At 71.6% G+C, this 113,491-nt stretch carries 103 protein-coding genes and 1 riboswitch (1 of these 104 cut by a window edge); of the genes, 54 read left to right on the top strand and 49 right to left on the bottom strand.

What is annotated here, in order from left to right; translation table 11 throughout:
- Positions 1–1,782 carry the 3' portion of a cobaltochelatase subunit CobN gene (gene cobN, locus Ade02nite_RS01575; RefSeq protein WP_203759651.1) on the top strand. It extends 1,770 nt beyond the left edge of the window, so only the last 1,782 of its 3,552 coding nucleotides appear in the window; its start codon lies off the left edge, out of view; the stop codon is at positions 1,780–1,782.
- Here the strand turns inward: cobN and cobF are convergent.
- On the bottom strand, positions 1,779–2,525 hold the full coding sequence (cobF, locus tag Ade02nite_RS01570) for a precorrin-6A synthase (deacetylating) (protein ID WP_203759650.1): 747 nt from the start codon (positions 2,523–2,525) through the stop codon (positions 1,779–1,781). The two genes, cobN and cobF, sit on opposite strands and share 4 nt — an antisense overlap.
- A 119-nt stretch (positions 2,526–2,644) precedes the next feature.
- Between cobF and Ade02nite_RS01565 the strand changes: the two genes are divergently transcribed.
- Both Ade02nite_RS01565 and Ade02nite_RS01560 read left to right on the top strand, forming a co-directional pair.
- Positions 2,645–3,025: a hypothetical protein gene (locus tag Ade02nite_RS01565; protein WP_203759649.1), complete on the top strand. Its 381-nt coding sequence runs from the start codon at positions 2,645–2,647 to the stop codon at positions 3,023–3,025.
- Positions 3,022–4,434 (top strand): caspase family protein, encoded by a 1,413-nt coding sequence (locus tag Ade02nite_RS01560; protein WP_203759648.1) that lies wholly within the window; start codon positions 3,022–3,024, stop codon positions 4,432–4,434. The genes Ade02nite_RS01565 and Ade02nite_RS01560 overlap by 4 nt, the downstream gene beginning before the upstream one ends.
- Here the strand turns inward: Ade02nite_RS01560 and Ade02nite_RS01555 are convergent.
- Both Ade02nite_RS01555 and Ade02nite_RS01550 read right to left on the bottom strand, forming a co-directional pair.
- On the bottom strand, positions 4,421–5,677 hold the full coding sequence (locus Ade02nite_RS01555; protein WP_239168435.1) for a hypothetical protein: 1,257 nt from the start codon (positions 5,675–5,677) through the stop codon (positions 4,421–4,423). The genes Ade02nite_RS01560 and Ade02nite_RS01555 overlap by 14 nt on opposite strands.
- The gene (locus Ade02nite_RS01550) at positions 5,664–8,393 is read right to left on the bottom strand and encodes a putative bifunctional diguanylate cyclase/phosphodiesterase (protein WP_203759647.1); all 2,730 of its coding nucleotides are present in this window, start codon (positions 8,391–8,393) and stop codon (positions 5,664–5,666) included. The genes Ade02nite_RS01555 and Ade02nite_RS01550 overlap by 14 nt, the downstream gene beginning before the upstream one ends.
- Positions 8,394–9,077: 684 nt before the next feature.
- Between Ade02nite_RS01550 and Ade02nite_RS01545 the strand changes: the two genes are divergently transcribed.
- From Ade02nite_RS01545 to Ade02nite_RS01505, 8 genes are all read left to right on the top strand, one after another.
- Complete coding sequence (locus Ade02nite_RS01545; RefSeq protein ID WP_203759646.1) at positions 9,078–9,317, top strand: hypothetical protein; 240 nt, start codon at positions 9,078–9,080, stop codon at positions 9,315–9,317.
- Positions 9,318–9,332: 15 nt separating this feature from the next.
- Positions 9,333–11,144: a helix-turn-helix domain-containing protein gene (locus Ade02nite_RS01540; protein WP_203759645.1), complete on the top strand. Its 1,812-nt coding sequence runs from the start codon at positions 9,333–9,335 to the stop codon at positions 11,142–11,144.
- 200 nt (positions 11,145–11,344) lie between these two features.
- Entirely contained in the window at positions 11,345–13,063 is a 1,719-nt protein-coding gene (locus Ade02nite_RS01535) for a galactose-binding domain-containing protein (protein WP_203759644.1), read from the top strand.
- Positions 13,060–14,307: a DUF1996 domain-containing protein gene (locus Ade02nite_RS50575; protein ID WP_307871189.1), complete on the top strand. Its 1,248-nt coding sequence runs from the start codon at positions 13,060–13,062 to the stop codon at positions 14,305–14,307. The genes Ade02nite_RS01535 and Ade02nite_RS50575 overlap by 4 nt, the downstream gene beginning before the upstream one ends.
- A 56-nt stretch (positions 14,308–14,363) precedes the next feature.
- Positions 14,364–15,362 (top strand): LacI family DNA-binding transcriptional regulator, encoded by a 999-nt coding sequence (locus Ade02nite_RS01520; protein WP_203759643.1) that lies wholly within the window; start codon positions 14,364–14,366, stop codon positions 15,360–15,362.
- 35 nt (positions 15,363–15,397) lie between these two features.
- On the top strand, positions 15,398–16,147 hold the full coding sequence (locus tag Ade02nite_RS01515) for a tetratricopeptide repeat protein (protein WP_203759642.1): 750 nt from the start codon (positions 15,398–15,400) through the stop codon (positions 16,145–16,147).
- 29 nt (positions 16,148–16,176) lie between these two features.
- A complete protein-coding gene (locus Ade02nite_RS01510; RefSeq protein WP_203759641.1) occupies positions 16,177–16,575 on the top strand; it encodes a hypothetical protein in 399 nt (132 codons plus the stop codon).
- Between the two features lie 81 nt (positions 16,576–16,656).
- Positions 16,657–17,331 (top strand): DUF6766 family protein, encoded by a 675-nt coding sequence (locus Ade02nite_RS01505; RefSeq protein ID WP_203759640.1) that lies wholly within the window; start codon positions 16,657–16,659, stop codon positions 17,329–17,331.
- On the opposite strand, the gene Ade02nite_RS01500 is transcribed toward Ade02nite_RS01505, so the two are convergent.
- On the bottom strand, positions 17,332–18,234 hold the full coding sequence (locus tag Ade02nite_RS01500) for a GNAT family N-acetyltransferase (RefSeq protein WP_203759639.1): 903 nt from the start codon (positions 18,232–18,234) through the stop codon (positions 17,332–17,334). It lies immediately after the preceding gene.
- A 144-nt stretch (positions 18,235–18,378) separates the two neighbouring features.
- On the opposite strand from Ade02nite_RS01500, the gene Ade02nite_RS01495 reads away from it, so the two are divergent.
- From Ade02nite_RS01495 to Ade02nite_RS01460, 8 genes are all read left to right on the top strand, one after another.
- Positions 18,379–19,779: an Hsp70 family protein gene (locus Ade02nite_RS01495; RefSeq protein WP_203759638.1), complete on the top strand. Its 1,401-nt coding sequence runs from the start codon at positions 18,379–18,381 to the stop codon at positions 19,777–19,779.
- A 9-nt stretch (positions 19,780–19,788) separates the two neighbouring features.
- Entirely contained in the window at positions 19,789–20,694 is a 906-nt protein-coding gene (locus tag Ade02nite_RS01490) for a TIGR03619 family F420-dependent LLM class oxidoreductase (RefSeq protein ID WP_203759637.1), read from the top strand.
- A gap of 642 nt (positions 20,695–21,336) precedes the next feature.
- Positions 21,337–22,362 carry an ABC transporter permease gene (locus tag Ade02nite_RS01485; protein ID WP_203759636.1) on the top strand — a complete coding sequence of 342 codons (1,026 nt, stop codon included), beginning with the start codon at positions 21,337–21,339 and terminating at the stop codon, positions 22,360–22,362.
- A gap of 31 nt (positions 22,363–22,393) precedes the next feature.
- On the top strand, positions 22,394–24,136 hold the full coding sequence (locus Ade02nite_RS01480) for an ABC transporter substrate-binding protein (RefSeq protein ID WP_203759635.1): 1,743 nt from the start codon (positions 22,394–22,396) through the stop codon (positions 24,134–24,136).
- Positions 24,137–24,305: 169 nt separating this feature from the next.
- Positions 24,306–25,283, top strand: coding sequence for an ABC transporter permease (locus tag Ade02nite_RS01475; RefSeq protein ID WP_239168434.1), 978 nt, complete (start codon positions 24,306–24,308; stop codon positions 25,281–25,283).
- A 46-nt stretch (positions 25,284–25,329) separates the two neighbouring features.
- Positions 25,330–26,418: an ABC transporter ATP-binding protein gene (locus Ade02nite_RS01470; protein ID WP_203759633.1), complete on the top strand. Its 1,089-nt coding sequence runs from the start codon at positions 25,330–25,332 to the stop codon at positions 26,416–26,418.
- Between the two features lie 12 nt (positions 26,419–26,430).
- Positions 26,431–27,489, top strand: a complete 1,059-nt coding sequence (locus tag Ade02nite_RS01465; protein WP_203759632.1) for an ABC transporter ATP-binding protein — start codon at positions 26,431–26,433, stop codon at positions 27,487–27,489.
- A 76-nt stretch (positions 27,490–27,565) separates the two neighbouring features.
- Positions 27,566–28,138, top strand: coding sequence for a carbohydrate-binding protein (locus Ade02nite_RS01460; protein WP_239168433.1), 573 nt, complete (start codon positions 27,566–27,568; stop codon positions 28,136–28,138).
- 11 nt (positions 28,139–28,149) lie between these two features.
- Here Ade02nite_RS01460 and Ade02nite_RS01455 read toward each other — a convergent pair whose 3' ends face one another.
- A complete protein-coding gene (locus tag Ade02nite_RS01455) occupies positions 28,150–28,551 on the bottom strand; it encodes an Hsp20/alpha crystallin family protein (protein ID WP_203759631.1) in 402 nt (133 codons plus the stop codon).
- Positions 28,552–28,755: 204 nt separating this feature from the next.
- Here Ade02nite_RS01455 and dinB point away from each other — a divergent pair, with 204 nt between their 5' ends.
- Entirely contained in the window at positions 28,756–29,943 is a 1,188-nt protein-coding gene (dinB, locus tag Ade02nite_RS01450; RefSeq protein WP_203759630.1) for a DNA polymerase IV, read from the top strand.
- A 137-nt stretch (positions 29,944–30,080) separates the two neighbouring features.
- Here dinB and Ade02nite_RS01445 read toward each other — a convergent pair whose 3' ends face one another.
- Genes Ade02nite_RS01445 through Ade02nite_RS01425 form a run of 5 tightly spaced genes read right to left on the bottom strand, consistent with a single transcriptional unit; the run spans position 30,081 to position 33,888 of the window.
- Positions 30,081–31,151 (bottom strand): DNA glycosylase AlkZ-like family protein, encoded by a 1,071-nt coding sequence (locus Ade02nite_RS01445; protein ID WP_203759629.1) that lies wholly within the window; start codon positions 31,149–31,151, stop codon positions 30,081–30,083.
- A complete protein-coding gene (locus tag Ade02nite_RS01440) occupies positions 31,148–31,570 on the bottom strand; it encodes a PPOX class F420-dependent oxidoreductase (RefSeq protein ID WP_203759628.1) in 423 nt (140 codons plus the stop codon). The genes Ade02nite_RS01445 and Ade02nite_RS01440 overlap by 4 nt, the downstream gene beginning before the upstream one ends.
- 35 nt (positions 31,571–31,605) lie before the next feature.
- A complete protein-coding gene (locus Ade02nite_RS01435) occupies positions 31,606–32,124 on the bottom strand; it encodes an AAA family ATPase (RefSeq protein WP_203759627.1) in 519 nt (172 codons plus the stop codon).
- Complete coding sequence (locus Ade02nite_RS01430) at positions 32,121–32,771, bottom strand: response regulator transcription factor (RefSeq protein ID WP_203759626.1); 651 nt, start codon at positions 32,769–32,771, stop codon at positions 32,121–32,123. The genes Ade02nite_RS01435 and Ade02nite_RS01430 overlap by 4 nt, the downstream gene beginning before the upstream one ends.
- 10 nt (positions 32,772–32,781) lie before the next feature.
- Entirely contained in the window at positions 32,782–33,888 is a 1,107-nt protein-coding gene (locus Ade02nite_RS01425; protein ID WP_203759625.1) for a sensor histidine kinase, read from the bottom strand.
- Positions 33,889–34,010: 122 nt separating this feature from the next.
- Here Ade02nite_RS01425 and Ade02nite_RS01420 point away from each other — a divergent pair, with 122 nt between their 5' ends.
- Entirely contained in the window at positions 34,011–34,538 is a 528-nt protein-coding gene (locus Ade02nite_RS01420; RefSeq protein ID WP_203759624.1) for a hypothetical protein, read from the top strand.
- 167 nt (positions 34,539–34,705) lie between these two features.
- Here Ade02nite_RS01420 and Ade02nite_RS01415 read toward each other — a convergent pair whose 3' ends face one another.
- A complete protein-coding gene (locus Ade02nite_RS01415) occupies positions 34,706–35,281 on the bottom strand; it encodes a TetR/AcrR family transcriptional regulator (protein WP_203759623.1) in 576 nt (191 codons plus the stop codon).
- A 48-nt stretch (positions 35,282–35,329) separates the two neighbouring features.
- Here Ade02nite_RS01415 and Ade02nite_RS01410 point away from each other — a divergent pair, with 48 nt between their 5' ends.
- Complete coding sequence (locus Ade02nite_RS01410; protein WP_203759622.1) at positions 35,330–36,565, top strand: beta-ketoacyl-[acyl-carrier-protein] synthase family protein; 1,236 nt, start codon at positions 35,330–35,332, stop codon at positions 36,563–36,565.
- A 108-nt stretch (positions 36,566–36,673) separates the two neighbouring features.
- Here Ade02nite_RS01410 and Ade02nite_RS01405 read toward each other — a convergent pair whose 3' ends face one another.
- The 12 genes from Ade02nite_RS01405 to rnhA form a co-directional block, all read right to left on the bottom strand.
- Complete coding sequence (locus tag Ade02nite_RS01405; RefSeq protein WP_203759621.1) at positions 36,674–37,651, bottom strand: DNA polymerase domain-containing protein; 978 nt, start codon at positions 37,649–37,651, stop codon at positions 36,674–36,676.
- A 97-nt stretch (positions 37,652–37,748) separates the two neighbouring features.
- Complete coding sequence (locus tag Ade02nite_RS01400) at positions 37,749–38,096, bottom strand: hypothetical protein (protein WP_203759620.1); 348 nt, start codon at positions 38,094–38,096, stop codon at positions 37,749–37,751.
- A gap of 219 nt (positions 38,097–38,315) precedes the next feature.
- Positions 38,316–39,209 (bottom strand): carbohydrate ABC transporter permease, encoded by an 894-nt coding sequence (locus tag Ade02nite_RS01395; RefSeq protein ID WP_203759619.1) that lies wholly within the window; start codon positions 39,207–39,209, stop codon positions 38,316–38,318.
- Positions 39,206–40,099, bottom strand: coding sequence for a carbohydrate ABC transporter permease (locus tag Ade02nite_RS01390; RefSeq protein WP_379035115.1), 894 nt, complete (start codon positions 40,097–40,099; stop codon positions 39,206–39,208). The genes Ade02nite_RS01395 and Ade02nite_RS01390 overlap by 4 nt, the downstream gene beginning before the upstream one ends.
- A gap of 59 nt (positions 40,100–40,158) precedes the next feature.
- Entirely contained in the window at positions 40,159–41,445 is a 1,287-nt protein-coding gene (locus Ade02nite_RS01385) for an ABC transporter substrate-binding protein (protein ID WP_203759618.1), read from the bottom strand.
- 126 nt (positions 41,446–41,571) lie between these two features.
- Positions 41,572–42,588, bottom strand: a complete 1,017-nt coding sequence (locus tag Ade02nite_RS01380; RefSeq protein ID WP_203759617.1) for a LacI family DNA-binding transcriptional regulator — start codon at positions 42,586–42,588, stop codon at positions 41,572–41,574.
- A 100-nt stretch (positions 42,589–42,688) separates the two neighbouring features.
- On the bottom strand, positions 42,689–43,711 hold the full coding sequence (locus Ade02nite_RS48970; RefSeq protein ID WP_239168432.1) for an NAD(P)-dependent oxidoreductase: 1,023 nt from the start codon (positions 43,709–43,711) through the stop codon (positions 42,689–42,691).
- Between the two features lie 454 nt (positions 43,712–44,165).
- Entirely contained in the window at positions 44,166–44,513 is a 348-nt protein-coding gene (locus Ade02nite_RS01365; RefSeq protein WP_203759616.1) for an MmcQ/YjbR family DNA-binding protein, read from the bottom strand.
- Positions 44,514–44,698: 185 nt separating this feature from the next.
- Positions 44,699–45,406 (bottom strand): hypothetical protein, encoded by a 708-nt coding sequence (locus Ade02nite_RS01360; RefSeq protein WP_203759615.1) that lies wholly within the window; start codon positions 45,404–45,406, stop codon positions 44,699–44,701.
- Between the two features lie 63 nt (positions 45,407–45,469).
- Positions 45,470–46,567 (bottom strand): epoxide hydrolase family protein, encoded by a 1,098-nt coding sequence (locus Ade02nite_RS01355; protein WP_203759614.1) that lies wholly within the window; start codon positions 46,565–46,567, stop codon positions 45,470–45,472.
- Positions 46,564–47,370, bottom strand: a complete 807-nt coding sequence (locus Ade02nite_RS01350) for an LLM class flavin-dependent oxidoreductase (RefSeq protein WP_239168431.1) — start codon at positions 47,368–47,370, stop codon at positions 46,564–46,566. Before Ade02nite_RS01350 ends, Ade02nite_RS01355 begins: the two co-directional genes overlap by 4 nt.
- A 103-nt stretch (positions 47,371–47,473) precedes the next feature.
- The gene (gene rnhA, locus Ade02nite_RS01345; protein ID WP_203759613.1) at positions 47,474–47,941 is read right to left on the bottom strand and encodes a ribonuclease HI; all 468 of its coding nucleotides are present in this window, start codon (positions 47,939–47,941) and stop codon (positions 47,474–47,476) included.
- Positions 47,942–48,052: 111 nt separating this feature from the next.
- On the opposite strand from rnhA, the gene Ade02nite_RS01340 reads away from it, so the two are divergent.
- From Ade02nite_RS01340 to Ade02nite_RS01285, 12 genes are all read left to right on the top strand, one after another.
- Positions 48,053–48,964 carry an ABC transporter ATP-binding protein gene (locus Ade02nite_RS01340; protein ID WP_203759612.1) on the top strand — a complete coding sequence of 304 codons (912 nt, stop codon included), beginning with the start codon at positions 48,053–48,055 and terminating at the stop codon, positions 48,962–48,964.
- Complete coding sequence (locus Ade02nite_RS01335; protein WP_203759611.1) at positions 48,961–49,719, top strand: ABC transporter permease; 759 nt, start codon at positions 48,961–48,963, stop codon at positions 49,717–49,719. The genes Ade02nite_RS01340 and Ade02nite_RS01335 overlap by 4 nt, the downstream gene beginning before the upstream one ends.
- Before the next feature lie 80 nt (positions 49,720–49,799).
- A complete protein-coding gene (locus Ade02nite_RS01330; RefSeq protein WP_203759610.1) occupies positions 49,800–50,636 on the top strand; it encodes an ABC transporter ATP-binding protein in 837 nt (278 codons plus the stop codon).
- The gene (locus Ade02nite_RS01325) at positions 50,633–51,421 is read left to right on the top strand and encodes an ABC transporter permease (RefSeq protein WP_203759609.1); all 789 of its coding nucleotides are present in this window, start codon (positions 50,633–50,635) and stop codon (positions 51,419–51,421) included. Before Ade02nite_RS01330 ends, Ade02nite_RS01325 begins: the two co-directional genes overlap by 4 nt.
- A complete protein-coding gene (locus Ade02nite_RS01320) occupies positions 51,385–52,545 on the top strand; it encodes a sensor histidine kinase (RefSeq protein WP_239168430.1) in 1,161 nt (386 codons plus the stop codon). Before Ade02nite_RS01325 ends, Ade02nite_RS01320 begins: the two co-directional genes overlap by 37 nt.
- Complete coding sequence (locus Ade02nite_RS01315) at positions 52,542–53,159, top strand: response regulator (RefSeq protein WP_203759608.1); 618 nt, start codon at positions 52,542–52,544, stop codon at positions 53,157–53,159. The genes Ade02nite_RS01320 and Ade02nite_RS01315 overlap by 4 nt, the downstream gene beginning before the upstream one ends.
- Positions 53,160–53,276: 117 nt before the next feature.
- Positions 53,277–53,519 (top strand): hypothetical protein, encoded by a 243-nt coding sequence (locus Ade02nite_RS01310; RefSeq protein WP_203759607.1) that lies wholly within the window; start codon positions 53,277–53,279, stop codon positions 53,517–53,519.
- 1 nt (position 53,520) lies between these two features.
- Positions 53,521–54,417 (top strand): FAD:protein FMN transferase, encoded by an 897-nt coding sequence (locus tag Ade02nite_RS01305; protein WP_203759606.1) that lies wholly within the window; start codon positions 53,521–53,523, stop codon positions 54,415–54,417.
- A complete protein-coding gene (locus Ade02nite_RS01300; RefSeq protein WP_239168429.1) occupies positions 54,414–55,001 on the top strand; it encodes a ferric reductase-like transmembrane domain-containing protein in 588 nt (195 codons plus the stop codon). The genes Ade02nite_RS01305 and Ade02nite_RS01300 overlap by 4 nt, the downstream gene beginning before the upstream one ends.
- Positions 54,998–56,152 (top strand): NADH-ubiquinone oxidoreductase-F iron-sulfur binding region domain-containing protein, encoded by a 1,155-nt coding sequence (locus Ade02nite_RS01295; RefSeq protein WP_203759604.1) that lies wholly within the window; start codon positions 54,998–55,000, stop codon positions 56,150–56,152. The genes Ade02nite_RS01300 and Ade02nite_RS01295 overlap by 4 nt, the downstream gene beginning before the upstream one ends.
- Before the next feature lie 17 nt (positions 56,153–56,169).
- Positions 56,170–56,406, top strand: coding sequence for a ferredoxin (locus Ade02nite_RS01290; RefSeq protein WP_203759603.1), 237 nt, complete (start codon positions 56,170–56,172; stop codon positions 56,404–56,406).
- Between the two features lie 1,566 nt (positions 56,407–57,972).
- A riboswitch (cyclic di-GMP riboswitch) is annotated at positions 57,973–58,052 on the top strand.
- A 14-nt stretch (positions 58,053–58,066) separates the two neighbouring features.
- Complete coding sequence (locus Ade02nite_RS01285; protein WP_203759602.1) at positions 58,067–60,997, top strand: Calx-beta domain-containing protein; 2,931 nt, start codon at positions 58,067–58,069, stop codon at positions 60,995–60,997.
- Positions 60,998–61,056: 59 nt separating this feature from the next.
- On the opposite strand, the gene Ade02nite_RS01280 is transcribed toward Ade02nite_RS01285, so the two are convergent.
- From Ade02nite_RS01280 to Ade02nite_RS01270, 3 genes are all read right to left on the bottom strand, one after another.
- Positions 61,057–62,955 (bottom strand): ABC transporter ATP-binding protein, encoded by a 1,899-nt coding sequence (locus Ade02nite_RS01280; protein ID WP_203759682.1) that lies wholly within the window; start codon positions 62,953–62,955, stop codon positions 61,057–61,059.
- 118 nt (positions 62,956–63,073) lie between these two features.
- Positions 63,074–64,810, bottom strand: a complete 1,737-nt coding sequence (locus tag Ade02nite_RS01275; protein WP_203759601.1) for an ABC transporter ATP-binding protein — start codon at positions 64,808–64,810, stop codon at positions 63,074–63,076.
- A 2-nt stretch (positions 64,811–64,812) separates the two neighbouring features.
- On the bottom strand, positions 64,813–65,412 hold the full coding sequence (locus Ade02nite_RS01270; RefSeq protein WP_203759600.1) for a TetR/AcrR family transcriptional regulator: 600 nt from the start codon (positions 65,410–65,412) through the stop codon (positions 64,813–64,815).
- A 129-nt stretch (positions 65,413–65,541) separates the two neighbouring features.
- On the opposite strand from Ade02nite_RS01270, the gene Ade02nite_RS01265 reads away from it, so the two are divergent.
- A complete protein-coding gene (locus Ade02nite_RS01265) occupies positions 65,542–67,746 on the top strand; it encodes a putative bifunctional diguanylate cyclase/phosphodiesterase (RefSeq protein WP_239168427.1) in 2,205 nt (734 codons plus the stop codon).
- A 61-nt stretch (positions 67,747–67,807) separates the two neighbouring features.
- Positions 67,808–69,454 carry a sulfatase-like hydrolase/transferase gene (locus Ade02nite_RS01260; RefSeq protein ID WP_203759598.1) on the top strand — a complete coding sequence of 549 codons (1,647 nt, stop codon included), beginning with the start codon at positions 67,808–67,810 and terminating at the stop codon, positions 69,452–69,454.
- 8 nt (positions 69,455–69,462) lie between these two features.
- On the opposite strand, the gene Ade02nite_RS01255 is transcribed toward Ade02nite_RS01260, so the two are convergent.
- Together Ade02nite_RS01255 and Ade02nite_RS01250 are read right to left on the bottom strand one after the other, a co-directional pair.
- Complete coding sequence (locus Ade02nite_RS01255; protein WP_203759597.1) at positions 69,463–69,822, bottom strand: hypothetical protein; 360 nt, start codon at positions 69,820–69,822, stop codon at positions 69,463–69,465.
- Between the two features lie 93 nt (positions 69,823–69,915).
- Positions 69,916–70,941, bottom strand: coding sequence for a hypothetical protein (locus tag Ade02nite_RS01250; protein WP_203759596.1), 1,026 nt, complete (start codon positions 70,939–70,941; stop codon positions 69,916–69,918).
- Positions 70,942–71,031: 90 nt separating this feature from the next.
- On the opposite strand from Ade02nite_RS01250, the gene Ade02nite_RS01245 reads away from it, so the two are divergent.
- Entirely contained in the window at positions 71,032–71,580 is a 549-nt protein-coding gene (locus Ade02nite_RS01245) for a GNAT family N-acetyltransferase (RefSeq protein WP_203759595.1), read from the top strand.
- An 11-nt stretch (positions 71,581–71,591) separates the two neighbouring features.
- A complete protein-coding gene (locus Ade02nite_RS01240) occupies positions 71,592–72,155 on the top strand; it encodes an adenosylcobinamide amidohydrolase (protein WP_203759681.1) in 564 nt (187 codons plus the stop codon).
- On the opposite strand, the gene Ade02nite_RS01235 is transcribed toward Ade02nite_RS01240, so the two are convergent.
- Positions 72,152–72,592 carry a MarR family winged helix-turn-helix transcriptional regulator gene (locus Ade02nite_RS01235; RefSeq protein ID WP_203759594.1) on the bottom strand — a complete coding sequence of 147 codons (441 nt, stop codon included), beginning with the start codon at positions 72,590–72,592 and terminating at the stop codon, positions 72,152–72,154. The genes Ade02nite_RS01240 and Ade02nite_RS01235 overlap by 4 nt on opposite strands.
- 74 nt (positions 72,593–72,666) lie before the next feature.
- Here Ade02nite_RS01235 and Ade02nite_RS01230 point away from each other — a divergent pair, with 74 nt between their 5' ends.
- The 3 genes from Ade02nite_RS01230 to budA all read left to right on the top strand — a co-directional run bounded on the left by Ade02nite_RS01230 (position 72,667) and on the right by budA (position 75,853).
- Entirely contained in the window at positions 72,667–73,293 is a 627-nt protein-coding gene (locus Ade02nite_RS01230; protein ID WP_203759593.1) for a maleylpyruvate isomerase family mycothiol-dependent enzyme, read from the top strand.
- A 122-nt stretch (positions 73,294–73,415) separates the two neighbouring features.
- Positions 73,416–75,095 carry an acetolactate synthase AlsS gene (gene alsS, locus Ade02nite_RS01225; protein ID WP_203759592.1) on the top strand — a complete coding sequence of 560 codons (1,680 nt, stop codon included), beginning with the start codon at positions 73,416–73,418 and terminating at the stop codon, positions 75,093–75,095.
- Positions 75,092–75,853 carry an acetolactate decarboxylase gene (budA, locus tag Ade02nite_RS01220; protein ID WP_203759591.1) on the top strand — a complete coding sequence of 254 codons (762 nt, stop codon included), beginning with the start codon at positions 75,092–75,094 and terminating at the stop codon, positions 75,851–75,853. The genes alsS and budA overlap by 4 nt, the downstream gene beginning before the upstream one ends.
- Before the next feature lie 186 nt (positions 75,854–76,039).
- Here the strand turns inward: budA and Ade02nite_RS01215 are convergent, their stop codons facing one another.
- Positions 76,040–76,954, bottom strand: coding sequence for a hypothetical protein (locus Ade02nite_RS01215; RefSeq protein WP_203759590.1), 915 nt, complete (start codon positions 76,952–76,954; stop codon positions 76,040–76,042).
- An 83-nt stretch (positions 76,955–77,037) separates the two neighbouring features.
- Between Ade02nite_RS01215 and Ade02nite_RS01210 the strand changes: the two genes are divergently transcribed.
- Entirely contained in the window at positions 77,038–77,610 is a 573-nt protein-coding gene (locus tag Ade02nite_RS01210; RefSeq protein ID WP_203759589.1) for a UCP032817 domain-containing protein, read from the top strand.
- Between the two features lie 217 nt (positions 77,611–77,827).
- Here the strand turns inward: Ade02nite_RS01210 and Ade02nite_RS01205 are convergent, their stop codons facing one another.
- From Ade02nite_RS01205 to Ade02nite_RS01180, 6 genes are read right to left on the bottom strand one after another with little or no spacing between them, the layout of a single operon-like run.
- The gene (locus Ade02nite_RS01205; RefSeq protein ID WP_203759588.1) at positions 77,828–78,415 is read right to left on the bottom strand and encodes a DUF1684 domain-containing protein; all 588 of its coding nucleotides are present in this window, start codon (positions 78,413–78,415) and stop codon (positions 77,828–77,830) included.
- A 41-nt stretch (positions 78,416–78,456) separates the two neighbouring features.
- Complete coding sequence (locus Ade02nite_RS01200; RefSeq protein ID WP_203759587.1) at positions 78,457–79,656, bottom strand: alpha-amylase family protein; 1,200 nt, start codon at positions 79,654–79,656, stop codon at positions 78,457–78,459.
- Positions 79,657–79,670: 14 nt separating this feature from the next.
- On the bottom strand, positions 79,671–80,705 hold the full coding sequence (locus tag Ade02nite_RS01195; RefSeq protein WP_203759586.1) for an ABC transporter ATP-binding protein: 1,035 nt from the start codon (positions 80,703–80,705) through the stop codon (positions 79,671–79,673).
- On the bottom strand, positions 80,702–81,484 hold the full coding sequence (locus Ade02nite_RS01190) for an ABC transporter permease (RefSeq protein WP_203759679.1): 783 nt from the start codon (positions 81,482–81,484) through the stop codon (positions 80,702–80,704). Before Ade02nite_RS01190 ends, Ade02nite_RS01195 begins: the two co-directional genes overlap by 4 nt.
- Positions 81,481–82,251, bottom strand: a complete 771-nt coding sequence (gene modA / locus Ade02nite_RS01185; protein ID WP_379035092.1) for a molybdate ABC transporter substrate-binding protein — start codon at positions 82,249–82,251, stop codon at positions 81,481–81,483. Before modA ends, Ade02nite_RS01190 begins: the two co-directional genes overlap by 4 nt.
- Positions 82,248–82,646: a TOBE domain-containing protein gene (locus Ade02nite_RS01180; protein ID WP_203759585.1), complete on the bottom strand. Its 399-nt coding sequence runs from the start codon at positions 82,644–82,646 to the stop codon at positions 82,248–82,250. The genes modA and Ade02nite_RS01180 overlap by 4 nt, the downstream gene beginning before the upstream one ends.
- A gap of 131 nt (positions 82,647–82,777) precedes the next feature.
- On the opposite strand from Ade02nite_RS01180, the gene Ade02nite_RS01175 reads away from it, so the two are divergent.
- Positions 82,778–83,746, top strand: coding sequence for a methyltransferase domain-containing protein (locus Ade02nite_RS01175; protein WP_203759584.1), 969 nt, complete (start codon positions 82,778–82,780; stop codon positions 83,744–83,746).
- Positions 83,747–83,755: 9 nt separating this feature from the next.
- On the opposite strand, the gene Ade02nite_RS01170 is transcribed toward Ade02nite_RS01175, so the two are convergent.
- From Ade02nite_RS01170 to Ade02nite_RS01150, 5 genes are all read right to left on the bottom strand, one after another.
- On the bottom strand, positions 83,756–84,748 hold the full coding sequence (locus Ade02nite_RS01170) for a DUF4407 domain-containing protein (RefSeq protein ID WP_203759583.1): 993 nt from the start codon (positions 84,746–84,748) through the stop codon (positions 83,756–83,758).
- The gene (locus tag Ade02nite_RS01165; RefSeq protein ID WP_203759582.1) at positions 84,738–85,496 is read right to left on the bottom strand and encodes a hypothetical protein; all 759 of its coding nucleotides are present in this window, start codon (positions 85,494–85,496) and stop codon (positions 84,738–84,740) included. The genes Ade02nite_RS01170 and Ade02nite_RS01165 overlap by 11 nt, the downstream gene beginning before the upstream one ends.
- A 142-nt stretch (positions 85,497–85,638) precedes the next feature.
- On the bottom strand, positions 85,639–86,064 hold the full coding sequence (locus tag Ade02nite_RS01160; RefSeq protein ID WP_203759581.1) for a GNAT family N-acetyltransferase: 426 nt from the start codon (positions 86,062–86,064) through the stop codon (positions 85,639–85,641).
- Positions 86,054–86,974 carry an aminoglycoside phosphotransferase family protein gene (locus Ade02nite_RS01155; RefSeq protein WP_203759580.1) on the bottom strand — a complete coding sequence of 307 codons (921 nt, stop codon included), beginning with the start codon at positions 86,972–86,974 and terminating at the stop codon, positions 86,054–86,056. Before Ade02nite_RS01155 ends, Ade02nite_RS01160 begins: the two co-directional genes overlap by 11 nt.
- 56 nt (positions 86,975–87,030) lie before the next feature.
- Positions 87,031–87,840, bottom strand: a complete 810-nt coding sequence (locus Ade02nite_RS01150) for a PrsW family intramembrane metalloprotease (RefSeq protein WP_203759579.1) — start codon at positions 87,838–87,840, stop codon at positions 87,031–87,033.
- A gap of 213 nt (positions 87,841–88,053) precedes the next feature.
- Between Ade02nite_RS01150 and Ade02nite_RS01145 the strand changes: the two genes are divergently transcribed.
- Positions 88,054–89,334: a multidrug effflux MFS transporter gene (locus tag Ade02nite_RS01145; RefSeq protein ID WP_203759578.1), complete on the top strand. Its 1,281-nt coding sequence runs from the start codon at positions 88,054–88,056 to the stop codon at positions 89,332–89,334.
- Between the two features lie 22 nt (positions 89,335–89,356).
- Here Ade02nite_RS01145 and Ade02nite_RS01140 read toward each other — a convergent pair whose 3' ends face one another.
- On the bottom strand, positions 89,357–90,790 hold the full coding sequence (locus Ade02nite_RS01140) for a multicopper oxidase family protein (protein ID WP_203759577.1): 1,434 nt from the start codon (positions 90,788–90,790) through the stop codon (positions 89,357–89,359).
- Positions 90,783–91,232, bottom strand: coding sequence for a DUF6220 domain-containing protein (locus Ade02nite_RS01135; protein WP_203759576.1), 450 nt, complete (start codon positions 91,230–91,232; stop codon positions 90,783–90,785). Before Ade02nite_RS01135 ends, Ade02nite_RS01140 begins: the two co-directional genes overlap by 8 nt.
- 144 nt (positions 91,233–91,376) lie before the next feature.
- Here Ade02nite_RS01135 and Ade02nite_RS01130 point away from each other — a divergent pair, with 144 nt between their 5' ends.
- On the top strand, positions 91,377–91,793 hold the full coding sequence (locus tag Ade02nite_RS01130) for an SDR family oxidoreductase (RefSeq protein WP_307871186.1): 417 nt from the start codon (positions 91,377–91,379) through the stop codon (positions 91,791–91,793).
- A gap of 64 nt (positions 91,794–91,857) precedes the next feature.
- Here Ade02nite_RS01130 and Ade02nite_RS01125 read toward each other — a convergent pair whose 3' ends face one another.
- Entirely contained in the window at positions 91,858–92,202 is a 345-nt protein-coding gene (locus tag Ade02nite_RS01125) for a hypothetical protein (RefSeq protein WP_203759575.1), read from the bottom strand.
- A gap of 156 nt (positions 92,203–92,358) precedes the next feature.
- Here Ade02nite_RS01125 and Ade02nite_RS01120 point away from each other — a divergent pair, with 156 nt between their 5' ends.
- The 3 genes from Ade02nite_RS01120 to Ade02nite_RS01110 are packed head-to-tail and all read left to right on the top strand — an operon-like array spanning position 92,359 to position 95,055.
- Positions 92,359–93,708 carry an MFS transporter gene (locus Ade02nite_RS01120; RefSeq protein ID WP_203759574.1) on the top strand — a complete coding sequence of 450 codons (1,350 nt, stop codon included), beginning with the start codon at positions 92,359–92,361 and terminating at the stop codon, positions 93,706–93,708.
- 15 nt (positions 93,709–93,723) lie between these two features.
- Positions 93,724–94,557, top strand: coding sequence for a hypothetical protein (locus Ade02nite_RS01115; protein ID WP_203759573.1), 834 nt, complete (start codon positions 93,724–93,726; stop codon positions 94,555–94,557).
- Positions 94,558–95,055 (top strand): mycothiol transferase, encoded by a 498-nt coding sequence (locus Ade02nite_RS01110; RefSeq protein ID WP_203759572.1) that lies wholly within the window; start codon positions 94,558–94,560, stop codon positions 95,053–95,055.
- A 37-nt stretch (positions 95,056–95,092) separates the two neighbouring features.
- Here Ade02nite_RS01110 and Ade02nite_RS01105 read toward each other — a convergent pair whose 3' ends face one another.
- Genes Ade02nite_RS01105 through Ade02nite_RS01095 form a run of 3 tightly spaced genes read right to left on the bottom strand, consistent with a single transcriptional unit; the run spans position 95,093 to position 99,387 of the window.
- Complete coding sequence (locus Ade02nite_RS01105; protein WP_203759571.1) at positions 95,093–96,559, bottom strand: ATP-binding protein; 1,467 nt, start codon at positions 96,557–96,559, stop codon at positions 95,093–95,095.
- 1 nt (position 96,560) lies between these two features.
- On the bottom strand, positions 96,561–98,219 hold the full coding sequence (locus Ade02nite_RS01100) for an NAD(P)/FAD-dependent oxidoreductase (protein ID WP_203759570.1): 1,659 nt from the start codon (positions 98,217–98,219) through the stop codon (positions 96,561–96,563).
- Positions 98,220–98,229: 10 nt separating this feature from the next.
- A complete protein-coding gene (locus tag Ade02nite_RS01095) occupies positions 98,230–99,387 on the bottom strand; it encodes an NAD(+)/NADH kinase (RefSeq protein WP_203759569.1) in 1,158 nt (385 codons plus the stop codon).
- Between the two features lie 188 nt (positions 99,388–99,575).
- On the opposite strand from Ade02nite_RS01095, the gene Ade02nite_RS01090 reads away from it, so the two are divergent.
- From Ade02nite_RS01090 to Ade02nite_RS01080, 3 genes are all read left to right on the top strand, one after another.
- Positions 99,576–101,078: a ricin-type beta-trefoil lectin domain protein gene (locus Ade02nite_RS01090; RefSeq protein ID WP_239168424.1), complete on the top strand. Its 1,503-nt coding sequence runs from the start codon at positions 99,576–99,578 to the stop codon at positions 101,076–101,078.
- A gap of 125 nt (positions 101,079–101,203) precedes the next feature.
- Positions 101,204–102,820, top strand: coding sequence for a beta-1,3-glucanase family protein (locus Ade02nite_RS01085; RefSeq protein WP_203759568.1), 1,617 nt, complete (start codon positions 101,204–101,206; stop codon positions 102,818–102,820).
- Between the two features lie 193 nt (positions 102,821–103,013).
- A complete protein-coding gene (locus tag Ade02nite_RS01080; RefSeq protein ID WP_203759567.1) occupies positions 103,014–103,721 on the top strand; it encodes a hypothetical protein in 708 nt (235 codons plus the stop codon).
- A 58-nt stretch (positions 103,722–103,779) separates the two neighbouring features.
- Here the strand turns inward: Ade02nite_RS01080 and Ade02nite_RS01075 are convergent, their stop codons facing one another.
- Both Ade02nite_RS01075 and Ade02nite_RS01070 read right to left on the bottom strand, forming a co-directional pair.
- Entirely contained in the window at positions 103,780–105,903 is a 2,124-nt protein-coding gene (locus tag Ade02nite_RS01075; protein WP_203759566.1) for a SulP family inorganic anion transporter, read from the bottom strand.
- 128 nt (positions 105,904–106,031) lie between these two features.
- Positions 106,032–107,108: an NAD-dependent epimerase/dehydratase family protein gene (locus Ade02nite_RS01070; RefSeq protein WP_203759565.1), complete on the bottom strand. Its 1,077-nt coding sequence runs from the start codon at positions 107,106–107,108 to the stop codon at positions 106,032–106,034.
- A 167-nt stretch (positions 107,109–107,275) separates the two neighbouring features.
- Here Ade02nite_RS01070 and Ade02nite_RS01065 point away from each other — a divergent pair, with 167 nt between their 5' ends.
- Genes Ade02nite_RS01065 through Ade02nite_RS01055 form a run of 3 tightly spaced genes read left to right on the top strand, consistent with a single transcriptional unit; the run spans position 107,276 to position 113,436 of the window.
- Positions 107,276–109,852, top strand: coding sequence for a carboxylate--amine ligase/circularly permuted type 2 ATP-grasp protein (locus Ade02nite_RS01065; protein ID WP_203759564.1), 2,577 nt, complete (start codon positions 107,276–107,278; stop codon positions 109,850–109,852).
- Between the two features lie 18 nt (positions 109,853–109,870).
- Positions 109,871–111,643 carry an N-acetylglutaminylglutamine amidotransferase gene (locus tag Ade02nite_RS01060; protein ID WP_203759563.1) on the top strand — a complete coding sequence of 591 codons (1,773 nt, stop codon included), beginning with the start codon at positions 109,871–109,873 and terminating at the stop codon, positions 111,641–111,643.
- Between the two features lie 20 nt (positions 111,644–111,663).
- Positions 111,664–113,436, top strand: a complete 1,773-nt coding sequence (locus tag Ade02nite_RS01055) for a S9 family peptidase (protein WP_203759562.1) — start codon at positions 111,664–111,666, stop codon at positions 113,434–113,436.
- Positions 113,437–113,491: the final 55 nt, after the last annotated feature.

Here is a 113,491-nt window from a genome sequence, read left to right as displayed (position 1 = left end):
CCGGCCAAGCTGCCCGCCATCCGGGCGCAGATCTGGACCCTGATCCAGGCCGCCCGCATGGACCACGACCTGGGCCAGCAGCACCGCCCGGGCGACGAGGAGTTCGACGACTTCATCCTGCACATCGACGGCTGGCTCTGCGAGGTCAAGGACGCCCAGATCCGCGACGGCCTGCACGTGCTGGGCGCCGCCCCGGCCGGCGAAGCCCGCGTCAACCTGGTGCTGGCCATGCTGCGTGCCCGCCAGATGTGGGCCGGCCAGGTCGCCGCCCTGCCGGGCCTGCGCGAGGCCCTCGGCCTGCGCGACGGCGCCTCCACGGCCGAGACCGACCGCGTGGAGACCGTGGCCCGGGCCCTGGTCACCGCCATGGAGGAGGCCGCCTGGCCCACCGCCCCGGCCGCCATCGCCGCGATCGTCGCCGGGTTCGAGCCGGCCGGCGCGGACGCCGTTCGCGACGTGCTGGCGTTCGCGGCCACCGAGATTGTGCCGCGGCTCGATCGGACCAGTGACGAGCTGACCAATCTGCTGCACGCGCTCGACGGCGGCTACGTGCCCGCGGGCCCCAGCGGGTCACCGCTGCGCGGGCTCGTCAACGTGCTGCCGACCGGGCGCAACTTCTACTCCGTCGACCCCAAGGCGATCCCGAGCGCGCTGGCCTGGGAGACCGGCCAGGCGATGGCCGAGTCACTGCTCCAGCGCTACCGGGCCGACTACGGCGAGTGGCCGCGGTCGGTGGGACTCTCCGCGTGGGGCACCAGCGCCATGCGCACGGCCGGTGACGACATCGCCGAGATCCTCGCGCTGATCGGCTGCCGGCCTGTCTGGGACGCCGCCTCGCGCCGGGTGACCGGGCTCGAGCCGATCGGGCGGGAGGAGCTCGGCCGTCCCCGCATCGACGTGACAGTGCGCATCTCCGGGTTCTTCCGGGACGCCTTCCCGCACGTCGTGGCGATGCTCGACGACGCGTTCACGATGATCGCCGCGCTGGACGAGCCGGACAACTTCGTGCGCGAGCACGCGCTCGCCGACCGGGAGCGGCACGGGGACTGGCGGCGGGCCACCACCCGCATCTTCGGGTCGCGGCCGGGTGCGTACGGCGCCGGGATCCTGCCCTTGATCGACAGCCGCAACTGGCGCGACGACAAGGACCTGGCCGAGGTGTACGCGGTGTGGGGCGGCTTCGCCTACGGCCGTGACCTCGACGGCGTGGAGGCGCGCGCCGACATGGAGAACGCCTACAAGCGCATCGACATCGCGGCGAAGAACATCGACACCCGCGAGCACGACATCGCCGACTCGGACGACTACTTCCAGTACCACGGCGGCATGATCGCCACGGTGCGGGCGCTCACCGGCAAGGCGCCCGCCGCGTACGTGGGCGACTCGACCAACCCGGACGCCACCCGCACCCGCAGCCTCACCGAGGAGACGGCGCGGATCTTCCGGGCCCGCGTGGTGAACCCGCGCTGGATCGCCGCCATGCGCCGGCACGGCTACAAGGGCGCGTTCGAGCTGGCCGCCACGGTCGACTACCTCTTCGGGTACGACGCCACGGCCGGCGTGGTCACCGACTGGATGTACGAGCAGCTCGCCGCCGCGTACGTGCTCGACCCGGAGAACCAGAAGTTCTTCCAGCAGTCGAACCCGTGGGCCCTGCACGGCATCACCGAGCGCCTGCTGGAGGCGGCCGAGCGCAAGCTCTGGGAGGCGCCGGAGCCCGAGACCCTGAGCGCCCTCCAGCGGCTCTACCTCGAGACCGAGGGCGACCTCGAGGACGCCTAGTCCTTCTTGAGGATGTAGGTGTCCATGATCCAGCCGTGCCGGTCGCGGGCCTCCTGACGGGTCTTCACGATCTCGTCGGCGACGTCCGCGACCCGGCCGGATCGCAGGATCTCGTCGGGCGTGCTCACATAGGCACCCCAGTAGATCAGGGCGTCCGGGTGTGCGGTGAACGCCTGCTGCGCGTCGAGCATCACGACCACGTCGTCGATGCCCTCCGGCCAGCCCTCGGCCAGGCGGCGGCCGGTGGTCACCTGGAACGGGCGGCCCACCCGGTTGAGCGGCACCCGGTGCTTCGCGGCGAGCGCCGAGACGCTGCTGATGCCGGGGATCACCTCGTACTCGAAGGTGACGTTGCCGCGGGCCAGCACCTCCTCGACGATGGCGATCGACGAGTCGTACAGGCCGGGGTCGCCCCACACGAGCAGCGAGCCCTGCTGGTCCTCGCCCAGGTGCTCGAGGATCAGCTCCTCGACGACGAGCGCGCGGCGGCTGCGCCAGTCGGCGATCGTGCCCTCGTAGTCGCTGGGCGTGCGGTCGCGGTCGGGGTCGCGGCCCTCGACGATCTTGCGGCTGGGCTTCGAGTAGCCGCGGATGATCCGTTCGCGCAGGTCGACCAGGCTCTGCTTCGCCTCGCCCTTGTCGAGGACGAAGAACACGTCCGTACGCCCGATGGCCTTGGCCGCTTGCAGGGTCAGGTGGTCGGGGTCGCCCGCGCCGATCCCGATGAGACAGATCTTCCGCACTTGACGAGTGTGCCGTAGCGGCCCCGGGGATACGCCGGTCGGGGGTCGACTTTCGGACGGTTCCCACCCGCTCACCGAGGGTGCATCTTGGGGGGTGACGTCTCACACGGAGGTGGCTCGTGGCGGAGGACTTGCGGCTCTACCTGGGCGAGGACGGCGCGGACGCGGAACGCCTCGACCTGCTCACCGGGCAGGTGCGCGATCAGCTCCGGCAGCTCGACGTGGACGACGTGGCGCCGCTGAGGGCCGACCAGGCGCCCCCGGCCGGTGCCCGCGCGATGGACGTGGGCGCGGTCGGCGCGCTGCTGGTCATGCTCGGCAACTCGGCGACCGGCCTGCGCGAGGTCGTCACCGTGGTGCGCGGCTGGCTGGGCCGGGGCGACGGCACCCGCCGCACCGTGCGGCTCGAGCTCGGCGGCGACGTGCTGGAGCTCTCCGAGGTCACCGAGGCGGAGCAGCAGCGGCTCATCGACCTGTTCGTGAGGAAGCACGGGACATGACACGCCGGGCGCTGATCGTCGCGAACGACACGTACGAGCACGAGGGTCTCCGCCGGCTGCTCGCCCCGGCCGCGGACGCGGAGGCGCTGGCGCGCGTGCTCGGCGACCCGAGCATCGGCGACTTCGACGTGCGGGTGGTGAGCAACGAGCCGGCGTACGTCATCCAGGAGCAGATCGAGGACCTGTTCGCCGACAGCCGGCCCGACGACGTGCTGCTGCTGCACTTCTCGTGCCACGGGCTCAAGGGCGAGTCGGGCGAGCTGTTCTTCGCGACCCGCAACACCCGGCCGAACAGGCTGGGCTCCACCGCGGTGTCGGCCGACTTCGTGCAGCGCTGCATGCGGGCGAGCCGGTCCCGCGGCATCGTGCTGCTGCTCGACTGCTGCTACGGCGGCGCGTTCAGCCGCGGTGTGCGGGTGCGCGCGGCCGGCGACGTCGACGTCCTCGACAACTTCCCGGGCGGCAGCCGCGGCCGGGCGGTCATCACGGCCTCCAGCGCCATGGAGTACGCCTTCGAGGGCGACCGCCTCGCCGACGACAAGAGCCACCCGTCGGTCTTCACCTCCGCGCTCGTCGAGGGCCTGGAGACCGGGGACGCCGACCGCGACCAGGACGGCTGGATCTCGCTGAACGAGCTCTACGACTACGTCTTCGACCGGGTCCGCGAGCGCAACCCGTACCAGACCCCGAGCCGCGACATCGAGATGCAGGGCGAGTTGTACGTGGCCCGCAGCAACCGCCCCACCGGCGAGACCCGGCCTCCCCTGCCGCCGCCGGAGAAACCCGCGCCGAAGCGGCACGGCCGGCTCTGGGCCGCCGCGGCCGCGGTCACGGTCGTGCTGGCCGCCGGTGCCGTCGCCGCCGTGCTGCTCGACGGCGCGGACGATCCGGGCGCGACGGCGGCCAAGGACGGCCCGCTGCCCGCCGACAACTTCGAGGCGCGGTCGCCGTGGCGGCTCGGGATCCGCGACAACATCCAGGGCAACGACGTCGGCTGCACGGTCAGCATGACGCACAACGACACGGGCCAGCCGATCCCGCTGCCGACGGGCGTCTACGGCTCCGTGTCGTACCAGATACGGCGCGACGGCACCTTCAACTGGTCGGTGAACGACCCGGGCTGCCTGGTCACCCTGGAGTCCGGCGCCGGCAGCGTCGCCCTGCCGTTCGTGCAGACCGTCTACGGCGACACCGATGCCTTCGCCGCGCCGTCCCAGGTCGCCATCCGGGTGATCGACTTCAGGGGCAACAGCAACTGCGAGTTCACCCTGCACGACGCGGCCGACGGCGGTCAGCTCGACTTCGGCTCCATGGCCCCGGGCGGCGACGTTCTCACGCTCGACCCCAGCGGCCGGTCCCAGGTCTACGTGAGCAATGCCTACTGCGTCGCCCGGATCACGGCCGGCTAGGTGCCGTGGCCCGGCGGAACAGGTGCGGCATCGTCGTCAGGCCGGCCCAGGCGATCAGGGACATCGCCCCGAGGGCCAGGGCGCTCGTGCTCGCGGCGAGGCCGATGGCGGGTGCGGCGATCATCATGGGCAGGGCCCGCACGGCGATCGCGCCGCCCAGCGCGCGGACCGAGGCGCTGTAGGCCAGGTCGCGGGTGAGCGTGCCGGGGGTGGCCTCGGCGGCGACCTTCGCGTCCATGTCGCCCTCGAACGCGGTCGTCGCCAGGCCGGCGCTGAACTGGGCGAGCAGCACGAACGGCGCGTACAGGGGCGCCAGGATCCAGCCCGCGAGCATGCCGAGGCCCCACAGCGCCCAGCGCAGCACGGCCGGCAGGGCCAGCTTCTCCATCCAGCCGATCGCCTTGTCGGCGAGCAGCGTGCCCGCGCAGAAGGCGAGCGCCGCGCCGGCGACCCAGCCGCTGCCGTACAACTCCTCCGTCACCGGCACCGCGAGCAGCGACGGCCCGGCGGCCACCAGCATGACGCCGCCGCCGGCGAGCATGAGCCCCGGCATCGGCAGGCGCCATCCGGGCCGGGCGTGCCGTCCCCGGGCCGGTGAGGGGGCGAAGACCGACGCCGAGGGGGCGATCCGGGCCCGGCGGGCGATCACCATGACGGGCAGCAGCGTGCCCAGGAAGACGGTGAAGACGGCGTGCCGGAGCCAGCCGGTCGGGGTGCCGTCGGCGCCGACGGGCAGCAGCGCGGCCAGGGCCGTGCCGGCCGCCTCGACGCCGACGATGCAGATCACGAAGCGGGTCATGGTGCGCGGCGAGGCGTCCACCGCGGTCACCTCGGCGCGCAGCCCGGCGTAACCGGCCCAGGCGGCCGTGTGCATGACGACGATGAGGACCGCCACCAGCCACGACGGCAGCCCGGAGATCACCCCGAGGAGGACCAGGAAGCGCATCGGCAGCTCGACCGCGGCCGCCGTGCGCAGCAGGCGCCGGCCGCTCAGCCGGCTGGACAGCCAGCCGGCCGCCGGCGCGGAGAGCACCGTGCCCACCAGCATGGCCGCGTTGTAGAGGGCGGCCTCGCCGAGCCCGCCCCGCGCCGTGCCGATGAGCACGATGAACGTCCAGCCCAGGGCCATGCCGAACGAGTCGAGCACCCCGGTGACGAGCAGCTCGCGGAGCCGCCCGGCACGCCGCAGGCCGCCGGGACCGGCCGCGCGGTGGGTGCCGCGATGCCGGTCAGCGAGGAGCACGGGTGGGTTCCGCGCCCTCGGTGAGGAGCCGGCCGGCCTCGTCGGCGGGGACCGGGCGCGAGAAGTAGTAGCCCTGCGCGAAGTGGCAGCCCATCTCGCGCAGCGCGGCGAGCTGGCCGAACTCCTCGATGCCCTCGGCCACCGTGTCCATCCCGAGGCTCTTGCCGAGCTGCACGATCGTGTCGGCCAGCGCGGTGTCGTCGGTCAGCGCGCCGAGGCGCTCCACGAACGAGCGGTCGATCTTCAGCGTGTCCACCGGGAAGCGGCGCAGGTAGGCCAGCGACGAGTAGCCCGTGCCGAAGTCGTCGATCGCCAGGGTCACGCCCAGCGCCTTCAGGCGTACGAGCTGTTCGAGGTTGTCGTCGGTGTCGGTCATCAGCACGCTCTCGGTCATCTCGAGGCAGAGCCGGTCGGCCGGCATGCCGGTCTCGGCGAGGATGCCGGCGACGACGTCGACCAGATCGGCCCGGTCGAACTGGCGCACCGAGACGTTGACGGCCATCTTCACCGGCCGGCCGCCGTCGCGCGCCCACGTGACGGCCTGGCGGCACGCCTCGCGCAGCACCCACCGGCCGAGCGGCACGATGAGGCCGGTCGCCTCGGCGATCGGGATGAACTCGGCCGGCGGGATCAGGCCGCGCGACGGGTGCGCCCAGCGGGCCAGCGCCTCGAAGCCGATCACCTCGCCGGTGGCCAGGTCGACCGTCGGCTGGTAGTGCAGGCGCAGCTGCTGCCGTTCCAGCGCGAGCCGCAGGTCGGCCTCGAGCTCGAGGCGGGCCACCAGGACGGAGAGCATCTCCGGGTCGTACATGGCGTAGACGCTGCCGCCGGCCGACTTGGCCTTGTACATCGCGAGGTCGGCGTTGCGCATCAGCTGCTCGGCGCCGTCCGCCTCGCCGTCGGCGAGCATGCCGGCGGCGGCCAGGCCGATGCTGGCCTGCACGTGGATGTCGCGGCTCTCGCTGCCGAACGGCGTGTCGAGCGCCTCGATGATCCGCTGGGCGACCTGCTCGGCCTCGCCGGGGACGCCGCCCGGGGCGGTCGTGATCAGCACCGCGAACTCGTCGCCGCCGAACCGCGCCACCACGTCGGCCGACCGCACCGAGGCCCGCAGCCGGTCGGCGACCTGCACGAGCAGCTGGTCGCCGGCGAGGTGCCCGAGGCTGTCGTTGACCTCCTTGAACCCGTCCAGGTCGAGGAAGAGCACCGTCACCTCGCCGCCGTCGGCGCGCTCGCGCAGCGCCTCGCTCACCCGCTCGCGGAACAGCGCGCGGTTGGCGAGCTGGGTGAGGGCGTCGTGGTAGGCCTCGTGCACGAGCTGGTCCTGGAGCTCCTTGCGCTCGCTGATGTCGCGGGTGTTGAGCACCAGGCCGGCGACGCTCGGGTCGCTCAGCAGGTTCGTGATGGTCATCTCGGCCTGCCGCTCGCGCCCGTCGTGGTGGCGCACCACCAGTTCCAGGACGGTCGTGGCGTACGGCCGGCCGGCCACCTGCCGCAGCGCCTGGGCGAGCCGGATGCCCGACTCGGGGTCGAGCATCTTGGTGAGCCGGCGCCCGGTGAACACGCGCGCCGGATAGCCGAAGACCCGCTGCACCGACTCGCTCTGGTAGAGCACGTCGGCCTCGGGGCTGACCACGGTGACGACGTCGGAGCTGTGCTGCACGAGCGCGTGGAACCGCTGCTCGCTCGCGAAGAGCTCGGCGGTGCGGTCGGCGACCCGGGCCTCCAGCGTGCGGGTGAGGTTGCGGTTCTCGCGCATGGTGAGCAGCTGGCGTCCCACGATCAGCAGAATCAGGGCGGACCGGGTGTAGGCGACGAAGAGGTTGCTGTGCCCGGTCTTGGCATACCAGACGACCGAGGTGAGCAGGGCGGCGAGCACGGCGACGTACGGCAGCAGGATGCCGACGGGCTGCCCGTTGTCGCCGGCCTCGCCGTCGCGCACGGGCGCCGGCGGTTTGACGGCGGCGAGCAGGATCAGTGCGAAGCCGGCGAACCAGCCGATGTCAGTGGGTCCGCCGGAGCTGTACTGGTCGGTGAGGCTCAGATATCCGTACGTGATGTCCGAGACCGCGAACGCCGAGATGCCGGCGCCGACGAGCGCGAGCTGGCCGAAGGTGCGGCCGTTGCGGCGCTGCTGGGCGAGCATGTAGAGCACGATCGTGATGGTCACGACGTCGCCGAGCGGATAGGCGAGGCCGATGTAGAGCGCGAGCCCGCTGTCGCGGCCCTGCTCCAGCAGCGGCGAGATCCCGAAGATCCAGGCGATCAGGACGAGCGAGCAGGCGATCATGAGCCCGTCGATGACGCTGCGGAACCGGTTGGCGGCGCCCTGCGCCCGGCTCGGCAGCACCAGCAGGCCGATCGGCGTCAGCAGCGTCATGCCGAGGTAGCCGATGTCGCCGGTCGACGGGAACGGCTGGTCCTCGCCGCGGGCCAGTTCCAGGACGCTCCAGACGCCGTCGCCGGCGCCCCAGCTGAGCAGGCCGAGCCCGATGAGCGCCCACCCGGCGCGCGCCCGGCCGCGCAGGGCGCGCGCCCGCGCCAGGCAGGTCACGGCGCCGCACACGGCGACCGCGCAGAGCCCGACGTCGGAGACGGCCTTCGTGACCCCGTCACCGCCGAGGCCGGCGCCGAGAACCACCGCGAAGACGGCGACGAGCGCGCCGATCAGCGCACACGCCGCATACCAGCGGCGCGCTTCGGAGCTGGCTGCCATCTGTTCTCCGGTCATCCGGGCGGGCCACCCGGGCCGGGTGGTCATATCCGGTGATCGGGCCGTAGAGGCACCCCTTGAAGGTTTCCGCCCGCCGACGCGCCCGTTGAAGGGTGCAAAACGGGTGCGGTCCGTGTGGAGAGGCCCGCCGGGCCAACGGGGGCCCTCCACACGGGGGATATGCGTGTCCGGGCTGCCAGACGCCGCAACCGCCGGACAGCGGCCCGGGGGACTGCTGTTCGGCGTGCGAACAGCTAACCAGTTCGGCGGCCGGTTCGGCATCGCCACCGAACAAGTCCGGAAGATCGGCCTGACGCCGGAGAGGATAAGGGCTGGTCCCGGCGGCCGGCGGCGTTTTGTTCGGTTGTTCGCATGCCGTTTTCGCATTCGGTGTTCGGCGCATGCCGGCCTTCCTCCGGACACGGCGGCGAACAAACGAATATTCATGGCGGGAGGTGCCGGCATTTTTCGGTTGTTCGTTCTTGAACGCCGAACCTGGCGCAGCCGTACTTCAACGGGAGAGCATGGGCGAAACCACGCAGCTCAAGATCGGGACGGGCCAACGTCGCAAGCCGGTCGTGAAAGCGTGGTCCGGGCTGACCGACGCTCAAGAGAGGGACCATCGTGCCCACGAATCCGCGGACTCACCGCCGTGCCAGAACCGCGAATCCACGCCACGCCGTTGCGGTGCTCGCCGCCGCCGCCATCGGCGCGATCGAGGTTTCGTGCCGCCTTTCCATCTCGGTGCTCACCCCGGCGGTGCGCATCCTCGTCATTGTGATCATCGCGTCCTTGGTGATCGCCCTTTACCACGATCTGTCCCCGGCTGTCGTCGCGCTTCTTGTGGTTGCCGCCGCGATCGGTGACGTGGACATGGCGCGCCGGCTCACCCAGCCGCGGGATCCCCGTTCCTTCCGGACAGTCTGAGCGGACAGATCGATCATGCCTCGAGGAAGAGGCAGGCCGAGCAGGCAGATCGACCCGGCCAGCCCGTTCGCGGAGTTCGCGGAGGGGCTGGCCGGTCTGCGCGTCGCCGCCGGACTGAGCGTCAGCGAGCTGGCCGAGCGGATCTCCTACTCGAAGCCGGCCATCTCGGAAGCGGCCGACGGCTGGCACCTGCCGTCCGAGGAGCTCACCGTGGCCTACGCGCGGGCGTGCGGCGGCTCGCCCGGTGAGTGGGTCGCGAAGCGCAACGCGGCCGCCTCGACGTCGGGCAGGACGCCGCGCTCGAGGGAGGCGCCGGCGGGCGTCGGCGAGATCTCCGAGGAGCCGCCGTCCGCGTCGGCGGAACCGGCCACGCCGGACTCTGTGCACACGCCGGCCGAGCTCGCCAACGGGCTGCGGCATCTCAAGGGAGCACGCAGCTATCGGGATCTGGCGCGGTCCCGGGGCGCGGATCCCGGCGATGACGACCGGCGCTTCGTTCTGGCGCCCAGCACTCTCAGCGACCTGCTGCTCGGCAAGACCATGCCCAGCCGCCGCACGATGGTGGCTTTTCTGCGTGCCTGTGACGTGAGCGGCCACGAGGAGCGAGCGTGGCTGGCGGCCTGGGAACGGGTCAGCACCGCGCACCTGCACAAGCCGGCCGGCGCGGTGCGGGTCCGCGACGCCCGCGCGCGGCTGCTCGGCGTCCACGCGTCGATCGAGGCCGACGCCGACGGCGACGATCTGCCGGCCTATGTGGCTCGCGACATCGACGAGGCCGTGCGGGCCAACCTGAACGCGGTCTCGGCACGCGGCGGCCTCGTGGTCCTGGTGGGCAATTCCGCGACCGGCAAGACGCGTTCCTTGTTCGAGGCGGTGCGCGCGGTGCTGCCGGAGTGGTGGCTCGTGCACCCCGCCGAGATGGCCGCCCTGGATCCGTTGCTCGACGCACCCGCACCCCGCACCGTGGTGTGGCTGGACGACCTCCAGCGCTATCCCGACCAGCATGCGGTGGCCGTCCGCGTGCGCCGGGCGATCGCCGCGGGCTTCGTCGTCGCGGGAACGCTGGCGACCGGCGACCATCGCGCACCCTCGTCGCGGGAGCGCCGGCCCGGGCCGTACACGACCGACAGCGCGATGCTCAGCCTGGGGCATGTCGTGGACGTCCCGGACGCCTTCACCCCTGCCGAGCGGCAGCGCGCCAAGGAGCTCAGCGACGACGACCCGCGCCTGTGGGTCGCCGTCGACACCAGCGACACCGGCGTGACGCAGGTGCTGGCCGCCGGCCCCGCGCTGATCCGCCGGTGGGAGCTGGCCGACGACCCGTACAGCAAGGCGGTCATCACGGCCGCGCTCGACGCGCGCCTGCTGGGGGCGCAGGCGCCGCTCAGCCTCGGCTTCTTGGCCGCCGCCGCGCCGGGCTACCTCAGCAGCCGGGAGCGCGCCGTCGCCCCGGAGGACTGGTTGCGGCGCAGCGTCGAGTACGCCACCGAGCCGGTGCACGGCGTGGCGAGCTGCCTGATCCCGCTCGCCGTGGGGATGGGCGACGTCCTCGGGTACCAGGCCGCCGACTACCTCTGCCGGCATGTCCACGCGACGCGCGGGGATCACACCTATCCCCCGGAGCTGTGGCAGGCGCTCGTCGACCACCATCCCGGCGACACGGCCCGTCTGAAGGCGAGCGCCGAGCGGCACGAGGAGCGCCGGTTCGCCATCGGCTTCTATCAGCGGAGCGCGGCCGCCGATCCGGATGCCGCCGAGCGGCTGGCCGAGCTGCTGGCCGAGCAGGGACGGGCGCGGCTGGCCGATCTCCTGGGCGAGGGGCTGTAGTTCCGGAACCGCCGGGTCATCGTGGGGCTTACCTGGGGCGATGGAGGGCGTGAAGATCAGAAAGCGCTTCCCGAGCCGCTACCCGGCATTGACAGGCATTGAAACGCCGGTTCAGAGTGGCGGCACGAAGAGCGCTTTCACACGGTGGTCCCCAGCCGGAAACCGCTCGGACACATCCCCCATATCCCAGGAGTCGCCCCATGACATCCCCAGTCCTGGAGAGACCGGCCCGGGTCGCCGCCCTCGCGGCGGCGCTCGTCGGTCTGTTCGCTGCCTATCTCGTGGGCACCACGCAACCGGCCCGCGCGGCCGAGGTGCTGGTCTCGCAGGGCAAGACCGCGACCGCGTCGTCCGCCGAGGCGGCCGGCGCCTATCAGGCCGCCGAGGCCGTCGACGGCAACACCGGCACGCGCTGGGCCAGCGCGTTCTCCGCCGCGCAGTGGTGGCAGGTCGACCTCGGGTCGGCGACCAGCGTCTCGCGGATCGCCATCAACTGGGAGGCCGCCTACGCGAGGGCCTTCACCGTCCAGTTCTCCGCCGACGGCAGCAGCTACACCCAGGCGTACGCCACCACGACCGGCGCCGGCGGCCAGCAGAGCATCACCGTCAGCGGAACCGCCCGCTATGTCCGCATCAACCTGACCCAGCGGGCGCTTGAGGCGTACGGCTACTCGTTCTGGGAGTTCCAGGTGTTCTCCGGCGGCGGGGGCACGGACCCCACCACCCCGCCGCCCACCGGCACCACCGGCCTGCTCTCCTACAACAAGCCCGCCCAGGCCTCCAGCTGGCAGAACGACGTCAACTGCAATCCGTGCAGCCCGGACAAGGCGTTCGACAACGACCCGGCGAGCCGCTGGGCCACCAGCTCCACCACCGGCTGGGTCGACCCGGGCTGGATCTCGGTCGACCTCGGCGCCACCGCGCAGATCAGCCAGGTGGTGCTCCAGTGGGACCCGGCCTACGGCAGGGCCTATCAGCTCCAGGTCTCCAACGACAACGCGAACTGGACCTCCTTCTACTCGACCACCACCGGCGACGGCCTCAAGGACGTCATCAACGCCACCGGCACCGGGCGGTACGTGCGGCTCTACGGCACCGCCCGCGGCGGCCCGTACGGCTACTCGCTCTGGGAGTTCAGCGTCTACGGCACCGGCGGCAACCCGACGGCGCCGCCCGCCAGGCCCGCCGATCCCACCTTCCCGGCGACCCGGCTGGTCTTCTCCGACGAGTTCAACGGGGCGGCGGGCGCCAAGCCCGATCAGGCCAAGTGGACCTACGACCCGGGCGTCCCGCAGAACGGCGAGATCCAGTACTACACGCCGAACAGCGAGAACGCGCAGATGAACGGCGCCGGCCAGCTCGTGATCGAGGCGCGCCGGCAGGACTACCAGGGCCGGCAGTACACGTCGGCGCGGATGAACACGAGCAACAAGTTCCACGTGCAGTACGGCCGGGTCGAGGCGCGGGTCAAGGTGCCTAAGGGCAACGGGCTGTGGCCGGCGTTCTGGATGATGGGCGCCGACTTCCTCACCGGGCGCCCGTGGCCGTACAACGGCGAGATCGACATCATGGAGGTTCTCGGCCGCAACACCAGCGAGGCCTACTCCACGCTGCACGCGCCGGCGTACAACGGTGCCGGTGGCTACGGCCAGAAGTACGCCACCGTCGACCTCTCCCAGGACTTCCACGTCTGGGCGGTGGAGTGGGACAGCAAGGGCATGCGCTTCCTGCTCGACGGCAACCAGGTCTTCTACGCGAGCAAGGAGACGGTGGAGAACACGCGCGGGCCGTGGATCTACGACCACCCGTTCTACGTGATCCTCAACCTGGCCGTCGGCGGCGACTTCCCCGGCCCGATCGACGCCGGCACCCCCTTCCCGTCCCGGATGCTCGTCGACTACGTGAGGGTGTACCAATGAGGTGGGCAGCCGCGGCCCTTCTGGCCGTCTCTCTCCTGATCGTTCCCGCCGGCGCGAGCGCCGCCGACTCCGTGATCTCGCAGGGCAAGCCGGTCACCGCCTCGTCGACCGAGTCGGCCGCCTTCCCGGCGTCCAACGCGGTCGACGGCAATCTCGGCACCCGGTGGTCCAGCGCCTTCAGCGACCCCCAGTGGCTGCAGGTCGACCTGGGCGCCACCGCCACGATCTCCTCGGTCGTGCTCACCTGGGAGGCCGCGTACGCCCGCGCCTTCAGCGTCAAGGCGTCGGCTAACGGCTCGACCTGGACCACGCTGTACAGCACGAGCGCCGGCACGGGCGGCCGGCAGGCGCTGACCGTCACCGGCAGCGGCCGGTACGTGCGGCTGGAGACGACGGCCCGCGCCACGCAGTGGGGCGTTTCCCTGACCGAGTTCCAGGTGTACGGAAGCGGTGGCGGCACCACCACGCCGACCATCCCGCCGGGCGCCGTCCGGGTGGCGGAGTTCCTCGCCGACTGCCCGTTCAGCCACCGGCTGCCGGACGACCCGATCATCTTCCCCAACATGCCCGGCGCCTCGCACATGCACAGCTTCTTCGGCAGCGAGGTGACGAACGCGTCGACGACCACGCAGGACCTGCTCAACGCGAACAGCAACTGCAACCCGTCGATCGACAAGTCGTCGTACTGGATCCCGACGTTCTACAACGGCGACACCCCGGTGGAGCCGACCACGGGCATCTTCTACTACCTGGGCGAGGGCGTCCGGGACGATCTGATCGCGCAGACCCAGCCGTTCCCGCTGGGGTTGCGGATCGTGGCCGGCAACGCCAAGGCGACCGGGCCGGCGGACAACACCATCTCGCGCTGGTCGTGCCTGCACGCCGGTGAGGTGGGCTCCTCGCCCGACTTCGTCACCTGCCCGGCCGGCACGATGCTGGAGTCCTACCTGGACTTCCCGCACTGCTGGGACGGGGTGAACCTGGACTCGCCGGATCACAAGAGCCACATGGCGTACCCGGTGAACAACGCCTGCCCGGCCAGCCACCCGGTGGTCGTGCCGAAGCTGCGCCAGGTGATGCGCTACCCGGTCAACGGCAACCCGGCGAACTTCCGGCTCGCCTCCGGCCGGGGCTACACGATGCACGGTGACTTCTTCAACGCGTGGCCGGTGGACGAGCTGGCCAGGCGGGTCAACGACTGCATCCGCGTCATCGTCAAGTGCGGCACCGACGGGCGTCCGTGACGATGGGCCGGGGTGTTATAACGAACCGCATGACACCCCGGCCCCGCCATCCGACAATGGATCAGGTCGCCGAGGCGGCGGGCGTCTCCCGGGCCACGGTGTCCCGGGTGATCAACGGTGCGACCAGCGTCGACGCCAAGATCCGGGAAGTGGTGCAGCGGGCCATCGCCGAGACCGGCTACGTGCCCAACGTCGCCGCCCGCAGCCTGGTCACCCGCCGCTCCAACTCGGTGGCGCTGGTGATCAGCGAGCCGGACCGGCCGGACAACCACTCGTTCCTCAACCGCATCTTCACCGACCCGTACTTCGGCCGGGTCACCGCGGGCGCGACCGGCGCGCTGCGCCCGCACGACATCCACCTCGTCGTCATCCCGACCGACTCGACCGACCATCACCAGGTGATCCGCTACCTGCGGCAGGGCCACGTCGACGGCGTCCTGCTGATCAGCAGCCACGAGCAGGACACGCTGCCGCGCCAGGTGCACGAGCTCGGCATCCCGGCGGTGGTCTCGGCGCGGCCCACGTCGCCGATCGCGGTCAGCTACGTCGACGTCGACCAGCGGCTCGGCGCGCGGCTGGCCGCCGACCGGCTGCTGTCGCTGGGCCGCACGAGGCTGGCCACGATCAGCGGGCCGCTCGACATCCCCTCGGGACTCGACCGGCTCGAGGGCTTCCGGGCCTTCCTGTCCGGCAGGGACGTGCCGTCCATCGAGGGCGACTTCACCCGGGCCGGCGGCGAGGCGGCGGCCCGGCGGCTCCTCGCGGACCACCCCGACATCGACGGGCTCTTCGTGGCGAGCGACCTGATGGCCGAGGGCGCGCTGCGCGCCATCCAGGACCTGGGGCGCCGGGTGCCCGAGGACGTGGCGGTGGTCGGCTTCGACGACAGCAGCGCGGCGCTCGACTGCCGGCCGCTGCTCACCACCGTGCGGCAGCCGGTCGAGGAGATGGCCGCCGAGATGGCCGAGGTGCTGCTCGCGCACATCGCCACGCCGGGACGATTGCCGCGATCGGTCACTTTTCAGCCCACTCTGGTCGTACGAGACAGCGGGTAACCACAGAGCGTTCCCGAGCGGTAACGTACCGTCCCATGGGGAGCGAACCCACCGCCGGGGCGCTGCTCGCCGCCGGAAACGAGGCCATGCTCGAGGCCGCCTTCCGGACCGGCGACTTCCTGCCCGCGCGCCACATGCTCGAGGCCGCCCGCGACCGGGCCCGCGCCGAGCGCAAGCGCGCCGAGGAGGCCACCGCCCTCACCCGGCTCGGCATGCTCGCGCACTTCGCCGCGATCACCGGCGACCTCACCCGCGCCGACTGGGCCGCCGAGCAGCGGCTGTTCGCCGAGGCCCTGCTGATCCAGCGCGAGGTGGACGATCCCGCCGGCGCGGCCGAGTCGCTCTTCGGCCTCGGCCTGGTCCACCAGGTGCTGCGCGGCGACTGGGCCACGGCGATGCCGTTCTACACCGAGGCGCTGACCCTGGCCGAGCGCTACGCCGACGAGATGGTCCGCTCCGAGGTCCACCGCCACATCGGCTTCTTCCACGTCTTCGTCTCCGGCGACACCGAGCAGGGCCTGCGCCACCTGCGCATGTCCCAGGTCCTGCGGGAGCGGTACGGCGATCCGCGCCGGGTGGCGACCGGCACCCTGGCGCTGGGCGAGGCCGAGCTGGCCGCCGGCAACCTGCCCGAGGCGCTGCGGCTGCTGCGCGAGGCGGTCCACCAGGCCCGCATGGCCGGGCTGAGCGCCCAGCGCGTCGGCTGGGCCGAGCACGCCCTGCGCGACTGCGAGCGGGCGGCCGCGCTACCCGACCGGGGGTCGTCGCGGCTCGATCATGCTTAGCCGCCGGCGATTTGGGGCATGCTGGCCGCGTGCATCGTCGATCCATAACGCTGATCCTGGGCGCGGCCCTGCTCGCGCCCGCCGGCTGCGCGACGGTGGGCAGCCGGGAGGACGCGGCCGCGAGTGTGGCCACACGCCTGCTGACCGCGGTCGACGCGGGTGACGGCGACGCCGCCTGCGCCATCCTCGCCCCCGGCACGGTCAAGACGGTCGCCGAGGACCAGCCGTGCCCCGAGGCCATTCTGGGCAAGGACCTGCCGCGGCCCGGCACTGTCGTCGAGACCTCCGTCTACGGGCAGTGGGCCCAGGTCAAGCTCACCGATGACACCGTCTTCCTGGCCGCCTTCCCGGAGGGCTGGCGCGTGGTGGCCGCGGGCTGCACGCCGCAGGCCTCCCGGCCGTACGACTGCTCGGTGGAGGGGGACTGACGTGCGCGCGCTCTTCGTACTGCTGCTGCTCGTGGTCGGCGCCGGCCTCGCGTACTTCATCACTCTGGGGGTGCTGCACCGGTGAGGAAGTTCCTCCGCGAGAACGGCATAGGGCTCGTCTTCGGCCTGCTCTTCCTCATCGTGCTCGTGCTCCAGGCCTTCGCCGGGCTGGCCCAGTTCAACGACGCCCAGCGCGCCACGGGCCTGCCGGACATCTCGTTCTGGCGCTACGTCACCTCGGCCAGCTTCGGCGTCGACGTGGCGGAGAACTGGCAGTCCGAATATCTCCAGTTCTTCCTCTTCATCCTGCTCACGGTCTGGCTGCTGCAAAAGGGCTCGCCCGAGTCGAAGTCGCTCGACAAGCCGGGCCGCGAGACCGACGAGGAGCAGAAGGTCGGCCGCTTCGCCGACGACAAGTCGCCGAAGTGGGCGCGCGTGGGCGGCTGGCGCACGGCGCTCTTCTCGAACTCGCTCGGCCTGGTGATGGGCCTGATCTTCGTGGGCTCGTGGCTGGCCCAGTCGATCGCCGGCGTGGCCGCCTTCAACGAGGAGCAGCTCAGCGAGCGCCAGGATCCCGTCTCCTGGAGCCAGTACCTGCTCGAGGCCGACTTCTGGAACCGGACGCTGCAGAACTGGCAGTCGGAGTTGCTCGCGGTGGCCTCGATGGCCATCCTCGCGATCTTCCTGCGCCAGCGCGGCTCCTCGCAGTCCAAGCCGGTCGGCTCCGCACACGACGCGACCGGCGTCGAGGGCTGATCAGAGGTCCTTGACGAGCTGCTCGGAGATCACGGGCAGGCCCAGCCGGTCGGCGAACCGCTCGGCGCCGTGGCTCGAGGCCGAGACGAGCAGACCGATCTGCGGTACGCCGTGCCGGGCGACCTCGTCCTCGGCGGCGGCCAGGATCGCCCGGCCGAGACCCCGGCGCCGGTACGGCTCGTCGACCGCCAGATAGAGCAGGGTGCCGACGCCGGGCCGGGCGAGCGACGGCTTGGTGATCCAGCACCAGCCCACCGGGCGGCCCTCGGCGATCGCGGTGCGCAGGCCGTCGGCGCCGATCTCCTCGGCCCGGGACCGCGCGCGTTCGGGCTGCTCGCGAACGAGCACCATCGGGTCGGTGGCGAGAAGCTCGCCGAGGCGCCGCCCGTGCTCCTCGGGCGTCATCGGCACGAGCGTGACCGGGCCGGTGCCGGGCGCCGCGGCGCGGGCCCGCACCTGGGTGAGCATCCGATAGCCGAGCCGGCGGTAGAGGCGGCGCGCGCCGGTGTTGTGGCCGAAGACGTGCAGGCCGACCCGGCGCACGCCGCGGGCGGTCAGGGTGGCCTCGCCGGCGCGCAGCATCGCGGTGCCGTACCCGCGCGAGCGGTGCTCCTCGGCCACCTCGATCTCGGAGATCCACGCCATGGTGCGGAACGTGGTGCCGGGCAGCGAGATCCAGATGAAGCCGACCTCCGCGCCGTCCACCACGCCCTTGCACAGCAGCTGGCCGTCGGTCGCGACGCCGCCGGGCAGCAGCTCGCGGGTCTGCCGCTCCGACTCGCGGACGGCCTCGTCCGGGGTGAAGCCGTGGTTGCCGGCGAGGGCCTCGGCGAAAGCCCTGATCATCGAGGGGAGACGCCGGTCGAGATCGTCGGGGGTCAGGGGCTCCAGATGCAGCGTCATGTCGCTTGTCCAGCCTTCGTCGGATGTCCGACGGATCGATGGGCGTCTGTTCTGTCAGCTCGGCGACCGATGTTAATTTGGTGACCAGAAGCACGGCGGTCACAGGGGGCGGCCTTGACCGATGCGTATCAATCTTTTCATGGCGTGGTGGGCATCGACCTCGGCACGAGCTCGTGTGCCGTGTCGGTGTGGGACGGCGCCAAGCTCGTCGTGGTGCCCGGCCCGCAGGGCACGCCCACGATGCCCTCGGCGGTCGGCCAGGACAGCGCCGGCCAGCTGATCGCCGGCGTGCCCCCGGCCGCCGGCCCCGAGACGGTGGTGGCCGGCATCAAGCGCGAGCTGGGCAGCGGCGAGCGCATCCGGTTTCGCGGCCGCACCTACCTGCCCCGCGACATCTGCGCCTTCCTGCTGCTCGAGCTCAAGCGCCAGGCCGAGGCGTTCGTCGGGGGAGCGGTGCACGACGCGGTGATCACCGTGTCGGCCGCGGCCGGCGAGGCGCAGCGCCGTGCCCTGCGCGAGGCGGCCGGTCTCGCGCAGCTCAACGTGCGCCGGCTCGTCGAGGACCCGGTCGCCGCCGCCATGGCGCTCGCCGCCGACGACCACCCCGGCACCTACGCGATCTACGACCTGGGCGGCGGCACCTTCGACGCGTCGATCGTGCGGGTCCGCCCGGGCTCGGTCGAGGTCCTCGGCAGCGCGGGCGATCCGCGGCTCGGCGGCGACGACTTCGACGAGCGCATCGTGGAGTACACGCTGCGCCAGATCCGCGAGCGGCACCACGTCGACCTGAGCCAGGACGCGAGCATCCGGCGGCGGATCCGCTGGGAGGCCGAGATCCGCAAGCGCGAGCTGTCGGTCAGCGACACCACCACGCTCGAGCTGCCCCGGCTCACCGCCACGGTCAGCGCCGCCGTGCCGCTGACCCGGCGCGCCTTCGAGGCGATGATCGAGCCGGACGTGCAGCGCTCGCTCGACCTGCTCACCGAGGCGATCGCGGCCGCGCACGCCACCCACGGGCTCGGCTGGGGCGACATCGACGAGGTGGTGCCCGCGGGCGGCTCGACCCGCGTCCCGGCGGTCCGCGAGCGGCTCGCCGCCTACTTCGGCTTCGGCGCGGCCGCCATCCGCGACGACCTCGACCCCGACGAGCTCATCGCCCGCGGCGCCGGCCTGGTCGCCCGCGACTACGAGCCGGCCCAGCTCTTCGAGGGCTCCCCGGTCGGCCTGCTCAGCGCCAGCCTGCGCCTGCGCGCCGAGCTCGCCGGCGCGCCGGTGGTGCCGTCGGCCACCGGGCCGCCGGAGGCGACCGGCCCGCCCGAGCTCGCCGGCCCGCCGGCCGAGACCCCGGCCGACTTCCGCCCGATCGCCGTGGCCGCCTACCTCCTGCTGCTCTCCCCGTCCCCCTGCGCCGACGGCGCCCTCCCGCTGCGCGCGGCGTACCTCGACTTCGTCACGGCCGTGCACACGGCCGCTCCCGACGCGCGCCTCACCGAGCTGGGCGAGGCCCTGACCGCCGAGTACAGGCGCGCGCAAGCAGCCGGATAACGTGAGGGCATGCTGATCAGTTGCGGCTGCCCGGTGGCCGGCGCCTGGGCCGACCCCCTGTCGGTCACCGGCTTCGCCCTGCGCGCCGAGGAGCTCGGCTACCACGGGCTCTGGGCGTTCCAGCGACTGCTGGTCGGCCGGGAGCAGCGGCTGGAGCCGGTCTACCACCGCGTGCTCGACCCGCTGCTCGCGCTGACCTGGGCCGCCGCGCGCACGACGGCGATCAGGCTCGGCGTCGCCGTGGTCAACATTCCGTACGTCTCGCCGGCCTACCTGGCGAAGCAGGCGGCGACCCTCGACGTGCTGTCGGGCGGGCGCCTCGACCTCGGCCTCGGCACCGGCTGGTCCGCGCCGGAGTTCGCCGCCACCGGCTCCGACCCGCACCCGCGCGGCCGGCGCATGACCGAATACCTCGAGGTGCTGCGGACGCTCTGGAACGACGAGGTGTCGTCGTTCGACGGCGAGCTCTACCGGGTGCCGCCGAGCGTCATGGCGCCGCGGCCGGTCCAGCCGGGCGGCCCGCCGGTGCTGCTGGGCGGCACGGCCGACGCGGCCCTGCGCCGGGCCGGGCGCGTCGCGGCCGGCTGGGTGAGCAGCAGCCGCACCAGCTTCGCCGAGATCGCCCGGGGCACCCAGATCGTGCGGCGGGCGGCCGAGGAGGCGGGCCGCGACCCCGACGAGGTGCGTGTCGTCGTGCGGGGCGTCGTGCGCCCCGGCACGCGCGACGACGCGGTCCCGCTCTCCGGCGACTGGGCGCAGATCCGGGCCGGCGCCCAGCGCTACGCCGAGGCCGGGGTCACCGAGCTCTTCTACGACCTCAACTGGGACCAGGTCATCGGCGACCCGCGGTCCGATTCGCGCGCCGCGGCCGAGCGCGCCGAGGAGATCCTCACGGCGCTGGCGCCGCGCGGCTGAGCCCCGCCCGTCATCCTCGCCGGGTCATACCGGCGCGGCGATGACGGTCTTCGAAGTCCGCTAAAGGTCCGCTAATGGCCGCCCGAACCGTTATCGGAATGGCCGGCATCACCGTATGGGCCTCTTTCCGGGCTCGGCGGGCCGGCGCCGGCGTGATCCGGGACGCACTGGTGAACCACGTCCCGTTCGGCGGGATCACCGTCGATACAGCTACGGTTCGACGTCTACACCGAAGATCTTGCGCCCCCGGCTGGTTCGCACCGGAGAATCCGACGGCGGTTCACGCCCATGATCGACACCACCGTGAAACGGTCGCGAAACAGCCGCCCGTGCAACGGCGAGCGAGACTTCGATGACTTTGCGCAACAGTACGATTGCCCTCTGGCTTTCCAAATCGGACTTAGGGGGCAAAGATGAGGGGCGTTACGGGTAGTTTGCCCTTGACCGTGGCAGTTCTGCCCCACCCCGGGGCGGACTCGACGTGACGTCGGTCATCCGGGGCTTTCAGCGGGCCGTTATTCATTCGATGCGTCAACTCATTTCCTACGAGCCAGTTCCGAAGTACCTTGCCAACCGCAGCATCCGAATACCTCTCACGCACGGCGCATGTGAGGTGTGTCGTTCGAAGGAGGTGACCGACGCGTGGAACCGCTGATCGAGGAAGCCGAGCTGACCCGGACCGGCGCCTCGACCGATGCCATGGCGGACTCCGCGGGTGATCACGAGAAGAAGGTGAGCACCCGGCGGAAGTCGCCGACACAGATCGCCCTCGCGCGCCTGCGCAAGGACAAGGTCGCGGTGATCTGTGCCAGCATCTTCGTCTTCTTCGTGCTCATCGCGATCTTCGCGCCCCTGCTGGCGAAGCTCGAGGGCCAGGACCCGACCACGCTCCACCAGGACCTGGTCGACCAGTACGGCTACCCGACCATCGCCCCGAACAGCGAACACTGGTTCGGCGTCGAGCCGCGGCTGGGCCGCGACCTGTTCGCCCGCTTCGTCTACGGCGCGCGGCCCTCGCTGATCGTCGCCGGCTCGGTCACGCTCATCACGACCCTCATCGGCGTGATCGTCGGCCTGCTCGCCGGCTTCGTCGGCGGCTGGCTCGACCGGATCCTCTCCTGGGTCATCGACTTCGTGCTGAGCCTGCCCTACCTGCTCTTCGCCATCGCCGTTCCGGCCGTGCTGCTGTCGCTGTTCGTGGGCAGCTCCGAGAACGCGGCGGCGGACGACGTCGCGTCGGCGCGTTTCTTCTCCTTGATCATCGTGCTCTCCTTCTTCGGCTGGGCGAGCCTCGCGCGACTGATCCGCGGCGAGGTCCTCTCCCTCCGTGAGCGCGAGTTCGTCTCGGCGGCAAAGGTGCTCGGCGTGCCGACGCACAAGGTGCTCTTCAAGGAGCTGCTGCCCAACCTGGTGGCGCCCATCGTCATCTCGGTCTCGATGGCTCTGCCGAGCTACATCGTGACCGAGGCGGGCCTGACCTACCTCGGCGTCGGCCTCACCGAGCCGACCCCGTCCTGGGGCCTGACGATCGCCGCAGCGCAGACCTTCTACCGGGCCGATCCGCTCTACCTGTGGATCCCGGTAGCGGCCATCACGATCCTCGTGCTCTCGCTGAGCCTGCTCGGCGACTCGATTCGTGACGCATTCGATCCCCGCACCCGACGGTGACGTGGTGACGCCCAGTATGAGAAGAGGGGAAATGGCAAGGCGATTTAACGTTGCCGTGGCGGCCACCGCCGCCGTGGCACTCGGCCTGGCGGGCTGCAGCAGCCCGTCGTCGAACAATGACTCGTCGGGGGGCTCGAACGACTCCGGCAAGATCACGACCCAGTCCAACGCGCTCGACCCGAGCGCGAAGGGCCCGGCCAAGGACGTGCCCGGTGCCCGCAAGGGCGGCATCCTGAACGTGCAGGCGCAGACCACGCCGAACACGCTCGACCCGACGGACATCTACTACGTCGACTCGAACGAGATCGGCAAGCTGCTGTTCCGCACGCCGACCCAGTTCGACATCCGTGACGGCAAGCCCACCCTCGTCCCGGACCTCACCGACCTGGGCACCGTGTCGGCCGACAAGCTGACGTGGACGTTCAAGATGCAGCAGGGCATCAAGTACGAGGACGGCTCGCCCGTCAAGGTCGAGGACCTGGCGTACGCCATCAAGCGCTCGTTCGCCCACGACGTCTACGTCAACGGCCCGACGTACCAGATGAGCTACTTCAAGGACGGCGACAAGTACAAGGGCCCGTACAAGGACGGCACCAACTACTCCGGCGTGGAGACCCAGGGCACCGACACCCTGATCATCCACCTGGCGACGCCGTTCTCGGACCTGCCGTTCTACATGTCCTTCCCGATGTTCACGCCGATCCCGGAGGCGAAGGACACCAAGCAGGACTACAAGAACAAGCCGATCGCGACCGGCCCCTACAAGTTCAAGAGCTACCAGGCCGGCACCTCGCTGGTCCTGGAGAAGAACACCAACTGGGACCCGAACACCGACCCGGCGCGTCACCAGTACCTCGACGGCTACAACTTCCAGTGGGGCGTCGACGCGGTCAAGTCGCAGACCGCCGTGCTCAACAGCAACGGCGAGGACGCGAACGCGATCAACTACGACGTTCTCGACGCCACGCTGATCCCGCAGCTGGCCAACAAGAAGTCGCAGCTGGTCCAGGGCGAGAGCCCCTGCACGATCGTGTGGCAGCTCGACAGCCGCAAGATCCCGCTGGAGGTTCGTAAGGCGATCGCCAAGGCGTACCCGAACGACCAGCTCTGGAAGGCCGCGGGCCTCAACGACTACGTCGCCGAGCCGGCCAGCACCGTCATGCCGCCCTCGGTTCCGGGCTACGAGAAGTACACCCCCGTCCCCGACCTGACCGGCACCGGCCCCGGCGACCCCGCCGCGGCCAAGGCGATGCTTGAGGCGGCCGGCAAGTCCGGCTTCGAGCTCAGCTGGTACTACGACAACACCAAGCCGCAGACCCAGCAGGCCAGCCAGATCCGCGCCGACGCGCTGACCAAGGCCGGCTTCAAGGTCAAGCCGATCGGTGTCGCCACCGCCGACCTGCGCACCAAGAAGGGCGACTACGACGCCCCGGTCAACATGGGCCAGAGCCCGGCCGGCTGGTGCTCGGACTGGCCCGCCGGTGGTTCGTGGTTCCCGGTCCTCTTCCGCTCGCAGAGCATCGACGAGGGCCAGAGCTGGGGCATGCTGAGCGACCCGGCTCTCGACAAGGAGATCAACGACACGGCCAACCTCCCGGCCGACCAGTCGACTCCGAAGTGGGCCGCTCTGGACAAGAAGATCATGGAGCAGTACATCGCCATCCCGACGTACTACGACAAGCTGGCTGTCGTCCAGGGCACCAACGTCGGCACCACCGTCGGCGACCCGACCATGGGCATGCCGCTGTTCGGCTCGATGTACCTCAAGAGCTGACAACCCAGCACTGAGCAGTAGGAAGTAGGCAGTACCCCGGGGTGGTCCGGTCCGCTGATCCGGCGGACGGGACCACCCCGGGCGCAAAATCGAACCCGGCGTGACGGGCGCCGCGATGTCAAATCCCCGGGAACACCCACCCGGCGCCGTGATGAAAGAGGAGCAAGCGGTGCTGCTGTACATCTTGAAACGCGTCCTGAGCGCGATCTCCGTCGTGATCGTGACGCTGGTGGCCAGCTTCGCGTTGTTCTTCCTGGCGCCGACCGACCCCGCCGGCGTCATCTGTGGCCCCCGCTGCACCCCCGAGCGCGTCGCCGACATCGAGGCGAGCCTCGACCTCGACGAGCCGCCGCTGGTGCAGATCGGCAGCTACATGAAGGGCATCGTCGTCGGGCGTGACTACACCACCGGCGGCACGACCCAGCACTGCTCGGCGCCGTGCCTGGGCTACTCGTACACGCTCGGCCAGCCGGTCACGAAGCTGCTGGCGCAGGCCCTGCCGGTCACCATCTCGATCGTCCTGGGCGGCGCCGTCGTCTATCTCATCGTCGGCATCCTGGCCGGCACGATCGCCGCGCAAGTGCGCGGCACGTCGCTGGACAAGGCCGTCGTCGGCACGACGCTGTTCATCCAGTCGATCCCGTACTTCGTGGTCGCCCTGCTGGTCGCCCTCTACGCCACCTTCCTGCCGCAATCGGGCTATCACCCGTTCCTGGACAACCCCTTGACCTGGGCGAGCGGCCTCCTCGCCGCCTGGCTGTGCGTGGGTCTCACCAACGCGGCGGCGTACACCCGATACTCCCGGGCCTCCATGATCGAGACGCTCGGCCAGGACTTCGTCCGCACCGCGACCTCCAAGGGCATCAGCCGCCGCCGCGTCGTCTACCGGCACGGCCTGCGCGCGGGCCTCACCCCCGTCGTCACCATCTTCGGCATCGATCTCGCGTTCCAGCTCACCGGCGCGATCTTCACCGAGAGCATCTTCGGCCTGCCCGGCCTCGGCCAGCTCACGCTGCGGGCCTTCGGCCAGTACGACCTGCCGGTCCTGCTGGGCGGCGTTCTGGTCGGCTCGGTGGTACTTGTTGTGATGAACCTCGTGGTGGACATCGCGTACACCTTCCTCGACCCCCGGGTGCGCCTCGGATGACCCCGATCCGCCCCGTCTCCCCACCCCGCAGCACGAAGGCGGCAGCATGAGCGACCAGACGACCCAGGCACCGCACACGGTGGCCCGCGTCCCCCGCACGCCCTCGGCCAACGAGGAGCCGTACCTCGAGGTCACCGACCTCCACGTGCAGTTCCCGACGGCTGACGGCCTGGTCAAGGCCGTGCAGGGCCTGTCCTACTCGGTTCCTCTGCGCCGCACCCTGGCGATCGTCGGCGAGTCCGGCTCCGGCAAGAGCGTCTCCAGCATGGCCGTGCTCGGCCTGCACGACCGCCGCGTCGCCCGCATCACCGGCTCGATCAAGGTGGGCGGCCGCGAGGTCGTCGGCATGAGCGACAAGGATCTCGAGGGCTACCGCGGCGGCGACGCCTCGATGATCTTCCAGGACCCGCAGTCCTCGCTCCACCCGTACTTCACGGTCGGCGACCAGATCATGGAGTCGTACCGGGCGCACCACAACGTCAGCAAGCGCAAGGCCAAGGAGCGCGCCGTCGACATGCTCGGCCGGGTGGGCATCCCCAACCCGCGCCGCCGCGTCGACCAGTACCCGCACGAGTTCTCCGGCGGCATGCGCCAGCGCGCGATGATCGCGATGGCGCTGGTGAACGACCCGAAGCTGCTGATCGCCGACGAGCCCACCACCGCGCTCGACGTGACGGTGCAGGCGCAGATCCTCGACCTCATCGCCGACCTCCAGCGCGACTTCGGCTCCGCCGTCGTCTTCATCACCCACGACCTCGGCGTGGTGGCCGAGATCGCCGACGACATCCTGGTCATGTACGCGGGCACGGCCGTCGAGCACGGCCCGGTCAACAAGATCCTCGGCGAGCCGCTGCACCCGTACTCCTGGGGCCTGCTCGAGAGCATCCCGGCGCTGACCGGCGAGCCGGCGCCGCTGCACCCGATCCCCGGCTCGCCGCCGAGCCTGCTCGCGGTGCCGAGCGGCTGCCCGTTCCACCCCCGGTGCGAGTTCAAGGACAGGGTGCCCGACGACCTGTGCCGCACCCTGAAGCCCGAGCTGATCTCGCGGACGGCGGATCTGGGCCGCACCTCGCGGTGCCACCTCAAAGACCCCGACAAGGTCTTCGAGACCGACGTCCTGCCCCGGCTGCCGTAAGAGAGACCTACGATGACCGCTGCTACCACCCCCGCGAAGTCCGGCGTCAAGTCGGTGCCGGGCGCGCCGCTGCTCGAGCTCGACAACGTCAAGATGCACTTCAAGACCAAGGGCGACGGCTTCCTCGCGCGCGGCACCAAGTGGGTGCAGGCCGTCGACGGCGTCAACCTGACCCTCGCGCCGGGCGAGACGCTCGGCCTGGTCGGTGAGTCGGGTTGCGGCAAGTCGACGACCGCCCGGCTGATCACGCGGCTGCTCGAGCCGACCGGCGGCGAGATCCGCTACCAGGGTGTCGACATCGCCCACATGAACGAGCGCCGGCTGCGCCCGTACCGCCGGGAGATCCAGCTGATCTTCCAGGACCCGTACTCGTCGCTGAACCCGCGCCACACGGTCGGCACGATCGTCGGCACCGCGCTGCGCACCCACGACATGGTCGACAAGAAGGGCGAGCTGGCCCGGGTGCAGGAGCTGCTCGAGCTGGTCGGCCTCAACCCCGAGCACTACAACCGCTACCCGCACGAGTTCTCCGGCGGCCAGCGTCAGCGCATCGGCATCGCCCGCGCGCTCGCGGCCCGGCCGAAGATCATCGTGGCCGACGAGCCGGTCTCCGCGCTGGACGTGTCGATCCAGGCCCAGGTGATGAACCTGCTCGAGAACCTGCGCAAGGAGCTCGGCATCGCGTTCGTGTTCATCGCGCACGACCTCGGCGTGGTGCGGCACTTCTGCGACCGGGTCGCCGTCATGTACCTCGGCCGGGTCGTCGAACAGGGGCCGCGCGACTCGCTCTACGAGGCGCCGCAGCACCCGTACACCCAGGCTCTGCTCTCCGCCGTGCCGGACATCGCCGTGGTCCGCGGCGTGCCGCCGAAGAACCGCATCCGCCTGGTCGGCGACGTGCCCTCGCCGGTCGACCCGCCGTCGGGCTGCCGCTTCCGCACCCGGTGCTGGAAGGCGCAGGACATCTGCGCCACGAACGACCCGGCGCTCGAGGAGAAGGCGCCGGCGCAGCACGTGGCCTGCCACTTCGCCGCGCCGCCGGCCGAGTCGATCATCGCCGAGGTGGTCTGAGGCGTTGGTCGCCCCACCCCCCGACCTGGGCGGTACCAGGGTCTATCGCACTCGGTCGCACCGATTGCGGCAGCGCGTGCTTCTCGCGCTCGCCGCGATCGGGCTGCTGCTGGTGGGCTATCTGATCGGCCGGTGGCAGGACACGCCCGCCCCGGCCGTCGCGCTGCCGCCGGCGCCGTCCGCGTCGTCCGCCGCCGCCGAGGAGTCGCCGGTGCCGGCGCCGGCGACCAGCGCGCCGCCGACCCCGACGGTCTATCCGACCCTTCAGGCGGAGGCCGCCGACGGCAACGTGGGCGTCGACTTCCAGGACACCGAGGACCAGGGCGGCGGGAAGAACGCCGGGTGGATCGCCAACGGTGACCAGCTGCGCTTCGACGCCTTCGACTTCGGCGAGGTGCCGGCGACGAAGGCGGACGTGCGGGTGGCCTCCGACGCGCAGGACGGCGGCCGGATGGAGATCCGCCTCGACAGCGCGGACGGCCCGGTGATCGGCACGATGCGGGTGACCCGCACCGGCGGCTGGCAGAGCTGGCGCACCGACGAGGTGACCCTCACGCCGACCACCGGCACCCATGCGGTCTTCCTGAACTTCGTCCGGGAGGACGGCGCCGAGTTCATCAACGTGAACTGGCTGCTGTTCGGGCACTGAGGGCCCGGTGGTCAGCCGACGCTGACCTCGACCTTGCGGGGCTGGGCCTTCTCGGCCACCGGGATGTTCAGGGTCAGCACGCCCTGCTCGTACCGCGCCTCGAGCCGGTCGGTGTCGAGCGTGTCGGAGAGGAAGACCTGGCGGCTCACGGGGCCGGCCGGGCGCTCGGTGACGATCACGTCGGCGTCCTCGCCGTCGGCGCGGCGCCTGCGCTCGGCGCGGACGGTCAGCACGTTGTGGTCGACGGTGATGTCGATGCCTGCGGGGTCGATGCCGGGCAGGTCGATGTCGATGTAGAAGTGGTCGTCGATGCGGTAGGCATCGAGTCGCGCGCCGGAGCTGCGGGTGGCAGTGTCGAACACGCGAGCGGTGAGCCGGTCCAGATCCCGGACCGTCGCGCTACGAAGCAACATGGGTGGTTCCTCCAGCGGAGCTCTTTCAAGTTGAGCGTGGTGCGCTCAAGTCTGAATGCGACAACAGAGATTGTTCCCGTGGAATTCCCGTTCGGACATGACCGGCGTCACGATCGGACGTAAAGGTTCGTTACATTCCGTTGTCCAATGAGCGAAAGCGGCGGAATATCGCCACGATCCGTGACTGATTCGAACAAGTGTTCTATGCTCGTGGCCGTGGCGATCCTGCATGCCGACCTCGACGCCTTCTACGCGTCCGTCGAGCAGCGTGACGACCCGGCGCTGCGGGGCAGGCCGGTGCTGGTCGGCATGGGCGTGGTCCTCGCCGCCAGCTACGAGGCCAAGGCGCTCGGGGTGCGCACGCCGATGGGCCTGACCCAGGCGCGGGCGCTCTGCCCGCGGGCCGTGGTCGTGCCGCCGCGCATGAGCGCCTACTCGGCGGCCAGCAAGGCGGTCTTCGAGATCTTCCGGGACACCACGCCGCTGGTCGAGGGCATCTCGATCGACGAGGCGTTCCTCGACGTGAGCGGCCTGCTGCGGGTCAGCGGCAGCCCGCGCGAGATCGCCACGAGGCTGCGGGCCGAGGTGCGCGCACGGGTGGGCCTGCCCATCACGGTCGGCATAGCGACCACCAAGTTCCTGGCCAAGGTGGCGAGCGCGGTCGGCAAGCCCGACGGCCTGCTCGAGGTGCCGGCCGGCGGCGAGCTGGCCTTCCTCCACCCGCTGCCGGTCGAGCGGCTGTGGGGCGTCGGCCCGGTCACCTCCGCCAAGCTGCGCGAGCGGCGCATCGAGACCGTCGGCCACGTGGCCCGCGTCGGCGAGGCGGCGCTGGTCTCCCTGCTCGGCGCGGCCGCCGGCCGGCACCTGCACGCCCTGGCACACAACCGAGACCCCCGGCGGGTGCGAGTGGGCCACCGCCGCGGCTCCATCGGCTCACAGTGCGCGCTGGGCCGCCGCCCGCGCCCGTTCACCGAGATCGAGGCGACCCTGGCGGCCCTGGTCGACCGCGTGACCCGGCGCATGCGCGGCGCACGCCGGGCGGGCCGCACGGTGACGCTGCGCCTGCGCTTCGACGACTTCGGCCGGGCAACCCGGTCGCGGTCGCTGCTCAAGGCCACCATGCAGACCCGCGCCATCCTCGCCACCGCGAGCGACCTGCTGGCCGAGGCCCGCCCGCTGATCGAGACCCGCGGCCTCACCCTGGTCGGCGTCGCGGTGAGCAACCTCGACGGCGACGGCCACGTGCAGCCGTCCCTCTTCGACGACACCGCCGACGACGGCCTCGACGTGGCGATGGACGCGGTCCGCGACCGCTTCGGCTCGTCGTCGCTCACCCGCGCCGCCTCGCTGGGCCACGACCTGAGCCCCTCCGTGCCGATCCTCCCCGACTGACCCACCCGCGGCCCGCTCGTCGCGGTCCCTTCGCGTAGCCCACCCTTCGCCTTCCTCCGGGCCCACCGCCCTCCTTCTGCTCGCCACCCCTTCTGCCCACCACCGCCCTTTTCGCGGGCTTTCCGCGGCTTGCGGGGTCAGAAGTCGGCGGGGAGGTCGAGGCCGAGGCCCAGCCAGCGGGCCAAATCCTGGATCTCGTGCAGCACCGCGCGGTCGGTGGCGTCGTCGAAGGGGATGTCCTGGTGGACGGCGTCCACGCGCAGGACGCCGCGGCGGTGGTCGGCGGTGGCGTCGAGCTTGCCGATCAGGCGGTCGCCGCGCAGGATCGGCATCGCCCAGTAGCCCCAGCGCCGCCGGGAGGCCGGCTTGTACATCTCCAGGGTGTAGTCGAACGCGAAGAGGTCGAGCATGCGCTTGCGGTCGAAGATCAGGCGGTCCAGCGGGGACAGCAGGGCCGTCCGGCCGGCGAAGGGCAGGCCGAGCTGCGCGGGGTCGACGCGCCAGCTGCCCCGTACCCCCTTGATCGTGGCGGGCTCGCCCGCCTCGGAGCCACGGCGGGGCCGGACCAGACCCAGCGAGCGCAACAGCCGCTCGTCGCGGCGACGGCTCGCCTCCGGCTCGGGGACGATCTCGGCGGGGTAGACGCGGTGGGCCAGGTCCCACAGGCGCTCGCGGCCGTCCCGGTCGGCGATGGCTATCTCGCCGCGGGAGGCCAGGCATTCGAGCATCATCGTCAGGTTGCGGTTGTTGTTCCAGCCGGACGATCCCCAGGCGACCGTGCACGTGTCCGGCAGCTCGGACTGGGGGAGCGGGCCGCCGTCGTCGAGGCGGCGCAGGATGTCGCGGCGGCACGCGTCGTTCGCGGCCACGAAGGCGTGCGCGCGCGGGTGGCTGAACTGGTCGTCCGGGTCCTCCCAGGCGGCCATGCGGGCCCGATGGAGCGAGATGTCGTCGTACGGCCGGATCATGCCCTTGAGCTCGACGAGGGTGCGGTCCTCGAGGGCCGCCACCAGGGACGCCGGGCGGTAGGAGGAGCCGAGGCGGCTCCAGGCCACCAGGTCGGCGCTGGGCGCGACGGCGGCCGTCTGGTCGTACTGGAGGAAGGTCAGACGCTCGACCAGCGTGACCAGATCGGGTGGGCGGTCGCGGCCGAGCAGCTGGGCGCGCACGGCGATGCGGCGCGCCTCCTGCCGGGTCAGCTCGATCAATCCGCCACCCAGCCGTAGAGCTCCTCGACCTTGATGCGGCAGACCAGCCGGCCGTCGGTGACCATGGCGCGGCGGAAGTCGTCCCAGTCGGGGTGCTCGTGCCCGGCGATCAGCCGGTAGATCTCGATCAGCTCCTCGACCACCGGGTCGTCGAGCCGCCAGGCGACCGGGCTCAGCTCGGCGGTGCCCTCGCCGACCGCGTAGCCGGCCCCGCCGGGCGCAGTGACCTTGATGCTGACCCGGGGGTCGCGGCGCAGGTTGTGCACCTTGGCCAGGGACGTGCGGGTGGAGAACCGGACCGAGCCGGGCATGGCGATGTAGCTGACGTCGGACAGCTGCGGCCGCCCGTCCTTCTTGATCGTCGCGACGGTACCGAGGTTCCCCGTGGCGATGACCTTCCACAGCACGTCATCAGACATGACTCGACCTTACTGATCGGACCGGCCCCACCCGATCAAAACGTCGCCAGCCAGCGCCGCACCTCGGCGGGCGAGCGCAGCAGCACGGTCTCGGGGAAGTCCGGATCGTCGTGCCACTGCCGCATGCGGGCCCGCTTGCGGCCCCACGAGCGAAAGTGGAAGACCAGCAGCGAGTTTCGGTCGAGGAACAGATTGCGGAACGACTCCCGGTTGCCGTTGCAGATCTCGGTGCGCCGCACCAGGCGGGTCAGCGAACGGCGCACCAGCCGGCCGTAGGAGACCCAGCGGGGCAGATCGAGCCCGACGATCAGCTCGACCCGCTCCAGCACGACGTCGGCCCACTTCATGTACGCCGCGTCGATCACCCAGGCGTCGCCGGCGCAGATCTCGCGGATGCGGTCGCGCTGCACGTCGTCGGGCACCTCCACCCAGCCCGGCTCCCACATCACGTCGTCGATCGAGTGGTACGGCAGCCCGAGCCGCTCACCGAGCCGCGCCGCCAGCGTCGACTTGCCGGCGCCCGTCACGCCGTACACCAGGATTCTCTTGCTCACCCCGTCAGTCCCTCCTGGAACGCGACGATCACCAGCTGGACGCGGTCGCGGACGCCCAGCTTGGCGATCGCCCGCGTGATGTGCGTCTTCGCCGTCAACGGGCTGATCACCAGCTCGCGGGCGATCTCCTCGTTGGACAGGCCCGCCGCCACCATCCGTACCACCTCCCGCTCCCGCTCGGTGAGCACCGCGAGGCGCTCGGTGCCCCGCGGGGCCGCCACCGGCCGGTGCGCGAACTGGCCCACCACCCGCCGGGTGACGCTCGGCGACAACAGCGCGTCACCGGCGGCAACGATCTTCACCGCCTGCCGCAACCCGTCCGGCGCGATCTCCTTTGTCAGGAAGCCGCTCGCCCCGGCGGCCAGCGCGGCGAAGACGTACTCGTCCGTCTCGAACGTCGTCAGAATGACCACCCGCGTGCCCGGATTGTCGCGCAGCACCCGCTCGGTGGCGGCGATGCCGTCCAGGCCCGGCATCCGGATGTCCATCAGGATCACGTCAGGCCGCAGCGACCGCGCCGCCCGGACCGCCTCGTCACCGGTCGACGCCTCACCCACGACGTCGATCTCCTTGTCCCGCCGCAGCAGACTCCGGAACCCGGCCCGCACCAGATGCTGATCGTCGGCGAGCAGCACCGAGATGGTCATCGTCCTCCTCCTAGGCGGCGAACGGGATCGTCGCGCGCACGGTGAAACCGGATCGGCCCGGGCCGGTGGTGAGGGCGCCGCCCAGCGCGGCCACCCGTTCGCGCATGCCGGCTATGCCGTTGCCGTCGACGATGTGCTCGGGCGGTTCGCCGTCGTCCTGCACGTCGACGACGACGCTGGTCGGTGCATAGCGGACAGTGACCGCGACCCGGCTCGCGCCGGCGTGGCGGACGGTGTTGGTGAGCGACTCCTGCACGACACGGTAGACGGCCGTGGCGACCGGCGCGGGCACGGCCGTGCGGTCGCCGAACTCGTTGAGCGACACGGCCAGGCCGGCCGCGCGGACGTGCTCGGCGAGCCGCTCCAGGCCGTCCAGGCCGTCGGCGGGCTCGGCGATCGCCGGGGCCTCCCCCTCGCGGAGGACGTCGACGAGCGACTTGAGGTCGGTCATCGCGCGGCCGCGCACGTCCTGGGCCAGGCGCAGCGACGAGCGTGCCTCCTCCGGGTCGCTGTCGAAGGCGTCGAGCGCGACGTTGAGATGCACGCCGACCACGGCCAGCGTGTGCGAGACGACGTCGTGCAGGTCGCGGGCGATGCCGACCCGCTCCTCGGCGCGGCGGCGGCGGGCGTCCAACTCGCGCTCGTGCTCGTCCTGCGCCAGGCGGCGGGCCACCTCGGCCTGCCAGCGGACGGTGCTGCGGTACGCGGTCGCGGCCGCCAGCGCCGCCGCCAGCCACAGGGTCTCGCCGCCGACGTGGGCGAGCGTCCATGTGCTGCCGTGCTCCTCGACGACGAAGCCGTCCCAGGCGAAGCCGTACGCGAGCGCGACGCCCCCGGCGGCGACGGCCGTGCGCAGGTGGCCGGCGAGCACCACGGCGACGAAGGCGGCGGTGGCCGGCCACACCCAGCCCGAGCCGACGAGATACGCGCCGCGCAGGCCGGCGACGAGCAGCAACGAGACGATGAGGACGGTGCGCGGCGCCCGCAGGAAAAGCGCGAGAACGGCGAGCCAGAACGCGAGCGTCATGCTCATGACGGTTTGAGTGTTGCCGCCGGTGATCGCGAGGCCGGCGGGGACGCCCACGAGGGTGAGCGCCGAGACCAGGTATCTGTTCATGACCGGGACGCTATTTTCGCCGAGGGTGGCACCGCGTCGTCCCGCCGCCGTCACCCGCACGGACGCCTCCCGACTACTTCCGTACACCCAAAGGAGTACACGCTTCTCGATAAGGTATCGAGGTGACCGCCGCGGAACTACTGGCCGCCTCCGGCCGCTTCCCGATCGGGCCGGGCCTCACCGACGCCGAGCTCTCGTCGCTGGAGCAGGAGTTCGGCTTCACCTTCGCCGACGATCACCGCGCTTTCCTGGCGGCGGGGCTGCCCGCGGGCCGCGGCTGGCCGGACTGGCGGGGACCCGACCGTGACGCGTTGCGCGAGCGGCTCGCCTGGCCCGTCGAGGGCGTGCTCTTCGACGTCGGCGCCAACAATTTCTGGTACGAGAGATGGGGTCCCCGCCCGCCCGCGATCGAGGACGCGGTGGTCGCCGCCCGGCGCTATCTGCTGACCGCGCCGCGGCTCGTGCCCCTGTATGCGCACCGGTTCCTGCCGGCGGGCCTCTCGGGGCATCCGGTGCTGTCGGTGTATCAGACCGACATCGTCTATTACGGCACGGACATCGCGGACTGGCTGCACCGGGAGTTCGGCCTGGGGGCCGCCTCCCGGGCCGAGCCGCGCGCCACGGTCGGCTTCTGGCGCGACCTGCTCTGAGACGCGCCGTTCAGCGCCGGCCGGTTTTTCCGCATCGGCCGGTTCGTCCCTCTTGCGCCGGCCCGGTTGTCCTTCTGCGCCGGCCCGTTCCCCCTTCCGGCGCCGGTCCGGTTCCCCCCTTCCGGCGCCGGCCCGTTCCCCCTTTCGGCGCCGGTCGGTTGGCCTTTTCAAGCCGCCCGGACGGTCAGCACGCCGGCCAGGTCGACGTCGGCGGACTCGCCGCCGTAGCCGCTCTCGGAGATCAGCCGGGCGCCGAAGACGGTGGTCCAGAACGTGCGCGCCTCGATCGCCGCGGGCCGGTCGATGGCCCAGCCGCGGCGCTCGAGCACGTCCGTCAGATAGCGCTCGGCCTGGTGGAACAACACGGACAAATGCTGCTGCACTGACGTGTGCAGCTCGGGCCGCAGCCGGCCCACCGACATCGCGTGCACCGCGACCGGCACGGCCGGCAGGGCCAGCGCCGTGCGGGCCAGGGCCATGCGGAACGACTCCGGCGTGCGCCGGCGCAGGCCGATCGGCTCCAGCCGCCGGGCCTGGTGGAGCAGGAGCCGGAACGCGGCCTCGACGAAGAGCGCGTCCTTGGAGCCGAAGTAGTAGGTGATCTGGTGCGGGTGGGCGCCGGCCGCCCCGGCGATGTCGGCCACACTCACCGCGGCGAGGCCACGCTCGGCGAAGAGCGCCTCGGCGGCGCGCAGGATCGCGTCGCGGGTGCGGCGGCCGCGAGCGCGTGGGGGCTCGGTCATTCTTGTATGCTATACAACTAACGGGGAGATCGACCGAAGGGGGACCCGATGGGCGCGGACGAAGTAGTGATCACCGGGATGGGTGCGACGACGCCGCTGGGCGGTGACGTCGACTCGTTCTGGCAGGGCTTGCTGGAGGGCCGGTCGGGCGTGCGGCGCATCGACGACGTGCTGGCCGGCTACCCGCGGCTCGAGGAGCTGCCGACTCGCATCGGCGCGCCGATGGCCGTCTCGCCCGACACGGTGCTGGCGCGGGTGCAGGCCCGCCGCATGGACCGGTGTCAGCAGGCCGCCCTGGTCGCGGCCCGGCAGGCCTGGGCCGACGCGGGCACACCCGGCGTCGAGGGCGAGCGGCTGGCCGTCGTCATCGGCACCGGCATCGGCGGGGTCAACACGCTCCTCGATCAGGACGACCTGATCGAGGAGAAGGGCCCGGGCCGGGTGTCGCCGCTGACCGTGCCCATGCTGATGCCGAACGGCGCGGCCGCCTGGATCAGCATCGAGCTCGGTGCCAAGGCGGGCGTCTACACCACCTCGGCGGCCTGCGCGTCCGGCGCCGAGGCGATCGCCCAGGGCGTGCGGCTCATCAAGTCGGGCGAGGCCGACGTGGTCATCGCCGGCGGTGCCGAGGCGTGCATCGCGCCGCTGACCATCGCCGGCTTCGCCCAGTCCCGCACGCTGTCGAAGCGCAACGACGAGCCGGCGCGGGCGTCCCGGCCGTTCGACGTCGACCGCGACGGGTTCGTGCTCGGCGAGGGCGCCGGCGTGGTCGTGCTGGAGCGGGCCGGCTTCGCGGCAGCCCGGGGCGCGCGGCCGGTCGCCCGGGTCGCGGGCTTCGGGATCACCGCGGACGCGTACCACATCACCGGTCCCGACCCGTCCGGCGAGGGCCAGATCCGCGCCCTGCACGCCGCGCTGCGCACAGCCGGCCTGACCCCCGGCGACGTCGACCACGTCAACTGCCACGCCACGTCGACAGTGGTGGGCGACACCGGCGAGGCGGTGGCGATCCAGGGCGCCCTGCACGACGGCGTGGTGCTCACCGCGCCGAAGGGCGCCATCGGCCACCTGGTCGGCGCGGCCGGCGCGGTGGAGAGCATCGCCACCGTGCTCTCCGTGGCCGAGGGCGTGATCCCGCCGACCCTCAACCTGGAGAACAAGGCGCCCGAGGTCACCCTCGACGTGGTCACCGGCGAGCCGCGCAAGCAGGCGATCCGCGCGGCCGTCTGCAACTCGTTCGGCTTCGGCGGGCAGAACGTGTCGCTGCTCTTCACCCCGGCGTAGCGCGTCGCTCGGTTGGGCCGGCTCAGTCGGGCCGGCTCGCTCGGTCGGGCCGCGTGCTCGGCTGGGCTGCTTGCTCGGTCGGGCTGCTTGCTCGGTCGGGCTGCGTGCTCAGCCGGCCTCGCGGCGGGCCTTTGCGCGGCGCTTGCCCTCGTGCATGGCCTGCACGCGGGCGACGGGGATGGTGCGGCCCTCCTCGATCAGGCCCTCGTCGAGGGCCTGGGGAGCGGGCATGGCCGCGGTCCACGGGTCGGCCGTGCCGTCGAGGAGCCCCGGTGCCGTGTGGACGGTGAAGTCGGCCGGACCCACGTCGTCGAGGTCGTCCCACGCGACCGGAAAGGACACCGGCACGCCCGGGCGCACGCGCGGGCTGTAGGCGGCGACGACCGTGGCGCCGCCCGAGCGGGTGGCGTCGAGGAAGACCTTGCCGTGCCGGTCCTCGCGGATGAAGGCGGTGGTGGCCAGGGCGGGGTCGAGGCGTTCGGCTCGCGCTGCCACCGCCCGGGTGGCCGCGGCGACCTGCTCCGGGTCGGCCTTGCCGTCGAGCGGGACGAAGACGTGCACGCCCTTCGAGCCGCTGGTCTTCACCGCACCGTCCATCTTGATCTCTTGCAGCGCCGCGCGCACGAGCCGGGCGGCCTGCACCGCCTTGCGGAAGCCGGCCTCGACGTCGTGGCCCTCCGGCGGGTCAAGATCCATGATCAGGTGGGTGGGGTGGTGGTCGCCGGCGAGCATCAGGGCGGGGTGATACTCGATGGCGCGCTGGTTGCCGAACCACAGCAGCGTCCGGCGGTCGTTGCAGAGCGCATAGGTGACCTCCCGATGCGACGCCTCGGCCCACACCGCCGTGCGGGGCACCCAGTCGGGCGTGTATTTCGGCAGGTTCTTCTGCATGAACTTGTCCTGCCCGCGCAACAGTCGGATCACCGAGAGCGGCCGGTCGCGCAACGCCGGCAGGATGCGATCGCTGACCGCGTCCAGGTAGTCGACCAGGTCTCGCTTGGTGGCGCCCGCGCCCTCGAACAGCTCCTGATCGAGGTTCGTCAGCGCGACGCCGTCCCGCTCCTCGCCCTTCGCCTTTTCGGCCATGACCACATCGTGCCCTATTTCCCGCCGACCCGGGCACCGCCGCGAGTCCGGGCAACGTCCGCTCGCCGCCGAGTCGCGCGATGCCGGCCTGCGCCTCTCAGCCGAGTTGGGCGATGCCCGCCGCGGGCAGGGCCATCAGCAGGGTCAGCACGACGTAGAGGCCGCCGAGCCCGAAGCGCCCGTTGCGGGTCGCGATGGCGGCGGCCGTGAACGGAAGCGCGACGATCAGCAGCGCCCCCAGGGTGAACGCGCCGCCGGACGACGTGATCAGGCCGTACAGCACCACCAGCGGCACGACGACGAGCCAGGCCAGGGTGACCGCGATGACCCAGAGGTGCAGGGTGGTGCGGCGGGCGGGCTCGGCCGGGTCCTTCTCCAGGGCGTACGCCATGCGCGCGGCGAAGCCGTCGGCGGAGGCGGAGGTGGTGACGTCCTCGGTGGTCACAAACCCGACTTTAGGGCCACCGGCGGTCCGGCGCCTCGCTCGTGCGGGGTGAGAGACCAAACCTTCACCGGATCGTTGACCCGAATCCGGATCGGGCGCCGGTGAAAGCCCGGTGAGGGCCCGGCGAAGGCCCGGTGAAGGCGGCTTCCCGGCGCGCCAGGGTGAAGGCGGCTTCCCGGCGCGCCGGGGTGCGGGCGGCGCCGGGAAGCCGTACCGGCGTCAGCTCTTGACCGAGCCGGCCATGAGACCGCCGATGAACCAACGGCCGAGCAGCACGTAGACGACCAGCGTCGGCAGTGAGGTGATCAGCGCGCCGGCCATCGAGGCCGCGTAGTCCGGCGACTGCGCGCCGGCCAGGGCGTTCAGCGCGATCGTGATCGGGCCGTTGCGCGTGTTCGACAGGAAGATCGCGAACAGGTAGTCGTTCCAGGCCGACGTGAACTGCCAGATGATCGTGACCACGAAGCCGGGGATCGAGATCGGCAGGATGATCCAGGCGAACGTGCGCAGCAGGCCCGCGCCGTCCACCCGGGCCGCCTCGACCAGCTCCTCGGGAACCGTGGTCGCGTAGTAGTTCCGGAAGATCAGCGTGCAGATCGGGATGCCGTACACGCAGTGCACGAAGACCAGGGTCGGGATGCCCGGCGGGATGCCGATCGTCGTGACGATGTCACGCAGGGGGATCATCACGGCCTGGTACGGGATGAACATGCCGAACAGGATCAGCGTGAACACCACGTCGGCGCCCGGGAAGCGCCAGCGCGACAGCACGAAGCCGTTCGCCGCCCCGATCACCGACGAGATCAGGGCGACCGGGATGGCCAGCTGGAACGTACGGATGAAGGAAGCGTGCAGCGAGTCCCACGCCTTCTCCCACGACGCGAGCGTCCACGTCTCCGGCAGGTTCCACTGGCTCGTGACGCCGATGTCGGATCCCGACTTGAAGCTGGTCACGATCAGCACGTACATGGGCATGAGCACGATGATCAGGAAGAGCAGGACCAGCGCGTACTTGACGATCGAGCCGGGACCGAACTCGCGGCGCGGCTTGCGCTTCGGCGAGAGCGTCTCGATGCTCGTCGGCGGCGGCGCGGGGATCGACGTGGTCGTCATGTGTTCTTCTCCGCCCGGTTGGTGTAGATCAGGTACGGGACGATGACGACGGCCACGAGCAGCAGCAGGATGATCGAGATCGCCGCCGCCTTGGCGTAGTCGCTGGTCAGCAGCGTCTGCCAGACGTAGACGGCGGGCACCTCGGTGAGCCATTGCGGCCCCGAGACGCTCATGATCAGGTCGAACATCTTCATCGACATGTGGCCGAGGATGATCAGCGCGGAGAGGGCGACCGGCGTGAGCTGCGGGAAGATGACGTTGCGGTAGAGCCGGTACGTGCTCGCGCCGTCGACCGCGGCCGCCTCGCGCAGCTCCTGCGGGATGCCGCGGAAGCCGGCCAGGAAGAGCGCCATCACATATCCGGACAGCTGCCAGATCGCCGGCATCGCCATCGCGGCCATGCCCCAGTCCGGGTTGGTCCACCACGTGTTCTGCAGGAAGTCGAGGCCGAGCCCGCCGAAGACGGCGTTCAGGCCGCCCGCGTTCTCACCCTTGTTCGGGTTCATCAGCCAGCGCCACACCACGCCCGACGCCACGAACGACACGGCCATCGGGAACAGGTAGACCGTACGGAAGATGCCCTCGCCCCGGACGCCACGCTCCAGCAGGAACGCCCAGAGCAGCCCGAACAGCATCGCGCCGACCAGGAACACCACCGTGAAGATCAGCAGGTTCTTCAGCGAGTGGACGAACCGGTCGTTGATGTCGTCGGTGAACAGCTTGGTGTAGTTCTCCAGGCCGACGAAGCCCTTCGAGCCCAGGGCGTTGTGCTCGTCGGACACCGAGACCTTCGTGGTCCAGGCGATCAGGCCGTAGACGAAGACGGCGAGCAGGATGAGTGAGGGGGAGAGCAGGAGCAGTCCCGGTCCCCATTGCCGGAGGCGGCGCATCAGGGCTCCTTTGACGAGGATGGGGCGGCCGCGGCCGCCCCATCCCCACTTTCCGAGATTTACTTCTTGACGAACTGCTGCGCGGCGGAGGCGAGGGCCTTCTGCAGCGCTGCCGCGTCCTGGTTGGTGGAGAAGGCGCCGAGGGCCGAGTTGGCCGCGCCCTGCCAGCCCTGCGAGCAGGCCGAGCCGTGGGCGCACGACGGGACCTGGGTCGCGGACTTCCAGTCGGCCATGGCGGCCTGCTGGTACGCGGGGTAGTCGGCCGGGCTGGCGTCCGTACGGGCCGGGATCGAGCCCTTCTTGGTGTTGAACGCCTTCTGGCCCTCGGCCGAGCCGACCGTCTTGAGCCAGCACTTGGTGCCGTCGGCGTTCTTGGCGCCCTTGGGCAGCACGAACGAGTCGGCCAGCCACTGGAAGGTGGTGCCGTTGCCCGGGAACGTGAAGTAGCCGTAGTCCTTGAAGCCCTTGGCGTCGAGGTCGGCGGCCTCCCAGTCGCCCATCAGCTGGTAGGCGGCCTTGCCGTCCATGACGAGCTTCTCGGCGTCGGTCCAGTCGAGGGCGTCACGGTCGGTGTTGGTGTACGTGAGCAGCTTCTTGAAGTCGTCGATCGACTTGGTGACCGCGGCGTCGTTCCAGTCGGTGCTGCCGTTCCACAGGCCGGTGAACTTCTCGGCGCCCAGGTTGGTGATCAGCACCGACTCGAACAGCATCAGCTGCGTCCAGTCCTTGCCGACCGCGAGCGGCGTCGTGATGCCCTTGGCCTTGACCTTGTCCATGGCGGCGAAGAAGCCGGCCAGGTCGGTCGGCGCGGCGGTGACACCGGCGTCGGCGAGGACCTTCTTGTTGGTCCAGACCACGTTCGCGCGGTGGATGTTCGCCGGCACCGAGTAGATCTTGCCTTCGACGGTCAGGTTGTCGATCAGGCCCTGGGGGAACGCCTGCTTGAGGCCCCACGAGTCGTAGTCGCCGCTGATGTCCTCGACCTGCCCGGCGAGGATGTAGTCCTGGAGCTCGGCGCCGGCGTGCGCCTGGAACGTGTCCGGCGGGTCGCCCTGCTGCAGCCGGGACGCGAGCACCGACTTGGCGTTCGCGCCGGCGCCACCGGCGACGGCGCCGTTCTCGAAGGTCTGGCCGGCGCAGGCCGTGCCGAACTGGGCCACGAGGCCGTCGAGGCCGGCCTTCTCGCCGCCGTCGGCCCACCAGGTGAAGACCTCGACCTTCTTGGAGCCGGAGTCGCCGCCGCCGTCGTCACTGGACCCACAGGCCGTGGCCGTCAGGAGCGCGGCGACACTGACGGCCGCCACGGCGGCCCGCCGCCCGCCGCCCTTCAATGTGCTGAAGGCCATCCCTCTTCTCCCATCGAGATATTGACATCGTTGTCACGCGATTCGGGAGTACGGTGCCGCCTGAACGCACAAGTGTCAACGCCTGTTTCCGTCTCGTTACGTGCGGACACTGTGGATAGTTGATCGTCACTTGGGTGGGCGCTCACCCGACCCCCGGGCAATGATGGATGTCGAAATAACAATGGTGCGAGCCGGGCCAGTATGGCCGCTGATGCGCTCGTACGCGAGCCGCGCCGCCTCCCGCCCGAGAGCGGTCATGTCGTGCGCGACAACGGTCGTGCCGAGCACGTCCGCCAGGTCGAAGTCATCGAAGCCGATCAGCGCGGGCTTGTCCTCGATGTCGCGCATCCCGCGCAGCGCGCCGGTGGTCAGCCGGTTGTTGGTCGTGAAGATCGCCGTGGGTGCGGGGTCGAGGTCGAGCAGCTCCCGTACGGCCCGCTCGGCGTGCCGGACGTCGTGCACGTCGGTCCGGACGTACGGCTCCCAGGCGTCGTTGCCCGCGGCCCGCATCGCCTGGATGAACCCGTCGATGCGCCCCTTCTGTGGCGCCATCCGCCTCAGGTCGGCCACGAGCGCGATCCGCCGGTGCCCGCGAGCCAGCAGATGTTCGGCGGCGGAACGCGCCCCACCCGCGTTGTCGATGAGCACGGCGTCGGCGGCGAGCCCGTCCGGCGGCCGGTCGAGGAAGACGAAAGGCACGCCCCGGTTGCCCTCGATGGACAGGTACTCATGGTCGCTGCCGCTGGGAATGACCAGCAGCGCCCGCACCCGCCGCTCGAGGAAGGCGTCGACGAGGCTGCGCTCCAGGGCGGCGTCCTCGTCGTTGTTGGCCGTGATGAGCAGAAGCCCGTGCTGCCGGAGCTCCCGTTCGATCCCGCTGGCCACCGCCGAGTAGAACGGGTTCGCCAGATCACCGCTGACCAGCCCCACCAGGGCGGAGGTGGCCCCGCGCCGCAGCTCCCGGGCGATCCCGTTGAGCCGATAGCCGAGCAGATCGGCGGCGTCCCGCACGCGCCGCCCGGTCGAGGGCGCCACGTTCGGCTCGCGGTTGAGCGCCCGAGACGCCGTCTTGAGACTGACCCCCGCAAGCTGCGCAACCTGAGTCAACGTAGGCCGGCGCACACTCGCATCGTCGGCGGACATAGCGCTCCGAGCCTCTCGACCAGCGGGGACGCCTCAGTATGACATCGACACAGGTGCCACCACCCCTGCCACATCGCCGACTCACCCGCCGGCGCCCCGCTCACCCGGCGGCGCCGTGTTCTCTCAAGCGGGCGACGATCTCGGCCGGGGTGAGGGCGCGGTCGTTCTCGGGGTCGTCGTCGGCGAGCCGCGTCGAGGCGATGTCGGCGTAGACGGCGGCGATGGCCGCGAACAAGCCGGGATCGAGCCCGGCCCCGGCCTGCGTGGCGGAGACCTCCCGCATCTCGTCGACGTACCGATGGGCCTTGGTCGCCGCCCGGGCCACGCCGGCGTTGTCGGCGAGGCCGTTCCGCTCGAGATCGTCCAGGACCTCCGCCAGCACGCCATGAGCCCCGGCCGTGCGCATCGCCTGCGTCACGAGCGCCACCAGTCCCTTGTAGACACTACCGGTGCACATCTTGAGCGCGCTGGCCGCCCCGACCCGATCGCCGATCACGACCGGCTCGATCATCCCGGCCCAGGGAAGCCCCGCGACGATCTCGGCTTCGGGTCCCGAGAGATAGACCCGTGCCCCCGGCTTGACGGTCGGCGGCGGTCCCGAGATCGACCCGTCGACGACCCGCAGGCCGCCGAGCTCCCGCACGACTTGCTCCATGGTGCCCGGCGACACCGCGTTGAGATCCGCGACGATCGGCCCGCCCTCGCGTCGGTCGGCGCTCAGGGCCGGATCAGCCGGGGAGCGGGCGCTTTGAGACGTCATGTTCCCAGCGTCGGCGTGCCCGCGGGCCGGGTGGCTCGGCGACCGGGCGGCCCTACGCTGAACCGTCCGGGGCTGAGCGGTTCGGGGCCGCGGATCCTGTGACCGGGCGGAGCGGTGGGCGGCGGCGATGGCGCGGGCCGCGTCGGTGGCGGCGGCGGGTGGGGTGACCGAGAGGACTACGTCGGCGGCGGCCAGGACGTCGGCGAGGGTGGGCAGGATCTCGAGGCCGGCGGACTCGGCCAGGCGACGGGAGCGGGCCGAGCGGCCTTCGAGCGTGGTGACGACGCGGGCGCCGCCGCTGAGCAGGGCGGCGCCCAGCGCGGAACCCATGAAGCCCGCGCTGACCACGGCGACGGTGGGCATCGGGGCACCTCCTTTCATCAAGCACTCAGGTGGCTGACAGGCCCTGCTTAGGTGAGGTTGGTTGGCTGCTTCTCGCGGACGGCCGGGTGCCCGGACCTACCGAACCCAGTCCGGGTGCCCGGCCCGCCCGCTGCGGTGACTCCCGCCTTCGGCCTCCCCTCGACGCGCCCGAAGGCGGGACAGCGGCCGTGCCCGCCCCGGCTCACACTGCGCCGACCGGGTCGCTGGGCACGGCCACCGACTTGCCCGCATCGGCGCACGCTGGGCCGGCCGGGTCGCTGGGCCGCCCGGGTCGCTGGGCCGACCGGGTCGCTGCGCCTACCCGGTTGCTGGGCATGGCCCTCGGACCTGCCATCCAATGGAGGGCGGGGCGGGGTCGGTGATGACTTCGCGCGGCGTCCCAGGATGAGGGGCACGGGGGTCAGGGGCCGTGCGGGCCCGCGAGCGCGCGGCATCACGCGAGCCTGGGCAGGTAGGCGGACCAGACCTTTTTGGGCACGACCATGCACCAGGCGTCGAGGACGAGCTCGGTCATCCGCTCCTCGTCGAGCGCGGCCATCGAGGCCTCGACCCAGTTGTAGCGGAGGTCGGACTCGCGCGGCAGCTGGAACGTGCCGGGCTCGGCGGCGACGAGAGCGGCGCGCTCCTCCTTGGGGTATGCGAAGCCCATGACGGTCTCGTCGCGGGAGAAGGCGAGATAGACGATCTTGCCGACCCGAAACTTGACGCGGTCGCTGATCAGGTGTTCTGAGCTGCGCGGAAGATCGCGCACGACCTGCCGCACGTCATCGACGGTGACCATGCGAAGACCCTACGGCGGGGGTACGACACTTTCGGGCGACGACGACGACGACGACGGCGACGGCGGACGGCGAGGGCGAGGGTGACGGCGAGGGCGAGGGTGACGGCGACGGCGAGGGTGACGGCGACGGCGATGACGAGGGCGACGGCGACGGCGACGACGAGGGCGGCGCCCCGTCGGCCTCGCTAGGGGCGGCGGGGTTTCGGCACCGGCAGGGAGGTGGTGGGCTCCTCCGGGAGTGCCTTGCCGGCCACCTTCGCGCGGAAGACGCGGTCCGGTGGGAGCTGGTAAGTCTTGGCCTGCACGAGCTCGTCCGGGACGGTGTGCCGGCCGGCGGGGAGTCCGTCGCCGGGGGCGGCGGGCCGCAGCTCCGGCGGGGAGCCGTCGGCCGGGCGCGGGTCGGGGAAGGGCTGGTACATGACCCCGCCGACGGCGGCCGGCTCGGCTTGGACGTGCCGGGGCGGAGGGGGCGGCGCCGGGAATCCGCCGGGTCTGGGCCGCGCGGCCGGGGAGACGGGAGCGCCCGCGACCTCCGAAGCGCCGGAAACATCCGCAGCGGGAGGGCTGGACGGCGTCCCGGGAGACGAGGGCGCCGTGCCCGCATGGGCGGAAGCGGGCCCGCGGGCCGCGCGGCTGGATGGCGTCCCGGGAGACGAGGGCGCCGTGCCCGCATGGGCGGAAGCGGACCCGCGGGCCGGGCGGCCGGCGGCGACCGTGCGGGCGGCGAGGCTGAAGACGCGTTCCGAGGCGGTCTCGTAGCCGGAGCGGTAGGCGGCGGCGCGCTCGTGGGCGGTGAGCCGCTTCTGGTGGGCTCGGCCGGCGGCGTAGCCGCAGCAGGCGAAGAAGACGGCCAGCAGAGCCAAGAGGAGAACGGAGTCGCCCGGCGCGGTCATGTACCGATTGTGGCTAAAAGGATAGACCGGAAGCTATGGCCCGTTTGACGTACCCCGATCGAATTAACTGGAAGGCTCAAGTGTTCGGGCGCACGCCAGGACCTCGGCGGCGAAGAGTGCGGGCTGCTCGAAGGCGGCGAAATGGCCGCCGCGGGGCGGCTCGTTCCAGTAGCGGATGTCGGTGAAGCGCTGCTCGGCCCAGCGGCGCGACGGGCGCGGATTTTCGCGCGGGAAGATCGAGCAGCCGGTCGGCACGGTGACGACGTCGCCGCCGCCCGAGCGGAACAGCGCCTGCACCGCGGCGAAGCTCTCCCAGTAGAGCCGGGCCGCCGAGGCGCCGGTGGCCGGCAGCCAATACATCATGAGGTTGTCGAGGAGCTGGTCACGGGAGAGCGGGCCGTCCGTCCACGCCTCGAACTTCTCGAGCATCCACGCGCACAGCGCCGCCGGCGAGTCGACCAGCGCGTAGCCGATCGTCTGGGGCCTCGTGGACTGCTCGAACGAATAGCCGTCGCCGGACGCCGCCGCCTCCAGGGCGTCGAGCGCTTCCTGCTCGCGCGCGTCGACGGGTGGCATCGGCGCCACCAGCGGCGGCATCAGGTGGAGCCCGATCACCCGCGACGGATGCCGGACGCCGAGCGCCGTGCTCACGCTCGTACCCCAGTCGTGTCCCTGCGCGAGGAAGCGGTCGTAGCCGAGCTCGCCCATCAGCGCGGCCCACGCGTCCGCCACCCGCTCGACACCCCACCCGGGCTCGGCGGGCCGGTCGCTGAAGCCGTAGCCCGGCAGGGACGGGCAGACCACGTGGAACGAGGACGTCAGCAGCGGGATCGCCTCGGCGAACTCGACGACCGAGCCGGGCCAGCCGTGCGTCATCAGCAGCGGCACCGCGCCGGGCGCCGAGGAGCGGACGTGGACGAAGTGGACACCCAGCCCGTCGATCGTGGCGCGGAACTGCGGGTGCCGGTTGAGCCTGCGGTGCGCGGCGCGGAAGTCGTAGCCGTCGGCCCAATACGCGCAGAGATCTCGTACGGCGTCGAGGGGTGTGCCCTGCTCCCAGCCCGGCACCGTGGCCGGCTCGGGCCAGCGGGTGCGCCGCAACCGCGCGCGCAGGTCGTCGATCGCCTCGGCCTCGAACGGCACCGTGAACGGGGCGATCATCGGGGCGGCCCGGCGGCGATACGGGCGCGGATCTCGGCCATCCGCTCGGGGCTGTGGTGCGGCAGCTCCCACCGGGTCTCCATCCACCACGTGCACCCGGCCGCGGCCCACGCGGCGACGTCGGCGCCCGGCGTCTCACCCTCCGCGATCACGTCGAGCCCCGGCGGCGCTCCCCGTGACGACAGCCAGGAGCGCATCTCCCGTACGGCGCCGGGGGTCATCTCGCCGCCCGGCACGACGCCGTCGCACTTGAGGACCCGCCGCATCGATTTGGGCCGCGGCCACACGCCGACCACCCAGATCGGCACCCGCTCCTGCACCGGCCGGCCGGCGACGGCGAGATCGTTCTGGTCGACCTCGTATCGGTAGTGCCGCCCGGAGAAGTGCGACTCGCCCGCCCACAGCGCCCGGATCAGGTCGATGCCCTCGTCCATCATCTCGGCCCGCACGCGCAGGTCGGTCTGCTCGCCGGTCAGCGGCAGGTCGGGGGTGAGCGCCCCGACACCCACCGTGAGGATCGCCCGGCCGCCGGAGAGCTGGTCGAGCGTGGCCACCTGGCTCGCCACCTTCCACGGGCGGCGCCACGGCAGCGGGGTCAGCATCGTCCCGAGCCGCACCCGCGAGGTCACCGCCGCCATCGCCGACAGCAGGCCCCAGGCGTCGACGCCGTAGCCCGCCTCCCAGACGAAGACGCCGTCCCACCCCGACCTCTCGGCCAGAACCGCCTGCTCGAGCTGCTCGGGCGCCGTGCCGCCGGGCAGGATCACGCCGTATCGCATCGCCGTGCCGCCAGAGGGAGTCATGCCGCCAGAGGGAGCCGTGCCGCCAGAGGGAGCCGTGCCGCCAGAGGGAGCCGTGCCGCCGGAGGGAGCCGTGCCGTCATTGGTAGCCATGCCGTCAGTGGTATCAGGGACCCCCGACAATTTCGCCCGCCGCGACCGCCTCCTGCAGGCCGCGGGCCGCCAGCCGGTCGGCCCGCTCGTTCTCGGGATGGCCGGCGTGGCCCTTGACCCAGTGCCACTGCACGTCGTGCCGGCGGACCGCCTCGTCCAGCCGCTGCCACAGGTCGACGTTCTTGACCGGCTGCTTCGCCGACGTCTGCCAGCCGTTCGCCTTCCAGCGCGGCATCCACTTGGTGATGCCGTCGCGCACGTAGATGCTGTCCGTGTAGAGCTTCACCGTCATCGGCGCCCGGTTCAGGGTCTCCAGCGCCCGGATCGGCGCCATCAGCTCCATGCGGTTGTTCGTCGTCTGCGTGGGCGAGCCGCCGCACAGGTCCTTCTCCTTGGTGCCCCACCGCAGCACCGCCCCCCAGCCGCCCGGGCCGGGGTTGGGGACGCAGGCCCCGTCGGTGTAGATCTCCACCACGGTCATGGGAGCACCTTAATGAAGAGTGAGCGCTGCCATCCCGGCGGCGGGTGCGGCCGGGCCGGGAAAGGCCGGGACGTAAGGTGGAGAAGTTGCGCTGAGTGAGGGCGGGCGGTTTTGACTGACGACGCGGTCCAGGTACGGGACGTTGTCGTGCGCTACGGCGACACGACCGCGGTCCACGGTGTGTCGCTGACCGTCCCGCGCGGCCGCGTCCTGTCGCTGCTGGGGCACAACGGCGCCGGCAAGACCAGCCTGCTCCAGGTCTGCGAGGGCTTCCGCCGCGCCGACGGCGGCGAGGTGCGGGTGCTCGGCCTCGACCCGATGGGCGACCACGACGAGCTGATGCCGCGCCTGGGCATCATGCTGCAGTCCGGCGGCGTCTATCCGTGGGCGACGGCCGGCGAGATCCTGCGCCTGTTCGCGAGCTTCGCGGCCCACCCGCTCGACGTCGACATGCTTCTCGACCGTCTCGGCCTGCGCAAATTCGAGCGTACGAGGTTCCGCCGGCTCTCCGGCGGCGAGCAGCAGCGGCTCTCGCTCGCCGTGGCGCTGGTCGGCCGCCCCGAGCTCGTCTTCCTCGACGAGCCGACCGCCGGCATGGACACCGAGGCCCGCCACACCACCTGGCAGCTGATCGAGGAGCTGCGCGCCGACGGCGTGTCGGTGCTGCTCACCACCCACCTGCTCGACGAGGCCGAGCGTCTCGCCGACGAGGTGGTCATCATGCGCAACGGCCTGGTCGCGGCGACCGGCAGCCCCGCCGAGCTCACCGCCGCCGCCGGCATCGATCTGCTCGAGGTGCGCGCCGAGCCCGGCCTCGTGCCGGACGGCCGCCTCGCCCACCTTCAGGTCACCGAGTCCAGCCCGGGGGAGTACGCGATCGCCGGCGCCCTCGACGCGGCCACCATCGCCGACGTGCTGGGCTGGTTCGCCGCCACCGGCGCCACGGTGACCTCGCTGAACACCCGGCGGCGCACTCTCGAAGACGTCTACCTCGCCCTGACCAAAGCGGAAGCCTACCGATGAGCGGCACCTTCGCACCGGCCCCCGGCCGGGCGCCCATGCGCACCGTCCTGTCCAGCCAGATCCGCATGGAGCTGGTGCTGACCGCCCGCCGCGGCGAGGCCGTGGTGCTCGCCATGGGCGTGCCGCTGCTCGTGCTGCTCGGCGCCGGCCTCACCAAGGTCACCAACGTGCCCGGCGACGATCGGCTCGCGTTCGTCGTGCCGGGCGTGCTGGCGCTCACCGTGATGTCGACGGCCTTCACCGGCCAGGCCATCACCACGGGGTACGAGCGCAGCTACGGCGTCCTCAAGCGCCTCGGCGCCTCCCCGCTGAGCCGCTCGGGCCTGCTCTTCGCCAAGACCGCCGCCGTGCTCGGGCTGATCGTCCTCCAGCTGCTCGCGCTCGCGCTGGTCGGCGTCGCGGTGGGCTGGCGGCCGCACTTCGGCCAGATCCTGCCCGCGCTGGGCATCACCGTGCTCGCCACCGCGGCGTACAGCGGACTGGCCCTGCTGCTCGCCAGCGTGCTGCGCCCCGAGACGACGACGGCCGCCGCCACCCTGATCTACGTGCTGATGCTCGCCGCCGGCGGCATCATGTTCGCCGCGCCCGACCTGGGCACGTTCGGCTGGTTCGTGCTGCCGCTGGCCGCGCACGCCGAGGCGCTGCGCGACACGCTGTCGCACGACACGTCGATCCCGCTCTCGATCTGGCTGAGCCTGGCCCTGTGGGCGGTCGTCTTCGTCACCGCCGCCGCCCGCAGGTTCAAGTGGGAGTGACCGTCCACCGATCGGTGGACAACCGCTGACGGCCGCTCGGTCGTATCGAACACCCCCGCTGAACCGCCACTCTTGACGGCATGAACGCCATAGACGTACGGGGGCTTCGCAAGTCCTACCGCGGCACCGAGGTGGTCCGCGGCATAGATCTCGAGGTGGCTCGGGGCGAGGTGTTCGCGCTGCTCGGCCCGAACGGCGCCGGCAAGACCACGACCACCGAGATCCTCGAGGGGCACCGCAGGCGGGACGGCGGCGACGCGTCGGTGCTCGGCGCCGATCCGGCCACCGCCGGCCCGCAGTGGCGGGCGCGCATCGGCATCGTGCTCCAGGACGCCGACGACGCGGCCGACCTCACCGTCGCCGAGATGGTGCGGCACATCGCCGGCTTCTATCCGGACCCGCGGCCCGCGGCCGAGGTGATCGAGCTGGTCGGCCTGACCGCCAAGAGCAAGAGCCGCATCCGCTCGCTCTCCGGCGGCCAGCGGCGCCGCCTGGACGTGGCGCTCGGCATCGTGGGCCGTCCCGAGCTGCTCTTTCTCGACGAGCCGACCACCGGGTTCGACCCGCAGGCGCGCCGCCAGTTCTGGGACCTGATCCGCGAGCTGGCCGCCGAGGGCACGACCATCCTGCTCACCACCCACTACCTGGAGGAGGCGGCCGTGCTGGCCGACCGGCTGGCCGTGCTCGCCGACGGGCGCATCGTCGCCGAGGGCACCCCGGCCACGCTGGGCGGCCGGGCCGCCGAGGCCGCGAAGGTGTCCTGGCGCGACAACGGCGTCCTGCGCACCGAGCAGGTGGACGACCCGACCGAGCTGCTGCGCAAGCTGGTCGCCACCGACGCCGACCTGCGCTCGCTGACCGTCACGCGTCCCACGCTGGAAGACATTTATCTTGAGCTGATCGGGGGAGATAAATGAGCACCGCAGTCATGGGGATCAGCCGCGGCCACGTCGAGCTGCTCCAGTTCCTGCGCGACCGCACCGCCGTGATCTTCACGTTCGCGTTCCCGGCGATGCTGCTGCTCCTGTTCGGCACGATCTTCGGGGACCAGTACACCGACGCCGGGGTCAGCGCGAGCCACGTCTTCTCGGCGAGCATGATCGCGTACGGCATCCTGTCCACCGCCTTTGTCACGATGGGCGCAGGGCTCGCCACTGACCGTGAGGACGGCACCCTCAAGCGCCTGCACGGCACGCCGATCACTGCCACGTCGTACGTCCTCGGGAAGTTGATCCTGGTCTTCGCCCTCAGCGTCGGCGAGGTGATCCTGCTGGTGGGCGCGGGCGCGCTGGTCTTCGACATGTCGCTGCCCGACCTGTCGCACTGGATGACGTTCGCCTGGCTCTTCCTGCTCTCGGTGACGACCTGCTCGCTGCTGGGCATGGCGGTCAGCGGCATCGTCAAGCACGCCCGCACGGCCGGCGCGATCCTGAACGTGCCCGTCGTGGCGCTCCAGTTCATCTCGGGCGTCTTCATCTACCCGGTCACCCAGCTGCCGTCGTGGCTGATCCAGGTGGCGTCGTTCTTCCCGGTGAAGTGGATGGCGCAGGGCTTCCGGTACGTCTTCCTGCCCGACGTCATGAAGGACCAGGAGCCCGCCGGTCAGTGGGAGCTGGGTCGCATCGCCTTGGTGCTGGGCGCGTGGTGTGTGATCGGATTGGTCGCGTGCCTCATGACCTTCCGCTGGAGCCGCGACAAGTGAACGCGCCGGCCGACGAGGCGCACAACCGCTACCCCGGGGTCTGGGAGTCCTACCTCGGGGTGGTGGCGCTTGTCGTCTCCCTCGCGGTCCTGATGTCGTACGGCTTCTCGCTCGCGCTCCGGCTCACCTCCGTGGGCGCGATCGCGCTGATCGCCGTGATCCACCTCGTGTGGGGCCGCAAGGTGATCATCGCGGACCGGGGGAGTCCCCGCCTGCTCGCGCTGGAGCTGGCGCTCTTCGCGGTCGCCGTGATCGCCGTCCCGGTGGCGAACTGGCTGCTCTTCGCGATCATCCCGCTGATCTTCCAGATGGTCCGGCTGCGGGAGGCCGCCGTCGCCGTGGTCGCGGTCAACCTGGTGCCGCCCGTGGTCGACCTCTTCCTGCGCCCGCAGCAGGTCGTCATGGACCTGATCGTCGCGACCATCTCGGCGGCGTCCGGCATCTGGCTCGGCTTCTTCATCACCCGCGTGATCCAGCAGAGCGTCGAGCGCCGCCAGCTCATCGCCGACCTGGAGGCCAGCCGCAGCGAGGTGGCCCGGCTCTCCCGCGAGGCCGAGCGCACCCACCTGGCCGCCGAGATCCACGACACGCTCGCGCAGGGCTTCACCAGCATCATCACGCTGCTCCAGTCGGTCGATCCCGACCTGCGCGACGAGCGGCTGGCGCTGGCGGTCCGCACCGCCCGGGAGAACCTGGCCGAGGCCCGGTCCCTCGTGGCGGCCCTCGCACCCTCCCCGTTGGCTTCCGCTTCCCTACCCGAGGCCGTACGCCGTCAGGCGTCCCGCTTCGCCGAGGAGTCCGGCGTGCCGGCCACCTTCCGCACGAGCGGCGACGAGCGCACCCTGCCGACCGCGGTCGAGGTGGTGCTGCTGCGCGCCGCCCAGGAGGCGCTGACCAACGTACGGCGGCACGCCGGCGCCCACGAGGCCGCGGTCCTGCTGGCGTACACGCCGTCGCATGTGCGGCTCGTGGTGCGCGACGACGGCCGGGGCTTCGTGCCCGGCGCGGCGGACGGCTTCGGCCTGTCCGGCATGCGCTCGCGGGCCGCCCAGATCAGCGGCGACCTGCGGGTGCGCAGCGACCCCGAGACCGGGACGACCGTCGAGCTGGAGGTGCCGGTGTGATCACGATAGTGCTGGTGGACGACCATCCGGTGGTCCGGCACGGCCTGCGCGGCATGCTCGAGGCCGAGCCCGACCTGACCGTGGTGGGTGAGGCGTCGTCGGGCCCCGAGGGCGTCGAGGTGGCTTTGGCCGTACGCCCCGACATCGTCCTGATGGACCTGCGCATGCCCGGCGGCGACGGCGTGACGGCCACCGAGCAGATCGTCGCCCGCGCCGCCGGCGTCCGCGTGCTGGTCCTCACCACGTACGAGTCCGACCGCGACATCCTCCGCGCCATCGAGGCGGGCGCGGGCGGCTACCTCCTCAAGGACGCGTCCCCCACCGACCTGGCGAACGCGGTCCGCGCGGCCGCCCGAGGCGAGACGGTCCTGTCACCCAGCGTCGCCTCGACCCTCGTACGCCAGGTCCGCAAGCCGGCCCCGCCGGCCCTGTCCGCCCGCGAGACCGAGGTGCTGCGCCTGGTCGCGAAGGGCCTGACCAACGCCGACATCGGCCGCGCCCTCTACATCTCCGAGGCCACCGTCAAGACTCACCTGCTGCGAGCCTTCTCCAAGCTCGACGTGGCCGACCGCACCGCCGCCGTCACCACCGCCATGGAGCACGGGCTGCTCTGAGGCCCTCCGCGCCGGCCTCACAGGAAGTGCCAAGCGACGGCACAGGCCAGGGCGAGGCGGAACCCGCAACGTTGTTGAGGTGTCAAGCAACCAGAGCGGGCGACGAGGAGGCAACCGATGAAGCGGGAGACCGGACTGCGGCGCACCGCGCTGCTCACCGGCGTCCTGGTGGCGGCGTCGGCGGTGGGGACGGCGGCCGTGGCCGCTGCCGCCTACGCGTCCGACAACCAGCAGAGCGGCACAACGGTCACCACGACCGACAACACGGACAGCGCGACCAGCACCGACTCGCCGTCCCTCTCCACCGACAGCGGCTCGCCGGACAGCGGGAGCAGCGGCGCCACCTCGGGAGGGTCCTGAGATGCCGCTCGCCGAGACCCTGCCGATCGGCGCCGACACCGCGCAGTGGGACGTCTGGGGCACCGTCGCCCGCGTCGTCGTCACCGAGCCCGCCCTGATCGACGAGGCCGCGGCGCTGGTGCGGGCCGAGCTCGCCGCCGTCGACCTCGCGTGCAGCCGCTTCCGGCCCGACTCCGAGCTGCGCCAGGTCACCCCCGGCCGGCCCGTTGCGGTCAGTCCTCTGCTCGCCTCGCTGGTGGAGGCCGCCCTGACCGCCGCCCGCGAGACCGGCGGCGACGTCGACCCGACCATCGGCGCGGCCCTCTGCGGCCTCGGCTACGACCGGGACTTCGCCGAGATCACCGGCCGCACCGTCGCGCCCGCCGTCCGGGTCTTCGCCGTGCCCGACTGGCGCGCGGTGCGGCTGAGCGACGGCATGCTGACCGTCCCGCACGGCGTCCTGCTCGACCTCGGCGCGACCGCCAAGGCCGTGACCGCCGACCGGTGCGCCGCGCTCGTGGCCGGGCGTCTCGGCACCGGCGTCATGGTGGCGCTCGGCGGCGACATCGCCACGGCCGGTCCCTCGCCGGCGGGCGGGTGGAAGGTCCTGGTGCGGGACCGTCCGGGAGACCCCGCTCATGCCGTACGCCTGCCCGGCGGCGCCGCGATCGCCACGTCCAGCACCGCCGGCCGTACGTGGGGACACCTGCACCACATCCTCGACCCGCGCACCGGCCTGCCCGCCCCGGCCGTCTGGCGCACCGTGTCCGTGGCCGCGTACAGCTGCCTGCGGGCCAACACGCTCAGCACCGCCGCCGTCGTCCGCGGCCACCGCGCCTTCGGCCTGCTGCGCGGCGTGCCCAGCCGGATCGTCACCGCCGACCTCGAGGTGCTGCGGATCGGCGGGTGGCCGTCATGACCGACGCCCTCTGGTACTTCGCCCGCGGCAGCGGCGTCGTCGCCCTCGTCCTGCTCACCGTCGTCGTGGCCCTCGGCATCGGGGCACGGTCCGGCCGTACGGCCTTCGGCCTGCCCCGCTTCGCCGTGAGCCTGCTGCACCGCAACGCCGCGCTGCTCGCCGTCGTCTTCCTCGTGCTGCACGTGGTCAGCCTGCTCTTCGACCCGTACGCGCAGCTGCGGCTCTTCGACGTGGTGCTCCCGTTCGTGGGCAACTACCGGCCGGTCTGGCAGGGGCTCGGCACGCTCGGCTTCGACCTGATGGTGGCGATCGTGGTGACCAGCCTGCTGCGGCACCGGATCGGCGCCCGCGCCTGGCGAGCCGTGCACTGGCTGGCGTACCTCTGCTGGCCCGTCGCCCTGCTGCACGGCCTCGGCACCGGCTCCGACAACGGCACCGCCTGGCTCTGGACGGTCTCGATGATCTGCGTCGCCGTCGTGCTGGCCGCCGTCGCCTGGCGGCTCACCCCGAACTTCACCCGTTTCCCGCACCGCGCCGAGCGCAAGGTCGCCCCGCGCCTGCGCCCCTTGGAGGAGGTCCGATGACCAGTGTCGCGGAGGCGCCCACCGTGCAGCGCCGCCTGCTCGCCCAGACCGGCCACGGCCCGCTGCCCACCCTCGACGCCAGCCAGGTGGTCGGCCTGGCCCGCGACGCCGGCCTGACCGGCCGCGGCGGCTCCGGCTTCCCGCTGTGGCGCAAGCTCAACGCGGTGCTCGTCTCCGGCCGCCCACCCACGATCATCGCGAACGGCGCCGAGGGCGAACCGGCCTCCGGCAAGGACAAGGCCCTGCTGACGTACCAGCCGCACCTGGTCCTCGACGGCCTCCAGCTGATCGCCCGGGCGGCGCGCGCCTCGACCGCGTACCTCTACGTTGCGCAGCCGGCCGCCTTCCGGGCCGTCCTCGGCTCCCGCCGCGACCCGATCCCGGTCACCCTCGTGACGGCGCCCGACGCGTTCGTCGCGGGGGAGGAGTCGGCGGTGGCCGCGGCCGTGGCCGGCCGGGGCGCGGTCCCCGCGGACAAGCGGTTCCGCCTGCCCGACACGGGCACCCTGGTGCAGAACGTCGAGACGCTGGCCCACCTGGCCCTCATCGCCCGGTACGGCGCGGGCTGGTTCCGCACCGCCGGCACCTACGACGAGCCCGGCACGTTCCTGGCCACCATCGGCGGCGCGGTCGCCGCCCCCGGCGTCGTCGAGGCCGGCTACGGCGTACCCCTGGGCGACCTGATCACCGCGGCCGGCGGCCCGACCGCACCGCTCGCCGCCGTCCTGGTCGGCGGCTACCACGGCGCGTGGGTGCCCGCCGACCCCGCGCTGCCGATCAGCCGCGAGGCGCTGTCCCCGTACGGCGCCACACCGGGCGCCGGCGTCGTGACGGCCCTGCCCTTGGGCGCGTGCGGCCTGGCCGAGACCGCGAGGATCGCCGGCTACCTGGCCGATCAGTCCGCCGGCCAGTGCGGTCCCTGCGTCAACGGCCTGCCCCGCCTGGCCACCACCCTGGCGGACCTCGCCGCCTTCCGCGCCCGCCCCACCCTCCCCGCCGAGGTGACCCGCCTGACCCACCTGGTCACGGGCCGCGGCGCCTGCCGCCACCCCGACGGCACGGCCCGCCTGATCGCCAGCGCCATGCGCGCCTTCTCGGCAGACGTGACCGCCCACCTGAACGGCCACTGCCTGGCCACGCACACCCCCTGACGCCACGGAGCCCCGCCATGACCCGCCTGCACATCGACTGGACGGCCTGCGACGGCCGCGGCCTCTGCGCCGAACTGTTGCCGGAGCTCCTCGCCGAGGACGACTGGGGCTACCCCATGGCCCGCGACGGCAGCCCCTCACCCACAGTGCCACCCGCCCTGGAACCCAACGCCCAGCGCGCCGTCGACCGATGCCCCGCCCTGGCCCTACACCTGACCCGCGAGGCGGAACGGCCTTCCGCCCCCACCAGATAGCCGGCCCTCAGACCGGCGGCTCGACCCATCGCGCGACACGCGCCGAGCAAGACGGCCTCCTCGGTCGGCTCCACCGCGTCGGCCCGCCGCGCCACCTCGTTCTGTCCACAACGGACATGCCGAGGCTCGAACCCGACGGGCACGTTCAGCGGCGCACTCTTCCAACGGCTGACCTTGCCTCTGCACCGCCGGTCGACAACCCGCAGCTTGCCCCAGCTCTCAGATCACGCAGTTGTGCCATCAACCCGCGGAACCGGTCTTGGCTTGCCGATGGATCAACGACGTGTGCCTGCCCGACCGACCGCTGCGAGTCAGCAGCCACCAACCCGCGCGACCGGCCTTGGCTGCCGATGGATCAACGATGTGTGCCTGCCCGCCTGACTGCTGCGAGTCAGCAGCCACCAACCCGCGCGACCGGCCTGGAATTGCCGATGGACCAACGACGAAGCGTGCCTGCGTGACCGATCTGCCTTGGCCCGGACCACAGCGCGGCAGCGAACAACGACCCCGACGGCCGCAAGGGGACCGCCCAGCCCGGCCAGCCACAAAGCGGCGATGGACCACCGACTGGCCGTCAGTGGACACCAGGCAAGGTGGAGGGTCGGGGGTGCGCACTCTCGACGTAAAAGTGCTCCTCAGTCGTGAGTGCGCACCCCCGGCCCTCCACCGTCAACCGTGAGAAAGTCCAACCCACCCACCCGCCACCGTCAGGCGGAACCGTTCCCCTGTGGACAACGGCGACCGCGCGGCGCCGGGCCTGTGTATAACTCGGCTGAGCCGCTTGACAGCACCTAACCTGGGCGGTGGCCCCCGGGTGGGTGGGCCTGGTGGGTGGGCCTGGTGGGTGGGCCTGGTGGGTGGGCCTGGTGGGTGAGCCCGGTCCGCCGCCTGCTCCGATTCGCCCCTTTTGTGCCCGGTCGCCACGATCGGCGAAGGTCCTGCGGCTTGCCTCGGCGACGCTGATCGGCGCCAAGCCACTATCCGCCTGACCGCCCCGACGACGGCGCCAAGGTGTGCGCCCCAGCCGAACCCCCTCCGCCGCCGGCTGGACCCCGGCGCCGCCGAGGATGCGCAGTCCTCCTGCCTCGAGGGCTATCTCTTCCTGCGCGCCCTCCGCAGTCTGGCCGCCGTAGACCTCGGCGCTGTGGCTGAAGCTCGCTGCGCGCCGACCGGGCCGGAGTCCGCGTTCCCTTCCTCGATGACACACCGCTCCACCACGTCGTCTCCTACCGCGGCTGGACCAACGCCGCGGCATCGTCCTCCACCAGCCCGACGACGCCCGCGCCCCCGAGGAGGCGGCCCTGGCCGGCCGAGGTTCCCGTCCCGCCGCCTAACGAGATCTGCTCACGTTCTTCCTGCCGGCCGCGGCCACGCCTGGCTCGCGAGGGCCCGCCCGGCGCCGCCGCAGGGCGTGATGCGCGCCACCATGTGCACCTTAGGTCGATTTAAGCCGAAAAAAGCATTCCGCCGTTAACGGGGGGATACGCCGGTTAGATTACGGAAGGCGCGACCTCACGCGTTGCTCAGACCGGCGCAGCCGGTCCCCCGAGCCGCCCTCAGGTGCGGTGCCCGAACAGGCAAACCCGTCGCAAGGCGGGGACGCAAAGCCAGGGGCCTCCCCCACCGGAGGCAGCCCAGCCGCCGAAGGAGAAAGAAAGACATGCGCTCTTCCACAGCCCATGCAGCCACGAGCGGCTCGGTTCCGTTCATGCTGCGTGGCCCCAAGTCCGTACGGCGGATCCTCGCGGTCGCCGTCGCGGGCGCCATCGGCTTCACGCCGGCCGTCATCAATTCCTCGCCCGCCTACGCCGCGGTCGGTGACATCACCCGCGTGGGCACCGGCGCCATCGAGGTGACCGAGGGCGGCCGGATCGACATCCGCCTCAGCCGCGCCGGCGGTGGCCCGCTCGACGAGGCGGAGGTGACCTGGGCGGTCGCCGACGGCCTCGACCCCACCATCGACGAGGACGACGTCGTCGCGATGAGCGGATCGGTGATCTTCCCGGCGGCCGCGAACGCGACGTCGGCGCAGAACCAGACCGTCTCGATCGGGACCGTCAACGACACGATGGACGAGCAGGACCTCGAGAACCTCGAGATCACGCTGACGCTGCCGAGCCCGCAGTCTCCGATCACCGTGAACGCGAGCATCCGGGACAACGACGCCCCGCCGGCCTACCGCCTGGTGGTCGACGACGCGAACCCGGACGAGAGCGCGCCCAGCGTGATGGTCTCGGCCACCCTCAGCGCGCCCTCCGGCAAGGACATCGAGATCCCGCTCTCCACGCAGGCCGGCACCGCCAAGGCGGGCGCCAACCAGGACTTCGTGGCGCTCGACACCGTCACGCCGCCCGTGCTGACCATCCTGGCCGGTGCCCTCGACAGTGACGAGGTGCCGGTCACGATCAACAACGACGACGTCTTCGAGGAGCCGGTCCAGTCGTTCACCGTCCGGGGCGGGACCAGCCCGACGGTCACCGGGACGCAGTCGGCGACGGTCAACATCCACGACAACGAGGACCAGCCCGAGATCGACGTCGTGGCCGCGGGCGCGGCCAACGAGGGCGACGAGATCGACTTCCGGGTCCACCTTTCCGGTGCCTCGGAGCGGCCGGTCACCGCCGCCTGGCATACCGACGACGGTCCGGGCGCTGACTACGAGGCCGACCCGCTGAGCCCGCACGGCCGGGCGGTCGCCGGTCAGGACTACACCGGCGGCAACGGCACGGTCACCTTCCGGGCGGCCACGGCCAGCGACGACACGACCGAGGGCAACGAGCTCCAGCACGTCAAGGTGCGCAGCACGCGGGACACCATCGACGAGCTGAACCCCGAGGACATGCACCTCACGCTCAGCAACCCGACGATCGGCAAGCTCGCCGAGGACTTCGTCGCGACGGGCTCGATCACCGACACCAACGTTCCGCCGGAGGTGCGGCTCCTGCCCACCACCCGGTCGGCGACCGAGGGCAACTCCGGCGTGAAGGCGCAGACCTTCACCGTGCGCCTGGACAAGCCGTCGGGCCAGAAGGTCAAGGTTCAGTACGCCGTGACCGCGGGACAGACGAACCCCGCCACGCCGGGCTCCGACTTCATCTCGCGGCCGGGCACGCTGATCTTCCAGCCGGGTGAGACCGAAAAGACGTTCACGGTGGACATCGTGGGCGACTCGGCTCTGGAGACCGACGAGACCTTCGAGGTTGAGATCCTCGCGGCGAACGCGACCCTCGCGACCGACCTGAACACCGGCCCGGTGCCGTTCACGATCAGGAACGACGACTCGGCTCCGTCCTTCAGCGTCGCGCCGCTCGTCCTGAAGGAGGGCAACGAGGGCACCGTCGCCGTCCTGCCCGTCAAGCTCAGCGGGGCGACGGCGGCCAACGCCACGTTCAACGTCACGGCCGCGGCCGGCACCGGACAGGGCGGGGCCACGGACGCCGGCGCCAACCCGGGTGACATCGACTACGTCGACCCGACCGCCACCGTCATCATCCCGGCCGGTCAGACCACGGGCTTCGCCTACTTCCTGGTCAACGGGGACGACGTCTTCGAGGGCGACGAGTCGCTGAGCGTCGAGGTCGCCACGGACACGGTCAGCGGCACCGACCTGATCGTGACCGGAACCCCGAAGACCGCCAAGGTCACGATCACCGATGACGATCCGGCGCCGTCGGTGCGGATCAACAGCGACGAGGCCGACGAGGGCGACAGCGTCCAGCTCACCGCGACCACCATGGGCGTGGCGCAGCACGACGTCAGCTACAACGTCACGGCCCGGGGCGGTTCGGCCAACGGCAGCGCCGCGGCCGCGGCCGACGACTTCAGCGACCCGGGCACGATCGGCCTGACGATCGACGGCGGCACCCTCTCGGGCAGCACCGTCAACGTCGGCGACCCGATCGACATCACCGACGACGAGCGGCCCGAGCCGGCCGAGACCGTCCTGGTCAGCGGCAGCGCCTTCGGCACCGCCGGCAAGGTCGAGCAGGGCGTGCTGACCATCGCCGCCAACGACGACGGCGACCAGGGCGGCGAGGGCCCGGGCGAGGAGCCCGGCGACAACCGGCCGACCATCAGCGCCCCGGGACGCACGGGTGCCGGTCCGGTGACCATCACCGGCCGGGTCGCGCCCGACGCCACGGTCGAGCTGTGGGGTGCCCCGATCGGCGGCGGCGAGCTGGCGTGGATCGCGAACACCAAGGCCACCGCGACGGGCAACTACTCGTTCACCCGGACGATCTCGCAGGGCATGCGCTTCGTGGCGCAGTCGCAGGAGGTCAACTCGAACGAGGTCCGGGTGACGATCACCCAGGGCGTGACCCTCACGGCGTCCTCGCCGCGGGCGGACCACGTGACCGTGCTGGTCAAGAGCAGCCCGAACGCCGCCGGCCGCAAGGTCGTGGTCCAGCGCTGGACCGGCCCCAACACCTGGACCAACATCCTGGTGAGCCGGGCGAACGTGAACGGCGCCTACACCGCCACGACGACCGCTCCGAGCGGCACCATCGCGCTGCGCGCCTGGGTCGAGGGTGTGCCGTCGCAGGGCATCAACACCGGCTACTCGGCGATCGTGCGACCGGTCATCAAGTAACCAGCGGTAAGTGAAGATGGGGGGCGGCCGGACGGCCGCCCCCCATCTCCATCTGTGAGTCAGTCGACCTCCACGACCGCCTGGGCGAACTGGGCCGAGTACAACCGGGCGTACGCACCCTCCGCCGCGATCAGCTCGTCGTGGGTGCCCTGCTCGACGATCGAGCCCTGCTCCATCACGAGGATCACGTCGGCGTCGCGGATGGTGGAGAGGCGGTGGGCGATGACGAAGCTCGTCCGGCCCTCCCGCAGCGTCGCCATCGCGCGCTGGATCAGCACCTCGGTGCGGGTGTCGACCGAGCTGGTCGCCTCGTCGAGGATCAGGATGCTCGGCTCGGCGAGGAACGCCCGCGCGATCGTGATCAGCTGCTTCTGGCCGGCGCTGACGTTCGAGCCCTCCTCGTCGATCACCGTGTCGTAGCCGTCGGGCAGCATCCGGACGAAGGCGTCCACGTGCGCCGCCTCCGCGGCCTGCCGCACCGCGTCCATGTCGAACGAGTCGGCCCCGTACGCGATGTTCTCCGCGATCGTGCCCCCGAACAGCCACGTGTCCTGCAGGACCATGCCCATGTGCTCGCGCAGCTGCTCCCGCGGCATGGTCGCGATGTCCACGCCGTCGAGCGTGATCCGCCCCGACGTCACGTCGTAGAAGCGCATCAGCAGGTTCACGAGCGTCGTCTTGCCGGCCCCCGTCGGCCCGACAATGGCGACCGTCTGCCCCGGCCGTACGGTCAGGGAAAGGCCCTCGATGAGCGGCTTGCCGGGCAGGTAGCGGAACGAGACGTTCTCGAAGGCCACCTCGCCGCGCACCCGGCCCAGGTCGGCCGGCGCCGGCTCGGCGCTCTGCTCCGGCGCGTCGAGCAGCGCGAACACCCGTTCGGCCGAGGCCACGCCGCTCTGCACCAGGTTGGCCATGCTGGCGATCTGGGTGAGCGGCTGGCTGAACTGCCGCGAGTACTGGATGAACGCCTGCACCTCGCCCAGCGACAGCGAGCCGGACGCCACCCGCAGGCCGCCGACGACGGCCACCAGCACGTAGTTCAGGTTGCTGATGAACATCATGGCCGGCTGGATCAGCCCGGACATGAACTGCGCCTTGAACGACGACGCGTACAGCTTCTCGTTGTGCTCGGAGAAGGTGCGGCGCGCCTCGTCCTCGCGGCCGAAGACCTTCACCAGCGAGTGCCCGGTGAACATCTCCTCGATGTGGCCGTTGAGCCGCCCGGTGGTGGCCCACTGGGCGACGAAGTTGGGCTGCGAGCGCTTGCCGATCATCGTGGTCACCCAGACCGACACCGGCACGGTGATCAGCGCGATCAGCGCCAGGATCCAGGAGATCCAGAACATCGCCACCAGGACGCCGACGACCATCAGCAGCGCGGTCACGAGCTGGGCGAAGGTCTGCTGGAGCGTCTGCGCGATGTTGTCGGTGTCGTTGGTGGCCCGGCTCAGCACCTCGCCGCGCGGCTGCTGGTCGAAGTAGGACAGGGGGAGCCGCGCCAGCTTCTCCTCGACCTGCCGGCGCAGTCGCGACACGGAGGTCTGCACCACGTACGCGGTGATGCGCCCCTGGAAGACGCCGAACAGCCACGCGCAGACGTAGACGACGGCGACCCAGGTCAGCAGGTGCAGCAGCCGGTCGAAGTCGATGCCCTGGCCGGGCACGAAGTCGACGGCGGCGAGCAGGTCGGCCTGCGTGCCCTCGCCGCGGGCGCGCAACGCCTCGATCGCCTGCTCCTTGGTGACACCGCCCTTGATCGTCTGGCCGATGACACCGGAGAAGATGATGTCGGTGCCCTTGCCGAGCAGGTAGGGCCCGAGCACGGAGAGCACGACGCTGCACGCGCCGAAGAGCAGCACGAGCCCGACGTACGCGCGCTGCGGCTTGAGCAGGCCGAGCAGGCGCTTGGTGGAGCCCTTGAAGTCCTGGAGCTTCTCGGGCGGCCCTCCGGCCGCCATCATGCGAGCCGCGGGCGGTCCTCCCGGAACAGGCCCCGGCCGGCGGATAGGGGCGGTCACGCTGAGCCTCCCAACCAAAAAGAGACAAGGGCGCGATCATGACGCTCGCTTCGCTCGGTCATGCCGCGGCCTCCTGCTCCGTGAGCTGGGACAAGACAATCTCGCGGTACGTGGGGTTCGTGTCCATGAGCTCCGTGTGGGTGCCGGTGCCGACCACCCGGCCGTCGTCGAGCACCACGATGCGGTCGGCGTCGCGGATGGTGCTCACCCGCTGGGCGACGATCACCACCGTGGCGTCGGCGATGTGGTCGGTGAGCGCGGCCCGCAGCGCGGCGTCGGTGGCGTAGTCGAGCGCCGAGAACGAGTCGTCGAACAGGTAGATCTCCGGCCGGTGCACCAGGACCCGGGCGATCGCGAGCCGTTGCCGCTGGCCGCCGGACACGTTGGTGCCGCCCTGGGCGATCGGCGCGTCCAGGCCGCCCTCCATGCGCTCGACGAAGTCTCGCGCCTGCGCGACCTCGAGCGCCTGCCAGAGCTGCTCGTCGGTCGCGTCCGGGTTGCCGTACCGCAGGTTGGAGGCGATCGTGCCGGAGAAGAGGTAGGGCTTCTGCGGTACGAGGCCCACGGTCCTCGCCAGCAGCTCCGGGTCGAGGTCGCGCACGTCGACCCCGTCGACCAGCACCCGGCCGCCGGTGGCGTCGAACAGCCGCGGGATCAGGTTGAGCAGCGTGGTCTTGCCGCTGCCGGTGCTGCCGATGACCGCGGTGACCTCGCGCGGCCGGGCGGTCAGGGCGACGCCGCTGAGCACTGCCGCCTCGGCGCCCGGGTAGTGGAAGTCGACGTTCTCCAGCTCGAGGTGGCCGTGCTCGCGCAGCGTGGTCACCGGCCGCGCGGCCGGCTTGACGCTCGACTCGGTGCCCAGCACCTCCTCGATGCGCTCGGCGCACACCTCGGCCCGCGGGATCATGACGAACATGAACGTCGCCATCATGATCGACATGAGGATCTGCATCAGGTAGCTGAGGAACGCGGTGAGCGCGCCGATCTGCATCGCGCCCGAGTCGATGCGGTGCCCGCCGAACCAGAGCACGGCCACGCTCGACACGTTCACGATCAGCATGACCGTCGGGAACATCAGCGCCATCAGCTTGCCGGCGCGCAGCGACACGTCGGTGAGCTCGGCGTTGGAGACCTCGTACCGGTCGCGCTCGCGCTCGTCGCGGACGAACGCCCGGATCACTCGGATGCCCGAGATCTGCTCGCGCATCACCTGGTTGACCCGGTCGATGCGCACCTGCATCGACCGGAACAGCGGCCGCATCCGCACGATGATCAGGCCCACCGTGCAGATCAGCACCGGCACGATCACGAGCAGCATCGACGAGAGCGGCACGTCCTGCCGCAGCGCCAGCACGATGCCGCCGACGCACATGATCGGGGCGGACACCATCAGCGTGAAGGTCAGCAGCACCAGCAGCTGGATCTGCTGGACGTCGTTCGTGGTGCGCGTGATCAGCGACGGCGCGCCGAACTGTCCCACCTCGCGGGCGGAGAACTCCTGCACCCGCTCGAAGATCGACGCGCGCACGTCCCGCCCGACCGCCATGGCCGTGCGGGCCCCGAAGTAGACCGCCACGACCTGCGCCGCGATCTGCGCCAGCGTCACGACGAGCATCCACCCGCCGATGCGCATGACATAGCCGGTGTCGCCCTTGACCACGCCGTTGTCGATGATGTCGGCGTTGAGGGTGGGAAGGTAGAGAGTTGCCAGGGTCTGCACGAACTGGAAGAGCACCACCAGCCCGATCGCGCCCCGGTACGGCCGGAGATGGCCGCGGAGCAGTTGGATCAGCACTACTACTGAGCCCCCCGTGTGAGTAGTCCGTCGAGCATCAACGAGACCGTCTCGGCCCCGTCCAAATGAGCCGGGTCGCCGAACGGCCCGTACGTGTTGGCACCGCAGAACATCAGGAGAAGAGTCGCCACCGCCTCGGGCGGCCGGCGCAGGCGCTCGGCGTCGGGCTCGATGACCTCGGCCAGCGCCCGCCGCAGGGACTCCCGGTTGACCGTCATCTGCTTGACGGTCGCCTCGTCCCGTGCCGCGATCACCAGCTTGCGCGCCGCCGCCATGAGCTGCGCGTTCTCCGCGAACCGCGCATGCACCAGCTCGGCGGCCCGCGCCAGCCGCTCCCGCAACGGCAGCCCCCGGTCGATGGCCCGCAGCGCCTCCAGCGTCGGCTGCGGATCGAGCGCCTTGACCACCGAGCAGACGACGAGCTCCGTCTTGGTCTCGAACACCCCGAAGATCGTCCCCTCGGCCACTCCCGCGGCCTGGGCGATCTGCCGAGTGCTCACGTCCACCCCATGCTCGTGCAGCAGGGGAATGGTCGCCGCCACCAACGCGGCCCGCCGCTCCTCGGGCGCCAGAGCCGGCACCCGCCGTCGCCTCGTCTCCACGCGACCACCTTACTGAGCGAGCGCTCACTCATCCACTGACATTTGTCATGGGTGGGCGAAGCGCCGCCGAAGGTTTCTCTCAGGTTGCACCCAGGGTGACCGATCGGTGCGCCCGTGCGACGTGTCGAGATGGACGATCACACAGCTGAATACTGGGCTCGCCAGCTGCGCATCGGGGCGGGTATAGCTGTTGTGGTCACGGCTATCGGCGGGGTTCGGATCGCCCTCGGGTGGGCGCCGTCCGCGAGGTGGTGGCTGGTTCCGGTCGCCGCGGCCGTCGCGTTGCAGGTGGGTGCCTTCTGGGTGCCGTGGAACCGGATCGTGCGCGACCACCTCAAGCGGCGCCGGCTGTTGCTGTGGTGGTTCGCGCAGCTGCCGGTGCTGCTGCTGTTCGGGCTGGCCGATCCGGACGGGTGGCTGCTCTACGTGCCCGCCGCCGTCCTGCTGCTGATCACCGGCATGGCGCTCTGGTCGCCCAAGGTGGTCATCTGGCTGGGTGTGCTCGCCGTCGGCGGCTACGCGGTCCTGCTGCCGCAGCGGGGCGGTGCCGACTTCGGGACGACGTCGCTGCTCGTGGCGATGATGGGCTGCGTCGTCGGGCTCACCGCTGTCGGCGCCCAGAGCCGCCGGAGGTTCGACGCCCGGCGGCTCATCGCCGAGCGCCGCCTCGAGACGCTGCTCGCCGCGTCGGCGGACGCGGTGCTCGCGATCGGGCGGGACGGGCGCCTCAAGTATGTGAGCCCCTCCGTCGAGCACCTGCTCGGGCGCGAGCCCGCCGCCCTGCTCGGCGAGCGGCTCAGCGAGCTGATGACCGTCGAGCGGCGGCCCGCCGCCCAGAAGTTCTTCGCCGAGCTGCTGGAGCTGCCGACCGGGCTGAGCATGCGCACCGAGTCGCGCTTCCGCTGCGAGAGGGGCGAGAGCGGCAAGTGGGTCGACGTCGACGTCGACGTCATCGGCACGAACTGGATCAACAGCCCGGACCTCCAGGCCGCCGTGGTGAGCCTGCGCGACATCAGCAAGCGGCGTGAGCTCGAACGGCAGCTCAGCCGGCAGGCGTACACCGACTCCTTGACCGGCATGCCGAACCGGGCGCTGTTCCGGGAGCGGCTCGCGGAGGCCGTCGCCGACGGCCGGCCGGTCAGCGTGCTGCTGCTCGACCTGGACGACTTCAAGCTGGTCAACGACAACCTGGGGCACAGCGCCGGCGACGACCTGCTCACCACGATCGCCGACCGGCTGCGCCGGCACGTGCGCCCGGACGACCTGCTCGCCCGGCTCGGCGGCGACGAGTTCGCGATCCTGCTGCGGGACCTGCCGGACGGCGACGCGGCCGCGCTGGCCGAGCGGCTCCTGGGAACCGTGCGTGAGCCCGTACGGCTGGGAAGTCGCGATGTGACCTGCTCGCTGAGCATCGGGATCGCCAGCGGCGCCGACGGCAACGCGGAGCAGCTCCTCGGCAACGCCGATCTGGCCATGTACGCGGCCAAGCGCGCCGGCCGCAACGGCTACGCGATCTTCGACCCGACGATGACCATGTCGGTGCTCGAGGAGGCTCAGCTGCGCGCCGACATCGAGCAGGCGCTGGAGAACGAGGAGTTCGTCGTCCTCTACCAGCCGGTCGTCGACATGCAGACGCAGCGGATGACCTCGGTGGAGGCGCTCGTGCGCTGGCAGCACCCGCGCGACGGGCTGCTCAGCCCGTACCACTTCATCGCCAGCGCCGAGGCGAACGGCCTGATCGTCCCGCTGGGCCGCTGGGTGCTGCGGCAGGCCTGCGCGCAGCTGGCCCGCTGGCGCGCGGAGTCGCCGGCCGCCGCCGGGCTGCACGTCAACGTCAACCTGAGCGCCCGGCAGTTCCAGTACGCCGGCCTCGTCGACGACGTCGCGGACGCGCTGGCCGAGTCGGGCCTGGACGCGGCGAGCCTCACCCTGGAGATCACCGAGTCGATGCTGATGGCCGACATCGAGAGCGCCAAGCAGACCCTGCACGCGCTGCGCGGCCTGGGCGTCCGGCTGGCGATCGACGACTTCGGCACCGGCTACTCGTCGCTGAGCTACCTGAAGCAGCTCCCGGTCGACGTCATCAAGATCGACAAGACGTTCGTGGACGAGGTGGACGTCGACGCCGACGACGTGGCGCTGGTGGACGCGGTGGCCGGGCTCGGGCAGGCGCTGAAGATGAAGACCGTGGCCGAGGGCATCGAGACCGACGCGCAGTGGTCCACGCTGCGCGGGCTCGGCATCGACCACGGTCAGGGCTATCTGTTCGGCCGTCCGGCCGCCGCCGACGAGATCGTGTCCCTGCTCACCCGCCCGGCGGGCGTCACCGCTTGAACCGTATCCGCGTTATCGCCGTGTACCCGGGAGCAGGTACGTAACGGCGGTAAGGATCCTCATGAAGCAAGCGCGCCGGGTCGGCGGCATCGCGCTCACCACGTTCGCCGGTCTCCTGGTCTTCCTGGCCCTGGTGCTGCCGGACCAGATCACCCGGCTGCCACCGGGCAACTTCTGGGGCACCGCGCTGCTGCGGGTGCCGATCGAGGCCCTGGTCGCGGTCGCCGTGCTGCTCGCCCTGCCGTACCGGGCCCGGCGGATCACCGCCACCGTGCTCGGCCTGGTCCTCGGCGTGCTGACCATCCTCAAGATCATCGACATCGGCTTCTTCGCCGTGCTGGCCCGCCAGTTCGACCCGGTGCTCGACTGGGTGCTGCTCGAGGACGGCTACCGGTTCCTCGAGGACTCGATCGGTGCCGGCGGCGCCTTCGGCGTCGCCGCCGTCGCCGTTCTGCTGGCGGCCGCGTCGTTGGTCCTGATGACTTTGTCGGTACGGAGACTGAGCCGTGCCCTGCCGCAGCGTCCGGGTCTCGTGCGGGCGACGGTGGCGACGGCCGCCGTGGCGTGGCTGGCGCTCGCCGCGATGAGCTACCAGCTCGTCGGCGGCATCCCGGTGGCCTCCACGAGCGCGAGCGAGCTGGCCCGCGACACCGTCCTCGCCGTGCCCAAGGACATCGCCGACCGCAAGGCCTTCGCCAAGGAGGTGCAGGTCGACGCGTTCCGCGACATGCCGCCGGACCAGCTCCTCGGCGCGCTGCGGGGCAAGGACGTGATCATCGGTTTCGTGGAGAGCTACGGCCGTGACGCCGTGGAGAACCCCGGCTTCAACCGGCCGGTGCTCGACCAGCTGGCCGCCGACCAGAAGGGCCTCGCGGCCAAGGGGTTCCAGGCGGCGACCGGCTACCTCACCTCGCCCACCTTCGGCGGCGGGAGCTGGCTGGCGCACTCGACCTTCCTCTCCGGCCTGTGGATCGACAACCAGAACCGCTACCGCAGCCTCGTCGCCACCGACCGGCTCACGCTGACCAGCGCCTTCAAGCGCGCCGGGCACCGCACGGTCGGCTTCGAGCCGGGCGTCACCTACGCGTGGCCGGAGGGCGACTTCTACGGGTACGACCAGGTCTACGACTCGCACACGCTGGGCTACGAGGGGCCGGCGCTGAGCTGGTCGACGATGCCCGACCAGTTCGTGATGCGGCAGGTGCAAGCGTACGAGCACGGCAAGGCCAAGCGGCCCCCGCTGCTGATGGAGGTCACGCTCACCTCCAGCCACACCCCGTGGACCCCGGTGCCCCGGACGCTGCCGTGGGACCAGATCGGCGACGGCTCGGCGTACGACTCGATGATCTCCGGCGCGGAGAGCCCGCAGAGCCTGTTCGCCGACCCCGAGCGGGTCCGCCAGGCGTACGCGGGCTCGATCGCCTACTCCGTGGAGAGCCTGACCTCGTACCTGGAGACGTACGGCGACGAGAACACGGTGCTCGTGATGCTCGGCGACCACCAGCCCAACTCGGTGGTCGTGGGCTCGAACGCGAGCAAGGACGTGCCGGTCTCGATCGTCGCGAAGGACCCGAAGGTGCTGGAGCGGATCGCGAGCTGGGGCTGGACCGACGGGCTCACCCCGTCACCGGGCGCGCCGGTCTGGCCGATGAGCGAGTTCCGCGACCGCTTCCTGACCGCCTACAGCCCGCAGGGCGGCCCGCACTAGCTCTCTGGTCACCTGGCCCAGCCGGCGTCGCGACAGGCCGCGAGCAGCGCGTCGCCGGCCGCCTTCCACTCGGCGCTCGTCTCGTTGGCGGCGTCGCCGACCTGGGCGGCCGCGTTGCGGATCGCGTCGTTGCCGGTCTTCATGGTGGAGGCGCTGACCCTGTCGGCGAGCGCGAGCCGGCTGCTCTCGCTGCCGGCCTTGGGGTAGCCGGCGTTGAAGTCGTCGCAGCCCTGCGTGGCCGCCGCGTCCATGGTGCCGGGCCCGTCGCCGCCGTCCCCGCCGCGGCTCACCACCAGCGCGATGATCACCAGACCCGCGATCGCGAGGACGGTGATCGCCCGCTTGTTCACCTTCACCTTCAGCGCCACGAATTCCACCCTAGCCGGGCAGCCGGGTGAGAAGCGCGCTTCATTCACGAACCCGGGGGTGAGCACCCGGGACCGGCGCTCACCCCCGGTGGCTCAGTCGATCGTGCGGGGCAGCGACTGGGCTGCCTTCAGCGCCGCGGCGGCGCCGGAGTACGGGTTGTAGGCGTACGTCCGCGACGGCGTGCCCGGGATGGTGAAGTACGCGGCCGCCAGCTTGGCCGGGTCGGTCGCGATCTCGCCACGCGCCGGCACGTCGTTGCCGTCGTCCCAGCCCCACGGGGCGTTCGCCGAGTTGGTGCCACAGCCGTACGTGCCGGAACCGCACCCGCCGGTCGTGTCGCCGGCGAACGTGCCGAGCGAGGCGAACAGGCCGGCCGTGCCGCGCTGCGCCCACAGACCGCCGGACGCGAAGATGTCGATCAGCTGGTAGCGCACGTCGCGGTCGTTCGTGCCGCTCGGCGACTCGGAGACGCTCGCCGACGGGTAGTAGACGATGCCGTCGCCGTCGATCGTGTACTGCGGGTACGCCTTGAGGCCGTGGCCGCCGCGCTCCTGCGCGGTCACCGGGTGCTGGAACGAGTCGTGCGGCGAGGACTGGAGCTGAAGCGTCCCGTCGATCGTCTCGCCGCCGTTCGTCCAGGTGCTGCCGCTCGGCACGTACGAGAAGAAGTCGCTGTGCGCGACCGTCACGGCGGCCCTGAGCGAGCCGTACGCGGAGCCGTCCTTCTCGATGATCTCCAGGACGCCCTCGCCGTCGTTCTCGTGCTCGGTCTCGAAGAACGGGTGGTCGATCCAGTCGCGCGGGTGGAAGAAGAAGTACGTGACGTAGTAGTGCGTCGAGGTCTCGAGGACCGAGTAGTACACCGCGGCGTCAGTGTTCTGCCCGGCGTTGTCCCAGTTGTCCCGGCCGTTCAGGTTCCCGTCGAAGTCGTATCGGGTGATGTAGTCGGACTTCCCGCCCAGGGCGTGGGTGCCCGTCGCGTCCACGTCCTGGTAGTGGATCGGCGCCCACCGCAGCGCCACCTCCGCCCGGGTCGGCGCCGCCTGGGCGGGCGCGGCGAATCCGGCCGCCACCAGCACGCCGGCTACTCCGGCCGCCACCTTACGCACAAGGTCCATGTTCTCCCCTTAGATAGACCGAGGTCAATGTAAAAGGGAGTGGATGGACGTCGGGCGACGGCAAAGTTGCCGCCGGACTACTCTTCTCTGGTGTTCAAGGTCGACTTGGGGGACGGCGCCGAGCTGCGCCCGCTGGAACCGTGGCAGGCGCCGGAGTTCTTCGAGCACATGGAGAGGGCGCGGGCGACCGTCGACCCGTGGATCCCGTGGGCGAGCCGCAGCGCCGACCTCGCCTCGGCCCGGGCCACCCTCCAGCGCTACGCGGACTGGCAGGCGGCCGACGGCAACCGCATCTACGGCATCTGGCTCGACGGCGTGCTCGTCGGCGGCACGATGTTCGTCGGCTTCGACACCCGGTCGGGCGTCTGCGAGGTCGGCTGCTGGCTGGAGCCCGCCGGCACCGGCCGCGGCCTGGTCACCCGCGCCGTGCGGGTCCTGATCGACTGGGCCTTCACGGTCCGCGGCATGCACCGCGCCGAATGGCACTGCCGCCCCGACAACGTGGCCAGCTCCAACGTGGCCCGCCGCCTCGGCATGACCCTGGAGGGCACGCTGCGCGCCAACTACCCGTGGAAGGGCGTCCGCCACGACACCCAGATCTGGGCCGTCCTGGAGCCGGAGTGGAAGACCCCGAGCTGATTCCGGGCCCGATGCTGGTCTGGCGCCTCCCGTCCCCGCTGCGCGCCATCTCGTCGGCCGTGCTGGGCGGCGGCATCGGCTTACGCTCCTGGATCATCAACGTGACGGTCCCGATGTCGTACGACCGCGACGACCCCGCCGACCACCTGGCCTCCCTGGCCACCGGCCTGGCCTTGGAGGGCCCCGGCGTCGGCCTGCTCACCGGCGTCGACGTCGCCGAGGTGGTGCACGCGTCCGACGGGGGAGTGCGCCTCTGGGCCACGGTCGGCCTCGGCACACCCACCCAGGCGGCCGCTCCGCCCGAGGTCGCCCACCGGGCCGGAACGGTCAACATCGTCGCCTGGGTGCCCCAGCTGCTCAGCGAGGGCGCCCTGGTCAACGCGGTCGCCACGGTCACCGAGGCCAAGACGCAGGCCATCCGCGACCGCGGCATCGACGCCACGGGCACGGCCACGGACTCGGTCACGGTCCTCTGCCCACCCTCGGGGCCGGAGGCGCCGTATGGCGGGCCGCGCTCGTATTGGGGCTCGCGCCTGGCCCGCGCGGCTTACGCGGCGGTGCTCGGCGGCACCTAGCGGGCGGCCGGCGGCCAGTCGGTGATCTCGCGCAGGTGGGTCAGCGCGTCGCGGAGGGCGCTCATGCGGCGCTTGCCGAGGTGGGCGGCCCACTCGGCCTCGACCTGTGCGACCACGGCTGCCGCGACGGGGATGGCCGCGTGGCCGCGGTCGACGATGCGCACCAGGCGGGCGCGGGCGTCGGTGGGGTCGGGCGCGCGCTCCACGTAGCCCGCTCGTTCCAGCTGGTCGACCAGGAAGCCGGCGGTCTGCTTGGTCACCTGGGCCTGCTCGGCCAGCTCGCTCAGGCGCGTGCCGTGCGGGCCGATGCGCTGGAAGATCCGTGCCTGTGCCGGGGTGATGTCGAAGCCCGCCTCGGCGATCGCGTCGAGCACCCGCTTCTCCATCGCGCGGTAGGCGACGAAGAGCAGGACCCCGGTATTCACCTCTTCGGGCATGCCGGAACTCCTTGAAGCGGTCAGAGTATCTGACTAAATTTAGTCAGAGGATCGTACCAGTTGAGGGGGCGGCCATGGACCGGGAGCAGAGCTGGCAGGTCATCGCCGAGCAGAGGCGCACACTGGCGGAGCTGCTGAGCGGGCTGTCCGCCGCCGAGTGGGAGAGCCCGTCGCTGTGCGCCGGCTGGCGGGTGCGCGACGTCGCCGCCCACGTCGCCCTGGCGCCGCAGCCGCCCGGAGTCTGGTCGATGACCGCCGACGCGGTGCGCGCCCGCGGCAGTTTCCACCGCCTCAACCACGACGTTTCGGTACGGCACGCGCAGCGCCCGGTCGCCGACCTGGTGGACGAGATCCAGCAACACGCCGACTCGCGCCGGCTGCCGTTCGTCACGAACTACCGGAACATCCTGTTCGACACGCTGGTGCACGCCCAGGACATCGCGCTGCCGCTGGGCCGTTCCGTCCCCATGCCGCCCGCGGCCGCCGCGGCCGGGGCCACCCGGGTCTGGACCATGGGGTGGCCGTTCTGGGCGCGCCGCCGCCTGCGCGGGGTGCGGTTGGTCGCCACCGACGTCGAATGGTCGGCCGGAGAGGGGGACGAGGTGTCCGGGCCGATCGCTGCCGTGCTCCTGGTGCTGACGGGCCGTGTCGGCGCCGCCCGGCCGCGGCTCACGGGCCCGGGCGTCGCTCGGGTGGCGTAGGGCTTGTCCTGTAACGAAGGTCACCGTCGGCGATTGGCTCTGCCCGGACAGTCACTTGACCGATGTCGGCGCCCACCCGTGGTTCGAAGGATGGCGGAACAGAGCTCCACGGGAGGAACAGGATGCCGACAGAAAAAGCTGACGGTGTACGCACGGCCGACCGCCTCGTCGAGGCATTGCGGACGCAGGGCGTCGATCGCGTCTTCGGGGTTCCGGGCGCCAAGATCGACGCGCTGTACGACGCGCTCGTCGACAGCGGCATCGTGACGGTCGTGTGCCGGCACGAGCAGAACGCCGCGTTCATCGCCGGTGCGCACGGACGGCTCACCGGCAACCCGGGGGTGGTGGCGGTGACCTCCGGGCCCGGCACCGCCAATCTCGCCACCGGACTGCTGACCGCGAACACCGAGCAGGACCCGGTGGTGGCGCTGTGCGGGGCGGTGCCCCGCACCGACCGGCTCAAACGGACCCATCAGACGATGGACGCGGCCGCGCTGCTGCGCACCGTCACCAAGTACACGGCCGAGGTCACCGATCCGGACAACGTGGTCGAGGCGGTGGCCAACGCGTTCCGCGCCGCGACCACCGAGCCGAAGGGCGCCGCGGCGGTGGTGCTGCCGGCCGACGTCCTGGCCGACCTGACCACGTCACAACTGACCCGGCGGACATGGGCTCCCGAGACCGGTCCGGCGCCCGGGTTCGCGATCGCGCGGGCCGCGGAGCTCATTCGCGGCGCTCGCCGGCCGGTGCTGATGGTCGGCATGCGGGCCGCCGACCCGGAATCCGTGCACGCGGTCCGCGAGCTGATCCGTACGACGCGCCTGCCGGTCGTCGAGACCTTCCAGGCCGCGGGAACCGTGCCCCTCGACCTCGAGGACCGGTACGCCGGCCGGGTCGGCCTGTTCCGCAACCAGCCCGGCGACATCCTGGTGTCGCACGCCGACCTGCTGGTCACCATCGGGTACGACGCGGTCGAGTACGACCCGCGGCTGTGGAACTCCGACCCGCGGCGGACCGTCGTGCACATCGACGCCGTGGCGGCGAACATCGACAATCACTACCTCCCGGAGGTCGAGCTTCGCGGCTCGGTCGCCGCCACCGTCACCGCGCTCACCGCTCAGCTGCCGGACGTGAAGGTGGACGCCGCGTGGGCCGATGAGCTTGCCGAGGCCCGGCGCGGACTCGCCGCCATCGACGACGCCGCCCGCGACGCCGAGCACGGCCCGGCCGGCCTCGATCCGGCCCGGCTGGTGCTGCTCCTGCGCGATCTGCTGCCGGAGGACACCACCGTCGCCTGCGACATCGGCTCCGTGTACATCTACGTGGCCAGGCACCTGCGCGTCCACGAACCGCGCCGGCTGCTGTTCAGCAACGGTCAGCAGACCCTCGGCGTCGGCCTGCCCTGGGCCATGGCGAGTGCCCTCGTACGCCCGGAGACACCGACCGTGTCGATCTCCGGCGACGGCGGTTTCCTCTTCTCGGCTCCCGAACTGGAGACCGCGCATCGCCTCGGCCTGGAGTTCGTGCACATCATCTTCCGCGACAACACCTACGACATGGTCGGCTTCCAGGAGCTCCTCAAGTACGGGCGCAAGTCCGGCGTTCAGCTCGGCGACTACGACACCGAGGCGCTGGCCGGCGCGTTCGGCGCGCGCGGATATCGGCCGGCCTCCGAGGACGAGTTCATCGCCGCGGTCCGTGAGGCGCTCGCCGCCGGTGGCCGGTCGCTGATCGACGTTCCCGTCGACTACAGCCACAACACCGCACTGGGTTCGGTGCTCCCCGCGGAGGTGTTCGAATGACGTTCCTCGACGACGTGAACGACCACCGGAGCAGAGAGATCTTCCAGAGCTCGACAGTGGGCGCGCTGCTCGCGGGGCTGGACGACGGCGACCTGACGATCGCGGAACTCCTCCGTCACGGCACCTTCGGGCTCGGCACGTTCGACGCCCTCGACGGGGAGATGGTGGTCCTGGACGGGGTCTGCTACCAGCTGCACCCCGACGGCACCGTGACCGTCGCGGCGGGAGACCGGACGACCCCGTTCGCCGCCGTCACAGATCTCCACGCCGACATCACGATCGACCTGCCCGCCGGCCACACCGACCGCGCCGCGCTGATCCGGCTCCTGGAGAGCCGCCTGCCGGGCGACAACTACTTCTACGCGGTACGGGTCGACGGCGTCGCCGCCTCGGTCACGACGCGTACCGTCCGGAAACAGGCGAAGCCCTACCCTTCGCTGTTGCAGGCGGCGCAGGGGGAGCAGCGGAGAAGCTTCACGGACCTGCCCGGAACGCTCGTCGGCTTCCGCTCGCCCGACTACGCGGGCACGGTCACCGTACCCGGGTACCACCTGCATTTCATCGACGACCAGCGGCGCCGCGGCGGCCACGTGCTCGACTTCGCCTTCTCCGCGGGCACGGTGACCGTCGGCATCGTCCGGAACCTCCGGCTCCGGCTGCCCTCCGCCCCGGCCTTCGCCCGCGCCGAGCTCACCGGCGACCAGGCCGGCTCGGCCATCGCCGCCGCCGAGGGAGGTTCGAGCCCCGCAACGACCTGATGCTTGCCCGGCGTGCTGGCGCGCCACTGCAACCCGTTGGCTCCACCGCCAACTCGCGCGCGCCGGGCGCCGGGTGCCGGGTGTCGCAAGACAGAACGTTCGTTCTGCCTAACCGCTGAGCCGTCTGGGCGCGTCGGGCGTCGCGCGTCGGGCGTCGCCTGTCGCAAGACAGAACGTTCGTTCTGCCTAACCGCTGAGCCATCCGCGCGGCGTGCGGCGGGCCGCGCCCGCGAGGAGGTCGGCTATCTGGACCCGCGGGTCGTCGCGCGAGTCGGCCATCACCAGCCCGGCCAGCGGCGAGGGACGGCCGTCGCGGGCCAGGGCTCGCTGGAGGCGGGTCAGCCGGTCGGCCGTGAGGGCGCTCTGCTCGTCGTGGGTCACCAGCACTCGGCGTCCCTGTTCGCCGCTCCAGTGCAGCACCGTCTCCGCCAGGGCCGGCAGCAGCGGTTCCAGCGGCGGGGGAAGGGACCGGTCGTCGTTGTCGAGCCTGGTGACCACGTCCCACACGCGCTCCGTCGTCACCCCGTCGAGCACAGTGCCGGCGCCGCGGTGGATCAGTGCGTCCCGCGCGGCGGTGAACTCGGCCACGGACTCGCGGGGCGGGCGGCGGCGCTTTGCCCGTACCAGATGGATGAAAGCTCTCAGGAAGACATGCCAGTCACCGCCCGCCGATCGCCCGGCCTCGTAGAGTGCCAGAGCCGCCTGCGGGTGCGCGCCGGCCAGGCGGGTGCCCGCCGCGTAGGACGGCTCGCCGAGGAACAGGTCGACAACCCGGGTGACCAGGAAGAACTCCTTGTCCACCACGAGCACGTGCGAGCGGCCCTGCAGAGCGCCGAGAAACCACTCGAGCACGCCCGGCCGGCGGAGCACCTTGCCGGACTTGAGCTCGCTCGGCAGGTTGGCCGGCACCACCGTGCGAAGCTCGCGAATCAGCGCGACGGCCTCGTCGGGGCTCAGATCGACACTGGCGTGCGTGATCACCGGCATGGCCGGATCGAGCAGGTTGGTGCCGGAGAACCCCGACTCGTCGCAGGCGATCTCCACGACCGCGCCGTCCACCGCCCCCACGGGCGGCAGCCCACCCTGCAGCGGCGTTCGCACCGGCCCATGCTCGCCCGCGCGCCCCCGTCGAACAACCCGATTATGGTCCTTGACGCACGGCGGCGATGCTCGCAGCCTGAGGTATGCGGTGGACGCGGACCGCGCAACGGCTCGCCGTGGTGGACGGCTACCGGTTCTCCGCCGGTGTCCGCCACCGCTTCACCGCTGCCCACGCCGACCTGGACGCCGCCGCGGTCACCCTCGTGGAAGACGCGGCGCGGCAGTGGTTCCGGCTGGCCGCACGCGACCCGAAGGCCGAGCTCTGGATGCCGTCCGTGATCGTCGGCGACCTGTGGAAAGCGATGATCCTCGACGGCCGCGGCTACGCCCCGCTCGAGCCGCTGATCCACCGCACGGCCTCCGCCACGGGCAACCGGGCAGCTCGGCTCGCCACGACGTTCCGGCTCGCGCAGGAGGACGAGGGCTGCCATCCGGAAGTGCTGCCGCTGCTGTTCCGTGTGGACCGCACGCTCGGCATCGAGGGCGGCACACGCTATCTGGCCGACTGCGGCGGCCGGGGCCAGTGCCACGAGCTGCCGGGCGCGATCTGCCTGCGGCACGTGTCCGGCACGGAGAACCCGAAGCGCTGGCGTCCCGACCGTCACGCGAACATCCCGCCGCCCGGCACGCCCGACGCGGGCGGCTTCGGCGGCTGACGTCTTCCCGAGGGAGGCGGGTAGAACGACCGTTCTTTCTGTCTTAGGCTGCGGGCCCGGAACAAACGTGCGTTCCACGCGTGACGGACATTCACCATCCACGTCGACGGTCGCAGAGTCAGTAGGCGCGCCGAGAGCGCGGTGACAGTTACGAATATCCAGGTGAAACCATCGCTGTGCGTCACACGATGGAGTCGCACGTCCGCGAGCGAGGTCCCTAAGCGTGATACGTCAGCTCGCCGGCCTCGATCGTGGCCGAGATGCGGTTTTCCGGCGGGGCCAGCGGGCACTGCCAGGCGTCGTCGTAAGCGCACGACGGGTTGTACAGGTAGTTGAAGTCGAGGCGGACGCGCGTGCCCGAAAGGACCGTGAGGCCCCGCCCGTGCGTGCCCTTCACCGTGTCGGTGAGGTAGCGCCCGCCGCCGTAGGCCCCGTGGCCGCACAGGCCGTCGCGGACCGGGAGGAACAGCCCTCCTCCGTAGGCGGCGATCCACCAGAGCGACAGCTCGCCCAGCGGGGTCTCCAGGATGCCGGCCCGGGTGTAGTGGACCACGCCGTCCTCGCCGCCGGTGTCGATGTCGATCTCGCCGGGGGCGGGGCGCAGGGTGGCCTCGACGATCGCTTCGTCGTTGGCCGGCAGGTAGCGCAGGCCGGTGAAGGCGGGGCGGTCCGCCGGGGCGATGGCCGACTGGGGGTGGGTCGCGAAGAGCTCGTCGCGCTGGGCGCGGAACTCCTTCAGGTCGGTGTCGGCCAGGTACATCCGGGCGACGGCGGCGCGATAGTCGGCCAGCTCCAGGGCGTTCATGTCACCAACCTAGGGCGGCCCGCCCGCAGGCGCCCCGTGAGTCACGCCTCAGCCGCGAGGATGAACCAGCTGTGCGCCGGCACGGTGGGCGCCGGGCCGCTTCCCTCGATCACGCGCAGGCCGTTCAGGTCGAGCTTGAAGGTGTACGGGTCGTCGCCCACGTTCAGCAGCGTCACGAGCCGGCGGTCGCCCTCCGGGGAGGTGGAGGTCAGCGCGACGGCCGTGTTGGTCAGCTCGGTGGCCGTGGTGCGCGCGTGGGCGAGCCACGCGTGCCGGCGCCGGATGCCGATGAGCCGTTCGTGCAGGCGATAGGTGGGCCAGCCGTACGGGGCCAGGTCGCTCGGCAGGTCCGGATAGGGCGGCCGGACCTCGTCGTCGCCGCCGGCGCGGTCCTCCTTGACGCCGCGGTAGCCCTGTTCGTCGCCGTAGTAGACGCTGGGCACCCCGCCGACGGTGAAGAGCACCGCGAGGGCGTGGCCGACGTGCCGTTCGTCGGTGAGCTTGCTGGCGATGCGGGTGACGTCGTGGTTGCCGACGAAGGTCAGCGGCGCGCCCGCCTCGAGCACCTTGTCGTGCCGGTCGAGCGCCCACGCCAGCTCGTAGAAGTTGCCGTCGTTGAGGCTGCTCCAGATGGCCTTCCACAGCTCGTACTGGGTGATCGAGTCCAAGCCGCTCTCGCGCAGGTAGGTCACGTAGTCGCCGTGGATGACCTCGCCGGCGAACCAGGCCCCGGGGTGCTCGCCGCGGACCCGCTCGGTGACGGCACGCCAGAACTGCGGCGGTACGGCGTACGCCGCGTCGAGCCGCCACCCGTCGGCGCCGCGGGCCAGCCAGTGCTTCATCACGCGTACCACGTAGTCCCGCACGTCCGGGGAATCGTGGTCGAGCTCGACGAGCCCGGAGTGCCCCTCGAAGACCGTGCCGCGCAGCCAGCTCGGATCGGGCACGGGGAAGCCGCGGCCGACGTGGTTGAAGACGCCGTCGAGCAGCACCCGCAGGCCGCGTGCCCGGCAGTCGGCGATCAGCGCGTCGAAGCTCGCCTCGTCGCCGAGCCGCGGATCGATGCGGAAATGGTCGATCGTGTCGTAGCCGTGCGTCTCCGAGGCGAAGATCGGGCCCAGTTGCAGGCCGTTGACGCCCATCTCGACGGCGTAGTCGAGCCAGTGGCGCAGCTTGTCGAGGCGCCCGAAGCCGAGCGGGTAGACGTGCCACCAGATCGCGTGATCGACCCAGGAACTCATCCGCCCACTATGCGTCAGGCCCGATACGCCCGCACCTCGGTGGCCTTGACGCTCGCCCAGACCTGGCGGCCAGGAGCCAGATCCAGGTGTACGGCGGAAGCGGGCGTCACATCCGCGGCGACGGGGATCTCGCCGGCCAACTCGATCCGCAGCGCGTCGCCGTGCCGCGCCACGGAGCTCACCGTCGCCTGCCACGTGTTGCGCGGGCTGCCGTCCGGCCGGCTCGCGTAGAGCGCCACCGCCGACGGCGGGAAGGCCACGAACACCTCGCCGTGCTCCGCGGAGGCCGTCACCAGCGGGAACCCGTCCGGCAGGAAGACCGTGCCGCCTTCGGCGCGCCCGCGGTAGAGGTTGAGGCCGACGAGCCGGGCCACATAGTCGGTACGCGGCTGCGCGGTGATCGTCGCCGCGTCGCCGGTCTGCACGATGCGGCCCTCCTCGACGATCACCAGCCGGTCGGCGAGCATCAGCGCGTCCAGCGGGTCGTGCGTGACCAGCACCGTGGCCCCGCCGAAGCCGGCGAGGTGGTGGCGCAGCTGGGCCCGGGTGTCCAGCCGGGTGCGGGCGTCCAGCGCGGCCAGCGGCTCGTCCAGCAGCAGCAGTTTCGGCTCGGCGGCGAGCGCCCGGGCCAGGGCCACCCGCTGGGCCTGGCCGCCGGACAACTGACGGGGCTTCTTGCGTGCGTGCTCGGCCAGCCCGACGCGGGACAGCCACCGCGCCGCCTGCTCGCGCGCCTCCCGCCGCGGCACGTGGCGGCACCGCGGCCCGAAGGCGACGTTGTCGAGCGCGCTCAGGTGCGGGAAGAGCAGATAGTCCTGGAAGACGACGCCGATGCGCCGCCGCTCCGGCGGTTCCCGATCGACCCGGATCCCGTCCAGCACGATCTCGCCCTCGTGCAGGCCGGTCAGGCCCGCGAGGGCCCGCAGCGCCGTGGTCTTGCCCGCGCCGTTCGGGCCGAGCAGCGCGACGACCTCGCCGGCGGCGGCGGACAGCTCGATGTCGAGGACGAAGGGGTCCCGCTTGACGGTGAGGCGCGCTCGCAGGGTCACGCGGTCACCCACTTGTCGCGCAGGGCGGCGAGGATCGTGACGCTGACGACGAGCAGGATCAGGCTCAGCACGATCGCCGCGTCGGCGTCCTGCTCCAGGGCCAGATAGACGGCGAGGGGCATGGTCTGCGTACGGCCGGGGAAGTTGCCCGCGAAGGTGATGGTCGCGCCGAACTCGCCCAGCGCGCGGGCCCAGCAGAGCACCCCGCCGGCCAAGACGCCGGGGGCGATCAGGGGCAGGGTGATCCGGCGGAACGCCGTCCACTTAGACGCGCCGAGCGTGGCGGCCGCCTCCTCGTAGCGGGCGTCGGCCCCGCGCAGTGCGCCCTCCACGCTGATCACCAGGAACGGCATGGCCACGAACGCCTCGGCGAGCACCACGCCCGCCGTCGTGAACGGCAGGCTCACCCCGAACGTCGCGTCGAGCCACCCGCCGAGCAGGCCGCGCCGGCCGAAGACCAGCAGCAGCGCGACCCCGCCCACGACCGGCGGCAGCACCAGCGGCACGGTGACCAGCGCCCGCACCAGCCGCCGGCCCGGGAAGTCGGCCCGCGCCAGGACCCAGGCCAGCGGCACGCCGAGGACCAGGCACACCGCCGTCGCGATCGTCGCGGTCACCAGCGACAGCCGCAGCGCCGCCAGGATGCCCGGCTCGGTGAGCCGCTCGGGCAGCGTCGACCAGGGCGCCCGGATCAGCAGCCCGGCGAGCGGCAGCGTCAGGAACGCGAGGCCCGCCGCGGCCGGCAGGGCGAGGACGAGGGGGACCTTGAGCCGGCTCAGGGCTTCTGGAACCCTGCGTCGGTGAGCACCTTGATCTCGGGCTCGCTGCGCACGAAGGCGACGAAGGCCGCCGCGGCCGGCGGGTTCGGGGCGTTCCTGAGCGCCACGATCGGATAGTCGTTGACCGCCTTCGCCGACTCCGGGAACTCGACGCCGTCCACGTCGGCCGCGGCCGCCTTGGCGTCGGTGCGGTAGACCAGCGCCGCGTCGACCTCGCCGAGCTTCACCTTGGCGAGGGCCGCCTTGACGTCCTGCTCCAGCGTGACCGGGGTGAGCGGGACGTTGCCCGCGGCGAGCGCCGTCTTGGCGGCCGCGCCGCAGGGCACCTGCTCGGCGCAGAGGGCCACCTTGAGCCCCGGCTCGGTGAGGTCGGCGAGCCCGGTGACGCCCCGGGGGTTGCCCTTGGCGACGGCGATGACCAGTTGGTTGCGCACGAAGACGGCCGGGGTGCCCTCGGCCTCACCGGCGTCGACAACGGTCTGCATGTTCTTCGGGGCCGCGCTCGCGAAGACGTCGGCCGGCGCGCCGGAGGTGATCTGCTGCGCGAGGGCGGAGCTGCCCCCGTACGAGAAAGTGACCTTGATGGTGGGGTGGGCCCTCTCGAAGTCGGCACCGATCTTGTCGAACGACTCGGTGAGCGAGGCCGCCGCCAGGACGGTGAGCGTGCCGCCCGCCTGGGACGCCGCGCCCGCGTCGTCCGCCTTGTCCCCGCAGGCCGCCGTCGCCAGCACGGTCACCGCGGCCAGCCCGGCCAGGATGCGTCTCACCTGTCGTCTCCTCGCTCCACGACCACGGTCGTCGACTTGATCACGGCCACCGCCGTCGAACCCACTTCGAGCCCCAGCTCGTCGACCGCCTCGCGGCTCATCAGCGACACCACGCGGAACGGGCCGGCCTGGATGTCCACCTGGGCCATCACGGTGTCGCGGGCGATCGCGGTGACGATGCCGCGCAGCCGGTTGCGCGCCGACGAGCGGGCCGTGCCCGGGTCGGGCTCGTCGGCGAGCTGCCGCGCGAAGGCGGCCAGGTCGGCGCCCCCGATCGAGCGATGCCCGTGGTCGTCGCGGCCGGCCGGCAGCCGCCCCGCGTCGATCCAGCGCCGCACGGTGTCGGCGCTGACCCCCAGCAGCTCGGCGGCCTCCCCGATCCGGTAGGTCATCACGCCCGTCACTCTAGAGCCGCAGATGCAAGCTTTTCCAGCCCCTCGGGCTCGCAGGTGCGAGGCTCACACTGTCCGATCTCCTCCGGTACGGATGTTGCCGCCGTCACAGATCCACATGCATGCTGGGGGGCGTGCCTGAAAGGATTGCCGAGGTCACCACCTTCCTGGCGGAGGTCCTCGCACCCCGAGCCCCCCTCACCGTGATCGTCGACGGGGGCGACCACGGCGCCGCGGCCACCTTCGCCGCGCGCCTGGCCGCCGCGTTCCCGCCCTCGGCCCGAGCCTGGAACGTCGACGCCGTGCTCGGCCTCACCGGCCCCTCCGGCGGCGTGCTCGACTCGGCGCTCAACGTGCTGGAGCCCGCCGCCGACCGCGTCATCGTCTACCTGCGCTCCGGCAGCCGCGGCGGCCCCGCCGGTGAGGGCGAGCGCCGGGCCCAGGTGGTGATCGACCACCAGAACCCCGAGTGGCCGGTCATCCGCCACGTCCACCCGCGCCTCGCCGACCCCTCCCAGTGGTACCTGTCGGAGAGCCGGGCCTTCTTCGCCCCCAAGGCCGCCGGCTGGGACCAGCGTTTCGGCGACGACCTCCCCGCGTACGCGGCGGCCGTCGACGTCGCCGCCCCCGCCCCCGGCGACCTGGCCCTCGACGTCGGCTGCGGCACCGGCCGGGCCCTGCCCGCCCTCGCCACCGCGGTCGGCCCCACCGGCCGCGTCATCGGCGTCGACTGCACCCCCGAGATGCTCGCCCAGGCCCGCACCCGCTCCGGCGCCGACCTGCTCGTCGCCGACGCCCTCCACCTGCCGCTGCCGTCCGCCCAGGCCGCCGTGGTCTTCGCCGCCGGCCTGGTCCACCACCTCCCCGACCCGGCCGCCGGCCTGGCCGAGCTGGCCCGCGTGACCCGCCCCGACGGCCGCCTGCTCCTGTTCCACCCGAGCGGGCGGCGCGCCCTGGCCACCCGCCACGGCCGCACGCTGGGCCCGGACGAGCCCCTGAACGAGGACGTGCTGAGCGGGTTGCTCACCAAGACAGGCTGGAACTTGACCCGCTACGAGGACCCGGACGACCACTTCCTGGCGCTGGCGGTGCGCACCGCCTGACCTTGGCAGTCAGGAGGCGCGCCGCCTTCGGCGCTCGGCCAGGTCGATCACGTCGGCCAGGTCGCGTTCACGCTCCTGCTCCAGAGACGCTCTCAGTTCCTCCAGCTTCTCGTTGAGCGTCTCGATCTGCTCCTGGACGTCGGCCGGGGTCGTCGCCGGCTCCACGACCGGGGCGCTCCTGCGGAGCGAATCGACCTTTTGATCCGTCACGGCGTAGTGCTCCTGGACCTCGACGACCGACCCGTAGACGTCGGTCGGCTGAAGGCGGATCAAAAGCGCCGTCAGACTCGGCAGCAGTTCCAGGGCGACGAGCAACAGCAGCAGTGCCAGGTGGGCGGTACGGATCGACGGATTCTGCTCGGCGAGACGATTGAGCGCCTCCAGCTGATCGAGCAAGCCCGCCGGCGCGCCTGGCGGAAGGTTCGCCTGGATCTCGGGCTGGAAGATGCGCAGAATCAGCGGCACGGCTATGACGACGCCGAGCAGGGTGCTGAAAAGAATCCGCGGGACGAAGGCGAGGAGCCGCCGCCGAACCGAACCGCCAGCGGGCGCCGAGGTGATCAGCGTCCGGTCCAGCAGGAAGATCATGACCCCCCACAGCAGGCCGGCGGGCAACGCGAGCGCGACCGAGCCGATGACCGTGTCGATCGCGAACACCGCCGACAGCGCGGCGATCAAGGCCGTGCCCAGCACAGAGGCGCCGAGCGCCTCGAACTGCGGGCGCAGTCGCGGCAGCCGGCGCAGCAGGTCGGGATCGGCGCCGGCCGCCCGCACCAGCAGCGGCCCGATGCCGGTCCACGCCGGGCCGCTCGGACGCGCGCCGGGCGGTGCCTCCGCCGGGTCGATCACCCGGCGACCCGGATCGCCGGCAGCCTGCTGGGCCGCCCGGCTCAGCCGCGGTGACGCGCCGTACTTCGCCAGCAGCTCGGTGAAGGCCGGCGAGACCTGGCCGGAGTAGTCGACGTGGCGGCGGAAGGCGATCGGCTCTTTCTCATCGCTCATGGGCGCTCCACCATCCCGGGGGTGGCGGCCCGATCCGGTCCACCGAGGTTGCCAGGCTATCGATGATCTGCCCGATCGGCTCGGTGACGAGATCGGCCGCCTTCATCGGGCCGCTGATTACGAGACAGCCGTCCGCCCGGCCGTTCGGCGCGAACGTCGGGCTGGCCACAATGCCGTCCGGCCCGGCGGAGCGGCGCAACTGGCCCCAGCTCAGACCATACCGCTGGATCGGGTCGCGCTGCTCCCAGGCGACCGGGCCCAGCCTGGTCGCGGACTGCACGAAGTCACCCCACTGAGCACCGAGCAGGATCCTCTGCTGGAACGCCGCGCCGACCAGGCCGACACCGGGCCGGAACGACTCCTCGCTCTCCGCGAAGATCGCGCCGGCCCGCACACCCGACACCCGGACCAGCCGGTTGGGGCGGAACCAGAAGCGGCGATAGCGGTAGTACTGCACCGACACCTCGTCCCAGCGGACGCCCAGCGTGTCGACGACCAGAGCGACGGCCGCGCTCATCGCCGCGCGCAGGTCCGCGTCGTACTCCCGGATCCGGCGATCCCGGAACGCCAGGTTGACCGACCAGAGGGCGTCGTAGAACAGGAAGGCGGCCACCACCGCGACGCTGATCCACTGGAGCACCTCCTGACCGGCCCAGAACTCCTTGCTCGGCAGGTTGAGCTGCGCCAGCGTCACCACCATCCCGGCAACCGCGACGATCGCGGCGCGAACGGGACGCAGCAGAAGCATGGCCGCCATTGTGGACGGCCCGGATCACACCCACCATGAGCCGTTGGGACGATGCGCCGGGATCACTCGAACGAGGGGTGGCATGACTCCCTACCACTGCTTCAAGCCGTGTAGCGGGAGTGGGCTGGTGGCACGGTGGCCATCAGAGGGACAGATTGAGCAACTCGAGGCCGGTGACTCGGTAGAAGCCGAGCGATTCGTAAAGAGCCAGCGCCCCCGCGTTGTCCGTCTCGGTCTGCAAGGAGACGCGGAGGGCGCCGGCCGCGCGGGCCTCCGTGATGACGTGGGTGAGCAGGGACCGGGCGGTGCCCCGGCGCCGGTGGCCGGGGCGTACGTACAGGTCCCGGATCACCCACGCCGTGGACAGGCGCAGCGACGCCGGTTGCACGGTGACCGTGATGAAGCCTTCGGTGCCCGCCGTGTAGGCGGTGAGGCGGCCGGCGGCCAGGTGGGTCTCCAGCCAGGCCGTGGTGCGGGCCGGGAACGGGGTCTCGCCGTAGTGGGCCCGGTATTCGTCGAAGAGCGGGGCCAGCGTGGCCGCCGTGGCGGCGCTGATGTCAGAGGGCATCGAGGTGCTCCAGCTCCGCGTCGAGCAGGGCCGTCACGTGGGTCTGGCGGCCGTCGGTGGCCGCTATGCCGCGGCTCGGGCCCTCGGTGAGCATCAGCGTGTAGAGGTGGATGCGGTAGAGGGCGAGCCGGATCAGGGCCGCGCGGTCGAGGGGGCCCGGGTCGTAGCCGGCCAGGAACGGGTGATCGGGCTCCTCCTCGATGCGCCGGAAGAGGGCGGGGGAGACCAGGTCGAGCAGCGGGTCGCCGTAGAGGTAGCGCTCGCCGTCGACGAGGCCGGTCAACTCCCCGGCCGGGGACGCGAGGACGTTGCCGTCCCACAGGTCGAAGTGGAGCAGGGCGGGCGTGGTGACCGCGGCCAGCGCGGCGGTGTGGCGTTCGACGGCGCCGTCCAGGGCGGGTGGCAGGGGGACGCCCCAGGAGGCCGCGTCGGAGCGGAGCGACTGCATGATCGCGGTGAAGGCGGTGGGCCAGTCGGGGCCGGCGGGGCGGTCGCCGGTGTAGCCGAAGTGGTCGCCGGTGAGGGTGTGGATGCGGCGGACGGCCGCGCCGAGCTGGTGGCGGGCGCGTGGGGCGTCGGCCTCGGTGAGCGGGCGGCCGGGCAGGTGGGTGGTGACGATCCAGCCGGGCGAGACCGCGAGGACTTCCGGTACGGGTGCCAGGCCCGCGACGGCGCCGAAGTACACGGCCTCGGCGGGGATCAGCTCACGCTCGTACGACAGAAGGCGAGCTGACGCGGGCGGCGCCACCTTGACCACGACCCGGCGGCCGTCGGTGAGCGAAGCGAGCCAGACCGCGGCGAAACCGCCACCGCCGAGCTCGGACGCGGTGTCGAGCGACGCGCCGAGGGCCTCGCGGACGATGGACGCGATGTCGGGCTCGGCCAGGACGGGCTGGGTGGGGCTGCGCATCCGGCGAGATTAATGCCGGGCGGCCGATCCCGGGGGACCGGCCGCGGAGAAGGACGTCATACCGCCACGGGCGAGGAGAGCAGCGGCGCGGCGCGGTGCTCGGCGAAGACCCGGTAGCGCCACAGCGCGGTGAACAGCCAGCCGAGGCTGATCACGGCGAGGATCACGTACGACAGCGTGCCGGGGAACGAGTCCCAGCAGGTGTGCAGGACGACCGCGCCGATGAACGTGCCGACGAACTCCAGCAGGTGCTTGACGTTCGGGGTGGCCACCAGGGCCCACAGCGCGCCGGCGGTGAGGCCGGTCCAGGCGGTGTGGCCGGCCGGTGAGGTGAGGCCGCGGATGAACAGGGTCTCCTCGACGCTGCCGATGTTGCCGCCCGAGGAGAGCAGCGCGGTGAACGCGTACCCCATGGTCTCGAGCGCCGCGAAGCCCATGCCGGAGGCCACACCGATGATCAGGCCGTCCGAGGGGAGGCGGCGGCTGTGCCGGGCCAGGATGGTGAAGAGCAGGATCACCGGGACGATGAGCTTCGCCGACTCCTCGATGACCGCCACCAGCACCAGCGGCAGGACGCCGAGACCGCGCAGCGTGTTGTATTCGAGGGTCCCGGCCACCACGATGCCGATGACCCCGCCGAAGAAGGCCGAGACCACCAGCGCCGAGGTCGGCACCTGCCAGCGGCCCGTGCGGGCCTGGGCGAAGGTGAGGAAGGACAGGGGTACGACGGTCGCGCCCAGCAGGATCAGGGCGGGCACGAAGTTGGGGTTCTGCGTGTGGACCAGGGTCCGCAGCACAACGACGTAGAGAGCAAGACCGATGACCAGGACGCCGAGCCACGCCCACCGGCGGGAGAGATCGCGCATGGCAGGCGCTGTACCCGAGCACCCAGATCACGTCACGGAAAAGCGACGCGCGTCGCACCGGTGGCCGGCCCGAGCCCTTCCGGCGAGGGCGGCTCACGGTGCGAGCGCAAGCGGAATATCAGCTGCTAGGAGGCGTTATCCCGGCTTTGTGACGGTTCTAACGAAGGTGGCCAACGGCGGAAGATCCTGGACGCTCGACGGCTTGTCGCAGTTGTGGCCGAAACTCGCACCGTAACCCCGCCCGAAGACGACCTGTCGCCCGGAGAGCTGCTTCCCTCGGGGCGGCGCTTCCGGATTGTTCTCGTGCTCGGATTCCTGACCGCGCTCGGTCCGCTCACCATCGACATGTACCTGCCTGCGCTGCCAACCATCACCGACGACTTCGGTGCCACCGCGGCCGCCGTCCAGCTCACGCTCACCGGCACGCTGGTCGGGCTCGCCTTCGGGCAGCTGCTGGTCGGCCCGCTGTCCGACGCGGTGGGGCGGCGGGTGCCGCTGCTCGCCGGCGTCGGCGTCCACCTGGTCGCGTCGCTGCTGTGCGTGATCGCGCCGAACCTGGCCATCCTCGGCTCGCTGCGCGTCCTGCAGGGCCTCGGCGCCGCCGCGGCCTCGGTGGTCGCGATGGCGATCGTGCGTGACCTGTTCAGCGGGTTCGCCGCGGCGAGGCTGTTCTCCAGGCTGATGCTCGTGGTCGGCGTCGCGCCGATCCTCGCACCGACCATCGGCGGGCAGACCCTCCAGTTCACCTCGTGGCGCGGCGTCTTCGTCGTGCTCACCCTCGCCGCCGCCGCGATCATGGCGGCCACCGCGATCGTGCTGCCCGAGACCCTGCCCGCCGGACGCCGCCGCAACGGCGGGATCGCCGGCACCGTCCGCGACTACGGCCGGCTGTTCACCGACCGGGTCTACGTCGGCCTCATCCTGGTCGCCGGTCTCGCCATGGCGGCCCTGTTCGCGTACGTGAGCGGCTCGTCCTACGTTCTCCAGGACGGCTTCGGCCTCAGCGAGCAACAGTTCGCGTACGTCTTCGCGGGCGGCGCCGTCGGGCTGATCGGCGCCACCCAGTTCAACGTGCGGCTGCTGCGCCGCTGGACGCCCCAGCAGATCCTGGGCGGCTCCCTGCTGGCCGGCCTCGGCTTCGGCCTCGTGCTGCTCGTCCTGGCGGTGACCGAGATCGGGGGCCTGGCCGGCATCCTGATCCCGCTCTGGCTGGTTCTCGCCATGGTCGGGCTGGCCATGCCGAACGCCCCCGCCCTGGCCCTGTCCCGACACGGCGAGGCAGCCGGCACGGCCGCCGCGCTGCTCGGCGCGGTGCAGTTCGGCGTCGGCGCCCTCGCCGCACCCCTGGTCGGCATCCTCGGTGTCGGCGCGGTCGCGATGGCCGTCGTGGTCTTCGGCGGCATGCTCGCCGCCACCCTGGTCTGCTTCCTCGTCGTCCAGCCGCACCGCCTGCCCGTCGAGCAGCCGGAGGCGGTCGTCGCGCTCGTCCACTAGGGAGCGGCGGGGCGGCGGAGCGTCACTCCGGCTCGTTGCCGGCCGTGCCGCCCACGCTGAACGGCGTGGTGACACCCTCGTACATCAGATGGGCGACCAGGCCCTCCGCCGCGTGCGGCAGGTTGTGGCAGTGGTCCATCCAGAGGCCGGGGTTGTCGGCGACGAACGCGATGTCGTACGTGTCACCGTCCGCCACCTCGAGCGAGTCCACCCACCACGGGCTGCCGGTGGCGGGCACCCCGTTGCGGCTGAGCACCACCGCGTGATGGCCGTGCAGGTGCATCGGGTGCGACTCGCCGCTGTGGTTGGCGATGCGCATCCGGACGACGTCGCCCTCGGTGACCATGAACATCGGGACGTCGGGGTAGAGGTGGCCGTTGACGGTCCAGAACAGGCCGGGCCGGCCGTCGAGGAAGCCGGGACGGCGGCCGATGTCGTAGCGGAACTGCCGGTCCGGCCGCGCCGGGTCGAAGCCGAGCGGCCGGTTCGAGCCGTACGTGAGAGGGTCCAGCCTCGTGGCGGGGCGGGCTGGCGGTGGTGCGGGCGCGCCGGCGGGGCCGAGGACCAGGGAGGCCGCGCCGCTCAGGCTGACCCGGACGGCCGACCCGTCGGCCGGGGTGGTGACGTCGAGGTCGGCGCGGCCGCCGGCGGTGACCGGCACCGACACGTTCGCGACGAGGGCGGGCCCGGACACGTCGGTGCCGTCGATCGCGATGAGGCGGAAAGGCGCGCCTGCCACCCGTACGGAGACCTCGCCGTTGTCGGTGTTGACGACCCGCAGGCGGAACCGCCGGGCGGGCGGCGCGTCGACGTGGGTCTCGCCGGGCCGGCCGTTGACCGTGGCGGTGCCGTCGTAGTTGTGCGTCAGCGCCACGACGTCGGTGACCCCGGCGACGGGCGCGGCGGTAGCGACCACCAGGGCGCCGAGCAGGCCCTGACGAACCTGCTCGGCCGAGATCTGGTGGGAGTGGTACCAGAACGTTCCGGCCTGATCGGCCACGAACCGGTACGTGTGCTCGCGGCCGGCGCCGACCGCGTCCTGAGTCACCCCGGCGACGCCGTCCTCGGCGTTGGGCACGTCCACGCCGTGCCAGTGCAGGGTGATGCCGTCGGGCACGTTCTCGTTGACCAGCCGCACCTGCACGAGCTGGCCCACCGTGGCGTGGATCGCCGGGCCGGGGGTCTGCCCGTTGAGGGTGTAACGGTCCTTCTCCTTGCGCGCGGTGAGGGTCACCCGCACGTCGGCGGGCCGGTCCGGGTCGGCGATCAGCGTGGTGACGCTGCGCGTGCCTGCGGTCGGCATCGCCATGTCGTGGCCGCCGTGGTCCTCGTACCCCATGTCCGTGACCGCGTAGGCGGACGGCAGCCGGCTGGCGTACGCGTGCCAGCCGAGCGGGCCGAGGATCGCGGCGGCGCCGAGGCAGGCCACGACGAGCCTCCGGCGGTTGTCAGGCATGCGCGGGTTCGGCGGCGGAGGAGGCCCGGGCCCGGCGGGCGGTGGCGATCGCCGTGACGAACAGCAGCAGCGCGTTGGGCCCGTGCAGGGCGGCGACTCCCGGCACGTGGTGGCCGTAGACGCCGAGCAGGACCTGGAGGATGACGAGCCCGAACACGACGGCGGCCCACTTGAGGCCGCCGGGGATCCGGGCGAAGAACGACACGATCAGCAGCGCCAGCGCGATCAGGGGGATGAGGATCTCGCCGTTGAGGGCGTGGATGGGGAAGCCGATCGCCTCCGGGTACGGCGTGCTGTGGCTCTCGCGCTCGGCCTTGTCGAGGACACCGCCGTCCTCGGTGACCCATGTGGTGAGCCCGAAAAGCGCGCCGACGATGGCGGCCGCCTGCACGGCCACCTCGACGGCGACGGCCCACGCCAGGATGCGATAGACGAGTTTCATGAAGATGGGTGCCCTTCCCGCTCCCGGCGTCGGCGTTGCCGGATCAGCCCTTCGACGGAAGGAAAGGCGGCCGGCTCATCGGTGTGACCCGTCGCACATAGCCATCTCTATTGCTCGGCTCGGCAATGGCCCCGGCATGGCGGAATGGTGCGTGTCGGACGACACGTGGCAATGGCAAGCATGAACCGGACACCATGTCCGACATGGCGCCCGGGCTCTTCCGGGCCCGTTGCCGAAGGAGCACCGCATGAACCTCGGAATCGCCGGCCGCACCGCCCTCGTCGTCGGCGGCAGCGGCCTCCTCGGCCCCGCAACCAGGCCGTCATCACCGCCGCCAAGGTCCTGGCCGACGCGTACGCCGGGTCCGGCGTCACCGTCAACGTCGTCAACCCCGGCGTCGTGGTCACCGGCACCCCGTCACCCGCCGTCCCACCCGCGACCCCCGGCGAGTCGACGCCCGAGCAGGTGGCCGCGCTGGTCGCCTTCCTCTGCTCGGCGCCCGCGGCCGCCATCTCCGGCGAGTCCGTCGCCGTCGGCCACCGCGTGCGCGGCGTCCAATGACCTGCCCGGAACTTGGCAGACCCACGTGCGCCACCGGGACACCATCGTCGGCCTCTTCCCGCAGTCAGGCCAGGGGAACCCCGGTCTCGGAGAGCTGATCGAAGCGGCCGTCGGCGGCGAGCGTCCCGAAGACGTAGCTCTCGGCCTTGACCTTCGTGCCGTCGGTCAGCGTGGCCTCGTAGACGTGCCGCTCGGCGTAGCGGCTGCCCTCGGTCAGCTCGTCGAGCACGGTGACGGTGCCGCTCTCGACGCGCCGGCGGAGTCCGGCGAGCATGGCCTCGAAGGCTTGCCGGTCCATGGGCGCGCCGTCCAGCCGGTGCGTGTAGGTGGGTGAGAAGTATCGGTCGAAGGTGGTCGGGTCGTCCCCGGGCGCGAAGACCAAGTCGCGAAGAGCGTCACTGATACGCATATCTGACCTGACGCGGGACGGGCCCCGGAGATCACGTCTGTGACCGCCGTAACGCGTACGCGCAGGTCAGGCAGTGACCGTTCACACGTTGTCGGGTGCGCGGATCAGGAGTTGTCTTGAACGCGTACGTGTCAGGCAGCGAGTGAAAGGCGGACCATGCCCCTGCGTCCCGGAGCCCGGGCCTGGGCGGTGTGGGCCGTCGGCCTCGCCGCGTACGTCCTGGCGGTTCTCAACCGTACGTCCCTCGGCGTGGCCGGGCTGGACGCGCAGGACCGCTTCCACATCGGCGCCGGCGCGCTCGCGTCGTTCGCCGTGCTCCAGCTTCTCGTGTACGCGGGACTCCAGGTGCCCGTCGGGCTGCTGCTCGACCGGTTCGGCTCGCTGCGGCTGATCGTCAGCGGCGGCGTGCTGATGGCCGCCGGGCAGGCCCTGATGGCGACCACCGACAGCGTCGGCGGGGCGATCGCGGCGCGGGTGCTGGTCGGCGCGGGCGACGCGATGACCTTCATCAGCGTGCTGCGCCTGGTGCCGCAGTGGTTCCCGGCCCGGCGGGTGCCGGTGGTCACCCAGCTCACCGGCATCGTGGGGCAGGCGGGGCAGGTGCTCTCGGCCGTGCCGCTGGCCGCGCTGCTGGCCGGGCCGGGCTGGACCACCGCGTTCCTGTCGGCGGCGGGCCTCGGGGTCTTCGTGGCGGTGGTCGCCTTCGCGGCGCTGCACGACACCCCCGAGCGCAAGATCAACAGTGGCGAGGCGCTCACCCTGCGCCAGCTGCGCGTCGACCTGGCCGGCGCGTGGCGGCATCCCGGCACCCGGCTCGGGCTCTGGACCCACTTCACGACCCAGTTCACCGGTACGGTGTTCGCGCTCATGTGGGGCTTCCCGTTCCTCATCGCCGGGCAGGGGCTGGCCCGCGAGACGGCGAGCACGCTGCTCACCCTCTTCGTGCTGGTCGGCATGGCGGCCGGGCCGCTGCTGGGCGTGCTGGTGCAGCGCTACCCGCTGCGCCGGTCCTACCTGGTCCTCGGCATCGTCTTCGCGAACGCGGCCGGCTGGGGACTGGTGCTGGCCTGGCCGGGTCACGCGCCGATGCCCGTGCTGGTGCTGCTCGTGCTGGCGCTCGGCATCGGCGGGCCGGGCTCGATGATCGGGTTCGACTACGCCCGGACGTTCAACCCGCCGCACCGGCTGGGCACGGCCACCGGTGTGGTCAACGTGGGAGGCTTCGTCGCCTCTCTGCTCTCCATCGAGCTGATCGGGCTCATCCTGGACGCTCGCACGGGCGGCTCCGCGACCTACGACATCGCGGACTTCAAGGTCGCCATGGCGGTGCAATACGTATTCATGGCCATCGGTCTCGTCGGCATTCTGCGCACGCGCAGGCTGGCCCGGATCAGGATGGCCGAGGAAGGCATCGTGGTCCGCCCGCTCCGTCAGGTGATCGCCGAGCGCCGGGGTTTAGCCGCCGGCCGGGAGGTAAAGGCGAAGAGCTTGCAGACGCGCGAGTGACGGACTGAGGAGGACATGACCGAGCACGCACCGGGCCGCTGGTCCGGCATCGACATCACGAAGACCATCGCCGGCACCCTGGCCGCGGTTTCCGCGGCCTTCCTGGGATCGTTCCTGGGCGTCGCGGGCACCCTGATCGGCGCGGCCGTCGCCAGCATCGTCGGCTCCGTGGGCACGGAGCTCTACCACCGCTGGCTCAACCGCGGCACCGAAAAGATCAAGTCGACCTTCGTGACGGCACCGGCCGCGGTCGGCACGCCCGAGGTCGCCGCCGCCGCCGAGGAGAGACCGTCGGAGCAGGTTGCTCCGGTCAAGCTTCGCTGGGGGAGAGTGGCCGCGGTCGCGGGTGCGCTGTTCGTGCTGGCGATGGGGTCGCTCACCGCTTTCGAGCTGGTCACTGGTAAGAGCGTCCCCGCGTCCGTCGGCCACGCCACCGGGTCGAGCACCACGATCGGCGCCGCCTTCGGGAGCAAGAGCGATAAATCCGATAAATCGGACTCGGGGACGACGGTGCCGTCCGAGTCGCCGTCGCCGTCCTCGACCGAGGAGCCGGCGCAGGACGCCACGGAGAGCCCAGCTCCCGGCCAGACGACCGAGCCCACGACGACGGAGACGCCTGCCGGCACGCCGACGACCGACACGCCGGCGCCTGCTGACGAGCAGCCCCAGGACGGGCAGACTCAGGACGGGCAGACTCAGGACGGGCAGACCCCGCAGGACGGCTCCACCCAGGGCGGCCAGGACAGCCAGACCGGCCAGACCGGCCAGACCCAGGACCAGGTCGGCCAGAGCTCGGTCGGCGGCTCCCAGCAGCAGGGCACCGGCGACAGCACAACCACGGGAGAGTAAATGGACGCCAAGGACATCCTCGCCGAGGCCTTCGGCCGCCTGCCCGAGCTCGTGCACACGGCCGTCCACGGGCTCAGCCCCGAGCAACTGCGGTGGCAGCCGGCCGAGGGGGCCAACTCGATCGGCTGGCTCGTCTGGCACCTCACGCGGGTGCAGGACGACCACGTGGCCGAGGTGATGGGCGCCGAGCAGGTCTACGCGACCGGCGACTGGGCGGCCCGCTTCGGGCTCAAGGACGCGAGCGAGACCGGCTACGGGCACGACGCGTCCCAGGTGGCCGCCGTGGCGCCGGAGAGCGCGCAGGTGCTCGAGGACTACTACGCCGCGGTGCACGAGCGCACTGTCGCCTATCTCGCCGGTCTCACCGAGGCCGACCTCGACCGGGTGGTCGACGAGCGCTGGGACCCGCCGGTGACGCTGGGCGTGCGCCTGGTCAGCGTCTACGACGACGACGCGCAGCACGCGGGACAGGCCGCGTACGTGCGAGGACTGCTGTAGGCCGGGTGGGCGCGTCGCGAGACGCGCCCACCCGCGCTCACGCCGAGGCGGGCTCGTTCAGCGGCAGCCGCACCGTGAACTTCGTGTCGCCCGGCTTGGACTCCAGCCGGATGTCGCCGCCGTGCCCGTTGACCACGATGCGGTACGAGATGTCGAGGCCGAGCCCCGTGCCCTCGCCCACCGGCTTGGTGGTGAAGAACGGCTCGAAGACCCTCTTCTTCAGGGCGTCCGGCACGCCCGGCCCGGTGTCGCCGACCGAGACGATCACGTGGTCGTCCTCGCGGTACGTCTTGATCGTCAGCGTGCCGGCGCCGTTCATGGCCTGCACCGCGTTGTCGATCAGGTTGGTCCAGACCTGGTTGAGCTCGGCCGGGTGGGCCGGGATCTGCGGCAGCGAGCGGTCGTAGTCCTTGACCACCTTCACGCCCGTGCCGATCTTGTGGTTGAGCATCACCAGGGTGCTGTCGAGGCCGGTGTGCACGTCGATCCACTGGTGCGCGGCGCGGTCCATCTGCGAGTACTGCTTGGCCGAGGCCACCAGCGACGACACCCGGCTCGTCGCGTCCTCGATGTCGGTCATCAGCTGCTCGGTCTCGAGCGCGTAGCCGATCCAGTGGATGGCTTGGTCGAGCAGCTCGGGCGAGCCGACCCGGGCCTCCATGTCGTTGAGGCAGTCGAGGTCGAGGCCGCCCTGGGCGAACACGGCGGCCAGGTCCCAGGCGCCGGTCACGTTGCGCTCGTCCATCCAGTCGCCGAGCTCGTCCTCGCGGTCGGCGACCTGCATGGCGGTCAGCGTGGGCGCCTTCGCGGCCCGCTCGATCACGTCCTCCTGGAGGGCGACCAGCTCCACGAGACGGTCCGGCGCCACCTTGCCGGCGGCGAGCATGCCCAGCTTGTGGCGCATGCCGGCGACCCGCTGGCGCAGCGAGGCGGTGGCCCGCGAGGCGGCCGCCGCCGGGTTGTTGAGCTCGTGCATGAGGCCGGCCGAGAGCGCGCCGAGCGCGGTGAGCCGCTGCCGCTCGCTGATCGCCGCCTGCGAGCTGCGCATGCCCAGGGTCAGGCCCTCGAGCAGGTGGACGGCCATCGGGAACCACTCGCGCATGATGTGGCCGAAATCCTCGGCGCTGAGCACGAAGAAGTCGGAGTCGTCGAGGGCGCGCATGCTCGCCATGTAGCGGCGCGGGACGCCGTCGTCGCGCAGGTAGGCGTTGGTGGCGCCCATGTAGACGCCGCGCTGCTCGGTGCGGGTGGTCTGCACGTCGTCCTGGCCGACCTTGCGGCTCAGCGCGATCGTGCCGCTCAGGAGCACGAAGAACTGCTCGGCCGGATCGCCCTCCTGGATCACCACGCCGCCCGCGGGCATGTGCATGGTGCATCCGTGGTCGGAGATCCACTGAAGCTGCTCGTCGGTCAGCTTCTCGAACAGGAACAGGGTGCGAAGCTCGGACGGCGGGAGCACGCCGGGCTCGCAGGGCACGAGCTTGACCTCGTCGGTGTCGCTCATCTCACTGCGCCTCCAGGTAGCGATGGACCAGCGTGACGGCCATCGCGCCCTCGCCGACCGCCGAGGCCACCCGCTTGACGGAGTTGGCCCGGACGTCGCCGGCGGCGAAGATGCCGGGAACACTGCACTCCAGGTAGAACGGATCGCGGTCGCGATCCCATCCCTTCGGGCGGGACCCATTTGTGAGCAGGTCCGGCCCGGTGTAGACGAAGCCCTTCTCGTCGCGGGCCACCGCGGTGCCGAGCCAGTCGGTGCGCGGCTCCGCGCCGATGAAGACGAAGAGGTAGCCGCACTCGACGGTGGTGCTCATGCCCTCCTTGCTGTCGCAGATGGTGATCGCCTGGAGGTGGCCGTTGCCCTGCGCGCCGATCACCTCGCAGCGGGTGCGCACCTTGATGTTGTCCACCTGGGCGAGCTGCTGGATCAGGTAGTAGGACATGGAGGCCTCGAGCGAGTCGCCGCGCACCAGCAGCGTCACCGAGCGGGCGTAGCGCGAGAAGAAGAGCGCCGCCTGCCCGGCCGAGTTGGCGCCGCCGACGATGTAGACGTCGCTGCCGGCGCAGGACGGGCCCTCGGTCGAGGCGGAGCCGTAATAGACGCCGGAGCCGGTGAACTCGGCGATGCCGTCGGCGACCAGCGGGCGGTAGGCGACGCCGGTGGCGAGCACGATCGAGTGCGCCGAGACCTCGCCGCCGTCGGCGAAGGTGAGCGTGCGCGCCGAGCCGTCCGCGCGCAGGCCGGTGACCTCACGCGTGTTGAGCACCTCGGCCTCGAACTTGCCGGCCTGCCGGCGGGCCCGGTCGGTGAGCTGCGCGCCCGAGATGCCGTCGGGGAAGCCCAGGTAGTTCTCGATGCGGGAGCTCTGGCCGGCCTGGCCGCCGACGGCCTGCCGCTCGACCATGAGCGTCTTGAGGCCCTCCGAGGCGCCGTAGACGGCCGCGCCGAGGCCGGCCGGCCCGCCGCCCACGATGATCAGGTCGTAGAAGTCGCGCTCGGGGGCGGTGGAGAGCCCGGCCGCCTCGGCCACCTCGGTGCTGCTCGGCCGGGCCAGCGCGCGGCCGTCGGCGGTCACCACGAGCGGGATCGACTCGGGGCCCACTCCGGCCGCCTCCAGCAGGCGGCGGCCCTCGGCCTCGTCGGCGCCGTACCACTTGTAGGGCACCAGGTTGCGGGCGAGGAAGTCGCGGATCTGGTACGACGGCTCGCTCCAGCGGTGGCCGACGACCCGGATGTCCTCGATCTCGCGGTCGCCGGTGGCCTGCCACGCGTCGAGCAGCGCGTCGATCACCGGGTAGAGCTTCTCCTCCGGCGGGTCCCACGGCTTGAGCAGGTAGTGGTCGACGTCGACGACGTTGATGGCCGAGATGGCCGCGTCGGTGTCCGCGTACGCCGTCAGGAGCGCGCGGCGCGCGTTCGGGAACAGGTCCATCGCCTGCTCCAGGAACTCGATGCCGTTGATCTGGGGCATGCGGTAGTCGGCGAGCATCACGGCGACCCGTCCGCCGCGCAGCTTGAGTTCCTTGAGCGCGTCGAGGGCGTCGGTGGCCGACGAGGCGCGCAGGATCCGGTACTGGTCGCCGTACCGGCGGCGCAGGTCGCGGGCGATGGCCCGGGAGACCGACGGGTCGTCGTCGACGGTGAGGATCGCGGGGTGGCCCATGTGTCGTACCTCAGCTTCGGCTAAGCAGGTCGGCGTATTCGGGGTGGCGGTCCAGGTATCCGATGACGAAGGGGCAGGTCGCGACGACCGGGGTGGCGCGGCCGCGCGCGTCCTCGAGGGCCGCGGAGGCGAGCCGGCTGGCGAGGCCCCGGCCCGAGAACGACTGCTCGATCTCGGTGTGCATGAGCTCGATCTTGTCACCGTGGCGGCGGTAGTTGAGCACGCCGGCGACCTCGCCGCCGAGCAGCACTTCGTACCGCTGGCGCTCGAAGCTGTCGACCACCACCGCGTCGGACGCGTCGGGCACGCCGACCTGGGCGCTGCCCTCGACGCGCAGCTTGCGCCGGGCGCGCTCGTAGAACGAGGTGCTGCCGAGGCGGATGACGTTGGCGGCGGACGGGATGGGCTCGATCGCCAGCTTGTCGTCGGGCCGCGCGTAGCCCTCGATGATGCCGTCGACCTCGATGGCGAGCCGGCCGCTGGTGGGCAGCACGTCGAGCTCGAGGCGCTCGGAGAGGGCGAGCATGAGCGGGCGGTTGAACGACGAGTGCGCGGCCGAGGCGGTGACGATCAGGCCCTCGACGTTGGGCGAGACGATCGGGCCGCCGGCCGAGAAGCTGTACGCCGTGGAGCCGGTCGGCGTCGAGACGATGACCGCGTCGGCCGCGTAGTTGACGAAGTTTTTGCCCTCGACGGAGATGCCGATGGCGGCCAGCCCGTCGCCGGGGACCCGCACCATGGCGATGTCGTTGAAGGCGGAGACCCGGTTGCCGTCGGGGAGCACCGTCTGCAGCGCGGTGCGCGACTCGACGGTGAACTTGTGCTCGTCGATCGCGGAGAGCGCGGCGGGCAGGTCGGGCAGGTCGACCTCGGCGAGGAAGCCGAGCCGGCCGACGTTGACGCCGAGCACCGGGGTCTTGCGGCCCTCGACCAGCCGCATGGTGCGCAGCATGGTGCCGTCGCCGCCGAGGCTGACCAGCAGGCCGGCGCGCTCGACCATCTCCTCGGGGCTGACCGCCTCGGCCTGGCAGTCGATCCGGTCGATCTCCTCGTGCAGGCCCAGCACGGTGACGCCGCGCCGCTGTGCCCACTGGGTGATCGCGTCGATCGCCGAACCGCAGTCGCGACGCGGGTGCAGCACCAGGCCGACCACCTTGACCATGCCCATTTGCCCGTACACCCCGCCCGTGCCGATCGAGTTCCGAAGAACACAGCCTTGCACGACCGGGGCGGCGTCGGCGAGGGGAGGCGACGGAGCACACGTGGTTCATATGGGCAGGTTTCTTGAATGTTTCTTGACAGCGTTGTCAGGCATAGACAGCCTCCGATTCATCCCCACTGGAAAGGAAGCTTGCTATGCGCACACGCCGGCTCGCTGTCGCCGCCGCGGCGATCACCCTTCTCACTCCCGTACCGGCAGCGGCCGCACCCCCGGACGGTGCGGGCCTGCCTGCCGGAATGGTCGCCGCGATGAAGCGGGATCTGCACCTCACCGATGATCAGATCGCCGTCCGGCTGCGCACCGAGGCCGTCGCGCCGGCCGTGGAGGGCCGCCTCAGGGCGAGGCTCGGGTCCGACTTCGCGGGCGCCTGGATCCCGGCGGGCGCGCAACGGCTGACGGTCGCGGTCACGGACGCCTCCCGGTTCCCCGCGGTACGGGCGGAGGGTGCCGAGCCCCGCCTGGTCGCGCGCAGCGCCGCCGACCTGGCGTCCTCCCGCGCCGCCCTGGACCGGCACGCCTCCGCGGCCCGGGCGTCGTCCGTGCGCGGCTGGTATGTCGACACGACAGCGAACCGGGTCGTCGTGATGGCGGCTCCGGGCTTCGACCGGCAGGCCGCGGCCTTCGCGCGCGCCGCCGGCGCCGGGGAGGTCTCGGTCGTCCCCGCCGAGCAGCCGCGCCCGCTCTACGACCTCCGGGGCGGCGACCAGTACGTGATCAACGGCAACACGCTCTGCTCGGTCGGCTTCGCGGTGACGGGCGGCTTCGTCAGCGCCGGCCACTGCGGCGGCACCGGCAGCCCGACGCTCGGCTACAACAACGTCTCGCAGGGCACGTTCGCCGGATCGTCCTTCCCCGGCAACGACTACGCCTGGATCCGCACGAACGCCAACTGGACCCCGCAGCCGTGGGTCAACAACTACGCCGGCGGCACCGTGACGGTCGCCGGTTCGCAGGAGGCGGCGATCGGCAGCTCGATCTGCCGCTCCGGCCGCACGACGGGCTGGCGCTGCGGCACGCTCCTGGGACGCGACGAGACCATCGTGTACGCGCAGGGCGCCGTCTCCGGCCTCGCGCGCAGCAACGCGTGCGCCGAGCCGGGCGACTCGGGCGGCTCGTGGATCTCGGGCAACCAGGCGCAGGGCGTCACGTCGGGCGGCACGGGCAACTGCTCCAGCGGCGGCACGATGTGGTTCCAGCCGGTCAACGAGATCCTCTCGGTCTACGGGCTGACGCTCACCACCACGGGCGGCGGCTCGGCGGGCTCGCTGATCAGCAGCCTGAACAACAAGTGCCTGGACGTGCCGAACGGGAACTTCTCGGACGGCGTACCGGTGCAGATGTGGACCTGTAACGGCACGGCCGCGCAGCGCTGGACGTTCGTGAACGGCACGCTCCAGACGTCGAACAACAAGTGCCTCGACGTGGCGTGGGGCTCGACGGCGAACGGCGCGGTCATCCAGATCGCCAATTGCAGCGGCAACCCGGCGCAGCAGTTCGTCCTGTCGGCGGCCGGTGACCTGGTCAACCCGCAGGCCAACAAGTGCGTGGACATCGACGCCTGGAACGCGAACGACGGCGCCCGGCTGATCCTCTGGGACTGCACGGGCGGCGCGAACCAGAAGTGGCGTCGCGGGTAACCGGCCCGGGAAGAACGGGCAGAAGGCCCTTAACGCAACATTAAAGATCAGCTTCGCCGTGGAGGCATCGTCGGGCGCTTCCCAGGATGGCGGTAAGTCCGCTCAATCCGGAGGCAAACCCGACGATGCGCCGCAAACGAACACTCATCCTCTCCACCGTCGCCGTGGTGGCGGCCGCGACGACGGCATGGTTCGCCCTGCCCGCGTCGGCGGCCGCGCCGACCGCGTCCCTCAGGACGGTGTCCGACTGGGGCACCGGCTGGCAGGGCGAGGTGACCATCGCCAACTCCGGGGCCACCGCCATGACCTCGTGGAAGGTGGAGTTCGACCTCCCGGCCGGCGGCAAGGTCGGCAGCTTCTGGGACGCGTCGATGACGGCGGCCGGGTCGCACGTGACGTTCACGAACCGCGACTGGAACGGCAACGTGCCGGTCGGCGCCAAGGTGACCTTCGGGTTCGTGGGATCCGGCGGCAAGCCCGCCAACTGCAAGCTGAACGGGGCGCCGTGCGGCGGGGAGGCGGTCAGCACGACGCCGGCCACGGTCGCTCCGTCCACGGGCGCGCCGACGGTTGCGCCGACGACCACCGCCCCTGTGACCGCGGCTCCCATCACTCCTGAAGAAGATGAAACGACCGCCGTGCCGCCGGCCGGTACCGTTCTGCCGGTCACGGTGAGCAACAAGACCGGGCGCGGCGACTCCGTCTTCCTCTACGTGCTCGGCGTCAACCTCACGACCGGCAAGCTGGGGTACGTGAACGCGGCCGGCGCCTTCACCGCCTGGACCGGGGGCGGGGCCGTGCCGGTGCCCGCGCCGGACGTCGCCATCCCCGGGCCGGGCAACGGCGCCAGCACCACGATCAAGGTGCCGCGCAACCTGTCCGGCCGCCTCTACATGTCGTTCGGGCAGAAGCTCGACTTCCGGCTCACCACCGACGGCCTCGTGCAGCCGGCGCCGTGGGCGGGCGGCGACCCCAACCGCGACATCCTCTTCGACTGGAGCGAGTTCACCCTCAACGACTCGGGCCTGTGGCTGAACAGCTCCCAGGTGGACATGTTCGCCGTGCCGCACATCGTCAGCGTGACCGGCGGCTCCGGCGCGGTGTCGTCCACGGGCGAGCTGAAGCCCGGCGGGCGCCAGAAGGTCATCGACGCGGTCAAGGCGTCCCCCGACTTCGCCAAGAGCGTGGTCACCCGCGCCGACGGCACCGTGCTGCGGGTCCTGGCGCCGGGCAAGGCGGCGGACGCGGGCCTGATGAGCCCCACGTACCTGGACTCGTACATCACGAGCGCCTGGAACGCGTACACCTCGAAGCCGTTGACGGTCGTGCCGTTCACCGACCAGCCGTCCGTGCGCTTCACCGGCCGCACGTCCGGGAACGTCATGAACTTCACGGACACCACCGGCAAGACGGTCGCCTCGTTCGCGAAGCCCTCGACCGCGAACGTGTGGGGCTGCGACGGCGCCCTGGCCGCCCCGAACGACCAGGTGGTCGGCCCGATCGCCCGCACCCTCTGCGCGGCGCTCACCCGCACCACGCTGGGCCGCCTCGACACCCAGCCGAGCGGAACGGCCGCCGACTTCTACCAGGGCAACCCCGCCAACCTCTACGCCAAGGTCATCCACGAGAACATGGTCGACGGCAAGGCCTACGCCTTCGCCTTCGACGACGTCCAGAACCAGGAGTCCCTGGTCCACGACGGCGACCCGCGCCAGGCGGCGATCACCCTGACCCCGTTCTGAGACGCACGTCACCGCATTGGGTACAGTCACCGTCCTACTCGCAAGTAACCAGGACGGGACCGCGATGGACGAGACCCCACCGCCGCCGCCCACCCGGGCGGCGGCGCCTCCCTCTGCGCCGCCTCCCTCTGCGGCGGCGTCCCGATCCGTTGGCGGGGCGGCGATCGCGCGGGCGCGGGCAGCATTGTCCGCGGTGGCGCGGTCGCGTGCCGCGCGCGCCGCGGCACGTCTGTGGGCGAGCCCGCCCCGCTGGGTCATCCCCGCCGCGGCGATCTCCGTCGTGCTGGTCGCGGTCCTGGCCGGATACGAGGTCCTCGGCGGCGGCGAGGCGTCACCCACCACGTGGTCCAGCCCGTCAGCCTCCTCGGGCGCCGCCGCGTCCGCCGCCCCCGCGGCGCCGGCCGGCCCTCGCCCGAGCACCGTCGCCGTCAGGGCACCCGCCGACCTGGCCCAGGTCTGCGACGGCTGGTACTACCCGAAGTCCCCCCGCTACACCGGCCGCGCACCCCACCAGATCAGCGTCGGCGTCGCCGACACTCTCGCCGGCGAGCCGCACCGCATCCGCGCCGCCGTGGACATCCCGTACAACCTGGGAAAGGCCTCCCGCAACGCCTGGCTCCCGGCCGACGTCACGAAGTCGCAGCTGGTCGCCTGCGTGACACTGACCAAGAACGGCACCCCTCTCAAGAAATGCGCCGGCCACCAGCTGGCCCGCGGCGTCTACACCCTGTCGCTCTACGAGGTCGCCACCGGCCGCCGCCTCGTGCACAAGCAACTCTTCGGCGACGCGGCCACCTGCCCCAACGCCATCCCGATGGGCGCCGGCCCGACCATCGCCACCACGGTCTCCGACAAGGTCCTCTACCAGCAGCTCAACCCCTACGTCACCCGCCCCTCCTGACCATGGCTGCTCGAAGCTCGATATAGGGCCACGAGCGCGGCCTTCTCCGACAGCGACTTCAGCTCGCGGCCGGCATGGGCACCGGCGCGCGGGTTCCTTGCGACTCGTCGACCGTGTACATGCGGGCCTCCGCCAGGTCGAAGTAGAGGCCCGTCAAGGTCAGGCGCCCGGCCGCCTCTGCGGCGCGCACCGCTGGGTAGGTGCGCAGGTTGGCCAGCTGCTGGGCGACGTTCGTGGTGACGCAGCGTTCCTCGTCCTCGCAGTCGGCGAACTGCACGCCGGACTGGTGGAGCCAGCGGCCCAGCGAGCTGTCCGGTGCGAAGCCGCCGGTCATCAGGGCGCGGACGGCGCCGCAGCCGGAGTGGCCGCAGATGGTGATCGTGCGGACGTTGAGCACCTCCACCGCGTACTCGATGGACGCACCCACCGACGAGTCGCCGTCGCCGAACCGCGGGACGATGTTGCCGACGTTGCGCACGCAGAAGAGGTCGCCCGGGCCGCTCGTGGTGATCAGGTTGGGGACCAGGCGCGAGTCGGCGCAGGTGATGAAGAGCTGTTCGGGCGCCTGGCCGTCGCGGGCGAGGCCGGCCAGGTGCGGGCGCACGAGCGGGGCGACGCTGCGCTCGAACTCCTGGATGCCCGCGGCCATGGCGTCGCGCTTCTGGCGATCGAGGTCCTGCCACTGCGACCAGGAGCCGAAGCGCCGTGGCGTGGTCTTGCCGTCGCCGAGGCGGCCGCTGGTGGCCCTGTGGAACCAGCCGTCGTGGGTTTCTCTGACCGTGACGGTTCCGCCGGCTTTCTCGTACGCCTCGCGCCAGTCCTCGATGATCTGGAAGGCGCCGTGGTCCAGGTAGTCGAGATGCACCTCGACCGCCACGGAACGCCCCGCCGGGATGGTGGCCAGCGCCCGCGCGACCCGGCCGGAGCCGATGAACGCCAGCGTCCCGGTGAGCGTGACGACCCATTCGCCGGTCTCGGACTCCACCACCCGGGCCTCGCAGCGCGCGACCCGCCACAGCATCACGGCCACGGCGGCGGCCAGGCCCAGCGCCACCCCGGTGAGCAGGTCGGTGAGGACCACGCCGCCCGCGGTGATCACGTACGTGGGCAGCTCCCGGTGCCGGATGTACGTGCGGATCTGCGCCAGGCTGATCAGCCGCAGGCCCACGACGACCAGCACCGCGGCGAGCGCGGCCATCGGAATCATCTCCAGCAGCCCCGCGCAGAGCAGCACGAAGATCGCGATCCACACTCCGTGCAGAATCGCTGAGGCACGCGTACGGGCGCCCGCGCCCACGTTCGTCGAGCTGCGCACGATGACGCCGGTGATCGGCAGGCCGCCGAGCAGGCCGGACGTGGTGTTGCCGACGCCCTGGGCGACGAGCTCGCGGTTGAGGTCGGCGCGCGGCCCGTCGTGCATGCGGTCCACGGCCACGGCGGAGAGCAGCGATTCGACGCTTGCCACCAGGGCGATGGTGAGCACGGCCAGCGCGATCGGGCCGGGTCCGGCGTCGGGCCAGCGCGGGAAGGTCAGCTCGGCGAGCGGGTTGCCGGGCAGGTCGACGCGCTGCACGTCGGCCCCGATCGCGGCGGCGAGCACGGTGGTCACCACGACGGCGACGAGCGCGGCGGGCAGCAGCGAGGTGCGGATCAGGCGCGGCCAGAGCACGAGCAGGCCCATGGTGAGCAGCCCCAGCAGCACCGACGCCCCGTGTATGCCCATGATCTGGGCGGGCAGCTCGCGCACGTTGTGCCAGGCGTCGCTCTGCGGGGCGCCGCCGAGCACCACGTGGATCTGGCTGAGCGCGATGACGAGCCCGATGCCGGCGAGCATGCCGTGCACCACCGCGGGCGACAGCGCCAGGGCCGCCCGGCCGAGACGAGCCACACCCAGCAGGATTTGTACGCCTCCGGCGAGCGCGACGATCGCCGCCGTGCCGGCGAACCCGAACTCGCCGATGGTGCCCGCGACGATCACGGTCAGCCCTGCCGCGGGCCCACTGACCTGCAAGGGCGCCCCGCCGAGCAGCCCCACCACGATCCCGCCCACCACCGCTGCCACAAGCCCCGAGAGCAGCGGCGCTCCCGACGCCGCCGCAATGCCCAGCGAGAGCGGGATCGCGATCAGAAACACCACGATCGACGCCGGCACGTCATGACGGAATACCTTCAAGACGGACATGTCGGAAATGTACCGAGCGACGGTTAACCCCGCGTTACGACGCGAGCGCCCTCAGGTAAGCCACAGCCGATTGTCCGGCGCCGCTCAGCTCGCGCCGCGCTGTTCACAGCGCGGGCGGGTGGAAGAGGTCAGGCGGTGGGCTTCCAGACGTCCTGGTTGGCCTCGTACATCTCGCGCAGGATGGCCGGGACGTCGTAGGTGAGCTTCCAGTCCGGGTAGTGCTCCTCGAAGCGGGCCGTGCTGCTGATCCACCACTGGTGGTCGCCGGTGCGGGCCTGGTCGACGTAGTCGGTCTTCGCCTCGAGGCCGGTGATCTCGGAGGCGATCTGGAAGGCCTCGATGTGGCTGCAGTTGGAGTAGCGGCCGCCGCCCATGTTGTAGACCTCGGCGACGCGCGGGGCCTTGTGGAACGCCTCGAACGCGGTGACCAGGTCGTGGGAGTGGATGGCGTCGCGCACCATCTTTCCCTTGTAGCCGTAGATGTGATAGGTGCGCTGTTCCATGACGCAGCGCATCACGTACGCCAGGAAGCCGTGCAGCTCGGCGGCGGAGTGGCCGGGGCCGGTGAGCGTGCCGCCGCGGAAGATGGCCGTCGGCATGTCGAAGTAGCGGCCGTACTCCTGGACCATGACGTCGGCCGCGACCTTGGAGGCGCCGAAGACCGAGTGCAGGGTCTGGTCGATCGACATCTGCTCGGTGATGCCGTCGTGGAACTCGTGGTCCTCGGGCAGCTCGTAGCGGGTCGGCAGCTCGACCAGCGGCAGGCGGTTGGGCGTGTCCCCGTACACCTTGTTGGTCGACGTGAAGATGAACGGCGCGGCCGGGGCGTGCCGGCGCACGGCCTCGAGCATGTTGAGGGTGCCGCCCGCGTTCACGTCGAAGTCGGTGAACGGCTCCTTGGCGGCCCAGTCGTGGCTGGGCTGCGCGGCGGCGTGGATGACCAGGCCGATGTTCTTGCCGTAGCGGGCGAGGAGCGCGTCGATGCCGTCGCGGTCGCGGATGTCGATGCTCTCGTGCGTGTAGCGGTTGCCGACCTCCTTGACCAGGCGGTCGAGGTTCCACCGGGTGGAGCCGTCGGCGCCGAAGAAGTACTGGCGCATGTCGTTGTCGATGCCGACGACGTCCATGCCGAGGCCGGCGAAGTGCCGGACGGACTCGGAGCCGATCAGGCCGGCGGACCCGGTGACCACGACGACACTGCTCATCAAACAACCTCCCGGTGAGAGAACGGGGCCGAGGTTACAGGGTGTACGCGAACCGGCAGATGACCGGCTGGGAATGTTCGGCGCGAGCTGGAAATGGGCACGGAACAGGATCGGCACATGTGATGGCGAGGCTCGGGGTTAAGTCGGGCTAGGAACAAGGCGGTCTCATGACGGAGTCTCTGAGCGTCGCGACGGGCGACGTCACCGGTGATCAGGAGCTCACCCTCGGTGTCGAGGAGGAGCTTCATGTCGTCGACCTGGTGACGCGCGAGCTGGTGCCCCGCGCCCAGGAGGTGCTCGACCAGCTCGATCCCGAGAAGTTCTCGGCCGAGCTGCACCGCTCGGTGGTCGAGACGAACACCCCGGTGAGCAGCACTCTGGACGATCTGCGCGAGGGCATCGCCGGGCGCCGCCGCGAGGCGATCGCCGTCGCCGAGTCGCTGGGGCTCGGGCTGGTGGCCGCCGGCACGGTGCCGCTGGTCGACCTGGACTCACTGCCCGTGACGCCCACGTCGCGCTATCGGCGGATGCTGGACGACTACCAGCTGCTGGCGCGGGAGCAGCTCATCTGCGGCGCGCAGGTGCACGTCGGCGTGCCGGACCGGGACGAGGCCGTCGCCGTGACGCAGCGTGTCACCTCGGCCCTGCCCACGCTGCTCGCGTTGTCGGCCAGCTCGCCGTACTGGATGGGTGAGGACTCCGGCTACGCGAGCGTGCGCTCCCTGGTCTGGCTGCGCTGGCCCACCGCCGGCGACCCCGGGGTGCTCAACTCGGCCGCCGAGCACGATCAGCTGGTCGCCGACCTGATCGCGTCCGGCACCATCACCGACCCCAAGATGGTCTATTTCGACGTACGCCCGTCCGCGCACGTGCCCACCGTGGAGCTGCGGGTCACCGACTCCAGCCCGGACGTGGACACGGTCGTCCTGCTCGCCGGCCTGTTCCGGGCGCTGGTGCTGCGCGCCCGGCAGGACTACCGCGCCGGGCGCCCGTTCGAGCGGATCCGCCCGCCGCTGCACCGGGCGGCGATGTGGCGGGCCGCGCGCTCCGGCCTGGAGGGCGACCTGCTCGACCTGCCCCGCGCGCCCGAGCCGGTCGCGGCCGCGCTCGCCGTGGAGCGGCTGGTCGGCGACCTGCGCCCGCAGCTCGAGGAGCTGGGCGACTGGGAGCAGGTCTTCGACCTCTCGGTGCGGGCGCTCAGCCGGGGCAGCTCCGCCGCGCGCCAGCGCCGGGCGATGACGCGGCGGGGCCGGATCTCCGACGTGGTCGATCTGCTCGTGGCGGACACCCGGGGCGGTGCCACCGGCATCGGGCCCGAGGGCCAGACGGTTCCGGGCGGGCTCTTCCCGTACGCCCGCGCGGGCGACGAGGCGTTCGACGGCGGCGAGCCGGCGGAGGCGTACGCGGGTGTGGTCAATGTCCTGAAGGCGCTCGGCTCGGCGGGGCTGCGCCGGCGGGAGGACGCCCGCGACGACGAGCAGCGCCAGCGCGGCATCACCTTCAGCGTGGCCGGCGAGGCCGCGACCAGGCTTTTCCCCTTCGACCTCGTGCCGCGCATCGTGCCCGCCGAGGACTGGACCCGGCTGCGTGGCGGGCTGGTGCAGCGGGTGCGGGCCCTCGATCTCTTCATTCAGGACGTGTACGGCGAGCGCGAGGTCGTCCGCGACGGCGTGGTGCCCGAGTGGGTGATCGACGGCTCGCCGGAGCTGCGGCCCAGCGGTGCCCTGGTGGCCCACGAGGGTGTCCGCGCCCAGGTGGCCGGCGTGGACCTGGTGCGCAACCACGTCGGCGAGTGGTGCGTGCTCGAGGACAACCTGCGGGTGCCGTCCGGCATCGCGTACGCCATGCAGAATCGCCGCCTCACCGAGAGCGTGCTGCCGGAGCTGCCCGAGCCGCCCGGCCTGATCTCGGTGGAAGACACCCCGGCGCTGCTGCGGCGGGCGCTGCTGGAGGCGGCGCGCCCGGCCGCCGGCGACGACCCCAAGATCGTGGTGTTGAGCCAGGGGCCGGACGACTCGGCGTGGTTCGAGCACCGGATGCTCGCCGAGGAGATGGGCGTGCCGGTCGTCCGCAGCACCGAGCTCTTCGTGGACGAGGGCGTCGTCTATCGCATGCGCGACGGCAAGCGGCGCCGGGTGGACGTCATCTATCTGCGGATGGGCGAGGACAGCCTGGTGCACTCGCCCGGCGCGGACGGGATGCCGCTCGGCCCGAGCCTGGTCACGGCGCTGCACGCGGACACCGTGGTGCTCGCCAACGCGCTGGGCAACGGCATCGGCGACGACAAGGCCGTGTACGCGTACGTGCCCAAGCTGATCGAGTACTACCTGGGCGAGAAGCCGCTGCTGGCCGACGTGCCGACCTATCTGTGCGGCATCCCGGAGCAGCGGGCCGAAGTGCTCGACCGGCTCGACCAGCTGGTCTGCAAGCCGGTGGACGGCTACGGCGGCGACCGCATCGTGATCGGCCCGCACGCGACGCCGGAGGATCTCGCCGCGGTCCGCCGGCAGATCCGCACCGCGCCGCACCGCTGGGTGGCGCAGGAGGTCGTGCAGCTCTCCACGCACCCGGTCTTCGACGGCCATCAGCTCGCCCCGCGCCACGTCGACCTGCGGGCCTTCGTCTTCACCGGCCGCGAGTCGGTGGTCGCGCCGGCGGCGCTGACCCGGGTGGCCCCGGCCGGAAGCATGATCGTCAATTCGTCACGCGGTGGCGGCTCGAAGGACACGTGGCTGCTCAGCTGACCGACAGGGGAGGTTTGTATGTGTGGGATCGCCGGTGAGCTCCGGTACGACGGCCATGCGGCGGACGGCGAGGCCGTACGGCGGATGTTGCCGTGCCTGGAGTCGCGCGGTCCGGACGGCGAGGGGTTCTGGCAGCGCGGGCCGGTCGCGTTCGGCCACCGCCGCCTCAAGATCATCGACCTGTCGGAGGCCGGCGGGCAGCCGATGACGGACGAGGAGCTGGGCCTCACGCTCGTCTTCAACGGCTGCATCTACAACTACAAGCAGCTGCGCTCGGCGCTCCAGCAGGAGGGCTACAAGTTCTTCTCCACGTCGGACACCGAGGTGATCCTCAAGGCGTACCACCGCTGGGGTGCCGATTGCGTGACCCGCTTCCTCGGCATGTTCGCCTTCGCGATCGTCGAGCACGACTCGGGCACGGTGACGCTGGCCCGCGACCGGCTCGGCATCAAGCCGCTCTACCTGGCGGAGAAGCCGGGCCGGGTGCGCTTCGCCTCGACCCTGCCCGCGCTGCTCGCCGCGGGCGACGTCGACACCACGATCGACAAGGTCGCGCTCCAGCACTACATGACGTTCCACTCCGTGGTCCCGGCGCCGAGGACCATCATCTCGGGCGTACGGAAGCTGCCGCCGGCCACCGTGCGCACGATCCGGGCCGACGGGTCGGCGACCGACCGGGTCTACTGGGAGGCGTCGCACACCCGCCGGCCGGACATCGCGGACGCGGAGTGGCCCGAGCTGATCCACGAGAAGCTGAAGGTGGCGGTCGAGCGCCGGATGGTCGCCGACGTGCCGGTGGGCGTGCTGCTGTCGGGCGGCATCGACTCCAGCTACATCGTGGCGCTCCTCGCCGAGCAGGGGCAGCGCGGCCTGACGACGTTCAGCATCGGCTTCGAGGCGGCGGGCGGCGAGACCGGCGACGAGTTCGCCTATTCGGACATCGTGGCCAAGCAGTTCGACACCGTGCACCACCAGATCCGCATCGGCAAGGACCGGTTCCTGCCGGCCGTCGACCGCACCGTGGCGGCGATGAGCGAGCCGATGGTGAGCCACGACTGCATCGCGTTCAACCTGCTGAGCGAGGATGTGTCAAAGCAGGTCAAGGTCGTACAATCAGGGCAGGGCGCGGACGAGATCCTGGCCGGCTACAGCTGGTATCCGCCACTCGCGGACGTGCCCTACGACCAGGCCGTCACCGCGTACGCGAGGGAGTTCTTCGATCGCCCGCACAGCCGCCTCGCCCAGCAGCTCAACCCCGCGTGGCTGGTCGACGAGGACGTGAGCCGCGCGTTCGTGGCGGCGAGCTTCGGCCGGCCCGGCGCCGACACCGCGGTCGACGCGGCGTTGCGACTCGACTCTCAGGTGATGCTGGTCGACGATCCGGTCAAACGGGTCGACAACATGACTATGGCGTGGGGGCTGGAGGCTCGCGTACCGTTCCTCGATCACGAGTTGGTCGAGCTGGCCGCGGCCTGCCCGCCCGGACTCAAGCTCGCGCACGGCGGCAAGGGGGTACTCAAGGAAGCGGCCCGCGGGGTCGTGCCCGACGAGGTGATCGACCGGACGAAGGGATACTTCCCGGTTCCTGGCATCCGGCACCTCGAAGGAGCGATGCTCGACAAGGTCCGCGACGCGCTCACCGCGCCGGCCGCGCGCGAGCGGGCCCTGTTCCGCCAGGACTACGTCGACCAGCTGCTGGCCGACCCGAACACTCCGCGCACCACACTCGGTGCCAATCAGTTGTGGCAACTCGCCCTGCTGGAGATGTGGCTCCAGGACAAAGGGATCTAGTCATTCGAGGGAGGAACCGTATGACCGGTCAGCTCAACCGTGTCGACGTCACCGTTTTGCCGATCGGCTGGTCCCCTCTCTCGAAACCGCTCCCCTCGGAAGTCTCCGGAAGCTGGTCGCCCACGCTCTCCCCGGACGGGCGGCACTGCGCGTACGTGTCCGACCGCAGCGGCCGGCCCCAGGTGTGGGTGCAGCCGGTCGGCAGCGACCTGGCGTTCCTCGTCGACACCGGCGAGGCGCCGGTCGCGGCGGTGCAGTGGTCGACCGGCGGCGGCTGGCTGGCCTGCTCGGTGGCGCCGGGCGGCGCGCCGCGGCACGAGGTGTGGCTGGTCCGGCCGGACGGCTCGGCGCTGCACCAGGTGGCGGGCTTCGGCGCCGACACCGCGGACACCATGCGGTGGCTGCCCGGCCGGTCGCTGCTCGCGCTGACCGAGAACCTGACGACGGCGCTGCTGGTCGACCCGGTCAGCGGCGAGCGCACGGTCGTCGGTACGGGCGACCTGATCTCGCTCCTCGATGTGAGCCCCGGCCGCGATCGTGCCCTGCTGCGGATCGGGCCGCGCGGCAGCCGGCACATCGCGATCCGCGACCTCGCGACCGGCGTCGACTCGTACGTCACCGCGGGGGAGCAGGCGGTGTTCGGGCCGGACGGCACGACCGTCTACGCGCGCAGCGAGACCGGCGAGTTCCCGGTGCTGATCCGGGTCGCCGAGGGCACGGCCGAGATCGTGGCCACCTCGGAGAACGCCGAGGCGGAATCGTTCACGATCACCTCCGACGGCAGCCGCGCGGCGGTGCTGTGGAACGTGCGGGGCGGCGAGTCCGAGGTCTCGCTGATCGACCTGGACGGCGACGAGATCGCCTGGCGCCGCCTCGCCCCGCTGCCCGGATCGGTGGTCAGCGGGCTCGCGTGGAGCCACGACGGCTCGGCGCTGGCCTTCACGGCGGAGGCCCCCGGCCAGCCGCACGGCGTGTGGGTGACGTCGCCCGACGGCATCGTGCCGGTCTCCGCCGAACCGGCCGCGCCGGACGCCGTCCGCCCGACGCTCGAGACGTTCGAGGCCCACGACGGGCTCACGCTCACCGGCTGGCTCTTCCGGCCGCCCACCCCGGGACCCCACCCGACGGTCCTGTGGTTTCACGGCGGCCCCGAGGCGCAGGAGCGGCCCGGGCACGGCCCGCTCTTCCAATCGCTGGCGGCCCGCGGCATCGCGGTCTTCGCCCCGAACGTGCGCGGCTCCTCCGGGTTCGGGCGCAGCTTCGTCAACGCGGACAACCTGGCGCTGCGCCACGACGCGATCCGCGACGTGCAGACCTGCGCGCGTCACCTGGTCGACTCCGGCGTCGCGTCCCGCCTGGGGATCATGGGCCGGTCGTACGGCGGCTACCTGACCCTGGCCGCGCTGGTGACCTTCCCCGACCTGTTCGACGTCGGCATCGACGTGTGCGGCATGGCCAACTTCGCCACCTTCTACGAGCACACCGAGCCGTGGATCGCCGCGGCGGCGGTGTCGAAGTACGGCGACCCGGTGGCCGACAAGGAACTGCTGGCCGACCTGTCGCCGATCACCCGGATCGACCGGCTGCGCACGCCGCTGATGGTCGTGCACGGCGAGAACGACTCCAACGTCCCGGTCGTCGAGGCCGAGCAGGTGGTGCAGGCCCTGGCGGCGCGGGGCGTGCCGCACAAATATCTGCTCTTCCCCGACGAGGGGCACGAGCTGCTGCACCGCTCCTCCCGGGCCGACTACCTGCGCGAGACGGTCGACTGGCTCACCACACATCTGCTGTGACGCGTGGTCGAGGGCGGCGCGGCCTCGAGGCCGCGCCGCCCTTGTTCAGCGGCGG

Origin of the sequence: Paractinoplanes deccanensis (genome assembly GCF_016862115.1) — a bacterium.
Classification (GTDB): Bacteria; Actinomycetota; Actinomycetes; order Mycobacteriales; family Micromonosporaceae; genus Actinoplanes; species Actinoplanes deccanensis.
Note: the sequence above shows the minus strand (reverse complement) of the source record. Positions and strands in the feature narration are given on the sequence as shown.

Bases quoted from the DNA above. Each gene is read 5' to 3' on its own strand.
- Ade02nite_RS01365 (WP_203759616.1), bottom strand. From the start codon at position 44,513: ATGGTCACCGTCGATGACGTGCGGCAGGTCGTGCGCGATCTTCCGCGC.
- Ade02nite_RS01395 (WP_203759619.1), bottom strand. From the start codon at position 39,209: ATGACGACCACGTCGATCCCCGCGCCGCCGCCGACGAGCATCGAGACG.
- Ade02nite_RS01295 (WP_203759604.1), top strand. From the start codon at position 54,998: ATGACCAGTGTCGCGGAGGCGCCCACCGTGCAGCGCCGCCTGCTCGCC.
- Ade02nite_RS01250 (WP_203759596.1), bottom strand. From the start codon at position 70,941: ATGGACCTTGTGCGTAAGGTGGCGGCCGGAGTAGCCGGCGTGCTGGTG.
- Ade02nite_RS01410 (WP_203759622.1), top strand. From the start codon at position 35,330: ATGGGCGCGGACGAAGTAGTGATCACCGGGATGGGTGCGACGACGCCG.
- Ade02nite_RS01550 (WP_203759647.1), bottom strand. From the start codon at position 8,393: ATGGCAGCCAGCTCCGAAGCGCGCCGCTGGTATGCGGCGTGTGCGCTG.
- Ade02nite_RS01200 (WP_203759587.1), bottom strand. From the start codon at position 79,656: ATGAGTTCCTGGGTCGATCACGCGATCTGGTGGCACGTCTACCCGCTC.
- Ade02nite_RS01130 (WP_307871186.1), top strand. From the start codon at position 91,377: ATGGTGCGTGTCGGACGACACGTGGCAATGGCAAGCATGAACCGGACA.
- dinB (WP_203759630.1), top strand. From the start codon at position 28,756: ATGCTCGTGGCCGTGGCGATCCTGCATGCCGACCTCGACGCCTTCTAC.
- Ade02nite_RS01155 (WP_203759580.1), bottom strand. From the start codon at position 86,974: ATGCGCAGCCCCACCCAGCCCGTCCTGGCCGAGCCCGACATCGCGTCC.
- Ade02nite_RS01160 (WP_203759581.1), bottom strand. From the start codon at position 86,064: ATGCCCTCTGACATCAGCGCCGCCACGGCGGCCACGCTGGCCCCGCTC.
- Ade02nite_RS01455 (WP_203759631.1), bottom strand. From the start codon at position 28,551: ATGTTGCTTCGTAGCGCGACGGTCCGGGATCTGGACCGGCTCACCGCT.
- Ade02nite_RS01115 (WP_203759573.1), top strand. From the start codon at position 93,724: ATGACCGAGCACGCACCGGGCCGCTGGTCCGGCATCGACATCACGAAG.
- Ade02nite_RS01135 (WP_203759576.1), bottom strand. From the start codon at position 91,232: ATGAAACTCGTCTATCGCATCCTGGCGTGGGCCGTCGCCGTCGAGGTG.
- Ade02nite_RS50575 (WP_307871189.1), top strand. From the start codon at position 13,060: ATGAGGTGGGCAGCCGCGGCCCTTCTGGCCGTCTCTCTCCTGATCGTT.
- Ade02nite_RS01230 (WP_203759593.1), top strand. From the start codon at position 72,667: ATGGACCGGGAGCAGAGCTGGCAGGTCATCGCCGAGCAGAGGCGCACA.
- Ade02nite_RS01360 (WP_203759615.1), bottom strand. From the start codon at position 45,406: ATGACCGCGCCGGGCGACTCCGTTCTCCTCTTGGCTCTGCTGGCCGTC.
- Ade02nite_RS01120 (WP_203759574.1), top strand. From the start codon at position 92,359: ATGCCCCTGCGTCCCGGAGCCCGGGCCTGGGCGGTGTGGGCCGTCGGC.
- Ade02nite_RS01265 (WP_239168427.1), top strand. From the start codon at position 65,542: ATGGACGATCACACAGCTGAATACTGGGCTCGCCAGCTGCGCATCGGG.
- Ade02nite_RS01440 (WP_203759628.1), bottom strand. From the start codon at position 31,570: ATGTCTGATGACGTGCTGTGGAAGGTCATCGCCACGGGGAACCTCGGT.
- Ade02nite_RS01165 (WP_203759582.1), bottom strand. From the start codon at position 85,496: ATGCTTCTGCTGCGTCCCGTTCGCGCCGCGATCGTCGCGGTTGCCGGG.
- Ade02nite_RS01110 (WP_203759572.1), top strand. From the start codon at position 94,558: ATGGACGCCAAGGACATCCTCGCCGAGGCCTTCGGCCGCCTGCCCGAG.
- Ade02nite_RS01480 (WP_203759635.1), top strand. From the start codon at position 22,394: ATGGCAAGGCGATTTAACGTTGCCGTGGCGGCCACCGCCGCCGTGGCA.
- Ade02nite_RS01355 (WP_203759614.1), bottom strand. From the start codon at position 46,567: ATGATCGCCCCGTTCACGGTGCCGTTCGAGGCCGAGGCGATCGACGAC.
- Ade02nite_RS01075 (WP_203759566.1), bottom strand. From the start codon at position 105,903: ATGTCCGTCTTGAAGGTATTCCGTCATGACGTGCCGGCGTCGATCGTG.
- Ade02nite_RS01070 (WP_203759565.1), bottom strand. From the start codon at position 107,108: ATGAGCAGTGTCGTCGTGGTCACCGGGTCCGCCGGCCTGATCGGCTCC.
- Ade02nite_RS01500 (WP_203759639.1), bottom strand. From the start codon at position 18,234: ATGACGCTGCATCTGGAGCCCCTGACCCCCGACGATCTCGACCGGCGT.
- Ade02nite_RS01520 (WP_203759643.1), top strand. From the start codon at position 14,364: ATGGATCAGGTCGCCGAGGCGGCGGGCGTCTCCCGGGCCACGGTGTCC.
- Ade02nite_RS01100 (WP_203759570.1), bottom strand. From the start codon at position 98,219: ATGGGCCACCCCGCGATCCTCACCGTCGACGACGACCCGTCGGTCTCC.
- Ade02nite_RS01305 (WP_203759606.1), top strand. From the start codon at position 53,521: ATGCCGCTCGCCGAGACCCTGCCGATCGGCGCCGACACCGCGCAGTGG.
- Ade02nite_RS01425 (WP_203759625.1), bottom strand. From the start codon at position 33,888: ATGAACAGATACCTGGTCTCGGCGCTCACCCTCGTGGGCGTCCCCGCC.
- Ade02nite_RS01060 (WP_203759563.1), top strand. From the start codon at position 109,871: ATGTGTGGGATCGCCGGTGAGCTCCGGTACGACGGCCATGCGGCGGAC.
- Ade02nite_RS01205 (WP_203759588.1), bottom strand. From the start codon at position 78,415: ATGAACGCCCTGGAGCTGGCCGACTATCGCGCCGCCGTCGCCCGGATG.
- Ade02nite_RS01095 (WP_203759569.1), bottom strand. From the start codon at position 99,387: ATGGGCATGGTCAAGGTGGTCGGCCTGGTGCTGCACCCGCGTCGCGAC.
- Ade02nite_RS01390 (WP_379035115.1), bottom strand. From the start codon at position 40,099: ATGCGCCGCCTCCGGCAATGGGGACCGGGACTGCTCCTGCTCTCCCCC.
- Ade02nite_RS01085 (WP_203759568.1), top strand. From the start codon at position 101,204: ATGCGCCGCAAACGAACACTCATCCTCTCCACCGTCGCCGTGGTGGCG.
- Ade02nite_RS01140 (WP_203759577.1), bottom strand. From the start codon at position 90,790: ATGCCTGACAACCGCCGGAGGCTCGTCGTGGCCTGCCTCGGCGCCGCC.
- Ade02nite_RS01350 (WP_239168431.1), bottom strand. From the start codon at position 47,370: ATGACTCCCTCTGGCGGCACGGCGATGCGATACGGCGTGATCCTGCCC.
- Ade02nite_RS01330 (WP_203759610.1), top strand. From the start codon at position 49,800: ATGAACGCCATAGACGTACGGGGGCTTCGCAAGTCCTACCGCGGCACC.
- Ade02nite_RS01055 (WP_203759562.1), top strand. From the start codon at position 111,664: ATGACCGGTCAGCTCAACCGTGTCGACGTCACCGTTTTGCCGATCGGC.
- Ade02nite_RS01515 (WP_203759642.1), top strand. From the start codon at position 15,398: ATGGGGAGCGAACCCACCGCCGGGGCGCTGCTCGCCGCCGGAAACGAG.
- Ade02nite_RS01105 (WP_203759571.1), bottom strand. From the start codon at position 96,559: ATGAGCGACACCGACGAGGTCAAGCTCGTGCCCTGCGAGCCCGGCGTG.
- Ade02nite_RS01210 (WP_203759589.1), top strand. From the start codon at position 77,038: ATGCGGTGGACGCGGACCGCGCAACGGCTCGCCGTGGTGGACGGCTAC.
- Ade02nite_RS01335 (WP_203759611.1), top strand. From the start codon at position 48,961: ATGAGCGGCACCTTCGCACCGGCCCCCGGCCGGGCGCCCATGCGCACC.
- Ade02nite_RS01235 (WP_203759594.1), bottom strand. From the start codon at position 72,592: ATGCCCGAAGAGGTGAATACCGGGGTCCTGCTCTTCGTCGCCTACCGC.
- Ade02nite_RS01300 (WP_239168429.1), top strand. From the start codon at position 54,414: ATGACCGACGCCCTCTGGTACTTCGCCCGCGGCAGCGGCGTCGTCGCC.
- Ade02nite_RS01065 (WP_203759564.1), top strand. From the start codon at position 107,276: ATGACGGAGTCTCTGAGCGTCGCGACGGGCGACGTCACCGGTGATCAG.
- rnhA (WP_203759613.1), bottom strand. From the start codon at position 47,941: ATGACCGTGGTGGAGATCTACACCGACGGGGCCTGCGTCCCCAACCCC.
- Ade02nite_RS01310 (WP_203759607.1), top strand. From the start codon at position 53,277: ATGAAGCGGGAGACCGGACTGCGGCGCACCGCGCTGCTCACCGGCGTC.
- Ade02nite_RS01290 (WP_203759603.1), top strand. From the start codon at position 56,170: ATGACCCGCCTGCACATCGACTGGACGGCCTGCGACGGCCGCGGCCTC.
- Ade02nite_RS01125 (WP_203759575.1), bottom strand. From the start codon at position 92,202: ATGCGTATCAGTGACGCTCTTCGCGACTTGGTCTTCGCGCCCGGGGAC.
- Ade02nite_RS01535 (WP_203759644.1), top strand. From the start codon at position 11,345: ATGACATCCCCAGTCCTGGAGAGACCGGCCCGGGTCGCCGCCCTCGCG.
- Ade02nite_RS01540 (WP_203759645.1), top strand. From the start codon at position 9,333: ATGCCTCGAGGAAGAGGCAGGCCGAGCAGGCAGATCGACCCGGCCAGC.
- Ade02nite_RS01470 (WP_203759633.1), top strand. From the start codon at position 25,330: ATGAGCGACCAGACGACCCAGGCACCGCACACGGTGGCCCGCGTCCCC.
- Ade02nite_RS48970 (WP_239168432.1), bottom strand. From the start codon at position 43,711: ATGCCCACCGTCGCCGTGGTCAGCGCGGGCTTCATGGGTTCCGCGCTG.
- Ade02nite_RS01150 (WP_203759579.1), bottom strand. From the start codon at position 87,840: ATGCGCGATCTCTCCCGCCGGTGGGCGTGGCTCGGCGTCCTGGTCATC.
- Ade02nite_RS01260 (WP_203759598.1), top strand. From the start codon at position 67,808: ATGAAGCAAGCGCGCCGGGTCGGCGGCATCGCGCTCACCACGTTCGCC.
- Ade02nite_RS01240 (WP_203759681.1), top strand. From the start codon at position 71,592: ATGCTGGTCTGGCGCCTCCCGTCCCCGCTGCGCGCCATCTCGTCGGCC.
- Ade02nite_RS01380 (WP_203759617.1), bottom strand. From the start codon at position 42,588: ATGTCCGCCGACGATGCGAGTGTGCGCCGGCCTACGTTGACTCAGGTT.
- Ade02nite_RS01280 (WP_203759682.1), bottom strand. From the start codon at position 62,955: ATGGCGGCCGGAGGGCCGCCCGAGAAGCTCCAGGACTTCAAGGGCTCC.
- Ade02nite_RS01285 (WP_203759602.1), top strand. From the start codon at position 58,067: ATGCGCTCTTCCACAGCCCATGCAGCCACGAGCGGCTCGGTTCCGTTC.
- Ade02nite_RS01465 (WP_203759632.1), top strand. From the start codon at position 26,431: ATGACCGCTGCTACCACCCCCGCGAAGTCCGGCGTCAAGTCGGTGCCG.
- Ade02nite_RS01170 (WP_203759583.1), bottom strand. From the start codon at position 84,748: ATGAGCGATGAGAAAGAGCCGATCGCCTTCCGCCGCCACGTCGACTAC.
- Ade02nite_RS01560 (WP_203759648.1), top strand. From the start codon at position 3,022: ATGACACGCCGGGCGCTGATCGTCGCGAACGACACGTACGAGCACGAG.
- Ade02nite_RS01415 (WP_203759623.1), bottom strand. From the start codon at position 35,281: ATGACCGAGCCCCCACGCGCTCGCGGCCGCCGCACCCGCGACGCGATC.
- Ade02nite_RS01430 (WP_203759626.1), bottom strand. From the start codon at position 32,771: ATGACCATCTCGGTGCTGCTCGCCGACGATCAGCATCTGGTGCGGGCC.
- budA (WP_203759591.1), top strand. From the start codon at position 75,092: ATGACGTTCCTCGACGACGTGAACGACCACCGGAGCAGAGAGATCTTC.
- Ade02nite_RS01090 (WP_239168424.1), top strand. From the start codon at position 99,576: ATGCGCACACGCCGGCTCGCTGTCGCCGCCGCGGCGATCACCCTTCTC.
- Ade02nite_RS01405 (WP_203759621.1), bottom strand. From the start codon at position 37,651: ATGGCCGAAAAGGCGAAGGGCGAGGAGCGGGACGGCGTCGCGCTGACG.
- Ade02nite_RS01325 (WP_203759609.1), top strand. From the start codon at position 50,633: ATGAGCACCGCAGTCATGGGGATCAGCCGCGGCCACGTCGAGCTGCTC.
- Ade02nite_RS01385 (WP_203759618.1), bottom strand. From the start codon at position 41,445: ATGGCCTTCAGCACATTGAAGGGCGGCGGGCGGCGGGCCGCCGTGGCG.
- alsS (WP_203759592.1), top strand. From the start codon at position 73,416: ATGCCGACAGAAAAAGCTGACGGTGTACGCACGGCCGACCGCCTCGTC.
- Ade02nite_RS01490 (WP_203759637.1), top strand. From the start codon at position 19,789: ATGCTGATCAGTTGCGGCTGCCCGGTGGCCGGCGCCTGGGCCGACCCC.